Annotated in this window: 113 protein-coding genes and 1 tRNA gene (1 of these 114 running past the window's edge); 59 read left to right on the top strand and 55 right to left on the bottom strand. The window is 63.4% G+C overall.

Features of this window, described 5'->3' with window-relative positions; all coding sequences use genetic code 11:
* The 5 genes from DS839_RS07735 to DS839_RS07715 form a co-directional block, all read left to right on the top strand.
* A protein-coding gene (locus tag DS839_RS07735; protein ID WP_119269713.1) for an ATP-binding cassette domain-containing protein crosses the window boundary here: on the top strand, positions 1-590 show its 3' portion. 151 nt of this gene lie to the left of the window's left edge; 590 of the gene's 741 nt are visible here — the last part of the coding sequence; its start codon lies beyond the left edge, outside the window; its stop codon occupies positions 588-590.
* Positions 580-1,596: an ABC transporter permease gene (locus DS839_RS07730; protein WP_368911323.1), complete on the top strand. Its 1,017-nt coding sequence runs from the start codon at positions 580-582 to the stop codon at positions 1,594-1,596. Before DS839_RS07735 ends, DS839_RS07730 begins: the two co-directional genes overlap by 11 nt.
* Positions 1,597-1,709: 113 nt before the next feature.
* On the top strand, positions 1,710-2,717 hold the full coding sequence (locus DS839_RS07725; RefSeq protein WP_119269925.1) for a sugar-binding protein: 1,008 nt from the start codon (positions 1,710-1,712) through the stop codon (positions 2,715-2,717).
* A 70-nt stretch (positions 2,718-2,787) separates the two neighbouring features.
* Complete coding sequence (locus tag DS839_RS07720) at positions 2,788-3,537, top strand: SDR family oxidoreductase (RefSeq protein WP_119269712.1); 750 nt, start codon at positions 2,788-2,790, stop codon at positions 3,535-3,537.
* A gap of 44 nt (positions 3,538-3,581) precedes the next feature.
* Complete coding sequence (locus tag DS839_RS07715) at positions 3,582-4,196, top strand: GNAT family N-acetyltransferase (RefSeq protein WP_119269711.1); 615 nt, start codon at positions 3,582-3,584, stop codon at positions 4,194-4,196.
* A 12-nt stretch (positions 4,197-4,208) separates the two neighbouring features.
* Here the strand turns inward: DS839_RS07715 and DS839_RS07710 are convergent, their stop codons facing one another.
* From DS839_RS07710 to DS839_RS07695, 4 genes are all read right to left on the bottom strand, one after another.
* Positions 4,209-5,051: an ABC transporter substrate-binding protein gene (locus DS839_RS07710; RefSeq protein ID WP_119269710.1), complete on the bottom strand. Its 843-nt coding sequence runs from the start codon at positions 5,049-5,051 to the stop codon at positions 4,209-4,211.
* Between the two features lie 22 nt (positions 5,052-5,073).
* Positions 5,074-6,048 (bottom strand): OmpA family protein, encoded by a 975-nt coding sequence (locus DS839_RS07705; protein ID WP_162918369.1) that lies wholly within the window; start codon positions 6,046-6,048, stop codon positions 5,074-5,076.
* Between the two features lie 365 nt (positions 6,049-6,413).
* On the bottom strand, positions 6,414-7,349 hold the full coding sequence (gene kce / locus DS839_RS07700; protein ID WP_119269708.1) for a 3,5-dioxohexanoate:acetyl-CoA acetone transferase: 936 nt from the start codon (positions 7,347-7,349) through the stop codon (positions 6,414-6,416).
* Between the two features lie 196 nt (positions 7,350-7,545).
* Positions 7,546-8,748, bottom strand: coding sequence for a multidrug effflux MFS transporter (locus DS839_RS07695; protein WP_119269924.1), 1,203 nt, complete (start codon positions 8,746-8,748; stop codon positions 7,546-7,548).
* 186 nt (positions 8,749-8,934) lie between these two features.
* On the opposite strand from DS839_RS07695, the gene DS839_RS07690 reads away from it, so the two are divergent.
* Both DS839_RS07690 and DS839_RS07685 read left to right on the top strand, forming a co-directional pair.
* Entirely contained in the window at positions 8,935-9,597 is a 663-nt protein-coding gene (locus DS839_RS07690) for a TetR/AcrR family transcriptional regulator (protein WP_119269923.1), read from the top strand.
* Positions 9,598-9,677: 80 nt separating this feature from the next.
* A complete protein-coding gene (locus tag DS839_RS07685; RefSeq protein ID WP_119269707.1) occupies positions 9,678-10,481 on the top strand; it encodes a DUF72 domain-containing protein in 804 nt (267 codons plus the stop codon).
* A 6-nt stretch (positions 10,482-10,487) separates the two neighbouring features.
* Here the strand turns inward: DS839_RS07685 and DS839_RS07680 are convergent, their stop codons facing one another.
* The 3 genes from DS839_RS07680 to DS839_RS07670 are packed head-to-tail and all read right to left on the bottom strand — an operon-like array spanning position 10,488 to position 14,508.
* Entirely contained in the window at positions 10,488-11,891 is a 1,404-nt protein-coding gene (locus DS839_RS07680; RefSeq protein WP_119269706.1) for an FGGY family carbohydrate kinase, read from the bottom strand.
* 2 nt (positions 11,892-11,893) lie between these two features.
* Positions 11,894-13,108, bottom strand: coding sequence for an NAD(P)/FAD-dependent oxidoreductase (locus DS839_RS07675; protein ID WP_119269705.1), 1,215 nt, complete (start codon positions 13,106-13,108; stop codon positions 11,894-11,896).
* Complete coding sequence (locus tag DS839_RS07670) at positions 13,105-14,508, bottom strand: NAD(P)/FAD-dependent oxidoreductase (protein WP_119269922.1); 1,404 nt, start codon at positions 14,506-14,508, stop codon at positions 13,105-13,107. The genes DS839_RS07675 and DS839_RS07670 overlap by 4 nt, the downstream gene beginning before the upstream one ends.
* 79 nt (positions 14,509-14,587) lie before the next feature.
* On the opposite strand from DS839_RS07670, the gene DS839_RS07665 reads away from it, so the two are divergent.
* Positions 14,588-15,379 carry a DeoR/GlpR family DNA-binding transcription regulator gene (locus tag DS839_RS07665; protein ID WP_119269704.1) on the top strand — a complete coding sequence of 264 codons (792 nt, stop codon included), beginning with the start codon at positions 14,588-14,590 and terminating at the stop codon, positions 15,377-15,379.
* A 4-nt stretch (positions 15,380-15,383) separates the two neighbouring features.
* Here the strand turns inward: DS839_RS07665 and DS839_RS07660 are convergent, their stop codons facing one another.
* From DS839_RS07660 to DS839_RS07640, 5 genes are all read right to left on the bottom strand, one after another.
* Positions 15,384-16,487: an ABC transporter ATP-binding protein gene (locus DS839_RS07660; RefSeq protein ID WP_119269703.1), complete on the bottom strand. Its 1,104-nt coding sequence runs from the start codon at positions 16,485-16,487 to the stop codon at positions 15,384-15,386.
* A 1-nt stretch (position 16,488) separates the two neighbouring features.
* Positions 16,489-17,406 (bottom strand): polysaccharide deacetylase family protein, encoded by a 918-nt coding sequence (locus tag DS839_RS07655; protein WP_368911319.1) that lies wholly within the window; start codon positions 17,404-17,406, stop codon positions 16,489-16,491.
* A 25-nt stretch (positions 17,407-17,431) separates the two neighbouring features.
* Positions 17,432-18,229 carry an ABC transporter permease gene (locus DS839_RS07650; RefSeq protein WP_119269702.1) on the bottom strand — a complete coding sequence of 266 codons (798 nt, stop codon included), beginning with the start codon at positions 18,227-18,229 and terminating at the stop codon, positions 17,432-17,434.
* On the bottom strand, positions 18,229-19,074 hold the full coding sequence (locus tag DS839_RS07645) for an ABC transporter permease (protein ID WP_119269701.1): 846 nt from the start codon (positions 19,072-19,074) through the stop codon (positions 18,229-18,231). The genes DS839_RS07650 and DS839_RS07645 overlap by 1 nt, the downstream gene beginning before the upstream one ends.
* A 61-nt stretch (positions 19,075-19,135) precedes the next feature.
* Positions 19,136-20,254: an ABC transporter substrate-binding protein gene (locus tag DS839_RS07640; RefSeq protein WP_119269700.1), complete on the bottom strand. Its 1,119-nt coding sequence runs from the start codon at positions 20,252-20,254 to the stop codon at positions 19,136-19,138.
* 205 nt (positions 20,255-20,459) lie between these two features.
* On the opposite strand from DS839_RS07640, the gene DS839_RS07635 reads away from it, so the two are divergent.
* From DS839_RS07635 to DS839_RS07620, 4 genes are read left to right on the top strand one after another with little or no spacing between them, the layout of a single operon-like run.
* Complete coding sequence (locus DS839_RS07635; RefSeq protein ID WP_119269699.1) at positions 20,460-21,107, top strand: TetR/AcrR family transcriptional regulator; 648 nt, start codon at positions 20,460-20,462, stop codon at positions 21,105-21,107.
* Entirely contained in the window at positions 21,104-21,847 is a 744-nt protein-coding gene (locus tag DS839_RS07630; RefSeq protein WP_119269698.1) for an SDR family NAD(P)-dependent oxidoreductase, read from the top strand. Before DS839_RS07635 ends, DS839_RS07630 begins: the two co-directional genes overlap by 4 nt.
* 34 nt (positions 21,848-21,881) lie before the next feature.
* Positions 21,882-22,886, top strand: a complete 1,005-nt coding sequence (locus DS839_RS07625) for a dimethylarginine dimethylaminohydrolase family protein (protein WP_119269697.1) — start codon at positions 21,882-21,884, stop codon at positions 22,884-22,886.
* A gap of 10 nt (positions 22,887-22,896) precedes the next feature.
* Positions 22,897-23,352: a hypothetical protein gene (locus tag DS839_RS07620; protein ID WP_119269696.1), complete on the top strand. Its 456-nt coding sequence runs from the start codon at positions 22,897-22,899 to the stop codon at positions 23,350-23,352.
* A 13-nt stretch (positions 23,353-23,365) separates the two neighbouring features.
* Here DS839_RS07620 and DS839_RS07615 read toward each other — a convergent pair whose 3' ends face one another.
* The 9 genes from DS839_RS07615 to DS839_RS07575 all read right to left on the bottom strand — a co-directional run bounded on the left by DS839_RS07615 (position 23,366) and on the right by DS839_RS07575 (position 32,294).
* Entirely contained in the window at positions 23,366-24,769 is a 1,404-nt protein-coding gene (locus DS839_RS07615) for a glutamine synthetase family protein (protein WP_119269695.1), read from the bottom strand.
* Positions 24,766-25,830 carry a branched-chain amino acid ABC transporter permease gene (locus tag DS839_RS07610; RefSeq protein WP_119269694.1) on the bottom strand — a complete coding sequence of 355 codons (1,065 nt, stop codon included), beginning with the start codon at positions 25,828-25,830 and terminating at the stop codon, positions 24,766-24,768. The genes DS839_RS07615 and DS839_RS07610 overlap by 4 nt, the downstream gene beginning before the upstream one ends.
* Positions 25,830-26,729: a branched-chain amino acid ABC transporter permease gene (locus DS839_RS07605; RefSeq protein ID WP_119269693.1), complete on the bottom strand. Its 900-nt coding sequence runs from the start codon at positions 26,727-26,729 to the stop codon at positions 25,830-25,832. The genes DS839_RS07610 and DS839_RS07605 overlap by 1 nt, the downstream gene beginning before the upstream one ends.
* Positions 26,730-26,735: 6 nt before the next feature.
* Positions 26,736-27,437: an ABC transporter ATP-binding protein gene (locus tag DS839_RS07600; protein WP_119269692.1), complete on the bottom strand. Its 702-nt coding sequence runs from the start codon at positions 27,435-27,437 to the stop codon at positions 26,736-26,738.
* A 29-nt stretch (positions 27,438-27,466) separates the two neighbouring features.
* The gene (locus DS839_RS07595) at positions 27,467-28,627 is read right to left on the bottom strand and encodes an ABC transporter substrate-binding protein (protein WP_119269691.1); all 1,161 of its coding nucleotides are present in this window, start codon (positions 28,625-28,627) and stop codon (positions 27,467-27,469) included.
* On the bottom strand, positions 28,618-29,379 hold the full coding sequence (locus DS839_RS07590; protein WP_119269920.1) for an ABC transporter ATP-binding protein: 762 nt from the start codon (positions 29,377-29,379) through the stop codon (positions 28,618-28,620). The genes DS839_RS07595 and DS839_RS07590 overlap by 10 nt, the downstream gene beginning before the upstream one ends.
* Positions 29,380-29,481: 102 nt before the next feature.
* The gene (locus tag DS839_RS07585) at positions 29,482-30,078 is read right to left on the bottom strand and encodes a helix-turn-helix domain-containing protein (protein ID WP_119269690.1); all 597 of its coding nucleotides are present in this window, start codon (positions 30,076-30,078) and stop codon (positions 29,482-29,484) included.
* A 1-nt stretch (position 30,079) separates the two neighbouring features.
* Positions 30,080-30,904, bottom strand: a complete 825-nt coding sequence (locus DS839_RS07580) for an N-formylglutamate amidohydrolase (protein ID WP_119269689.1) — start codon at positions 30,902-30,904, stop codon at positions 30,080-30,082.
* Positions 30,882-32,294, bottom strand: coding sequence for an aldehyde dehydrogenase family protein (locus DS839_RS07575; protein ID WP_119269688.1), 1,413 nt, complete (start codon positions 32,292-32,294; stop codon positions 30,882-30,884). Before DS839_RS07575 ends, DS839_RS07580 begins: the two co-directional genes overlap by 23 nt.
* Before the next feature lie 110 nt (positions 32,295-32,404).
* Here DS839_RS07575 and DS839_RS07570 point away from each other — a divergent pair, with 110 nt between their 5' ends.
* The 3 genes from DS839_RS07570 to DS839_RS07560 all read left to right on the top strand — a co-directional run bounded on the left by DS839_RS07570 (position 32,405) and on the right by DS839_RS07560 (position 41,301).
* Positions 32,405-33,163, top strand: coding sequence for an SDR family NAD(P)-dependent oxidoreductase (locus DS839_RS07570; protein WP_119269687.1), 759 nt, complete (start codon positions 32,405-32,407; stop codon positions 33,161-33,163).
* A gap of 432 nt (positions 33,164-33,595) precedes the next feature.
* On the top strand, positions 33,596-36,628 hold the full coding sequence (locus DS839_RS07565) for a hypothetical protein (protein ID WP_162918368.1): 3,033 nt from the start codon (positions 33,596-33,598) through the stop codon (positions 36,626-36,628).
* A gap of 29 nt (positions 36,629-36,657) precedes the next feature.
* Positions 36,658-41,301 carry a GMC family oxidoreductase gene (locus DS839_RS07560; RefSeq protein WP_119269685.1) on the top strand — a complete coding sequence of 1,548 codons (4,644 nt, stop codon included), beginning with the start codon at positions 36,658-36,660 and terminating at the stop codon, positions 41,299-41,301.
* Positions 41,302-41,309: 8 nt separating this feature from the next.
* Here the strand turns inward: DS839_RS07560 and DS839_RS07555 are convergent, their stop codons facing one another.
* The gene (locus tag DS839_RS07555; protein WP_119269684.1) at positions 41,310-42,656 is read right to left on the bottom strand and encodes a type I glutamate--ammonia ligase; all 1,347 of its coding nucleotides are present in this window, start codon (positions 42,654-42,656) and stop codon (positions 41,310-41,312) included.
* Positions 42,657-42,762: 106 nt separating this feature from the next.
* On the opposite strand from DS839_RS07555, the gene DS839_RS07550 reads away from it, so the two are divergent.
* A complete protein-coding gene (locus DS839_RS07550; RefSeq protein WP_368911317.1) occupies positions 42,763-43,197 on the top strand; it encodes an SRPBCC family protein in 435 nt (144 codons plus the stop codon).
* Positions 43,198-43,203: 6 nt separating this feature from the next.
* Here DS839_RS07550 and DS839_RS07545 read toward each other — a convergent pair whose 3' ends face one another.
* Positions 43,204-44,574, bottom strand: a complete 1,371-nt coding sequence (locus DS839_RS07545; protein ID WP_119269682.1) for a sensor histidine kinase — start codon at positions 44,572-44,574, stop codon at positions 43,204-43,206.
* Complete coding sequence (locus tag DS839_RS07540) at positions 44,574-45,287, bottom strand: response regulator (RefSeq protein WP_119269681.1); 714 nt, start codon at positions 45,285-45,287, stop codon at positions 44,574-44,576. Before DS839_RS07540 ends, DS839_RS07545 begins: the two co-directional genes overlap by 1 nt.
* Before the next feature lie 189 nt (positions 45,288-45,476).
* Here DS839_RS07540 and DS839_RS07535 point away from each other — a divergent pair, with 189 nt between their 5' ends.
* The 3 genes from DS839_RS07535 to DS839_RS07525 all read left to right on the top strand — a co-directional run bounded on the left by DS839_RS07535 (position 45,477) and on the right by DS839_RS07525 (position 47,026).
* Positions 45,477-45,776, top strand: coding sequence for a hypothetical protein (locus DS839_RS07535; RefSeq protein WP_368911316.1), 300 nt, complete (start codon positions 45,477-45,479; stop codon positions 45,774-45,776).
* A gap of 74 nt (positions 45,777-45,850) precedes the next feature.
* Positions 45,851-46,732: a sterol desaturase family protein gene (locus tag DS839_RS07530; RefSeq protein ID WP_368911315.1), complete on the top strand. Its 882-nt coding sequence runs from the start codon at positions 45,851-45,853 to the stop codon at positions 46,730-46,732.
* 3 nt (positions 46,733-46,735) lie between these two features.
* Positions 46,736-47,026, top strand: coding sequence for a cysteine rich repeat-containing protein (locus tag DS839_RS07525; RefSeq protein ID WP_119269679.1), 291 nt, complete (start codon positions 46,736-46,738; stop codon positions 47,024-47,026).
* 6 nt (positions 47,027-47,032) lie between these two features.
* Here the strand turns inward: DS839_RS07525 and DS839_RS07520 are convergent, their stop codons facing one another.
* Positions 47,033-47,494 carry an Lrp/AsnC family transcriptional regulator gene (locus DS839_RS07520; RefSeq protein WP_119269678.1) on the bottom strand — a complete coding sequence of 154 codons (462 nt, stop codon included), beginning with the start codon at positions 47,492-47,494 and terminating at the stop codon, positions 47,033-47,035.
* Between the two features lie 131 nt (positions 47,495-47,625).
* Between DS839_RS07520 and DS839_RS07515 the strand changes: the two genes are divergently transcribed.
* Positions 47,626-48,633 (top strand): ornithine cyclodeaminase family protein, encoded by a 1,008-nt coding sequence (locus DS839_RS07515; protein WP_119269677.1) that lies wholly within the window; start codon positions 47,626-47,628, stop codon positions 48,631-48,633.
* Positions 48,634-48,635: 2 nt separating this feature from the next.
* Here the strand turns inward: DS839_RS07515 and DS839_RS07510 are convergent, their stop codons facing one another.
* On the bottom strand, positions 48,636-50,033 hold the full coding sequence (locus DS839_RS07510) for an MFS transporter (protein ID WP_368911314.1): 1,398 nt from the start codon (positions 50,031-50,033) through the stop codon (positions 48,636-48,638).
* A 211-nt stretch (positions 50,034-50,244) separates the two neighbouring features.
* On the opposite strand from DS839_RS07510, the gene DS839_RS07505 reads away from it, so the two are divergent.
* On the top strand, positions 50,245-50,889 hold the full coding sequence (locus tag DS839_RS07505) for an MBL fold metallo-hydrolase (RefSeq protein ID WP_162918367.1): 645 nt from the start codon (positions 50,245-50,247) through the stop codon (positions 50,887-50,889).
* Here the strand turns inward: DS839_RS07505 and DS839_RS07500 are convergent.
* Entirely contained in the window at positions 50,886-51,581 is a 696-nt protein-coding gene (locus DS839_RS07500) for a gamma-glutamylcyclotransferase (protein WP_368911313.1), read from the bottom strand. The genes DS839_RS07505 and DS839_RS07500 overlap by 4 nt on opposite strands.
* 346 nt (positions 51,582-51,927) lie before the next feature.
* Positions 51,928-52,224: a hypothetical protein gene (locus tag DS839_RS07495; RefSeq protein ID WP_162918366.1), complete on the bottom strand. Its 297-nt coding sequence runs from the start codon at positions 52,222-52,224 to the stop codon at positions 51,928-51,930.
* A gap of 84 nt (positions 52,225-52,308) precedes the next feature.
* On the opposite strand from DS839_RS07495, the gene dinB reads away from it, so the two are divergent.
* Entirely contained in the window at positions 52,309-53,556 is a 1,248-nt protein-coding gene (gene dinB, locus DS839_RS07490) for a DNA polymerase IV (RefSeq protein WP_119269673.1), read from the top strand.
* 23 nt (positions 53,557-53,579) lie between these two features.
* Here the strand turns inward: dinB and DS839_RS07485 are convergent, their stop codons facing one another.
* Complete coding sequence (locus tag DS839_RS07485) at positions 53,580-54,011, bottom strand: SRPBCC family protein (RefSeq protein ID WP_119269672.1); 432 nt, start codon at positions 54,009-54,011, stop codon at positions 53,580-53,582.
* A 119-nt stretch (positions 54,012-54,130) separates the two neighbouring features.
* On the opposite strand from DS839_RS07485, the gene DS839_RS07480 reads away from it, so the two are divergent.
* Positions 54,131-55,228 carry an adenylate/guanylate cyclase domain-containing protein gene (locus DS839_RS07480; protein ID WP_119269671.1) on the top strand — a complete coding sequence of 366 codons (1,098 nt, stop codon included), beginning with the start codon at positions 54,131-54,133 and terminating at the stop codon, positions 55,226-55,228.
* A 25-nt stretch (positions 55,229-55,253) separates the two neighbouring features.
* Here the strand turns inward: DS839_RS07480 and DS839_RS07475 are convergent, their stop codons facing one another.
* Both DS839_RS07475 and DS839_RS07470 read right to left on the bottom strand, forming a co-directional pair.
* Positions 55,254-55,751, bottom strand: coding sequence for an RES family NAD+ phosphorylase (locus DS839_RS07475; protein ID WP_119269918.1), 498 nt, complete (start codon positions 55,749-55,751; stop codon positions 55,254-55,256).
* Positions 55,752-55,881: 130 nt separating this feature from the next.
* Positions 55,882-56,232, bottom strand: coding sequence for an antitoxin Xre/MbcA/ParS toxin-binding domain-containing protein (locus DS839_RS07470; protein ID WP_119269670.1), 351 nt, complete (start codon positions 56,230-56,232; stop codon positions 55,882-55,884).
* 240 nt (positions 56,233-56,472) lie between these two features.
* Here DS839_RS07470 and DS839_RS07465 point away from each other — a divergent pair, with 240 nt between their 5' ends.
* Positions 56,473-57,630, top strand: a complete 1,158-nt coding sequence (locus DS839_RS07465) for a phenylacetate--CoA ligase family protein (protein WP_162918365.1) — start codon at positions 56,473-56,475, stop codon at positions 57,628-57,630.
* A gap of 410 nt (positions 57,631-58,040) precedes the next feature.
* On the opposite strand, the gene DS839_RS07460 is transcribed toward DS839_RS07465, so the two are convergent.
* Positions 58,041-60,674 (bottom strand): helix-turn-helix transcriptional regulator, encoded by a 2,634-nt coding sequence (locus tag DS839_RS07460; protein ID WP_119269668.1) that lies wholly within the window; start codon positions 60,672-60,674, stop codon positions 58,041-58,043.
* Positions 60,675-60,803: 129 nt separating this feature from the next.
* On the opposite strand from DS839_RS07460, the gene DS839_RS07455 reads away from it, so the two are divergent.
* Together DS839_RS07455 and DS839_RS07450 are read left to right on the top strand one after the other, a co-directional pair.
* A complete protein-coding gene (locus tag DS839_RS07455) occupies positions 60,804-61,055 on the top strand; it encodes a type II toxin-antitoxin system RelE family toxin (protein WP_119269667.1) in 252 nt (83 codons plus the stop codon).
* A 9-nt stretch (positions 61,056-61,064) separates the two neighbouring features.
* Complete coding sequence (locus DS839_RS07450) at positions 61,065-61,433, top strand: helix-turn-helix domain-containing protein (RefSeq protein ID WP_119269666.1); 369 nt, start codon at positions 61,065-61,067, stop codon at positions 61,431-61,433.
* 35 nt (positions 61,434-61,468) lie between these two features.
* Here DS839_RS07450 and DS839_RS07445 read toward each other — a convergent pair whose 3' ends face one another.
* Together DS839_RS07445 and DS839_RS07440 are read right to left on the bottom strand one after the other, a co-directional pair.
* Entirely contained in the window at positions 61,469-61,915 is a 447-nt protein-coding gene (locus DS839_RS07445) for a hypothetical protein (RefSeq protein WP_119269665.1), read from the bottom strand.
* A 221-nt stretch (positions 61,916-62,136) separates the two neighbouring features.
* Positions 62,137-62,853 carry an SDR family oxidoreductase gene (locus DS839_RS07440; RefSeq protein ID WP_119269664.1) on the bottom strand — a complete coding sequence of 239 codons (717 nt, stop codon included), beginning with the start codon at positions 62,851-62,853 and terminating at the stop codon, positions 62,137-62,139.
* Positions 62,854-63,114: 261 nt separating this feature from the next.
* Between DS839_RS07440 and DS839_RS07435 the strand changes: the two genes are divergently transcribed.
* The 3 genes from DS839_RS07435 (at position 63,115) to DS839_RS07425 (ending at position 65,130) form a co-directional block, all read left to right on the top strand.
* Positions 63,115-63,387: a hypothetical protein gene (locus DS839_RS07435; RefSeq protein WP_119269663.1), complete on the top strand. Its 273-nt coding sequence runs from the start codon at positions 63,115-63,117 to the stop codon at positions 63,385-63,387.
* A gap of 103 nt (positions 63,388-63,490) precedes the next feature.
* Positions 63,491-64,741, top strand: coding sequence for a PQQ-dependent sugar dehydrogenase (locus DS839_RS07430; protein ID WP_119269662.1), 1,251 nt, complete (start codon positions 63,491-63,493; stop codon positions 64,739-64,741).
* Between the two features lie 65 nt (positions 64,742-64,806).
* Positions 64,807-65,130 (top strand): c-type cytochrome, encoded by a 324-nt coding sequence (locus tag DS839_RS07425; protein ID WP_438816502.1) that lies wholly within the window; start codon positions 64,807-64,809, stop codon positions 65,128-65,130.
* Between the two features lie 109 nt (positions 65,131-65,239).
* On the opposite strand, the gene DS839_RS07420 is transcribed toward DS839_RS07425, so the two are convergent.
* Positions 65,240-65,316 (bottom strand) — tRNA-Met (locus tag DS839_RS07420).
* Positions 65,317-65,428: 112 nt separating this feature from the next.
* Between DS839_RS07420 and DS839_RS07415 the strand changes: the two genes are divergently transcribed.
* Positions 65,429-65,692, top strand: coding sequence for a YdeI/OmpD-associated family protein (locus tag DS839_RS07415; protein ID WP_368911310.1), 264 nt, complete (start codon positions 65,429-65,431; stop codon positions 65,690-65,692).
* 268 nt (positions 65,693-65,960) lie between these two features.
* On the opposite strand, the gene DS839_RS07410 is transcribed toward DS839_RS07415, so the two are convergent.
* From DS839_RS07410 to mnmA, 6 genes are all read right to left on the bottom strand, one after another.
* Complete coding sequence (locus DS839_RS07410; RefSeq protein WP_119269660.1) at positions 65,961-66,824, bottom strand: TauD/TfdA dioxygenase family protein; 864 nt, start codon at positions 66,822-66,824, stop codon at positions 65,961-65,963.
* A gap of 20 nt (positions 66,825-66,844) precedes the next feature.
* Entirely contained in the window at positions 66,845-67,666 is an 822-nt protein-coding gene (locus DS839_RS07405; RefSeq protein ID WP_119269659.1) for an ABC transporter permease, read from the bottom strand.
* Complete coding sequence (locus DS839_RS07400) at positions 67,663-68,676, bottom strand: ATP-binding cassette domain-containing protein (protein WP_368911308.1); 1,014 nt, start codon at positions 68,674-68,676, stop codon at positions 67,663-67,665. Before DS839_RS07400 ends, DS839_RS07405 begins: the two co-directional genes overlap by 4 nt.
* A 182-nt stretch (positions 68,677-68,858) precedes the next feature.
* A complete protein-coding gene (locus DS839_RS07395) occupies positions 68,859-69,434 on the bottom strand; it encodes a class I SAM-dependent methyltransferase (protein WP_119269657.1) in 576 nt (191 codons plus the stop codon).
* Between the two features lie 20 nt (positions 69,435-69,454).
* Positions 69,455-70,105 carry a class I SAM-dependent methyltransferase gene (locus DS839_RS07390; protein ID WP_119269656.1) on the bottom strand — a complete coding sequence of 217 codons (651 nt, stop codon included), beginning with the start codon at positions 70,103-70,105 and terminating at the stop codon, positions 69,455-69,457.
* A 27-nt stretch (positions 70,106-70,132) separates the two neighbouring features.
* The gene (mnmA, locus tag DS839_RS07385; RefSeq protein WP_119269916.1) at positions 70,133-71,320 is read right to left on the bottom strand and encodes a tRNA 2-thiouridine(34) synthase MnmA; all 1,188 of its coding nucleotides are present in this window, start codon (positions 71,318-71,320) and stop codon (positions 70,133-70,135) included.
* 208 nt (positions 71,321-71,528) lie between these two features.
* Between mnmA and sciP the strand changes: the two genes are divergently transcribed.
* Positions 71,529-71,807, top strand: a complete 279-nt coding sequence (gene sciP / locus DS839_RS07380) for a CtrA inhibitor SciP (protein ID WP_119269655.1) — start codon at positions 71,529-71,531, stop codon at positions 71,805-71,807.
* Positions 71,808-71,823: 16 nt separating this feature from the next.
* On the opposite strand, the gene DS839_RS07375 is transcribed toward sciP, so the two are convergent.
* The gene (locus tag DS839_RS07375; protein ID WP_119269654.1) at positions 71,824-72,174 is read right to left on the bottom strand and encodes a TfoX/Sxy family protein; all 351 of its coding nucleotides are present in this window, start codon (positions 72,172-72,174) and stop codon (positions 71,824-71,826) included.
* 30 nt (positions 72,175-72,204) lie between these two features.
* Positions 72,205-72,945, bottom strand: a complete 741-nt coding sequence (locus DS839_RS07370) for a TylF/MycF/NovP-related O-methyltransferase (protein ID WP_119269653.1) — start codon at positions 72,943-72,945, stop codon at positions 72,205-72,207.
* A 345-nt stretch (positions 72,946-73,290) separates the two neighbouring features.
* Between DS839_RS07370 and rsgA the strand changes: the two genes are divergently transcribed.
* From rsgA to DS839_RS07345, 5 genes are all read left to right on the top strand, one after another.
* Positions 73,291-74,346: a ribosome small subunit-dependent GTPase A gene (rsgA, locus tag DS839_RS07365; protein WP_119269652.1), complete on the top strand. Its 1,056-nt coding sequence runs from the start codon at positions 73,291-73,293 to the stop codon at positions 74,344-74,346.
* 105 nt (positions 74,347-74,451) lie between these two features.
* A complete protein-coding gene (locus tag DS839_RS07360; RefSeq protein WP_119269651.1) occupies positions 74,452-75,072 on the top strand; it encodes an NAD(P)H-dependent oxidoreductase in 621 nt (206 codons plus the stop codon).
* Positions 75,062-76,963, top strand: coding sequence for a monovalent cation:proton antiporter-2 (CPA2) family protein (locus DS839_RS07355; protein WP_119269650.1), 1,902 nt, complete (start codon positions 75,062-75,064; stop codon positions 76,961-76,963). The genes DS839_RS07360 and DS839_RS07355 overlap by 11 nt, the downstream gene beginning before the upstream one ends.
* The gene (locus DS839_RS07350; protein WP_368911306.1) at positions 76,960-77,895 is read left to right on the top strand and encodes an aminotransferase class IV; all 936 of its coding nucleotides are present in this window, start codon (positions 76,960-76,962) and stop codon (positions 77,893-77,895) included. Before DS839_RS07355 ends, DS839_RS07350 begins: the two co-directional genes overlap by 4 nt.
* Complete coding sequence (locus DS839_RS07345; RefSeq protein ID WP_368911304.1) at positions 77,892-78,620, top strand: sulfotransferase-like domain-containing protein; 729 nt, start codon at positions 77,892-77,894, stop codon at positions 78,618-78,620. Before DS839_RS07350 ends, DS839_RS07345 begins: the two co-directional genes overlap by 4 nt.
* A 71-nt stretch (positions 78,621-78,691) precedes the next feature.
* Here DS839_RS07345 and DS839_RS07340 read toward each other — a convergent pair whose 3' ends face one another.
* Positions 78,692-79,087 (bottom strand): flagellar export protein FliJ, encoded by a 396-nt coding sequence (locus DS839_RS07340; RefSeq protein WP_162918364.1) that lies wholly within the window; start codon positions 79,085-79,087, stop codon positions 78,692-78,694.
* 317 nt (positions 79,088-79,404) lie between these two features.
* Here DS839_RS07340 and ctrA point away from each other — a divergent pair, with 317 nt between their 5' ends.
* Complete coding sequence (ctrA, locus tag DS839_RS07335) at positions 79,405-80,115, top strand: response regulator transcription factor CtrA (RefSeq protein WP_119269648.1); 711 nt, start codon at positions 79,405-79,407, stop codon at positions 80,113-80,115.
* 150 nt (positions 80,116-80,265) lie between these two features.
* Here the strand turns inward: ctrA and chpT are convergent, their stop codons facing one another.
* Positions 80,266-80,922, bottom strand: coding sequence for a histidine phosphotransferase ChpT (gene chpT / locus DS839_RS07330; protein WP_119269647.1), 657 nt, complete (start codon positions 80,920-80,922; stop codon positions 80,266-80,268).
* Positions 80,923-81,027: 105 nt separating this feature from the next.
* Between chpT and cysQ the strand changes: the two genes are divergently transcribed.
* The 4 genes from cysQ (at position 81,028) to DS839_RS07310 (ending at position 85,989) form a co-directional block, all read left to right on the top strand.
* Positions 81,028-81,825 (top strand): 3'(2'),5'-bisphosphate nucleotidase CysQ, encoded by a 798-nt coding sequence (gene cysQ / locus DS839_RS07325; protein WP_119269646.1) that lies wholly within the window; start codon positions 81,028-81,030, stop codon positions 81,823-81,825.
* Between the two features lie 193 nt (positions 81,826-82,018).
* A complete protein-coding gene (locus DS839_RS07320) occupies positions 82,019-82,609 on the top strand; it encodes a DUF1134 domain-containing protein (RefSeq protein WP_119269645.1) in 591 nt (196 codons plus the stop codon).
* Positions 82,610-82,695: 86 nt separating this feature from the next.
* Positions 82,696-83,568, top strand: coding sequence for a hypothetical protein (locus tag DS839_RS07315; protein WP_119269644.1), 873 nt, complete (start codon positions 82,696-82,698; stop codon positions 83,566-83,568).
* Between the two features lie 303 nt (positions 83,569-83,871).
* Entirely contained in the window at positions 83,872-85,989 is a 2,118-nt protein-coding gene (locus DS839_RS07310) for a PAS domain S-box protein (protein ID WP_119269643.1), read from the top strand.
* Positions 85,990-85,992: 3 nt separating this feature from the next.
* Here DS839_RS07310 and DS839_RS07305 read toward each other — a convergent pair whose 3' ends face one another.
* A complete protein-coding gene (locus DS839_RS07305) occupies positions 85,993-86,208 on the bottom strand; it encodes a hypothetical protein (RefSeq protein WP_119269642.1) in 216 nt (71 codons plus the stop codon).
* A gap of 506 nt (positions 86,209-86,714) precedes the next feature.
* Complete coding sequence (locus tag DS839_RS07300; RefSeq protein ID WP_119269641.1) at positions 86,715-86,918, bottom strand: cold-shock protein; 204 nt, start codon at positions 86,916-86,918, stop codon at positions 86,715-86,717.
* A 288-nt stretch (positions 86,919-87,206) separates the two neighbouring features.
* Between DS839_RS07300 and DS839_RS07295 the strand changes: the two genes are divergently transcribed.
* Positions 87,207-87,749, top strand: a complete 543-nt coding sequence (locus tag DS839_RS07295; RefSeq protein ID WP_119269640.1) for a MarR family winged helix-turn-helix transcriptional regulator — start codon at positions 87,207-87,209, stop codon at positions 87,747-87,749.
* Positions 87,750-87,800: 51 nt separating this feature from the next.
* On the opposite strand, the gene DS839_RS07290 is transcribed toward DS839_RS07295, so the two are convergent.
* Together DS839_RS07290 and DS839_RS07285 are read right to left on the bottom strand one after the other, a co-directional pair.
* Positions 87,801-88,154 carry a hypothetical protein gene (locus DS839_RS07290; protein ID WP_119269639.1) on the bottom strand — a complete coding sequence of 118 codons (354 nt, stop codon included), beginning with the start codon at positions 88,152-88,154 and terminating at the stop codon, positions 87,801-87,803.
* Between the two features lie 182 nt (positions 88,155-88,336).
* Positions 88,337-88,567, bottom strand: a complete 231-nt coding sequence (locus tag DS839_RS07285; RefSeq protein WP_119269638.1) for a DUF2171 domain-containing protein — start codon at positions 88,565-88,567, stop codon at positions 88,337-88,339.
* An 82-nt stretch (positions 88,568-88,649) separates the two neighbouring features.
* Between DS839_RS07285 and DS839_RS36350 the strand changes: the two genes are divergently transcribed.
* The 6 genes from DS839_RS36350 to DS839_RS07255 all read left to right on the top strand — a co-directional run bounded on the left by DS839_RS36350 (position 88,650) and on the right by DS839_RS07255 (position 94,629).
* Complete coding sequence (locus DS839_RS36350) at positions 88,650-89,063, top strand: hypothetical protein (RefSeq protein ID WP_162918363.1); 414 nt, start codon at positions 88,650-88,652, stop codon at positions 89,061-89,063.
* 16 nt (positions 89,064-89,079) lie between these two features.
* Positions 89,080-90,729 (top strand): acyl-CoA synthetase, encoded by a 1,650-nt coding sequence (locus DS839_RS07275; protein ID WP_119269636.1) that lies wholly within the window; start codon positions 89,080-89,082, stop codon positions 90,727-90,729.
* Between the two features lie 530 nt (positions 90,730-91,259).
* Positions 91,260-92,903: a L,D-transpeptidase family protein gene (locus DS839_RS07270; RefSeq protein WP_162918362.1), complete on the top strand. Its 1,644-nt coding sequence runs from the start codon at positions 91,260-91,262 to the stop codon at positions 92,901-92,903.
* A 209-nt stretch (positions 92,904-93,112) separates the two neighbouring features.
* Entirely contained in the window at positions 93,113-93,379 is a 267-nt protein-coding gene (locus tag DS839_RS07265) for a hypothetical protein (RefSeq protein WP_119269634.1), read from the top strand.
* An 83-nt stretch (positions 93,380-93,462) separates the two neighbouring features.
* Entirely contained in the window at positions 93,463-93,747 is a 285-nt protein-coding gene (locus DS839_RS07260) for a hypothetical protein (RefSeq protein ID WP_119269633.1), read from the top strand.
* A gap of 138 nt (positions 93,748-93,885) precedes the next feature.
* Positions 93,886-94,629 (top strand): Crp/Fnr family transcriptional regulator, encoded by a 744-nt coding sequence (locus DS839_RS07255; RefSeq protein WP_119269632.1) that lies wholly within the window; start codon positions 93,886-93,888, stop codon positions 94,627-94,629.
* A gap of 2 nt (positions 94,630-94,631) precedes the next feature.
* On the opposite strand, the gene DS839_RS07250 is transcribed toward DS839_RS07255, so the two are convergent.
* The 6 genes from DS839_RS07250 to DS839_RS07225 are packed head-to-tail and all read right to left on the bottom strand — an operon-like array spanning position 94,632 to position 99,654.
* Positions 94,632-95,552, bottom strand: a complete 921-nt coding sequence (locus tag DS839_RS07250; protein ID WP_119269631.1) for an aldose 1-epimerase — start codon at positions 95,550-95,552, stop codon at positions 94,632-94,634.
* Positions 95,549-96,343 carry a PhzF family phenazine biosynthesis protein gene (locus tag DS839_RS07245; RefSeq protein WP_119269630.1) on the bottom strand — a complete coding sequence of 265 codons (795 nt, stop codon included), beginning with the start codon at positions 96,341-96,343 and terminating at the stop codon, positions 95,549-95,551. The genes DS839_RS07250 and DS839_RS07245 overlap by 4 nt, the downstream gene beginning before the upstream one ends.
* Before the next feature lie 2 nt (positions 96,344-96,345).
* Positions 96,346-96,771, bottom strand: coding sequence for a RidA family protein (locus DS839_RS07240; protein ID WP_119269629.1), 426 nt, complete (start codon positions 96,769-96,771; stop codon positions 96,346-96,348).
* A 9-nt stretch (positions 96,772-96,780) separates the two neighbouring features.
* Complete coding sequence (locus DS839_RS07235; RefSeq protein ID WP_119269628.1) at positions 96,781-97,872, bottom strand: DSD1 family PLP-dependent enzyme; 1,092 nt, start codon at positions 97,870-97,872, stop codon at positions 96,781-96,783.
* A complete protein-coding gene (locus DS839_RS07230; RefSeq protein WP_119269627.1) occupies positions 97,862-98,899 on the bottom strand; it encodes an ABC transporter ATP-binding protein in 1,038 nt (345 codons plus the stop codon). Before DS839_RS07230 ends, DS839_RS07235 begins: the two co-directional genes overlap by 11 nt.
* Positions 98,896-99,654, bottom strand: a complete 759-nt coding sequence (locus tag DS839_RS07225) for an SDR family NAD(P)-dependent oxidoreductase (protein WP_119269626.1) — start codon at positions 99,652-99,654, stop codon at positions 98,896-98,898. The genes DS839_RS07230 and DS839_RS07225 overlap by 4 nt, the downstream gene beginning before the upstream one ends.
* A gap of 133 nt (positions 99,655-99,787) precedes the next feature.
* Between DS839_RS07225 and DS839_RS07220 the strand changes: the two genes are divergently transcribed.
* The 11 genes from DS839_RS07220 to DS839_RS07170 all read left to right on the top strand — a co-directional run bounded on the left by DS839_RS07220 (position 99,788) and on the right by DS839_RS07170 (position 111,829).
* Positions 99,788-100,888, top strand: coding sequence for an ABC transporter substrate-binding protein (locus DS839_RS07220; protein ID WP_119269625.1), 1,101 nt, complete (start codon positions 99,788-99,790; stop codon positions 100,886-100,888).
* A 7-nt stretch (positions 100,889-100,895) separates the two neighbouring features.
* Positions 100,896-101,732: an ABC transporter permease gene (locus tag DS839_RS07215; RefSeq protein WP_162918361.1), complete on the top strand. Its 837-nt coding sequence runs from the start codon at positions 100,896-100,898 to the stop codon at positions 101,730-101,732.
* Positions 101,729-102,502 carry an ABC transporter permease gene (locus DS839_RS07210; protein ID WP_119269623.1) on the top strand — a complete coding sequence of 258 codons (774 nt, stop codon included), beginning with the start codon at positions 101,729-101,731 and terminating at the stop codon, positions 102,500-102,502. The genes DS839_RS07215 and DS839_RS07210 overlap by 4 nt, the downstream gene beginning before the upstream one ends.
* 3 nt (positions 102,503-102,505) lie before the next feature.
* Positions 102,506-103,330: an FCD domain-containing protein gene (locus tag DS839_RS07205; protein ID WP_119269622.1), complete on the top strand. Its 825-nt coding sequence runs from the start codon at positions 102,506-102,508 to the stop codon at positions 103,328-103,330.
* A complete protein-coding gene (locus tag DS839_RS07200; protein WP_119269621.1) occupies positions 103,327-105,204 on the top strand; it encodes a D-apionate lactonase family protein in 1,878 nt (625 codons plus the stop codon). Before DS839_RS07205 ends, DS839_RS07200 begins: the two co-directional genes overlap by 4 nt.
* 3 nt (positions 105,205-105,207) lie before the next feature.
* Positions 105,208-106,470 (top strand): D-amino acid dehydrogenase, encoded by a 1,263-nt coding sequence (locus tag DS839_RS07195; RefSeq protein WP_119269620.1) that lies wholly within the window; start codon positions 105,208-105,210, stop codon positions 106,468-106,470.
* A 92-nt stretch (positions 106,471-106,562) separates the two neighbouring features.
* A complete protein-coding gene (locus DS839_RS07190; RefSeq protein ID WP_119269619.1) occupies positions 106,563-107,990 on the top strand; it encodes an ABC transporter substrate-binding protein in 1,428 nt (475 codons plus the stop codon).
* Positions 107,987-108,901 (top strand): carbohydrate ABC transporter permease, encoded by a 915-nt coding sequence (locus DS839_RS07185; RefSeq protein ID WP_162918360.1) that lies wholly within the window; start codon positions 107,987-107,989, stop codon positions 108,899-108,901. Before DS839_RS07190 ends, DS839_RS07185 begins: the two co-directional genes overlap by 4 nt.
* The gene (locus DS839_RS07180; protein WP_119269617.1) at positions 108,898-109,722 is read left to right on the top strand and encodes a carbohydrate ABC transporter permease; all 825 of its coding nucleotides are present in this window, start codon (positions 108,898-108,900) and stop codon (positions 109,720-109,722) included. Before DS839_RS07185 ends, DS839_RS07180 begins: the two co-directional genes overlap by 4 nt.
* Positions 109,723-109,725: 3 nt before the next feature.
* Positions 109,726-110,823, top strand: coding sequence for an ABC transporter ATP-binding protein (locus DS839_RS07175; RefSeq protein WP_119269616.1), 1,098 nt, complete (start codon positions 109,726-109,728; stop codon positions 110,821-110,823).
* Between the two features lie 55 nt (positions 110,824-110,878).
* Positions 110,879-111,829, top strand: coding sequence for a GlxA family transcriptional regulator (locus tag DS839_RS07170; RefSeq protein WP_119269615.1), 951 nt, complete (start codon positions 110,879-110,881; stop codon positions 111,827-111,829).
* Positions 111,830-112,175 lie beyond the last annotated feature (346 nt).

The following is a 112,175-nucleotide window of genomic DNA, read 5'->3' as shown; positions in this document are numbered from 1 at the left end:
GCAACTTCCCGCCGACCTCGGGCGAGATCGTGCTCTCGGACGAGACGGTCCATTTCACCCAGCCGCTCGATGCGCGCGCCAAGGGCATCGAGATCGTCTACCAGGACCTGGCTTTGTGCGACAATCTCACCGCCGCCGAGAACCTGTTTCTCGGCCGCGAGATCCGGAAAGGCATCTGGCCGTTCCGGGTCATGAACTATGACGCGATGTTCAAGAAGGCCGGCGAGCTGTTCGAGGAGTTGCAGTCGGAAACCCGACCGCGCGACCTGGTGCGCCGGATGTCGGGCGGCCAGCGCCAGGCCGTCGCCATCGCCCGAACCAGGCTCTCCAGGGCCAAGCTCGTGCTGATGGACGAGCCGACGGCGGCGATCAGCGTGCGCCAGGTCGAGCAGGTCCTGGCGCTCATCCGCCGGCTCAAGCAGCAGGGCATATCGGTCGTCCTCATCAGCCACCGCATGCCCGACGTCTTCGCCGTGTCCGACCGGGTCATCGTCATGCGCCGCGGCGCCAAGGTCGCCGACAAGGCGATCAAGGACACCTCACCCGAAGAAGTGACCGGTCTCATCACGGGAGCGATCCGTGCCGCCTGAAAAAGCCGAAACCGCCAGCGTCTCGATCCAGGATGTGGTCGGCATCCAGCAGTCCACATTTCTGCAGCGGCTGACCGCGAGCCAGCCTTTCTGGATCACGGTGGCGCTTTTCGTCATCGTCGTCTTCATGAGCTTCTATGAGCCGGCCTATGCGACGGAGCGCAATTTCTACAACATAACCCGTAATTTCGCCTTCATCGGCATCATGGCGATGGGCATGCTCGCCGTCATCATCACCGGCGGCATCGACCTTTCGGTCGGCTCCATCATGGGCTTTGTCACCATCGTCGCCGGCGTCGTCCTCGAAGCGCATTATCCCTGGTGGGTCGCCCTGCCCGCGGGCCTCCTTGCCGGCGCCGCTCTGGGTGCGATCAATGGTTATATCATCGCCTATGTCGGCCTGCCGCCTTTCGTCGTGACACTTGGCATGCTTGCGGCCGCGCGCTCTTTCGCTCAGATTCTCTCCGGCAACCGCATGATCACCGATTTCGGCCCCGACAAGCAGGTCGTTCTCGAGATCGGCGGCGGACAGATTTTAGGGATTGCCAATCCGGTCTGGGTCCTGGTCATCCTGACGCTCATCTTCGGCTTCGTCTTCAACTACACCTCCTGGGGCCGGCGCCTCTTCGCCATTGGCGGCAATGAGCAGGCGGCCCAGCTCACCGGCGTTCCGGTCCGGCGCATGAAGTTCCAGGTCTATGTGCTTTCCGCCTGCATGGCCGCCCTCTCCTCCATCCTCATCCTGGGCTGGCAGGGCTCGGCCATCAATGCGCTGGGCATCGGCTATGAATTGCGCGTCATCGCCTCGACCGTCATTGGCGGCGCCGACCTGATGGGCGGCGCCGGCACCGCCTATGGCGCCTTCATCGGCGCGGCCCTCATCGAAGTCATCCGCAACGGCCTGCTGATGGCGGGGGTCGACGCCAACTGGCAAGGCGCCTTTGTCGGTCTTTTCATCGTCCTCGCGGTCTATCTCGAGCGGCTGCGCGGGCGCTCACGTGCGTGACGAACCAGGCGCATGATCCGGAGAAGCTTGTGGCCGGGCTTGACCCGGCCATCCAGCGGTTCTCCGATAAGATCATGCGAAAGCAAAGAAGCAAGACAGAAGGAGGAACGTGCATGATGAAATATCTGATGGGAACGGCGATCGTCGCGGGGCTGATGGCCCTGGGCAGCGCCGGCGCAAGCGCCCAGGACAAGCTCACCCTGGCGTTGGTGCCGAAGAACATGAACAACCCGTTCTTCGACCAGGCCCGCGATGGCTGCAAGAAGGCCGAGTCGGAATCGAACGGCGCCTTCGAATGCATGTATATCGGCCCCGGCGAGCATGGCGGCGGCGAAGAGCAGGTGCAGATCGTGCAGGACCTCGTCGCCAAGGGCGTCGCCGGCATCGCCGTGTCGCCGTCCAACGCGGCGGCCATGGCGGGCCCCCTGCAACAGGCCAAGGCAGCGGGAATCCCGGTGCTCACCTGGGACTCCGATCTCCTGCCCGAGAACAAGGACCTGCGTGTCGCCTATGTCGGCACCAAGAATTACGACATCGGAGTCAACCTCGCCAAGATCGTGCAGCAGATCAAGCCCAAGGGCGGCACGATCTGCATCCAGTCGGGCGGTGCGGCTGCCGCCAACCACAATGAGCGCATGCAGGGCATTCGCGACACGCTCTCCGGCAAGCAGAGTGCCGCTTCGCCTGGCGACCGGCTCAATGGCGAGAACGGCTGGAAGGAAGCGGATGGCTGCCCGCTCTATACCGATGACGACTTCCCGCGCTCCGTCGCCCAGTTGGAAGACACGCTGGCGAAATACCCCGATCTCGACGCCTTCGTGCCGACCGGCGGCTTCCCGCAATTCGTGCCCGAGGCCTATCGCAAGGCGGTCGAGCCCTATAAGGACAAGATCGCCTCAGGCGCGCTTGCCCTCGTCGTCGCCGACACATTGCCCGTGCAGATGGAGCTGATGAAGGACGGCCTGTCCAAGGGCCAGGTCGGTCAGCGGCCCTTCGAGATGGGCTACAAGTCGATGTTCTTCCTGAAGGACCTCAAGGACGGCAAGACGGTCACCGATCCGACCTATACCGGGCTCGATGTCTGCACGCCGGAAACCGCCGACACTTGCATCGGCAAATAAGTCTCTTAACGCCTCATGAGCAGGCGGGGATCATCCCCGCCTGCTCTCTTTTGTCGAAAGCAATCCCCAAATGACCGATCGTTTCTCTTTGGCTGGACGGGTGGCGCTGGTGACCGGCGCATCGCGCGGGCTTGGCTTCGCCATGGCGGAAGCCTTGGCCGAGCATGGCGCGACCGTCATCCTCAATGCCCGCGACGAGGCATCGCTCGCGGAAGCCGCGCGCAAGCTCAAAGCCGATCATCTCGCTTTCGACGTGGCTGATCCGAAACAATGCAGCGCGGCGCTCGCCAGGATCGCTTCGAAGCACGGCAAGCTCGACATCCTCGTGAACAATGCCGGCATCCAGCACCGGCGCCCGCTCACCGAATGGGAGGATCAGGATTTCGACCGCGTCGTCGCCGTCAATCTCTCGGCCTGCTTCCGGCTGGCGCGCGATTCGGCCAGGCTGATGCTGCCCAACAAATATGGCCGCATCATCAATACCGGATCAGTGGCGGCGATCCTCGGGCGTCCGACCATTCATGCCTATGCCGCGGCGAAAGCGGGCCTCCACGGGCTGACCCGCTCCATGGCCGCCGAGATCGGCCGCCACGGCGTCACCGTCAATGCCATCGCGCCCGGCTATTTCGCGACCGAGCTCAACACCGCCCTTCTCGAGGACAAGGCCTTCACCGCCTGGGTCGAGAGCCGAACGCCTGCCGGACGCTGGGCCAAGCCCCATGAGCTCGGCGGCGCCGTCGTCTTCCTCGCGTCCGAGGCGGCATCCTATGTGAACGGCCATGTGCTGGCCGTCGATGGCGGCCTGTCGGTCAGCCTTTAACGCAGCCACTTGACAACCGATCGGGCAGCGGGTGGTTACGCGCCATGTCACACGCCCCATCACCCGCGCCCAAAGGCTACTCCATCGTTCCCCCGCGCCATGTCGCCAATGTCGCGACATTCCTGGAGATGCGGGCGAAGCCTCCCGTCTCGTCACCGATTCCGAGCCAAAGTCTGGTGGCGGAACGCTGGCGCGACGCCGATCTCGCCACCTATCGCTCTTTGTTCAAGGCCATTGGCGAGAACTGGCTGTGGTATTCGCGCCTCGTGATGCCGGACCATGAGCTTTTGCGGATATTGCGCGAGCCCAGGATCGAGATCTATCGGCTTCTCGACAAAGACACGGTGTTGGGCCTGCTCGAGCTCGACTTTTCGACGAAGGACGAATGCGAACTGTCCTTCTTCGGCCTGCTGCCCGAAGCGATCGGCAAGGGCGCCGGCCGCTTCCTGATGAGCGAAGCCATCCGCCTCGCCTGGATAAAGCCGATCACGCGCTTCTGGGTGCATACCTGCACTTTCGATCACCCGGCGGCGCTTCCCTTCTACCGGCGCTCGGGCTTCACGCCTTACCAGGTCGCCGTCGAGATCCATCCCGATCCGCGGCTCACCGGCCACATGCCGCGCCATGCCGCACCGCATGTGCCGATCATCGAGAATTAGCTCCCCAAATCCTTATGGTTGGAAATAGGGAATGCTGGCCGGGTCTTTGCCCCAGGCCGCGGCGAGATATTTGGCTGACAGCTTTTTCATCGTTCCGTCATCGATGATGGCCTGAATGATCTTGTCCAGTGCCGCGTTGTTCGTATTGGCCTTGGGAAGCAGGGCCGCGTAGATCTCGCCGGTCTTGTACTGGCCCACGACCTTGGTCTTTCCGGCATCGGTTGCTTCCGCCGAAAGGGTTATCGAGGTGTCGGTCAGGGCCGCATCGATATCCCCATCGCGCAACGCCTTGAGAAGATCGGCGCGCTCGGCATAGACGCTGTAGTTCGTCACCTTGAGCACATCGAGCGCGAATGCGGCGCCGGTCGTCCCTTGCTGGATGCCGACAGTGACCGACTTGACCGCCTTCTCGTCGACCGGATTATCGGCGCGCGTCAGCACCCCGATATCCGAGTTGAAGTAAGGGACAGAGAAGTCGACGAGCTTCTTGCGCTCTTCGGTGATGGAGATCTCGGAGAGCGCCAGGTCGTGGCCGCTGGTCTGCCCGCCGACGAGAGGTACAAACTCCACGGCCACGACCTTGAGCTTGTCATAGCCGGCACGCCAGGCAATCTCGGCCGCCAGGCAGTATTCCATGCCGTCCTTGATCGCCTCCGGCGTATCGCCGTTCCACCAGACCGGTGCCGGCAGCGAGACCGCGACGGTGAGCTGACCCGGCACCGCCGGCGCGGTGATGGGGATCGAGCCTTTGGCGCCGGTCAGCTCGCAGTTGCCGATCTTGTCGGCAGCAGAGGCGGTTGCCGCCATTGCGCAGAGAGCAAACCCGGCCAGCAGAAGACGTGTCGCCAGTATCATGTTTGATGCGCTCCTCATTGGACTACCGGTCGGTACGGGCCAGAACGACCCGGCGATTGAGGGCGCGTCCTTGCAAGGTCTTGTTTGTCGCGACAGGTTCACCGGCGCCTGCTCCCGCCGTGCTCAGCCGGACGGGATCGACGCCGAGCTTGACAAGCCTTGCCTTCACGGAATCGGCGCGAGCTCTGGAGAGCTTCATATTGTAGGATTTTTCGCCGATCGAATCGGTGTACCCGGTGATCGACAGCGTCCACAGCGGGTTGTTGCGCAGAGCAATGGCGATCTGCTTGAGCAAGGGAACGGAGTCGTTCCGGATGGATGCCTTGTCGAAATCGAAGTGAATGCCATAGGTGGTATAGGCCTTTCGCGCCGCGAGAGCCTGCTCCATCCTTGCCCGCTCATCGGCCGCGGGCGTGATCAGGACATAGCGTTCGCTGCGCGGTGTCTTTTCTCCGCGAAACTGGATGTTGTATTGCACCATCATGGGGTTGTTCTTGTTGTCGAGGAAATAGAAGTCCCCGACCGCGCTTTGCCGCCCGTCCTTGAAGCTTCCGGTGGCGTGGATCACCGGCACATTCACCGGATTCCCGTCGATATTGACGGACATCTGGGCCTTCTCGACCAGCGTGAACATGCCGGTCATGGTCGCCATGCCCTCAGTGTAGACGAGATTGGACGCGGCCTGTCCGGTCGAGCGCAGCTCTTGGAGCACGGCAGCGGACGTGCCGAGGGTCGTGGTGTTGGGTATGACGAGAGGCATTTTCGCGCTGTATCCCAGGATCAGGGTTCGCGCTGTCATGCGGTCGGAGACGAAGATCCGGCGGACCGCGACGGTCCCGCGCGAACTCGAATAGTTGATGTCGAAAGAGTCGGGCCGGACATTGGCGAAGCGGATCCAGGATTCCGCGTCGGGCCCGTAGGCATTGGCCCAGGCGGTGGTAATCGAGCCGCCCTCATGCGGCATAAAGGCGCCAAGGCCTTCCTGAGCATTCGCCATTGCGCATGCGCAAATAAAGGCGATGAAACCGAGCACCGCATGCCCGGCATTGCGTAATTGCCTCATCAATTGCGTTCTCTCATAAAGCTACGGACGGAAGGGCCCCCTGCAGGAAACTCTAGCGCGCGACCAGGGAAAATCCTTGTCATCTCGCGCCAAAATCAAAATTTCCGATCACGTTCCCTTCAGGCGGAAGCCCTGAAAGGATCGCGATCCGGGAGATTAGGCATACCGGCCGGCGGACTTCTATTGGACCATGGCCCCACATCCACGCAGGATCTGATCCGATGCACGGATTGCGCCTGTTTCTGCGTGACCTTCACCTATGTGATACACGCAGCTTCCTTGCCAGATGAAGCGCTGCTTCAGAACTTCACGTTCTGCGGACCCTTGAGATCCAGCATCTGTCGTGCTTCGTCGGCCGTCGCGACATCGATCGACAGCTCCTCGAGGATGTGGCGCATCTTGGCGACGAGCTCGGCATTGGACTTGGCGAGCTTGCCCTTGCCGATGAAGAGATTGTCCTCGAGCCCGACGCGCACATTGGCGCCCATGGTGGCGGCCATGGTGCAGAACGGCAATTGGAAGCGCCCCGCCGCCAGGACCGACCAGTGATATTGATCGCCGAACAGGCGCTCGGCCGTGTCGCGCATGACCAGCACATTCTGCGGATCGGGGCCGATGCCGCCCAATATGCCGAAGATCGTCTGCACGAAGAGCGGCGGCTTGACCAGCTTGCGGTCGAGGAAATGGGCGAGCGTGTAGAGATGGCCGACATCGTAGCATTCGAACTCGAACTTGACGCCATGGCCGTCGCCCAGGCGCTTCAGCACCTGCTCGATGTCGTTGAAGGTGTTGCGGAAGATGAAATCGCGCGAGCGCTCGAGATGCTGGCGCTCCCAGTCATGGGCAAAATCCTTGTAGCGGTTGAGCATCGGGAAGAGGCCGAAATTCATCGAGCCCATATTGAGCGAGGTCATTTCCGGCGACGCGCGTTCCGCCGCGGCAAGCCGCTCGTCGAGCGACATGCCCTGCCCGCCGCCGGTCGTGATGTTGATGATCGCCTCGGTCCCCTGCTTGATGCGCGGCAGGAAGTCGAGGAAGAGCTCAGGGCTTGGCGAGGGCCTCCCATCCTTGGGATCGCGGGCATGGAGATGGAGGATCGCGGCCCCGGCTTTCCCGGCCTCGACCGCCTGGTCGGCGATGTCGCTCGGCGTCACCGGCAGGTGGGGCGACATGGACGGCGTGTGGATCGATCCCGTGATGGCGCAAGTGATGATGGCTTTGGATTTCGCCCGCATTTTTCCCTCTTTCTGATAGCGGCGCCAAACTTCTCTAATTTCAGGGATTTGTCAAAGCGGGAGCCCAAACGGAAAGGCTCGCTCCTGAGATATTGCTATCTCTGGAGCGAGCCCTGCCTCAGCTTACGGGACGGCTCCTGCCGCTGAGACTTTTATTAGAACTCAGAGCCAGCCGGATGGTTCCGGAGAAAATGAATTATTCTGCCGGAACTTCAGAAGCTTGCCGCTGCCGCAAGGTCACCTGTGCCAGGATGAAAGTGATGAGCGCGCAAGCACCGATGCCGGTGACCATCGGCAGCACCGTGCCGTCGGCAATGAGACCGATGGCGGCGACGGCGAGCGCACCGGTGACGAAGTGCAAGGTTCCCATGAGCGCTGAAGCCGTGCCGGCGATCTCGCCGTGATCCTCCATGGCGAGCACCGCGGTCGTCGGGATGACGAGACCCAGGAAGCCATAGGCGACGAAGAGGCAGAGCGCGAGCACATCGAGACGGTCCACGCCCGATGCCGTCAAGGCGAACAGCACCGCGATCGCCGCGAAAAAGCCGACCACCGCGATGCGCACCACGCGCCTGAGGCCGAAGCGGTCGGCGAGCTTGCCGGTGAACTGCGCGACAGTGAAGAACGATACGGCATTGATCGAGAAGAAGACGCTGAACAGCGTCGGCGACAGGCCGAAATGCTCGATGAGCACGAAGGGCGAATTGGCGAGATAGACGAAGAAGCTCGCGATCCCGAAGCCACCGATCAAGGAGAGCGCCAGGAAGTTGACATCGCCGAGCAGCAGCCGGTAGCCCGCGAGCGCGCTGGCGATGCCGCTTTCGCGCCGCAGCGCCTGGGGCCGCGTCTCGGGCAGCAAGGCGGCGATCATGACGAGGCCCAGCACCGCGGCGACCGTCACCACCCAGAAGACCGCGCGCCAGTCGGCCAGGCTGATGACCAAACTGCCGGTGAGCGGCGCCAGGATCGGCGAGATGCTGAACACCAGCATGAGCAGCGACATCATGCGCGCCGCATCGATCCCGGTATGGAGATCGCGCACCACGGCGCGCGGAATGACCATGCCGGCGCAGGCGCCGATGCCCTGGATGAAGCGGAAGACATTGAGCGTCGTGATGTCGGGCGCGAAAGCGCAGCCGATGCCGCCGAGGGCGAAGAGCACGAGCCCGACATAGAGCGGCAATTTGCGCCCGAACATGTCCGAGACCGGCCCGAAAATGAGCTGGAAGGTGCCGAAGGACACGAAGAACAGCATCAGGCTCAATTGCACCGCGCCGATATCGGCATTGAGGCTCTTCCCGATGGTCGGCAGGGCCGGCAGATACATGTCGATGGCGAAGGGACCGATCGCCGAAACCAGCCCCAGAATCACGGCATTGCGGATGAATCTTGTCTGCATGGCGAACAATCCCCCGTCCGAAGAGCGCGGCCAGTGCCGGGCGCAGCTTCGAAGTTGTTGAAATCAATCAGAAATTGGCGTCCCGCGAGCTCATGGTCTGCGGCGGCGCAGCCTCGCTAGACGAGCAGGTCCAAATTATTGGACAGAGTTGTCAAAACAGTCAAGCGCTTTTATTATCAAGCGCACATGACGGAAATTGGCAGTATCAGCCCGGTCCCCGCCCCGCAGCGGAGCCATCTCGCCAAGCGGCTTTCGGTTCTCGAAGCGGCGGCCATCGTCTTCTGCCGGGACGGCTTTGCCAGCGCCAGCATCGAGCTCATCGCCGCCGAGGCGCAAGTCTCGCGCCAGACCATCTACAATCACTATGGCGACAAGGAGAAGCTCTTCGTCGCGGTCGTGAAGGACATGACCGAGCGGGCCAATGCCGGCATCTACACCACCCTTGCGAGCTTCCCCGACAATCCGACCGACATCGAGGCCGAGCTCGTCGAATTCGCCGTGCGGCTCGCGCGCAACTGCATGTGCAACCGCGACTGCATCGCCTTGCGCAAGCTGATCCATGCCGAGGGCGAACGCTACCCCGAGCTCTTCGCGCCCTGGCGGCAATATGGGCCGGAGCGTGCCTGGGCCGCGATCGCCGCGCGCTTCGCCAAGCTTCATCATGCCGGCCATTTGAACGTCGACGACCCCGACATCGCCGCGCGCCAGTTCCAGGCGCTGATCAATGCCGATCTCTATGTCGGCGTGATCCTGGGCGAGAAGCCTTCGGAAGCCGATTTGCGCGCCGCCGCCGCGGCCGCCGTAAAGACTTTTCTCAAGGCCTATGGGCCTGCTGCTGCCACAAATTGACAGGAGCGCGCAGGTAGTCTGGCACCCTGCAAGCCTGTATCTTCCCCTCCAACACTAGCGAACCTCACCGGAGACACTCCATGGCCAAGAACGGAAGCATCCGTGTCGGCATCGGCGGCTGGACCTTCGAACCCTGGCGCGGCACGTTCTATCCCAAGGGCCTGGCGCAAAAGCGCGAGCTCGAATATGCGGGCCAGCATCTGACCTCGATCGAGATCAACGGCACCTATTACGGCAGCCAGAAGCCGGAGAGCTTCGCGCGCTGGCGCGAGGAGACGCCGGAGGGCTTCGTCTTTTCCGTGAAAGGCACACGCTTCTCCACCAACCGCCGTGTCCTCGCCGAAGCCGGCCAGTCGGTCGAGCGCTTTCTCACGAGCGGCGTCCTCGAGCTCAAGGAGAAGCTCGGGCCCATCAACTGGCAGTTCCTGCCGACCAAGCAATTCGATCCTGAGGATTTCGAGGCCTTCCTCAAGCTGCTCCCGGCGACGCTCGAAGGCCGGAGCCTTCGCCATGTGGTGGAAGTGCGCCATCCGAGCTTCCGCACGCCCGACTTCATCGCGCTCTTGCGCGACTACAAGGTGGCGACGGTGCTGACCGACAAGGACACCTTCCCCGAGATCCCCGATGTGACCGCTCCCTTCGTCTATGCAAGGCTGCAGCGCGCCTCGGAGAAGGTCGAGACCGGCTATGCGCCGAAGGCCTTGGATGAATGGGCGAAGCGCGCCAGGCTCTGGTCGGAAGGCGGGGCGCCCAGCGATCTCGAGGCCATCGGGCCTAAGGAAAAGAGCCCACCCAAATCGCGCGACGTCTTCATCTACATGATCAACGGCTTCAAGCCCAAGGCGCCGGCCGCCGCTATGGCGCTGATCGCGAAACTGAAATAAAGCCCCTCAGCGCCAGCCGCGTGCCCGCGACACCGCGTCGGCGAAACGCTTGGCCCAGTGGCGGCCATCGAAGCGCGGCGCGACGATGCTGCCGAGCTGATCAGGCGGCGCCGTCTCGCGCCCGAGCGCCCGCATCGCGAGCATCGCCGCGCCGAAGGCGGTCAGATCCTGGAAGCGCGCGATCCTGACCGGATGGTCGAGGGCGGAAGCCAGCACGTCGATGAAATAAGCATTCTGGGTGAGGCCGCCATCGACGGAGATCGGCCCCGCGAGCGGCGTCACTTTCGCAAGCTCCGTGACGGCGGCGGCAGTGTGGAGTGCTATCCCCTCGAGCAGCGCCTGGCCCATATCGGCGCCGTCGCTGTCGAGCGACAGGCCGATCCACAATCCGGCGGCGCTCCTGTCCCAATAGGGACAGGAAAGCCCGGTCAGAGCGGGCACGAAGACGAGCCCGCGATCGATCGCGGGTGGCCGGTCGAAATCCTGCACAGGCTTGTCGCCGGCAAGCCCCAATCGTCTGAACCAGTTGATGGCCGAGGCCGCATCATGGATGCCGGCTTCGACCGCATAGGTCGGCGACTTGCCCACTTGCCAGGCGACGGTCGGCAGGATGCCTTGCGGCACATCGGTCGGCACCTCATCGCCGGCGACGGCGAGCGCGAAGGCGCCGGTGCCGAAAGTGATCTTGAGATCGCCGGCCCGCCGGCAGCCATGGCCCCAGAGCGCCGCCTGCTGATCGACGAGGCTCGCGACCACAGGCATGCCGTCGATGCTGCCGAAATCGGCGATGGTCGGACGGATTTCCGGCAAGGCGTCGAGCGGAACGCCGAACAGCGCGCAGAGATCGCGATCCCAGGCACAGCTTTTGAGATTCATCAGCGAGGTGCGGCTCGCCGTCGTCACATCGGTGGCGAACTGGCCGGTGAGCCGGTCGAGGAAGAAGGCATCGCTGGTGCCGAGCCTGAGCTTGCCGCGACCGCTGAGATCGCGGGCCTCCGGCACATGCTTGAGGATCCAGGCGAGCTTGCTGGCGGAGAAATAGGCATCGAGCGGCAGGCCGGCCTTGGCCAGGGTGATCTTCTCCGCCCCCTCTTGCTTGAGCCGCTCGATCGCATCGCCGGTGCGCTGATCCTGCCAGACGATGATCGGCGATACGGGCTCGCCGGTCTCGCCGTTCCAGGCGAGGCAGCTTTCGCCTTGATTGGCGATGGCGATGGCATCGAGGCGGCCGGCGGCGGCAAGACAGCTCTTGATATGGCCCAGGATCTCTTCCGGATCATGCTCGACCCAGCCGGCTTGCGGATAATGCTGGCGCTGCTCGAAGCGGCTGACGATATGGGGTTCTTCGTCGTTCTTCACGACCAGCAGGCGGGTCGATGTCGTTCCCTGATCGATCGCGCCGACACGCATGCTCATGCCTCCTCGATGTCTATCCGGATGCCGCTCATCGGAAGAGCAATATCGCCGAGCGGCAAGAGGATGCGGCGTTCCGGCCGTGTCGCGATCCGCCGCGCGATCGGCGTCATGCCCTCGCCGCTGAGCTTGAGATAGCCTCTGACAGGACGCGTGACGCGCAATTGCAAGGCGCCGGCTTCCGAGCCGCCGGCGACCAGGCGTTGCGGCACGACGAACTTGACGGGCGCGACTGCTGAAATGGAAATGCCGTGCTCTGCCTGGGGCAATGAGCCCGCAAGATCGCGAACCACGTCGCGCCCAACGCGCGCACCCTCGGCCCAGCACCAGCCGGCGGTCTCGACCGGCCTGAGCAGATTGCCGGCCGCGAAGAAGGCAGGATCGGAGCAGCGGCCGAACTGGTCGATGACGGGGCCGCCGCTCCTTTCATCGAGCTTGAGATGGCTTTGCCGCACGAGCTCGGCCGCGGGCGTGAATTCACCGGTGAACAGGACACCGTCGCAAGCGAGGAGCCGCTCGCCTCGGGGCGTTGCGACCAGGACGGCCTCGACCCGCTCAGGACCGATGATCTCGATGAGACGCGTGTCGAGAAGAAGATCGACGCCCAGGAGCCTGGGCAGCAGCGCCGACGGCCAGCGCGCGACCGCGCGGCTTCCCGGCTCGATCATGGCGACAGGGCGAATGCCGGCGGTGCGCGCGGTCAGAAGGGCGGAGAAAGCGACGAGCTCGCTGCCGACGATCACTGGCCTGCGGAAAGGCTGCAGCCCTTCGACATGTGTGAAGCACTGCAGCGCGCCGGTCGTGAGTATGCCGAGAGGACGATCGCCCGAGACGAGACGCGGCGCGCGCGGCGTCTCGCGAATGCCGGTCGCCAGGATCACGCGCCGTGCGGCGATTTCTCGGAGGCCTTCCTGTGTCGCGATAACGAGGCCGCCCTCCGGCTTGAGCTTGACGACGGTGACATTGGTCCTGATCCCGACGCCATCGGCAAGCGCCTGGCTGACGAGGCGGCGCGCATAGGCAGGTCCCCAAAGGACGCGGTTGAATTCGCGCATGCCGAAGGGCGAGTGGCTGCAATGGCGCGGTATCCCGCCGGCGACCGATTCGCGTTCGAGCACGGTCACCCGTTTGGCGCCGTAGCGCTTCGCCGACATGGCGGCGGCGAGACCGGCCGGTCCGCCGCCGACCACCGCGACGTCGAGCGTTTCATTCATGCGCCACCCACGCCGGTGACGGGCGAAGGATCGAGCCGGCCCTGCGTCAGATGGGCGATGCGGGCGGCGCAATAGAAGCCCTGGCAGCGTCCCATGCCGGCGCGCGTGCGGCGCTTGAGACCACCCATGTCGCGCGCCGGCAGCGACCCCTCCAGGGCGTCGAGGATCTCGCGGCGCGTCACCATCTCGCAATGACAGACGATCTCATCACGCCCGCTCTCCTGCCAGGCGCGCGGCAGATGCTCGGCGAGATTGGGCATCGGCGGGCTCAGCGGCGGGGATACGAGCTCGCGCGACTGCGTCACGCCGAGCGCCCGCATCACATATTGCGCGATGCCGAGCGCCGCGGTGAGGCCGGTGGAGCGGATGCCGCCGACGGTGACCAGCTTCCGCTCAGGGTCGTTGAAGAGGCGGTATTCGCTTCGCTCGCTCGCCGGGCGCAATCCCGCATAGACGGCGGTCACCGGCATATGCGCGAGCGCCGGCAGCATTCGTCCCGCCGTCGCGACGAGGGCTTTAAGCGTCGCCTGATCCACCGCGGCCCGCCTTCGGTCTTCCTGCTCCTCGGCCGTCGGACCGATCAGGACATTGCCGAAGACGGTCGGGCAGAGCACGACGCCTTTCGTGCGTTCCGTCGGCACCGGCAGGATGATCGTCTTCACCAGTGCTTGCGCGGCCTTGTCGAAGACGGCGAACTGTCCCTTGCGCGGATGGATGGAGAACCGCCTCTGGCCGGTGAGGAGGAAATCAACCTCATCGCCGAAAAGGCCGGCGCAGTTGACGACGTGCCGCGCCGTGACGGGCGCTGCCGCCGTGTCGAGATGCCAGTTCTCTCCATCGAATGAGGCTGCGCGCAAGGTCGCGCGGGGAAGGAACTGCGCGCCATGGGCCAAGGCCTGGCGCAGATAGGCAAGCGGGCTCGACCACGGATCGATCACATGCTCGCCGGGCACCAGCACACCGCCTTGCGCCGGCGCCAGATGCGGCTCGCGCCGGGCGATGTCGTTGGGGCTCAGCATCACGAGATCGTCGATGCCATTGGCCCTGCCCTTCTGGGCGATCTTCTCGAGACGGTGCAGCTCGTCCGCCGTCCAGGCGACGACGATGGCGCCGGTTTCGAGGAGCGGCAGGTTGAGCTCGTGGCGGAGGCTCAGATATTCCGCGCGCCCGGCGCGCATGAGCTTGAGCTCGTCGCTGCCTTCGGGCGCATCGAACCCCGTATGCAGGATGGCGCTGTTGCCCTTGCTGGCACCGGCCAGGATGTCGGCAGCGGCTTCGATGAGAATGACGCTCAAGCCCGAAAGCGCCGCGCGCCGGGTAACGGCGCAGCCCACCACCCCGCCGCCAATGACGGCGATATCGAAGAGGCGGCCGGGAGCAAAGGTGGGCAAGGTCGTCATATGGACCGGGGGGATCGACTTTTGTACCGAATAATGATCATATGACGACCGTTCGGTCAACATGGAAGCATATTCGGGCATGGATACGCAGGAAAGGCACGACCGGATCGTCGCTTTCGTCCAGGAGCATCGCAGCGCCACCGTCGATACCCTGGCCCAATCCTTGAGCGCCAGCCGCGAGACGATCCGCCGGGATCTGTCGCGCCTCGCCGAGCGCGGCCTGCTGCGCAAGGTGCATGGCGGCGCCGTCCTGCATGAGATGCGCGGCGAGGGGACCTTCAAGACGCGCCTCACCGAATATCGCGCCGCCAAGCGGCAGATCGCCCGCCGGGCGGCCGCCCTTTTCGGCCCCGGCGATTCGCTCTTCATCGACAATGGCAGCACCACCCTCGCTTTCGCCGAGGAGCTCGCCAAGGTCGGCGGCATGACCGTCGTCACCAATGGCACGCTCATCGCCACGGCCATCGCGCAAGCCGCAGCGACGCAGGAGCGCAACGGCAAGGCGCGGTCGCATGTCTATCTGATCGGCGGCTCCTTCGCCGAGGATGGCGTCGAGACGGTGGGCCCGCTCGCCATGGAGCAATTGCGCCGCTTCCACGCCCAGCATGCGGTCCTCACCATAGGCGCTCTCGATGCCAGGCGCGGCGTGCTCGATCACAATATCGATGAAGCCCAGATCGCGCGCAGCATGATCGAGCAGGCGGAGACGGTGACCGTCATCGCCGATGCATCGAAGCTCGGCCGCACGGCGATGTTCGAGGTCTGCTCTCTGAGCGAGGTCGACCGGATCGTCACCGAAATTCAACCGGCACCCGATGTCGCGCAGGCCCTCGCCGAGGCCGGCACAGAGGTCATCATCGCCGCGTCATAGGTCCTCACCGGTCCTTGACGAGGACACCCGCTTCCGGCGACCAGATAACGGCGACATTGGCGCCGGGCTGCAGCAACGGCCCCGCCTCGAAAGCCGGCATCTGGCTTTCGAGTATGCCAAGTGGCGTATCGACGACATAGACATATTGGCTGCCGACGAAGGCCGAGGTCTGCACATGGCCCTCGATGCAGTTGAGATCGGCCCTGGCTCGATCAGGCGAGATCACGGCCATCCTTTCGGGCCTGAGAGCCAGGAGCGTCTTCTCGCCCGTGGCCGCGGCGTCGTTGTCCTTGGCATGGCGCACCTCGATCCCGTTCACCGTGATCTTGAGCTCCACGCCATTGACCTTGGCCACCGTGCCCTCGAGGAAATTGGCGCGCCCGAGGAAATCGGCGACGAAGCGCGTCTCGGGACGGTTATAGAGCTGATCCGGCGCGCCGATCTGCTGGATGGCGCCGTCACGCAGGATGACGATGCGGTCCGACATCGTCATCGCCTCTTCCTGGTCATGCGTGACATTGACGAAGGTCGTGCCGAGCCGCTGATGCAGGCTGCGCAATTCGAACTGCAATTCGGCCCTGAGCTTCTTGTCGAGGGCGGAGAGCGGCTCGTCCAGCAACACGACGGAAGGATCGAAGACGAGTGCCCGCGCCAGCGCCACGCGCTGCTGCTGGCCGCCCGAGAGCTGGCGCGGCATGCGGTCGGCGAAAGCGGAGAGATGCACGAGGTCGATGGTCCGCTCGACTTGGCGATCGAGCTCCTCGCCCTTGAAGCCGCGCAGCTTCAAGGGATAGGCGATATTGCCGCGCACCGTCATATGCGGAAAAAGCGCATAGCCCTGGAACACGACGCCGAACTGGCGCTTCTCCGGCGGCAGCGCGTCGATCTTCTCGCCGTTGAGCAGGATCTCACCCTGATCCGGCGTGACGAAGCCCGCGATCGCCATCAGGATCGTCGACTTGCCGGAGCCCGAAGGTCCGAGAAGGCTCAGGAACTCGCCTTGCGCGATGTCGAGCGTCACATCGTCGATCGCGGCCACCTTGCCGTATCTCTTGGTGAGGTTGCGGATCGAGAGGGCGATCGGCGGCTTCTGCGGCGCTTGCGACATGTCATCCTCGGCTTTGGGTCACGAGATGATCGACGGGTCTGGTCCAGAACGGTACCTGATCGATGCGCGGCGCCCAAGCGCCATTGTCGATGAGGCCTTGCACATGGGCGGCGATCTCGTTCATCGGCGCGAACCACACATCGCCCTTGGCGATCATATGCTCGATGAGGGTGATGAGTGCATCGGCGCGCGCCAGGCGGCCGGAAACGAAAGGATGCCAGACCGAGATCCACAAGGCCCCATGTTTCCAAGCGGCGTCGAACTCGGCCCGGAACACCTCCATCGCCCGCTCCGGCGACTGGATCGGCATCATGAAGCCGAACTCCTTCATGTTCACATACTGCACCCAGTCGTCGAGCGCGAAATCGGACGGCAGTTCGACCAGCGATCCCTTGTCGGCCCTGAGCAGATAAGGCACTTCGTCGCCGACCAGCGATGCGTCATAGGCAAAGCCGCGCTCGATCAGGAGATTGGGCGTATGCTCGGACATGGCATAGGCCGGGGCCCGGTAGCCCTGCGGCCGGTAGCCGACGATCTTGTCGAAGGCCTCGAGCCCGCGGTCGAGCACGCGCGCCTCATCCGCAGCCGACAGCGTGTTGGGCCGCTCATGCAGCCAGCCATGATGGCCGATCTCATGGCCTTCTTTGAGCAACGCTTCGATCGCCTGCGGGTAGGTCTCGATGCACCAGCCCGGCACGAAGAAGGTCTGCTTCAGCCCGTAATGCTTGAAGATGTCGATGATGCGCGGGATCGCGACGAAGGGCCCGTAGCGCAGCGCCGACGACGTCGCGAGCCGCGAGGGTGCTGCCTCCCGGTGATAGAGATGGAGCAGGCTTTCGACATCCATGTCAAAGGAGAAGCACACGGCACAGCGCGCGCCATTCGGCCAAAGGGGCGGGTTCTTGATCAGAGGCAGCATGGGATCCTTATGGTTCTCGATGTCTTCATGCGGATTTGGCGCCGCGCCGCCAGGTGCTTGCCACCGCGATGAGAACGCCCAGGGCGGTCAGCGCGATGAGAACGGCGGCGACCGCGGCGACCGTCGGATCGACATTCTCGCGGATGCCGTCCCACATGCGCCGCGGCAAGGTGTAGACCGCCCGGCTCGAGACGAACATCGTCACCACGATCTCATCCCATGACACGATGAAGGCGAAGACGGCCGCGGTGGCGATACCGGTGCGGATATTGGGCAGGATGATGTCGACCATGGTCCGCAAGGGACCGGCGCCGAGGCTTCGTGCCGCCTGCTCCAGCCTGCCATCGAGCAGGCTCAAGGACGTCGTCACCGTGATGATCACATAGGGAATGGCGAGGATGGCATGCGCCAGCACGACGCCGATCCAGGTGTCGTAGATCGAGAGCGCCACCCAGGCGCGGTAGAGCGCCAGCGCGCTGACGATCGGCGGGAAGATCATCGGCGCCAGCAGCAGCGCCGCGACGACGGCCGCGAGCCACGGCGTCACCCGCCACAAGCCCACGGCGCAGAGCGTGCCGAGGGCCACCGCGATGACGGTCGAGGCGACCGCGACGCCGAGGCTGTCGCCCATGCTGGAAAGCCAGTCCGCCGAGGAGAACAGCGTCTCGAAATGCCGGAGCGACAGCCCGTCGCGTGGCAGCGCGATGAAGCGGCTGTCATTGAAGGCGACCGGGATGGCGACGAGGCCGGGCAGCAAGAGGAACAGCGCCACCGCCCACGCCGAGGCGAAGACCGCGATGCGGGGCCAGCCCTTGAGCTCCATCACGCATTCCCCATCAGGCGGCGCACCCCGATGACCTTGCTGACGATCCACAGCAAGGCGAGCGTGGCGATCAGAAGTACGACCGAAAGCGCCGCGGCCAGGCCCCAGCGCAAGGTCTGCAGCACCGAGATGCTGACATATTCGCTGAGCATCACCACGCGCCCACCGCCCAGGATCGCCGGCGTCACGAAGAAGCCGAGGCCGAAGACGAAGACGAGGAGCCCTGCCCCGAACACGGCCGGCAATGTCACCGGCAGATAGACATCGATGAAGGTTCGCAGCGGCGAGGCGCCGACGCTCCGCGCCGCCATCATCAGGCGGTTGTCCATGTTCTGCATGGTGGCGAAGATCGGAAACACCGCATAGGGGATGAGGTAATGCACCATGCCGATCACGACACCGAATTCGTTGCGCACCAGGGCCAGCGGCGCGCCGATGAGACCGGCGCCGATCAGCGTCTCGTTGATGAGGCCGTTGTTGCGCAGGAGGATGAGCCAGGCGAGTGCGCGCACCAGCACCGACAGCCAGAAGGGCACCAGCACGCAGAGCAGGAGGAAAAGCCGCTGCCGCGGGCCCATATGGGCCATGGCGAAGGCCACCAGATAGCCGAGCACCACCGCGATCAGCGTGGTGATGCTCACAATGCGGAAGGTGGTCCAGAAGATGCGCTTGATGCTGTCGGTGGCGAGGATCTGCTCATACCAGCGCAGCGACGGCTCGGTGAAGGTGTCGAAGGACAGGAGGATGAGCTGGCCCACCGGCACGAGGAACAGGCCGCAGACCAGGAGGGCGGCGGGCAAGAGGAAGCCGATATATGGCTGCCTCCCAAAAATCTGTGCGGCCATGGCTGGCTCCTGGCGAAATCCCGTTCGGACCGAAAACGGTCCGAACGGGCAGCTTTCGATATCAGCCGGTTATGCCGTCGAGCCACTTCTCGACGGCGGCGTCGTAATTCTTTTCATACCAGTCCTCGCTGCGGATCGCCTGCTCAGCGACATTATCGGGATAACCCGGATCGATGCGGCGTAATTCGGGCGGCAGCTTCGCCGACGCCGCCGGATTGGTCGGGCCGTTGCCGAGGAGCGACAGGAGCTTGATCTGCCGGTCGGGATCGAGGATCGAGGCCAGGAACTTCTGCACCGCCTCATTGGCCGCCGGGTGTCCTTTCGGGATCACGAAGGACGACGGGCAATAGAGGCCGTCATTCCACGTCCAGGTGACCTTGCCCTGGGTGTCGCGCTCGAGCAGGCTCGCGCGCGTGTTCCAGATATTACCCATGACGACTTCACCGTCGAGGAACATCTGCTGGCTCTCGGCACCCGATTCCCAATAGATGACGTCGTCGCCGAGCGTCTTCGCCTTGGCGATGGCGCGGTCGAGATCGGCCGGATAGAGCTTGTCGCGGGCGACGCCGTCGCCGAGCAGGCAAGCCTCCATGGCGCCCATCTGGTATTTCCACATGGTGCGCTTGCCCGGATATTTCTTCGTGTCGAAGAAATCGGCATAGGTCGGCGGTTTGTCGGGGAACAGCTCCTTCTTATAGGCAAGGATGAAGCTGTAGGTGTAGTTGGCGATGCCGTGCTGCCAGGCCCAGCCTTCGCGGACCTTCGACTTGTCGACGATCGTGTAGTCCACCTCGTCGAGCAGGCCTTGCTTGCCGAGCTGGTTGCACAGGAAGCCGTCGCCGTCGCAGACGTCCCACACCACGGCTTTCGATTCGACCATCGCCTTGATCTTGCCGGCGAGCGGGACGCCGCCCTCGACCTTGACCGGGATGCCGGTATCGGCGGTGAAGGGCTTGCCCCAGGCTTCGCTCATGCCATTGACGGCATCGCCGCCGAAATTGGAAAGCACGATCTCATTGGCTTGGGCCGACGCAGGCTTGACACCGGTGAGCACGCCCAAGGCCGGCAGCGATCCTGCGGCCGCCGTCAGTCTCAGGAAATCGCGGCGGTCGAGGCGCCCGGCCTTCACTTCGCCGGCGGCGATCGCCATCAGGTCTTCTTGGAAACTCTGTCTCTTCATCTGTCCTCTCCCTTGTAGGTTTTAGCCGCCTTCGATTGCGGCGAGCTTCTCCCATCGTCTTGCACGCGGCATGACCCTTTATAGGCCTTGTCGACTGTCCCTAGCGTCCACTCTGTCAAATTTGAAGTCAAGTATAAAAAAGAAGTCGACTTCAATCTCAGCCGCGTTATCATCCGGCCGATGATCTTTCGGTAAGGACTCGACCATGGCCGGGCTGCGCGCTCTGCACAGGCAAACCCGCTTCAATCAGGTGCTGAATGTGGCGGCCGAGCTTTTCGCCTCGCGGGGCTATGAGGCGACCCGCATCGAGGAGATCGCCGAGAGCGCGCAAGTGGCGCCGGGCACCGTCTATAATTATTTCGCCAGCAAGCCGAATATCCTGATGGCGCTGGCGGTGCGCCATGTGCGCGCCGCCTTTCCCAAGCGCCGCGATTTGGTGCGCAACCCGCCGCCCGATCCCGCGGAAGCGATTCATGCCTTCGAGAAGCTTCTGGCGATCCAGGCGCTGCAAACGCTGAACCGCGAATGCTGGCGCGTCATCCTCTCCTCGCCCTATCGTGAGCCGGGCGGCCCGGCCCATCGCCTGTCCGAGCGCTTCCAGCGCATGATCAAGCGGCATTATGTGCAGATGCTGACGGGCTTCCAGAAGCGTGGGCGGATCAAGAAGGATGTCGATGTCGACGTGCTGGCCGATCTCATCACCGACATCGGCACTTGGCATTTCGGCCGCCTCGTCTCCTCCGATACGATGACGATCGAGGACATGCTGAAGGCCGAAGAAGGCTATCTGAGCCTCGTCTTTCCCGGCGTCATCACCGGGCCCCGGTCAGACAGGAAAGGCGCCAGGCGATGACGGAATTCTCCGGCCTCACGGCCATGGTGACGGGCGCCGGCAGCGGCATCGGCCGCGCCACCGCGTTGAGGCTCGCTTCAGGCGGCGCGCGCGTCATCGTGCAGGATGTCGATGTGGACCGCGTGAGCGAGGTCGTCGCGCTCATCCACAAGGCGAGTGGCAATGCCGATCCTGCCGTCTACAGCGTCGCCGATGAAGCCCGCTTGCGCGAAAGCGTGCTCGCCGCGCGAGGCGTCGACATCCTCATCAACAATGCCGGCGTTCCGGGCTTCAACGCCGTCATCGAGGACATCGACCGGGCGGCCTATGAGCGGCTCTTCGACATCCATGTCTGGGGCACGCTCGCCGCGACCAGGGCCGTGCTACCCGAGATGAAAGCGAAGAAATACGGCCGCATCGTCAATATCTCGTCCAACCGCGCCCAGGTCGGCTTCGAGCGCTCGAGCCATTATGCCGCCGCCAAGGCGGCGGTGCTGGGCTTCGCCAAGGCCTGGGCGCGCGAATTCGCGCCGTTCGGCATTCTCGTCAATGCAGTGGCGCCGGGCGTCGTGCGCACCGGCATGACACTGCGCTACGGCCAGGAGGCGCTCGATGAAGAGGCCGCCCTCAATCTGGTGAAGCGCTGGGCCGAGCCCGAAGAGATCGCCGACTGGATCGCGTTCATCGTGGGGCCAAAGGGCGGCTACATGACCGGCCAGCTCATCTGCCCCAATGGCGGCGACCCGATCGTCGGCATTTGAAGACCAATTCGAAAAATATCAGGGAGACATATCCATGAGCGTGATGACGGAAAATGAATGGCGCTACAACCAGCTGATCAAGATCTTCCCGTCGGAAGCCGAGCCCGCCTTCGAAGATGCCGATCTGCTGAAACGCTGGTGGGGCAGGCCGTGGGGCTGCACCAATGATGTCGGGCGCCTGCGCGTCGTGCTCATGCACCGCCCGGGTCCGGAAGTGAACGTCGTCGATACGTCGAAGCGCCTGGAGATGGGCGCCTTTGGCGATATCCAGGAAGGCTGGTACTGGCGCGGCAATCAGGGCCCCGATCTCGCCGGCATGCAGCGCCAGCACGATGCCTATGTGAAGCTGCTCAAGGCCGAGGGCGTCGAGATCGTGATGCTCGATCAGGCCGGCCCCGGCCGCATGAAATCCTGCTACACCCGCGATGTGGTGATCGGCGTCGGCGGCGGCGCCATCATCACCCGCTTAGGATCGCGCATCCGGCGCGGCGAGGAAGTGCAGGCGACGCGCACCCTCGCCCGCATCGGCTGCCCGATCCTCAGAACCCTCTCCGGCACCGCCATCGGCGAAGGCGGCAGCTTTGCCTGGATCAATGACAAGACCGCCGTCTTCTCGCTCTCCTCGCGCGGCAATGAGGAAGGTGCCCGCCAGATCGAGGAAGTGCTGCGCTCGCAGGGCGTCGAGCTCATCCGGGTCGAGCTCACCGGCTATCGCCTCCATATTGACGGCCAGTTCCTGATGATCGCTCCGGATCTCGCTCTGGTGAATCCGGCACAGCTTCCCTTTCATTTCCTGCAGCGGCTGAAGGCGCTCGGCATCGAGACGGTCGAGGTGCATCACGAGGACAATCCCTGGATCATCAACGGCCTCGCGGTGGCGCCGCGCCGCGTGATCATCACCGAGGGCGCCTCCAACTACACGCTCGATCGCCTGAGCGCCAAGGGCGTCGAAGTGATCACGATCCCTTACGATCTCGTCTGCTCGGGTGGCGGCGGCCCGCATTGTTCGACGTCGCCCTTGATCCGCGACGCGGTGTAGAGGCACGATCATGACCATTTCACAGCACGATTCCGTCGTCTTGCACATCGCCAGGACCCGCTTTCCCTTCCACGACCAGAAGGACTGGCCGGCCGATTATGTGACCTTGACCAATGTGGAGCGCCCGACCCGCTCGATCCCCTTCGAAGGAGCCGAGCATTTCCCCGACATCGTCATCGTCAACACCAAGGGCGAGGTGCGCGAGATCGGCGAGATCGAGGAAGCGCTCGATGAGGCCAAGGTCGCGATCTGGCGGACGTGCTCGCTTGCCGCCGACAACCTGACCGAGACCGGCAACCGGCACTTCTTCCTCTATGTGCCGCAAGGGCTCGAGGACAAGGCCGTCGCTTTGCTCGACCGGCACGCCATCTCCTTTGCCGGCGTGCGCGGCTATGTCCGCGATCCCTCGGGGGCGGTCCGCATCACGCCCCATGTAACGCGTGGCGATTCCAAGGATCACAGGTAATCAGAGCAAGGCTTTAAGTGCCGATGAAATAGCGCTGGAACTCGAAATCGGTGATCTGGCTCGCCATCCAACTGTCGAAAGCCTCCTGCTCGGTTTCCCGGCTCATCAGATAGTGCGAGCAGAAATCCGCACCCAGGATGCGTCGGCAGAAATCCGAATGGCGAAAGGCCTCGATCGACTCCCGCAGCGTGCGCGCCAGAGGCGGGCGCTCGAGTGCCGACGGATTGCCCGGGGCGGGCGGCTCGAGCATCATCTTCTTCTCGATCCCGTCCAAGCCCGCGGCCAGCATCGCGGCGACGCTGAGATAGGGATTGATGTCCGCCCCGGACACGCGATGCTCGAGCCTGACCACATCCTCGGTCGGCGTCGTGATGGCGCGGATCGCCGCGGTACGGTTCTCGAACCCCCAGGAGGCATCCTCGGGCGACCAGGCGCCGCGGTCGAAGCGGCGGTAGGAATTGATCGTCGGGCGGAACAGGAGATGCGTTTCCGGCAGATGCTTGAGCAGCCCTGCGGTGTAGTGCTGTCCCACCTCCGACAGCTTGCCGGGTCCGGCCGCGAAAGCGTTGCGGCCGTCCCGCCACAGGCTCTGATGGTGATGGCCGCCGCAGGCGCTCTCGCGGCCCGGCGGTTGGAAGCGCGTCATGAAGGTGGCGACGAGCCCGTGCTCGGCGCAGAATTCGCGCAAGTGCAGCTTGGCGCGCATGGCGTCGTCGGCCGCTTCGAGTGCCGGCTTCGGCGTCAGCGCGAATTCATACATGCCATAGCCATATTCGGTGACCATCGAGGCGACGCCGATGCCGATGCTCGCCATGCGTTCGATGAAGTCGGCGATGAAATTCTGATAATTGCCGCCGCGCACCAGGTCGTAATTGATGTAGGAATGGCCCCAGGGCTTGAGCTCGCGATAGCGCCCGGCGCGCATCAGCTCGTGATCGGCATGGAAAATGCCGAACTCGTATTCCAGCGCGAAGCGCGGCTCATAGCCCAGCGCCAGCGAGCGCTCCTCCAGGTCCTTCAATATGGCGCGCGGATCGAGCGCGCAGCGGCTGCCGTCGAGATTGAAGGAATTGAGGATAACCGAGGCGAAGCGCGGGTCCCAGCCATGCTGGCGCACGCTTGCGGGATCGGGCAGCGCCATGATGTTGGGATAGCCATTGTCGTCATTGCTGATCGGCCCCGGAAATACCGGCACGCCGGTGGGCGCGCCGTCGCTATGGGCGACGCAATAGAGAATGGCATTGAGCGCATCGCCATTATAGGAGAGCTTGAAGGGCGCGGTCTTCGAGCGGAAGACGCCATTCACTTCCGGCATATGTACATTGATGAAACGCACCCCCTTGGCGGTGAGCTCCTTGTGGAGCTGCTGCAGCCTGTCCTTGCGTTCGGCCACAAGGCTTGCGAAATCCGTGGTCATGCACGCTGTCCTTCTTTGCTAGAGGCCGGTTTGGCGCGACCGGGCAGTCGCCTAAGAAGCTCGTCGAGCTCCAGCCTGACAAAAATCCCGCGCGGCCGGAAGGTCATGCCGAGGACGATGATGGCGCCCATGGCGAGGCCCGACAGGCCGAGGAGCTGCGGAAGCTCGACGCCGGCGATGCTGACGCCGCTCTCGATGCTGCGGATCGCCTCGAGGAGGAGAGCCAGCACCGCGCAGCCGAAGACGGCGCCCGATACCGTGCGCATGCCGCCCAGGATCAGCATGGCGAGCGTCGTCATCACCAGCTCGAAATGGAAGGCGCGGGCATTGATCGTGCCCATGAAGAAGGCATAGAGCATGCCGCCCGCGGCGCACATCAAGGCGCCGACGATCCAGGCGATGAGGCGCAGCCTGAAGACATTGACGCCGAAAGCGCGCGCCGCAAGCAGGCTTTCGGCACTGGCGCGCAATTGCAGGCCCGCCGCACTGTCCTTGAACAGCCGCGCGATGACGATGGCGAAGGCCGCCGCGGCGATGGCGCTCGGCAGCCCCACCACTTGCGGTATGCCGAAGAAGGCCTGCGCGCCCTTGAACAGGTCGGTCCAGTGGATGAAGATCGAATGCACGACCATCATCAGGCTGAAGGTGACGATGGTTGCGGCCTCGCCCGACAACCTCGCGATGACGAGGCCGGTGAGGGCGGCGATCACCCCGGCGATGCCGAGGCCTGCGCCCGCGGCAAGCGCTGGATGGAGAGCGATATCGGCAAGGCCGAAAGGCGCATCCGGGATGGACATCTTCTTCATCGCGATGGGCGTGGCGAGGATCGCCACCGAATAAGCGCCGATGCCGGCAAAGGCGCCCTGCCCCAGATTGGCGACCAGCGAATTGCCCATGAAGATCTGCAAGCCCAGCACGATGAGCAGATTGACATAGGCCGCGAAGGCGATGCGCATCAGATAGAGGGGCGCGTAGAGCCAGATGATGAGCCCGATGAGGATGACGGGCAGCGCCGTCACCAATCCGCCGATGAGAGAACGCGACCAGGTCGTCTGCATCATCAGATCTCCTTGTCGCCGAGCTCGACCTTGCGGCCGAGGAGGCCATCCGGCCTTAAGGCCAGCAAGGCGGCGATGATGCTGTAGGCGATGGCGTCGCGCAGGCCGCCATAGTCGGATGGCAGGAGAGCGATGATCGCCACATCGAGGAAGCCCAGCAGCATGCCGCCGAGGACGGCACCGCCGAGCGATCCGAAGCCGCCGATCACGCAGGCGATGAATGCCTTGATCACCGGCTGGAATCCGAAGGTCGGATCGATGCTGCCGCGCCGCGCCACGATGAAGATCGCGGCAATGCCGGCGAGCAGCCCCGAAAGCGCGAAGGCCGTGGCGATCACGCGGTTGGCGCGGATGCCCATCAGCCGCACGGTCGAGAATTCCCGCGTCGCCGCCCGGATGGCGAGGCCGAGCGTCGAGTGCTTGAGGAACAATACGAGACCGCCGATCGCGATCGCCACCACGGCGAGCTCCAAGATCTGCAGCAGCGACACCGCGTAGGGCCCGATGAAGATCGTGCGCGAGAGCTCGCTGAACACCGGGACCGCGCGGGGCCGCGGCGAGATCATCAGGGTGAGCAGGTTTTGCACCACGATGCTGACCCCGAGCGCGGTGAGGAGGCCGGTGGTGGTGGGCGAATGGCGCACCGGGCGGAAGGCGATCCGCTCGAACAACATGGCGACGAGAGCGCCGGAAGCGATGGCGATGGGGGCGATGAGCCAGGGCGATCCGATCCCGATGAGGAGGGCCAGATACATCGAATAAGCCGCACAGGCGATGATCTCGCCATGGGCGAAATTCATGAGGTTCATGATCGAATAGACGAGCGCCAGGCCGAGCGCGATCAGCGCATATTCCGAGCCGAAGGCGAGCGCGTTGAGGATCTGCTGGATCGCATAGTCCATCGCCCGTCAGCTCCCCAGATAGCTTTCGATGAGCTTGGGATCCCCGCGCAATTCCTCCGCTCTACCCTCATGCCGGATGATCCCTGAGCTGATCACATAGGCGCGGTCGGCATGCTTCAGCGCCTGCATGACATTCTGCTCGACCACGAGCAGCGTCACCCCCTCCTCCTTGAGACGGCTGACATAGTCGAACATCTGGGCCACGATGCGCGGCGCGAGGCCGAGCGAGGGTTCATCGAGCATCAAAAGGCTCGGCCGCGACATCATCGCGCGCGCGATCGCCAGCATCTGCTGCTCGCCGCCCGACAAGGTCCCGGCGAGCTGCCGGTTGCGCTCGCGCAGGATCGGAAAAAGCCCGAGATATTTCTCGATGTCCTGCCCGACCCCGTCGCGGTCGCGCCTGGTCGCTGCACCGAGGCGGAGATTTTCCGCGACCGTCAGATTGGCGAAGACATGCCGGCCCTCCGGCGTCACCGAAAGACCGCGACGCACGCGGTCTTCGGTGGCCAGGCGCTGGATTTCCTTGCCTTCGAACACGACCTCTCCCGCCGCCCGCACCAGTCCCGCTATGCCGGAAATGAGCGAGGTCTTGCCCGCGCCATTCGGGCCCAGCAGGGCGACGAGCTCGCCACGCGCCACCGAGATCGACGCCTCGCGGAGGGCGCGAATGGCGCCATAGTGGACGGAAAGGCCTTTCACCGAAAGCATGACAGGCGTATGCGGCTCCGCGGCCCCGATCACTTCAGATAGGGGATGTTGGGCGGCATGGCATCGGTGATGAGCGTGCGCTTGCCCTCGCTGAAGCCGATCACCGGCACGGTCTTGACCGGATAGCTCTTCTTCTCGGCGAAGGAGATGGTCTCGGCGGTGATGCCGGGATAGCCGCCGGGGGCACGGATCGCCTCGCGCAGCTTCACCGGGTCGACGCTGCCGGCCTTCTTCGCCGCCGCCGCGATCACCGCCACCATGTCGCCGCCCAGCGCATCGAAGATGCCATTGACCTTGAAGCCACCCGCCTTGCAGTCCTTGAGGAACTGATCGATGGCGCCGCCATTGCCGATCACGCCATGGGTGGCGAAGACCACCTTGTCGAGATCTTGCGGCTTGCCGACGGTTGCTTCGAGCGAAGGATCATCGAAGCCGTCGGAGCCCGCGATCCAGCCGTCATAGCCATTGGCGCGCAACTGGCGAATGAGGATGCCGACATCGGGCAATATGCCGCTCACATGGATGACATCGGGCTTGTCGGGCAGCGCCTTGATGCTGGCGATCTGCGGCGACCAGTCGGAGATGCCGAAATTGTAGCTGAGCTTGCCCACCACCTCACCGCCGGCCTTGGTAAAGGCCTCGCCGAACCAGATCGGCAGCTTGGCCGACCAGGAGCCCGAATCTTCCGAAGTAAGGAGCACTGCCTTGCGCGCACCCTTGCCGTAGACCACCGCAGCGGTGGCGGCGGCATTGATCGGATCGGGAACGGCGCCGGCGATGAAATTGTCGGTGCCGAGCTCCTGCATCTCGACCTGCGTATTGGGTGCCGAATAGACGGTGACGCCATAGGTCTGGGCCATGGTCGTCATCGGGATGAGCGCGTCCGGGAAAGGCAGGCCGGTGATGACTTGGGCGCCGGCATCGAGGAATTTCTGCCCGAGCGAGACCGACAATTGCGCATCGGAGCGATTGTCCTCGACCATGATCTCCACTTTCGGATCGTCGGAGCCAGCCGCCTTGTTCACGCGTTCGGCCATGCAGCGCATGCCTTCGGATTCGGCGTAAGGCGTCAGCGGTCCGGTCAGCGACACCGCGATGCCGATCTTGACGGTGTCGGCGGCCGATGCCCAGGGCGCTCCCAAGGTGGCGAGCGCCAGCGCCGCAAGCGGCGCAACTCTCTTCAGTGCCATGTCTTATCCTCCCGTTTCGTTTGTTGTTCGCTCATGTCGGCGGCGCCGAGATAGATCTCGACCACCTTGGGATCGCGGCGGATGGCCTCGGGCGGGCCGACCGCCACCACCTCGCCCATGTCGAGGACGCAGATGCGGTCGCATACCGTCATGATGAAATGCAGATCGTGATCGATGACGAGAAGTGCGGCACCGCTTCTGTCACGGATGGCGCGGAGCGTTGCGGCAAGCGTCGCGGTCTCATAGTCGTTCATGCCGGCGGCGGGCTCATCGAGCAGAAGCAGCTTCGCGCCGAGCGCTTGCGCGCGGGCGAGTTCCAGCCGGCGTTGCTGCCCGTAAGGCAAGGTTCCCGCCGGGCGCTCGGCGTCGGCGGCAAGACCGAACTGGTCCATCAGCACATTGACGTCGATCGATCGCGCCACATCCGGCCGGTGGCGGCGGCAGGTGATGAGGCCGACCTCGATATTCTGGCGCGTGGTCAGCGTGGGGAAGAGCCGCAGATTTTGGAAGGTGCGGCCGACGCCGAGCCGTGCGGCGAATTCCGGCCCGCGGCCGGCAAGCTCCATGTTATCGAACCGGATCGATCCGGTGTCCGGCTTGAGGACGCCGCTGATGGCATTGACCAGCGTCGATTTCCCGGCGCCATTGGGGCCGATGAGGCCGAGGATCTCATTCTTGGCGCAAGTGAAGCTGACGCCGCGCAGCGCGCGCACGCCCGTGAAACTTTTGCTGACGTCGGCGATCGACAGCACGGCCCTCTTCCTGATTTTCCTCGCGACGCTCTTCGTGGCGTCCACAAGCAATGTTAGGAGCAGGCTTTCCAAAATGCAATAAATTTTCTAATTTGGAAAAATTTAACGCCTCGACCCCGGCGTCTTGGGCAGGCCGGCTTCGCTGGGCACCGTGTTCGACATCAGCACGACGACATCGGTTTCCCCTTCCGCCACATAGGCATGAGGCATGCCGGCATCGAACAGGATGCTGTCGCCTGGTGTAAGCAGCACCGGCTCATAATGCTCGGTATGGAGATTGAGCCTGCCTTCGAGCACATGCAGGAATTCCTCGCCCGGATGGCTGCGCCAGCCGCCGCCCTCCTTGAGGCTGCGGGCGGTGATCACCACGCGCCAGAAGACATTTCGCTTTTCCTTGAAGTCACTGCACAGCACCTCGAAACGCAGGCCCGGCGTGTCATGGACGATGCCTCCGCCGGCACGGGTGATCGACCGGCGCGCGATGGGGGCTTCGGCCGGGCTCGACAGGAAAGCGGTGACCGGCACCCTCAGCACGCCCGAAAGCGTCAAAGCGATATCGAAAGTCAGCCGAGCCTTGCCGTTCTCGATCTTGGACAGCTGCGAGACCGAGAGCCCGCAGGCCTGGCTCAGCTCTTCGAGGGTGAGGCCCTTGGATTTTCTGATCTCGCGGATCTTGGCTAGGACGGTCTGCGCGCGCACCTCAGGCAATGCTCCCTTTCGTCGCCGGCAAAGGCTCTTCTATCGCTCCTGGCGATCTCAAGTCCATGAACCGGATCTCAGCTTCGAGTGCCGGAACCAATGCGTCCGCCACTTTCCGGCGTTCCTCATCGCTCGTCAGGAGATCGTTGCGGATCTCGAGATAGAGGCAGGCGAGGCCAAGGTCGAGCCCGTGCCGGTTGAGCGTATGGCCCTCCGAACTATGCCAGTCATAGGGATCGTTGCTGCCGATGACGAAGCCGCCATGCCGGCGCAGGCTTTCAAGTGCTACGGCGCCCATCCGGCATTCTTCGCGCCACAGCACGCCGATCTCGGTCCCACGCTCCTTGCCGCCCATCACCGGTGTGAAGCTGTGCACCGACACCACCGCCGGCCGCGCCGCCAGCAATCCACTCACCGCCCTGTCGAACGGCACTCGCGCGATCGCCTCGCGCAAGGCCTTGTCGGCGGCCGCGATGTCGCGATTGCCGGGGATCGGTATGCCGCCCATATCGGGCCTGTGGCAGTCCCAGTCCGAAGGATGCCGGTTGAGGTCGAGAAACAGCCGCGAATAATTCCCCAGCACGAAAGGCGCGCCGAGCCGGGCCGCCATGAGCCTGGTCAAGGCGCCGGCGCCGATGTCGCCGGCAAAATGCGTGGCGAGGAAAGGGGCGGCAAGACCGAGATCGCGCCAGGGGGCCGGCACTTCGTTGCCGGCATGCTCACAGAGGAGAAGCAAAGGCGCAAGGGCGCCGCTGCCGCCGCCAAGCGTGACCGCCGCTTCCGCCAGCGCCGACCTTTCGCTCTCAGACAAATTCGGTGCGGACATGATAGGCCTTGATATCGCTTGCTTGCCTCAAGCCCTCGCGGCCGTTCATCCGGCCGAGGCCCGAATTCTTGACGCCGCCCCAGGGCAGATAGAGATCGGCATGATCGCAGCGGTTGAGATAGACCGTGCCTGCCTCGACCTCATCGAGGAGCCGCAATCCCGTCTCATGGTCTCCCGTCCAGATGCTGGCGCTGAGCCCATATTCGCTGTCATTCATCAGGGCAACGGCCTCGGCATCGTCACGGACGATCTGGATCGCCGCCACCGGACCGAAGGTCTCTTCGCGCATCACGCGCATGCGATGATCGACGCCGATGAGGACCTCAGGCTCGACATAGGCCTCGCCCAAATCCCCGGCGCGTGACCGTCCGGGCGGCATCATGCGTTTCGCTCCCTTGGCCAGCGCGTCCTCGATATGGCCGCGGATCGTGCCGGCGGCGCCGCTGCTCACGACCGGACCAATATAAGACTTGCCGGTGATCGGATGATCGATCGTGACCTGCGCCGCTTGCGCGGTGAAGGCGTCGATGAAGCGCTTGGCGATCGCCTCGTGCACATAGAGCCGCTCGACCGAGCAGCAGGATTGCCCGGCATTGGAATAGGCGCCTTCGATCAGGAGCGGGATCGCCTTGTCGAGATCGGCATCGGGACGGACATAAGCGGGATCCTTGCCGCCGAGCTCGAGATGGACATGGGTGAAGGTGCCGGCGGCCGCGGCATGGACCTGCCGGCCGCCCGCGACCGATCCGATGAAATGGACCGCGCGCAGGCGGCCCGAGCCGATCAGGCCCTCGGCGTCGGGATGGGTCATGTCGAGCGCCTGGAAGACGCCGTCGGGACCGCCCGCCGCCGCGAAGGCTTCGGCCGCGATGTCGGCGATGATCGGCGTTTGCGGCGAATGCTTGAGGAGCACGACATTGCCGGCGACGAGCGGGGCCGACACCAGATAGCCCAGCATCGCCACCGGATAGTTCCAGGCACAGATCGACAGGGTAACGCCGTGCGCCACGCGGCGGGTGAAGCGGCGGATGCCGGGATCGGCTTCATATTCCTCATCAGCAAGCGCCCCCGCCGCTTGCCCAATGAGCTCGCCGACCAGCCTGAGGCGCGGCGTCTCGTCGGCCTGCCACAAGGGCCTTCCCATTTGCCAGGCGAGGGCTTCGGCGAGCCGGGTGCTGCGCTTGGCCATCTCTTCGCCGAAGAGATCGACGAGGGCGAGGCGTTCGGCGATGGGCGTCCTGGCCCAGTCTTTGGCGGCCGCCTCGGCGCGCCGGAGCGCCGCCTCGATCTGGCGCGCGCCGGCATAGCGGCGTTTCATGTAGACTTTGCCGTCCACGGGGGACACGACGTCGAAAGCCTGCCCCTCATCCGCCGTGACCGCGATATTCATTGCTGCCCTTTCCGAAAGCCATTGACGGCGGCAGCTTACATGAATTATCGAAAATGGAAAATTTTTTCGTATTAAGCGATCGACGCCATAAAACCGGAAGGAAACCCCTGATGCCAGCACCAAGCTATGACTTCTCGAAGCGAGCCGCCATCGTGACGGGTGCTGGGGGCGGCATGGGCGAAGCCATCGCGCTCGCTTTGGCCAAAGCCGGGGCGGCGGTCACCGCCATCGACGTGAAGCCCTGCCCCGACAGCCTCAAGGCGGCGGGATCGCTCATCGCCTACGCGCAGGGCGATCTGCGCGACGCTGCCTTTGTCGAGCAGACGGTCGCCGCCGCCTATGAGCGCAGTGGGCGGCTCGACTATCTCGCCAATGTCGCGGGCGTCCTGTGGTTCGGGCGCGACAAGTCGCTGCTCGATATGAACCTCGAGGTCTGGGACGAGGTGATGGACATCAATCTCAAGAGCATGGTGCTGACGAGCCGCGCCGCGGCGCCCTTCATGCGCAAGAGCAAGGGCAGCGCCATGGTCCATTTCTCCACCATCCAATGGATGCGCGGCGACCTCAAGCCGCAGGACGCCTATCAGGCATCGAAGGCCGCCGTCTCCGCCATGTCGCGCTCGCTCGCGATGCAGCTCGCCGCCGATGGCATCCGCTCCAACTGCGTCTGTCCGGGCCCGACGCTGACGCCGCTGCAGGCGCGCTGGGACACTGACGAGATCCGCCGCCAGGTCGCCGATTTCGTGCCGTTGAAGCGCATCGGCACCGCCGATGACATGGCCAATGCCGCGCTCTTTCTGCTCTCCGACGGGGCAGGCTTCATCACCGGCGTCGATCTCGTCGTCGACGGCGGCGTGCTCTTGCACTGAGGCCCGGCGCCAGGAGACACAAGTGTCGACTGGAAACTGTTCCAAAAAGCTTCATTTTTTCATCAATTGCGTTGGCAGGTAGCAACGTCTCGCATTCGGCATGAGACGCGGGTGCACACCTCTTGGACAACACGGCAACGATCGTGCTCTTGTGGCGCAGTGAAACGCGCGGCGACGCGCGGCGTCCCTTTTTAAGGGATGTGTAACACCGCAAGTTCGGGCATAATTCTGTTTTGTCATGAGAATGTGCCGGCGCCAGCCTGGCCGGGCGTGATGTGGTCTGTCGTGCCATCGGCGTTGTGACGAATCTCACATTACCTGATGGCGATATGTGCCAACGATATTCTTTCTTCGGGAGGATTCGCGGTGCCTCACCTGATCATGTCGAGAAGTCTGCGCGCTCTTTCGACCATCGCCTTGCGAGCATCCATCATGACCCTGGCATTGGCGGGCATCCTCGCTGCGTCTTCTGTGGCAGCGGCGGAGGAAAACGCCTATCCCGCCGCATCGCTGCCGCCGGCCACGCAGCCGGGCTGGGACAGCGCCCCCGATCAGCTCGACGTGTCCGCGCCGCCGGATGAAGCGCAAGGCGGCATGACCGAGGCCGGAACACCCATCAGCAAACGCAACGAGCAGTGTTTTCCGTCCGAGCAGCGCGATCTCTTCAGCCAGGTCGACCGGGTGTCCGACGGCACGCCCGGCGGATTGAGGCCGTTCAACTATCGTGACGCGGACAACAAGGTCTCACCTGAAGCGCGCAATGCCATTCGCGGCAAGAACACCTGGCTCCTGTGGGGCGAAGGCAATGAGGTCTTCTGGGGGTGGGTGCAGCAGCATGGCTATGGCCTCGCCGATTTCCTCATTCTCATGGATTCGCGCCAGCGCGGCAGCCGCTTCAAGGACTCAGGCCTCATCAACCAGCCGGGAATGAAAGCGCGGACCGACAAGAAGGTGCTAGGCCTCTATCTCGACCAGGCCGACGGCGACAAGATCCGGCTGCAGCAGGCTGACAATGATATCGACGCCGGCAAGACCGAGCCGGTCGTCCGCCCGGCGCTGCCGCCAAATCACGCCGGCCGCGAGCTGTTCACGCCAGGCGAGCCCGAAAAATACAAGCAGGTCCTGGCGCAGCTCGCCGATGACGGCCTCGACACCACGATCTACGGCTATCCTTCGGGCATCGTCGGATTGCGGCTGTTCCCCAATCCGGATTTCTTCGGAAACACGCCCGCTGCCCGGGACGCGCGCGACTATTGGAACCAGCGCGTCGAGCAGGCGGCGGGAGATGCCTATTACACCGAATCCTCGATCAATGCCGATCCCAAGCTCGTGCGCCCGTTCCGGGTCAGCATGTCATGCGGCTTCTGCCATGTCGGGCCGCATCCTCTCAGCCCTCCGGCCAATGTCGAGGCCCCGGAATGGTCCGACCTGTCGAGCGTCATCGGCGATCAATATTGGACGCCGGTCAAGACCTTCACGAATTTGAAAAAGCCGCACAGTTTTCTGTATCAGTTCCTGGCCAGCCAGCAACCGGGGACCATCGACACATCGCTCGTCAGCACCGACCACATCAACAACTCCAACACCATCACGGCGATCTTCGATGTGCCGGCGCGCCTGGATCGGGCGCTGGCGAATCCGCCCGAAGAGCAGAGCGCATCCAACCTCATGGTGCCGCATGTCGAGGATCCGCAGCCCAAGGCAAATCCGCGGCATACGCCGCGCGTCCTCGTCGACGGCTCCGACAGCATCGGCGTCTTCGGGGCGCTGTCGCGCGTCTATGTCAATATCGGCACCTATTCCGAGGAATGGAAGCGCCTCCACAACACGGTGATCGGCTTCAAGCCGCAACGGCCGTTCACGGTCTCGACGCTGCTCAAGAACTCCGTCTACTGGCGGACGGCGGAGCGCTATCGCATTCCGTATCTCGCCGCATTCTTCACCCATAAGGACAAGAATACCGGGGGCAACGTGGCTTCGCCCATGTATCTTGCCGACACCGTGATCGGCAGGCCCATGATCGATGCCGAGCGCGATCTGTCGAGCAAAGGGCGGGCTGTCTTCGTCCAGAATTGCGCCGTCTGTCATTCGAGCAAGCAGCCGTCCGGATTCGAGCTCCGCTTCTCGCGCGATTGGCGCCAGCACGCTTCAGCCGCGACGGGACAGGCGAGCCTGACCTTGCCCATGGATTACGCCGACTGGACGGAGTTCACCAAGAGTACCGCCTATGGCGGCTATGTGAAACAGATCGCCGCCCTCGCCGGCGCAGCGAGCGTTCCCGACCCTTTCATCAAGGATAACTTCCTCTCCACCGACATTCGGGTGCCGGTAACCCTGGTCGGGACCAACTCCGCGCGCGCCGTCGCCACCAACGCCATGCGCGGGCAGATGTGGGACAATTTCTCGTCCGAAACCTACAAGAACCTGCCGGCGGTGGGACCGGTGCGTTTCTTCAACCCCTATTCCGGCAAGCCTGTCGATGCCTGGGGCAATAACGATGTCTATTATCCACCCGCGGGGGGACCTGGCTATTATCGTCCGGCATCGCTCATCAGCCTGTGGGCGACGGCGCCTTTCCTCCACAACAACGCGCTCGGCGAGTATACGCATGATCCTTCGATCGCCGGCCGCTTGCGGGCCTTCGAGGACGGCATCGACAAGATCCTGTGGAAAGCCAGGCGCATCCCGAGCGCCAACGATCGGCCCGGCGATCTGCGCTGGGACCACAAGGACCTGGCCGGAGGCGACCAAGGCTTCATCTACCGCACGACCGAGGCGACCGGGTTCGATTTTCCCGCCAACTTCATCCGCCCGCTCGCCGAAAGCATGCTCGGCCCGTTCCTGACAAACGTCCTCACCACCTATCTTTGGATCGGATTGGGCCTCGCGGCACTTGTTCTTGCCCTCGTCGCCCGTCAGCGCCATGCCGGCTTCGCCTTAGCCCTCATCGCCGTCCTCATTGCGGTCCTCTTGCGCTATAGCCGCGTCGATTCGGTCTATCCCTGGCTCTGGCTGGTGCCGGGGATCGCGGCGGTGGCGGCGCTGTTGCTTTGGCTGCTGCCGCAGAGGCGCTGGACCGCTCCTGTGCTGTTTGTCGTGCTGGCAGGCCTCGCCGCTTTCGCCGGCATGCAGGCCAACGCCTTCGTGAACGGGAGGCTCGGCGACCTCAATATCGGGCCGCTGCCCAAGGGCACGCCGGTCAATCTGCTCATGAATCTCAATCCGGAAGCGGCGCGCGGCGATCTGCTCGAGGCCGCCTTCGGCGTGACCCGCGGCATCCTGCGCATTCGCAAGGAGCAGCTTTCGGACGGGGAAGCACTCAAGGCCTTCGAAACGGAAGCCGCCGTCCCCCTGCTCAGGGCGAGCAAATGTCCCGACTTCGTATTGGATCGCGGTCATTGGTTTGCCGAAGCGCTGACGGATGAAGAAAAGAAGCAGCTCAAGGCATTCCTGAAAACCCTTTGATCCCTCAACGCTGGAGATGAACCTGGGCGATGGCATTGGACTCTCAGCAGGTTGAACCGAATCCGGCCGCCGACCCGGCTACTTCTCCCGGCACGACGCCATTCGATTACATTGTGGTGGGCTCAGGAGCCGGCGGCGGGCCGTTGGCGGCGCGCCTCGCCTTGAGCGGCCGGCGCGTTCTCGTCATCGAGGCCGGTCTCGATCCGGAAAAGAGCGATGTGCCCGAGGTCTACCAGGTGCCCGCCTATAATGGCGCCGCCACCGAGGATCCGGCAACCAGCTGGGAATTCTCCGTCCGGCACTATGACGACGATCAGCGCCAGGAGCGGGACAGCAAGTATCAGGCGGCAAGGGATCCTTCGGCCAATGGCGGCGAGGGAAAGGGCGGCATCTTCTATCCGCGCGCCGCCGCCCTTGGCGGATGCACATCGCACCATGCGATGATCATGATACGACCCAATGATTCCGATTGGGACGAGATCGCCCAGCTGACCGGTGACGAATCGTGGCGCTCGGAGAATATGCAAGGCTATTTTCCGAAGCTGGAGAATTGTCTCTATTATGCCGTCTACAAGGGCTTTCTCGGCCGCATCCTCGGCGGCATCCTGCGCCTGGTGCAAGCCGTCGCCGCCTACATCAATCCGAGGATCGAGCTCGATCCGAACGGTCATGGCTTCAAGGGGTGGCAGCCGACGAGCTTCATCGATCCCCTGGTGATCGCGGGGATCGCGCGTGGGGACCGCACCTTCCTCGGCCTGTTGCGCGATATCATCTGGTCGGCGCTCGCCGGCAAGGGCGAGCGATCGCTTCTGAAACGGGCCGTCGCCCGCCTCCAGATCATACAATTTCTCGATCCGAATGTGCGCACCAGCAGGACGGGAGCGCAAACCGATGGCGAGGCGGATCCCCGCCCCCACCTCTCGCTGATCTCGATCGGAACCAGCGGCAAGCAGCGCTCCGGCTTGCGCGAATGGCTGCTCAAGGTCGCCGCGGAGCATCCCGGCCGTCTGGTGATCGTGACGGGCGCCCATGCCACTCGCATTCTCTTCGAAAAGGACAGGAAGGATTCGGTGCCGCGGGCGGTCGGCGTGGAAGTCGCGCATGAGCCCTTCCTGTACCGCGCGAGCCCGAAGTCCAAGCAGGCCGGCCCGCCGCGAATGGTGCAATATTTTGCCCGCCGCGAGGTCATCGTTTCCGGCGGATCGTTCAACACTCCTCAGCTGCTGATGCTGAGCGGCATTGGCGATGCCCGAAAGCTGCGAGAACTCGGCATTGCACCGCTGGTCGACCTGCCGGGTGTGGGCGCCAATCTTCAGGACCGCTATGAGGTCAGCGTGGTCTCCGAGATGAAGACGGAGTTCGTCACCCTGAAGGACGCGAGCTTCACGCCCGGTGATGCCGCGGATCCGGTCCGCAAGCAGTGGCTCGCGGACAAGACCGGGCTTTATGCCACGAATGGCGGGGCCTTGGCGATGATGCTGGCGTCACCCTTCGCCAGCAGCAAGAGCAAGCCGGACCTCTTCGTGTTCGGCGTCCCTGCCGCCTTTCGCGGCTATTATTGGAACTGGTCGAAAGAGTTGCTCAGGCGAACGATGGGCGCCGATACCGAGCAGCGCAATCTGTGGACCTGGGTCATCCTCAAGGCCTACACCGACAACAATCGCGGCAGCGTAAGCCTGCGCACCGGCGATCCTTTCGACACGCCTGAGATCAACTTCAACTCCTTCAGCAAGGATTCAGCGCGCCAGGAGGCCGATACCCAGGCCCTGTGCGACGCGATCGGACGGATGCGTGCAATCAACGCCAAGATCAAGGCGATGAAGGCGGAAGTACAGCCGGGTCCTAAACTCGCGGATGGTTCGGCGGATCTCGAGAAGTGGGTGCAGGACGAGGCATGGGGCCATCATGCCTGCGGCACATGCCGGATCGGGCCCGATCCCTGGCAAGCCGATGCGGCGCTCTTGAACGACAGAGGTGCCGTGCTGGACAGCCGCTTCCGGGTCCACGGCGTCAACAACCTGCGCGTCGTCGACGCCTCGGTCTTCCCGAGAATACCCGGCTATTTCATCGTGACGCCGGTGTTCATGATCGCCGAGAAGGCGGCGGATACGATCATTGCCGACTCCGCCATCTATCCGAGCGAGCTCGAGCAGCGCGAGGCGACCGCAGTTCAGCAGCGGCGTGCCATGCTCGCGGAAAACCTGGTTTCCGACCGCTATCAGCCAACGAGCTTGCCGGAGGACAGCGTCGGTCTGGCGCTCTCCGGCGGTGGCATCCGCAGCGCCACCTACTGTCTCGGCATGCTGCAAGCGCTTGCCGCGACAAAAATCCTCCGCCGGGTGGATTTTCTCTCGACCGTCTCGGGCGGCGGCTATGCCGGTGGATTTCTCGGCCGTCTCTATACCCAGATTGCCCCGCTGGTCTTCGACAAGGTCGGGCGCATCGAGGCGATCCTCGCCAACCCGCGTTCGGCCGAGATCTGGTGGCTGCGGCGGAATGCGAACTATCTCGGCGGGGCCGGACGATCCGATCTCGAAGCGAATCTCGCGGTGCTCGCCCGGAATTTCGTCGCCGTCTACTTCTGTATCGGCACGCTCCTCCTCGGCCTGTTGGGCGGCCTCAGATTTCTATCCGATTGGATATTCACCTCAGGTCCCGCCGATTGGACGATCGGCGGGTTTACCGTCTCGCCATGGTGGTGGGTGGCGGCGCTCGTGCTCGTATTGGCCGTGCTGCCGCTTGCCGTCGCCTATTGGCTGACGCCCAGACCTCGCGCGCAGCGACCCTATTCCGCTTTTGCGGTGCTGGTGTGGTTCGTGCTTCTCGCCTGCGCGGTGGCCGCCATCGGCATTGCCCGGGTCGAAATTCTGGGGCTGCTGGCGATAGCCGTGCTGTTGGTAGGCTGGCTCTGGCAGGACGTCGTTCGCTGGGGCGACCCACCCGGCGATCCCGATCTCGCTTCGGCAACCCTCCACCGCAACCGCCTGACCCGCACGCTCGGCACGTTCCTGCTGATATTCGCAGGCATGGTGGCTTTCGTCATCGTCGATTCGCTCGCACGCAAGGCGTCGATCCTGTCGGTCGGGCCCGCCATGGGAGCAGCCGCCCTGGTGGGCGCGCCGTTCCTGCCCTTTGTCCGCAAGCTCGCCATCACCATGATCCCTGACCTCGTCAATCCGACGACCGGACGGCTGGCAAGCAAGATCACCGTCAACGTGCTTGCCTTCACGCTTGCCACTCTCCTGTTCTTCGCCGTCGATGTGGTCGCGCATGCCGTATTCACCGACCGCCAGGTCGGCATCTGGGTCGTCGTGGCGGCGCTTGCCACCTCGCTGGCGCTTGGCCGGGCCCTGAACTTCCTCAATCTGTCTTCGTTGCAACAGCATCTCACGCAAAAGCTGGTGCGCACCTTCCTGGGCGCCTCCAATGATCTGCGCGTGCACCCGACGGGGACCACGCCGCCGGTGCCGGTCCATGTTTCGAGCCAGGACGACGATGTGGTGTTCGGCAAATACCACCCCGAGGAAAATGGCGGACCGCTGCATCTGATCAATGTCTGCATCAACCAGACCGTCGATCATGTCTCCGGACGCCAGCTTCGGCAGAACAAGGGCTTGCCGATGTGTGTCGGGCCTGAGGGCGTGAGCGTCGGTCGTCAGTACCACGCGCTCTGGCAGCCGCCCGTTGCCGATCAGCAAGACAATGTGATCGACGTCCGGGCGCTGCCGGCGGCGCCCGATCCCCACATGTTCCATGTCCTCGCCCGCTCCGACGGCGACAAGGCGACTGTCGAGCAATTGAGCCTGGGACGCTGGCTGGCCATATCCGCGGCGGCCTTCACCACCGGTGCCGGACGCGTCAGCAGCCTGCCGCTGTCGCTCTTGCTGGGCCTGCTCAATGTTCGCCTGGGTTATTGGTGGGACAGCGGCATACCTCCGGGCAAGCGGCCCGGCCGCTACCCGCCCCATATCTGGCGGCGCATAAAGTCGTTTCCTTCCGCTCTCTTTGCGGTCCAGTCGAGGCTTCTCAACGAATGGCGCGACTCCTTTGAAGGACCTTCGGCGAAACACTGGTATTTGAGCGACGGCGGACATTTCGAGAATTCCGGCGTTTACGAGCTTATCCGGCGCCGCCTGCCGTTCATGATCGCCGTCGATGCGTCTCGCGACGAGCGCTATGCGTTGGACGACCTCGCCATCCTGATGCGCCAGGTGCGTCTCGACTTCAATGCCGACCTCCTCTGGCTCGATCCGAGCACGAAAATACAAGAGGCGGGAAGATGGGCCGCTCTGGACGCCGCTGCGCCGGACGCCATACCGGATTGGATCAAGGATCTGATCAGCAACCCCGAGACGATTGGCGGCCTGCAGCAGATCAAGCGCGACAGTCAGACCTTTGCCGCCCTGGCGCGCATTTCCTACGCCGATCAGCCGGAGAAGGTCAGTTGGCTTCTCTTTATCAAGGCCAGCCTCGTCCCAAGGATCGCGGTGGATGTTCGCAACTACGCCCTCTCACACCCCAGTTTTCCTAATCAATCGACATTCGATCAGTTCTTCGACGACGACCAGTGGGAAAGCTACAGATCGCTCGGCGAAAGTGCCGGACGGGCCATCTTCGACAGGAACTATTCGCCCGCCGCGGCAAGTGCCATGGCCGACACGATGGGTGCCTGAGAAGAAGATCAGCCGCCCTCCAGATAGCGCTGGACTTCGGCGGCGCTGACCGCCTTGCGCAGCGCTGCGTCCTCCGCTTCGCAGATCGCGGCATAGTGGTCGACGAAGGCATCGCCATGAAGGGCGCGCGCCTTGGCGCTGGCGCAGAATTTCTTGGTCGCCGCGAGGAGATCGATCGGCAGGCGCTCGACGCCTTCCGGAATCTCGTTGGGCCCGCCGGAGGCGATGGGTGCCGCGGCGAGCGCCAGCTTTCGCTCGAGCCCGTCGAGACCCGCCCCCAGCATCGCCGCCAAAGCGAGATGGGGATTGAGATCGCTGCCCGGCAGGCGCAATTCGAGACGCGTCATCTCTTCAGTCTCGGCCGCGATCCTGACCGCCGCGGCATAGTTGTAAGGCGCCCAGCTCACCGTTTTCGGCGCCCAGCTTCCCGGCGCCAGGCGGCGATAGGCGTTCACCGTATTGCCGATCATCGGAAACACTTCCGGCACGCCATCGATGATGCCGGCGAGGAAGGATCTCGCCAGAGGCGAAAGCCCCTGCGCGTCGCTCCGGTCGCCGAAGACATTGCGGCCCGATTTGCGCTCGCGGAGCGACAAAGCGATATGCCCGCCGATGCCCGGAAAGCCCGCACCAGTGAGCGCCATGAAGGAGGCGGTGAGGCCGCGCTGGCGGCAGAAGGCCTTGGTGAACAGGCGGAAGAAGGCGGCATCGTCGGCCGCGCGCATCGCATCGCGGTGCCTGAGCGTCGCTTCGAAGCAACCAGGCCCCAATTCGACGCTGAGCGAATAGAGATCGATACCGCCGCGGGTGAGGAGATCTTCGAGATCGCTCACGAAGCTCGCTTGCGCCGCCGCCGTCTGTCCCGACCAGCAGCGATTATCGGGAGCATAAGGATCGAGATTGGCGAAGCCCTTGGCTCTGAGCGTCTCAGCCGTCTCGTTGAGCACGATGAACTCGAATTCATAGGCCGCGTGCACGTCGAAGCCGAGGCTTCTCGCCTTCGCCACCTGCTCGCCCAGGACCCGGCGCGGCGTGATCGCCGCTTGCGGTCCCGTATAATCGGCAACCAGCGCCGCGGCGTTCTTTTCGAAGGGATAGGCCCGCAGCGATGCCGCATCATAGGAGACGGTTTCGCTGCGATAGGGGCCGGGGAAAAGAATGGTCTCGCCCTGATCCCATTTGAGCGGCACATTGGCGAAGACGGCCGTATCGGCGCCCGTGAGCAGGTCCTCGCGATGCAGCCGGCGCTCGCGGAACATGCTGGCATAGTCGAACACGCCGACATGGACGATGTCGGCGCCGATCGCCTCCAGCGCTTCGGCGAGCGTGCCTTGCCGCCCCAATTGATCGGCCATCCAGCGTCTCCTGTGGTCATTGTCCCCGGCGATTATTGCAACAGTCGCGCCGCCGGTTCATCATCTTTCTGGCATGGAGGGTACCGGCACAGATAGGGCGTCTCGGATGATCAAGGCATCGCCAAGCCGGATCTATGAGGCCTTGCTCGATCCCGCCGCCATCGTGCGGTGGCGGCCGCCTAAAGGCATGACGGCTGAGGTCCACGCTTTCGATGCCCGCCCGGGCGGACGCTTCCGCATGTCGTTCATCTACGCCGAGAGACGGTCCGGCACGCGCGGCAAGACGTCCGAAGATGCCGATATGTTCGAAGGGCGATTTCTCGAGCTCGTCCCTGACCGGCGCGTCGTCGAGCTGATCGAGTTTCAGAGCGACGATCCGGCCTTTGCCGGCCAGATGACGGTGACGACATCGCTTGCGCCCGTCGCCGGCGGCACCGAAGTCACCATCACTTGCGCGAATGTGCCCCCAGGCATCAGCGCCGAGGATCACGCGGTCGGCATGGCATCGACGCTCGCAAATCTCGCGACCTATACCGAGTGAGGTTGCCTACGCTGCGGCATTAGCCTTCGGCACGAAGATCGGCAGTCGAACGGTGATGCGCGTGCCGCCCGAGGTGGCGTCGCCGATCGTGATCGATCCGTCATGCGCCTCGATCAGCCTGGTTGCGACGGCGAGGCCAAGACCGGCACCGCCGGTGCGGCGGCTACGCGACGTCTCCAGCCGCACGAAAGGCTCGAGCAGCATATCGCGCAAGTTCGGCGGGATGCCCGGCCCATCGTCATCGACCTTGAGCACCAGGCTTTCGCCTTCGCGCGCGAGCTTGAGATGGGCGGCAAATCCATATTTCAGCGCATTGTCGGTCAGATTGGAGATGATGCGCCTGAGCGCCAGGCGATCGCCAAGGACCGGCGCCTCCGCGGCCTCAAACTCCACATTGAGATCGATCGCCGATCCTTGCGCCTGGCGGTCCGCCACTTCGGCCTGCAGGATCTCGCCGAGCTCTACCAGTTCTTGGGCGAGTTCGCCTGCACCCGCACGGCTCGCCAGCAGGGCATCGTCGAGAAGCCGGATCATGTCGGAAATGTCGGCAATGGCGCGTTCGCGCTCCCTCTCGTCGGGAATGAGATCGGCCCGCAGGCGCAAGCGCGTTGCAAAGCTGCGCACATCATGTGAGATGCCGCCGAGCAGCGCCATGCGGGCGTGGAGAAGCTGGGACAATCGTGCCTGCAGGCGGTTGAAGGCGGCGATGAGCCCGCGGATCTCGGGCGCGCCGCCTTTGGGCTCGGCGAGCGCCAGGGGCGTGCCGGAAGGCTCCATGCGGTCGACGGCCGCCGCGAGCTTGCGCAGCGGCCGCAATGCACGATGCATGGTAATGAGAGCGATAAGCGCGATGAAAGTCCCGAGCATTCCGGCGCCGAAGCCGACCGGCACGCCGAAACGCGAGAGCGCCAGCGGGCTTCTGGTGCTGATGATCAGGGTCTCGCCGGTCTTGAGCGCGATGCGGAATTCGAGCGCATTGGCGACCCTGCCGAAGAGCCGCGGATAGCGCCGTTCGGCGGGCGATGCGGGCATGACCATGATGCGGAAGGCACGGCCGCCGAGAGCGGCTTCATAGATCTTGAGGATGTCCGCATCGGCGGGCCGGCCTTCGCCGCTGTCGCTTGCCAGCCTCTCACCCGCGGCCAATCGTGCCGCGAAGAGATTCGAGCTCGATGCCGCAAGAACCAGTGGCCTCTGCTCAGGCGCCGCGCGCTCGATGAGATCGAGCAGTGCCGCGATCTGGCGTGGCTGCGGCCGCGCATCTTCGCCAAGGAAATCATGCGAGCGGTAGGACGATCCGAGTGCCGCGATCCAGACGGCCATGATTGCCATGATCACGATGAGCGTGATGCGTGCGGCAAGGCTGATGCGCCTCATCACGGTTGAACCTTGACCGGAGCGGTGAACAGATAGCCGCCATTGCGCACCGTGCTGATGAGCGACGAGCCTGGGCTTGCCGCATCGAGTTTCTTGCGCAAGCGCGACACCAGCATGTCGACGGTACGGTCGAACGGATCGGTGCTGCGCCCGCGGATCCAGTCGAGGATCTGGTCGCGCGAGAGGACCCGGCGCGGCCGCTGCACGAAGCAGGCGAGGAGATCGAACTCGGCGCTGGTCAGCGTCAGCGTGCCGCCGCTGGCATCGCTGACCTGGCGCGCGTCGAGATCGATGACAAAGCGGTCGAAGGCGAGACGCCGCAATGGGGCGGGACGCGGCTCGGCCTGGGCGCGGCGCAGCAGTGCGCGCACCCGCGCCAGCAATTCGCGCGGGCCGAAGGGCTTGACGAGGTAGTCGTCGGCGCCCATTTCGAGGCCGATCACCCGGTCGATCTCGTCGCTCTTGGCCGTCAGCATCAGGATGGGGAGCAGATCTTTCTGGCGGATGCGCCGGCAGATCGACAATCCGTCTTCGCCGGGCAGCATCAGGTCCAGGATGACGAGATCGGGCCTGAGGCGCGAGAACACCGCATCCATGCCGGAAGCGTCTTCCGCCGTTTCGACACCGAATCCTTCCTTGCGCAACAGCTCGCTCACGAGCCGGCGGATATCGGAATCATCCTCGACGATGAGGATCGTGGCAGGCCTGGTCATTCTGGCGCTTTTCCGGCATCGCGGCCTTTCGCGCAAGGATCCACGCGCCATTTTTACAAACTGTTACCTGCGATTGACAGGCCGATACAAAATGCGACTTGCCGGTCAAATCCGGCTGACATGGCCGCCGCAACCTCCTGCGCATGGCCGCTTTCTGAAGGGCCCAGCCAACATCAGGAGACGAGAACGATGCTCAAGCTATTCGCCGTGACCGCCGCGGTTGTCACCCTCTCTATGGCCGCCGCCGATGCCAATGCCTGGACGCGCGAGGGAAGCGCCACCGGTCCACGTGGCACCTATACCGTGCAGGGCTCGGGAAGCTGCTACGCCGGCGTCTGCACCCGCCAGGTCACGCGCACCGGTCCCAATGGCCAGAGCTGGACCACTCAGGGTGCGATGCGCTGCGCCCATGGCGTGTGCAGAGGCAGAAGTGTCACCACGGGCCCCTATGGCCGCAGCTTCCGCCGCTGGGGATGGGTCGCGCGCTGATCCATTTCCCGTCCGGGCGGGTCTACCCCGCCCGCCCGGATTTCTGTGAAACTCCAATCCATGAGCGCGTGACGATGGACGCTATCCTGCCCAATCCGGCGATGCGCCTGACGATTCTCGCCATCGCCTTAGGCTTCATGATCCTCGAATACATGCTGAGCCGGCTCGTGCATCACGACACGGACACCCATGATCTCGCCGAAACCGCAGCTTCCTTCGCCGTGGCGACCGGCCAGAAGATCGTGCGCGCTCTCGAAGCCGGCTTCATCGCCCTACCCTTCGCCTATATCTATGATCACCGCCTCTTCGACTTCGATCCGTTCGCGCTTGCAACGCTCGCTGCCCTCTTCCTGGCGACCGAATTCGTCTATTACTGGCATCATCGCGCCGCCCACCGCATCCGCTTCCTCTGGGCCACGCATTCGGTCCATCATTCCGCAACCAGGCTCAACCTCACGGCCGCGATCCGGCTTGGCTGGACGGGCAACGTCACCGGCAACTTCCTGTTCTTCCTGCCCCTCGCCTGGATCGGTTTTCATCCCTTTGCCATCGTCGCGATGCTGGGCGTCAATCTGTTCTACCAGTTCTTCCTCCATACCGAGCTCGTGCCGACGCTCGGCCCCCTCGAATGGGTTCTCAACACACCGGCGCATCACCGCGTGCACCACGCCTCGAACCCTGCCTGCCTGGACAAGAATTATGGCGGCATGCTGATTGTCTTCGACCGCTTGTTCGGCACCCTCGCCGAAGCGCCGCGCGGCGACAGGCTGCGCTATGGCCTGGCGGGTGGCACGGCGACGCTCAATCCGCTACGCATCGCCTTCGGCGAATGGATAAGCCTGTTCCGCGATGTGAGAAGTGCCTCGACGCTGTCGGCAAAGCTCAGCGCGATATTCGCGGCGCCGGGATCGGTGCAGCCTTCGACACCCAATCGAATCCAAACCAGGGAGAAATGAAAGATGAGAACGAACGCCTCTCGCCGCAGCGCTGGCATCACCATCCTGTGCGCGCTCCTCACCCTGGGCGCGCTCGAAGCTTCGGCGCAAAGCCAGGCCTCGCCCGAGATGAAGGCTCAGGTCAAAGCCATGGCGCGCGCCTGTCGTTCGGATTTCCGCAAGTTCTGCAGTGGCGTCGAGAGAGGTGGCGGGCGTGTCATTGCCTGTCTTCAAAACCATGCCGGCGAATTATCGACCACCTGCCGCGATGCCTTGCTCACGGCCAAGGACAAGGCGGACGCTCCGCTGCAATGAGGTCCGCTATACCGGCAGGAGCGCATCCGGCTTCACATCGCCGATCGATGTGTAAGTGTGGGTCTCGCGCACGCCTGGCAGAGGCAGGATGACGCGCTTGAGAAAATCCTGGAACACCGACATGTCGGCGATGCGCGCTTTCACCAGATAATCGAAGCCGCCGACCACCATATGGCATTCGAGGACCTCGGGCGCCTTGGCGACGGCTTTGGCGAAGCGGTCGAAGACATGGGGCGCCGTCTGGTCGAGACGGACCTCGATGAAGACCAGCGTGCCGCGGCCGATCTTCTGCGGATCGAGGATCGCGCGAACCCCGGTGATGAAGCCGTCGCGGAACAGGCGCTTGACCCGTTGGCTGGTGCCGGTCGGCGAGAGGCCGACGCGGCCTGCGAGATCGAGCGTGGTTCGTCGCCCGTCTTCCTGGAGGAGACGCAACAGCATGCGGTCGATCCGGTCCAATTCCGCCATTTTCATTTCCACGCATTTCTTGCTTCAAAAAAGTGATTATCACGCAAAAGGAGCGAAAACAGTATATTCAATCGCGCTCAAATCGCCAATAGCGTGCGCCTCTCGAAGACAATGCCCCGAGGAGACCCGCCATGCTCGATGCCGCCCTCACGCCCGTCACGAAAGGCAGCACGCCTTTCGCCAAAGGCCTGATCGACGTTCTCACTCTCAGCGAGGAGGACGTTAAGGAAAGCCTCGATTTGCGCGAGCTTCTCGATGCGCTGGCCTTGGGCTTCAAGGCGCTGTCGCGCGGCGATGTCGTCAATCCGGCAAGGCCGCAGCTCGATATACCCGGGGCCGGCTATTCGCTCGCCATGTCGGCCTGGATGCCGGGCATGCATCTGACGGTGAAGATCGTGAACATCTTCGAAGGCAATGTCGCGAAAAGCGTGCCGAGCCATCTGGCGACGATCAATCTTTATGATCCCGCGACCGGCCTTCCCGTCTGCATCATGGACGGCACGTACATCACCGCGGTCCGGACCTCGGGCTCCGCCGTCGTCTCGGTGCGGGCCCTCGCCCGCCCCGATGCGAAAGTGGCGGCCGTCATCGGCGCGGGCGTCCAGGGCCATCAGCATCTCACCCTTTTGCCGCTGGTGCGCGACTTCACCGAATTGCGCATCGTGTCGAAGCATTTCGCCGATGCCGAGGAGCTTGCCCGCCGCCATCCGCGGGCCCGCGCCTATGCCGATGCCGAGGAAGCGGTGCGCAGCTCGGATGTCGTATGCCTCGCCACCCATTCGTACGAGCCGGTGATCGATGCCGGCTGGGTCAGGCCCGGCACGCATGTGTCCTCGGTAGGTGTCGCGCCGCCCAAAGGCGAGTTCCCGACCGAGCTTGCTCATAAAGGGCGCCTCTTTGTCGAGAGCAAGGATGCCTTCGAGCCCTTTCCGGTCGGCTGTGCCGAGCTCGCCGGACTTGCTGCGGACGCCGGCACCGAGCTCGGCGACATGCTGCTCGGCCGCGCGCCGGGCCGCACCCATGACGATGCGATCACGATCTACAAAGGCATGGGGATTGCGATGGAGGATATGGTCGCGGCCGATCTCGCTTTTCGCTCCGCCAGGCATCTGGGCAAGGGAACGAAGATCGTTCTCTAGCCCTAAGCCTGAACTCCACGCCGCGCCGCGAGAAGCCCCAGGAGCGGCGCCAGGGCGAAGACCGCAAACAGCCAGCGCGCCGCCTGGCTCGCGCCCTCGATGCCGCCCGGATTAGTGATGCCGGCGAAGTTGGCCGTCATGCCGGCGGCTGCGGCGCCGAGCGACCAGGCGAAGAGCTGCACCGTGACGATGGCGCCGACCGCAAGGTCCTGCTCCTTCGCCGGCGCGGCTTCGAGAATATGGGTATAGAGATGCGGCCAGCCGAGGCCGATGCCGAGACCGACAACGCCGAAGGCGAGACAGGCGGGCGCGAGCACACTCCAGTCGCCCTGCCCGTGAACCGGCATGAACAGCGCCGCCGCCGCGAGGCCAAGGGCCATGAGCATGGGCGCCATGACGATCGACCGTCGCGCCGCGGGATTACTCCAGCCGGCACTGATCAGCGAGCCCGTCGTCCAGCCGATCGACATCAGGGCCGCGAGATAGCCGGCGATGAAGGGCGATTGGCCGTGCAGCATCTGGATGAAATAGGGCACATAGATTTCCGGCTGCACGCCGATCGAGAGCAGTGCGGCGGCGGCATAGAGCGCGCCGAGCTTGGTCGTGAGGCTGAGCGCGCCCGAAGGCAAGAGCCGGTTCCGGGCGCGGGCTTCTACCAGGAAGAGCATGATCGTCAGCACCAGGGCGGCCGCAATTCCAGCGGCGATCGAACCCACATCCTCGAGGATGCTGGCCCAGGACAGGACAAGCGTCGCGGCGGTCAGGAGGATGAGCTGCAGCCAGGCGATCCCGGTGTTGTCCGCCTCGCTTTCATGCCGCGTCGGCAGGATCACGAGCGCGATCACGGCAAAGACGACCGTGACGACGAGCAGGAGCCAGAAGGCGGCGCGCCAGGCATCGAATTCCGCGAACATCCCGCCAATCGCGGGGCCGGCCAGCGTCGCGATACCCCACATGGCGGCCTCGAGGCCGATGGCGCGCGCCCATAGGCGTTCCGCGAAGACGATGCGGATCAGCGCGTAGGTCAGCGTATAGAGGAAGCCGCCGCCCAGACCTTGCACGAACCGGCCGGTAAGCAGGATCATCATCGACGGCGCCACGGCGCAGACGAGCGTGCCCAAGCCAAAGACGAAGGCCGCGGCGAGATAAGCCCTCTGGGGACGTGCCCAATGCAAGAGCTTTGTCGCCAGCGCCGCGCCCAGGATCGAGGCGACCACGAACAGCGTGGTGTTCCACGCATAATAATCGAGCCCGCCAATATCCCGCACCACCGAGGGAAGGATGGTGATGGTGATATAGACATTGACCGCATGCAGGATCGTGGCCCCGAACAGGACGAGGGAATAAGCGGCATTCCGGCCCCTGATCAGCTCACGCCAGCTGGCTGCTTTCGACGACATGTGTTCCGCTTTATCCATAGTGTGCCCTTCGCGCAGCCTCGGGAACCCGTATGGCGCCCATTCGGTTGTGCATAGGAGACGATCCGCCCGTCCCCTCCGTGACATACGCTGGCGCATAGGGGGCATGCGGATGTACCGGCTGTCATCGGCGGGCGATCCCACCCAGATGGAAGTGGTGTACGCGCCCGGGGGCGTTTGCAGGCGAGATGTAATGGAAGCTTTGTTCGACAATCTCCATGGCGTTGCGGCCGAGCGGCTGAGCTTCGCGCCCGCTTTCGAAGGCCGGGCCTTCCTGCTTGCCCGTCCCGCGGGCAATATCCTCGTCTACAGCTCAGGACGCGTCGCGGATGATTTCGCTGATCTCTCCGCCGCCGGCGGCATTGCGCGGCAATATCTCAACCATGAGCACCAGGCGAACCGCTCATGCGACAGTGTCGCCGCGGAGTTCGGCGCGCCGCTTTACTGCCATGCGGCGGATGCGAAGGCCGCCGCAAAAACCTGCAACGTCGATCAGACCTTTGACGGTCGCGCGCATCATTTCGATGATTTCGAGGCCATCCCCATTCCCGGCCATACGCCGGGCTCGGCCGCTTTCCTGTGGACGAATGGCGCGCATCGCTATCTGTTCACCGGCGACACGATCTATCTGCGCGACGGCGAATGGCGGATCGCCGTGCTCGACGGCATCAGCGACCGCGTCACCTATCGTGAATCACTCGAGCTCATCCGCGGGCTCGACTTCGACGTGCTGGTGCCGAGCATGGCAAAGGGCGAGCCGTTCCAGGTGGTACCGGCCGATGAGCGATACCAGCGTATCGACAAGCTCATCGCCCGCATCGATGCCGGCGAGTTCTAAACCTCTTTCAAGCCATGGAGCGCGCGGATCTCCTGCGCCACGAGCTTCTGCAATCGCCACAGATTGCGGTCATAGATGCCGGCTTCGGCGAGGTGCAGCACGGTATTGTGCAGATAGGCGGCGTTGGAGCCGAGATGGCCGCAGGCCCGGGCGATGGCCGCCGCGACCTTCTCGGGCGGCAGCTTGCGGAAGATGCGCTGGCCCTTGGGGCCGGCCCAGAAAGTGAGCGCCGTGACCGGACCGTCCTCGCTCTCGACGGTGAGCCAGCGCACCGTGCCGAGATCGTGCCTGAAGCTGATCTCGCGCCAGACCAGGCCATAGACCGTTTCATCGAGCCCCTCTTCCGGCAGCTCATAGAGAAGTCCGGCGCAGCTGCCGCCATGATCGAGCGCCATCATCAGGCCGCGCTGTTCCGGCGTCCCGCGCCAGCGGTCGAGCTCGAGGCAGAAGGAGCGATGCCAGCCTTTGGCGATGCCGTGCTTGCGCCGCACGCTGGGAAAGGTGGGACTCCAGATCAGCGACCCATAGGCGAAGATCCAGAACGGGCCCTTTGGCCGCTGTGCCACGAGGTTCTGGGAAAAAACCCTGAGCTCGTCATTCTCGATCCAGCGTGGGTCGGGTCCCGGCTCCTCGATCTTGCGCTCGCAGAGCGCCACGAGCTCGGGCGTGAGCTCCATGAGAGGCGCGGTCATGCGAGGGGCGGGCTTCATGCGGGACTAGGCTCGAAGGTGCCTTTGCATCGCGCGTTCGTCAATCGGCAGGCGCATGATCCGGAAAAGTGGATACCGGTTTTCCGGAAAGATCATGCGCAACAAAAGAACAAAGCGCGATGGCGACGCCAGCGCGCTTTGGCATGGCTGTTGCAATGCAGATAAGCACCTGCACCGTTTCTGCACGGAGCAGCGGCCGGCAGGGTGATGTGTGGCGACAAGCATCACCCGTGGCTTGGCCAAAGTAAGCCGCTTCTCCCCCTCGAAGCGGAAACAGGAGACGCTTCCGCCGTGCCCCCGCATTCCCGAAACGGAGGCGTCTCCACCTTCACGATTTCTGTGCCAGGAATGATTGCGCCAAGCTCTCCCATTCCTCATCGAGGCTGACTTTCGCCGGCGTCTTGCGGCAGCGGCGATACCAGTAATCGGCATTCGACAGGTCGCCTTCCTTGCGGTGGAGATAGGCATGCACCCACATCCCGGCCTCGTCGTCACGCTCCTGGGCGCAGTGATGCGCCTTCTTCCAATCGCCCTTGGCGTCCCACCACAGCGCTTGCAGCGCCAGGCTCAGGCCTTGGGGCGGCTCGGGCTTTTCCACCAAGTCCCTGAATGACTTGAGATCCAATCCGAAATCCTCCGTGTCGCGCCGGATCATACCCCCGTCGGCTTGTGGCTTGACAATCAACTTCCATTGTTCTCTTTTTGTTCCATGCAGACCGAAGCCACCATCCTCCATGCGGATCTCGACGCCTTCTATGCCTCGGTCGAGCAGCTTCTGGATCCGAACTTGCGCGGCAAGCCGATTGCCGTCGGCGGCGGCGTGGTGCTCGCCGCCTCTTACGAGGCCAAGGCGTTCGGCGTCCATGGCGGCATGTCGGGCCGCAAGGCGCGCGAGCTGTGCCCCGATCTCATTTTCGTCGGCGGCCACTTCAAGGACTATCAAAGATTGGGCGATGCCGCGATCGCGGTGCTCAATGAGTTCACCCCGCTGGTCGAGCGCATCTCGATCGACGAGGCCTTTGCCGATGTGAAAGGCTGCACCCATCTCTTTGGTTCGCCCGCCGAGATCGCAGCGGAGATCCGGCGGCGCGTCCGCGCCGAGCTCGGCCTTGCGATCTCGATCGGCGTCGCCTCGACCAAGCATCTGGCGAAGATCGCCTCGCAAGTCGCCAAGCCCGACGGGCTCGTGGTTGTGGCGCCCGGCAGCGAGCTCGCCTTTCTCGAGCATCTGCCGGTCGATCTGCTCTGGGGCGTGGGTCCGGCGACCAAGGCGAGACTCAACGCCACCGGCATCATCACCATTGGCCAATTGGCGAAGACGCCCGGATGGTCACTGGCGCGGCTGCTCGGTCCCGCTGCCGGCGAGAAGCTCACGGCGCTCGCCGCCAACCGCGACCCGCGCAAGATCAGGACCGCGCATCGCGCGCAGTCGGCCGGCGCCCAGTCGGCGCTTGGGAAGAAGCCTGCCGAGGAACGGATCTTTAGGCCTGCCTTGCGCCATTTGGCGGATCGGGTCGCGACCCGCTTGCGCGCCAAATCGCGTCCTGGCCGGACGGTGACGGTGCGTGTCCGTTTCGCCGACATGCGCGCCATCACCCGATCGGTGACACTCGACGCGCCGATCGCGGCGACCGCGATCCTGGCCGAAGTCGCCGAGGAATTGGTGCGCGTGGCGCTCGCCGATCACCCGGATGAGCGGACCATCACGCTCCTCGCCATCTCGGTCTCGCATCTGGAGAAGGAGCGCCCGCTGCAACTGGAATTCCCGCTCGGCCTCGCCGATGAGAAGCGTAAGCCCGGCAGCCGCATCGGCATAGCGCGCTTCACCGCCGACCGCGCCGTCGACAGGGTGCGTAACCGCTTCGGCTGGGAGGCTGCCGGCTATGCCTCGGTGGCGCTCGGCGACGCCCGCTCGGTCCCCGATGAATTCCGCGAGCTTGCTGAAAAGGAGCTGTGAGTCGGATCAGATGGCCGATGCGATCACATCTTGTCAGGCCCGGGATCGCCACCGTTCGCGGCGACGACCAGCCTTTTGAGATAATGTGTCCAGCCCTTCTCGTGGCTGTCGCGTTGTTCCACATCGGGCAGGCCGCTATGGGTGAATCGGACCAGCGTTCCGCCCGGCTGGTCGATGAGATCGATCTCGACCAGGCTCGAGCCGGGCGGCACTTTCTCGCCGCCGTCCCAGCCGAAGCTGTAAGCCAGGCGATGGACCGGGACGACTTCGGTGAACTGTCCGCGCGCCATGTTCTTGCCGCCGACATTGACGAGATAGATGCCGCCTGGATGCGGCTCCGTCGTCGCCGTGCCGAGCCAGCGCAGGATCTTGTCCGGATCGGTCAGGAAGGCGAAGACCGTCGCGGCCGGCGCCGCGATCTCGACCTCACGCCGGATCACCAGCGAGTCTGCCATGGGATTCTCCTTGAGTGGGGCGGGAACGGTGGCATCATGATCAGGCATTGGCAAGATGCCGCCATGTCCTGACAAAGTACCCCATGGGCAAGAAATGATCGCCGCCGCATGATTGTCATATGCACCTGCCCTCCACGCTGAGCTGGCTCCTCGACGAGGCGAGCGCTTTGCCCGGCGCCGACCAATTCCTGACGGCGCTCGGTGCCCGTCTGATCGCCGACGGCCTGCCGCTGGCCGGCGGCGCGCTGACGCTCTCAGCACCCCATCCGATCATCGCGCGCCGCACCTGGCTGTGGCGGGCCGATAACGGCGCGGTGATAGAAGCCTTGGGCTTCGCGCTGGGCGGAGTTCTGCCGCAGCCGGACAATGTCGGGCGCGATTGGCTGCTGGGACTCGACACCGGGATCGTGCACGAGATGGCCGCCGGCGCGCCGGCGCAACAAGATGCGCCGGCGGACAGGCCGGTTATCGCCTGGGCTTTGACGCGGCCTCTCACCGAAAACGAGACTTTGCTGCTGCGCGAGGCCGCGCGCTTCGCAGCGGCTCCGCTTGCCGCCTTCGTCATGCGCTCGACGCTTTCCGCCTTGCTCGAGACCTATCTCGGCCGGCGCAGCGCGGCCCAGGTCTTGAACGGGCAGTTGCGGCGCGCGGCGGGCGAGACCATCCAGGCGGTCCTGCTTTATGGCGACTTGCGCGGCTTCACCGAATTGTCGGAAGCGATGCCGCCGGCCATGGTCGTGGCGGCGCTCGATGCCTGGTTCGAGCGCATCGCCGGCGCCGTTCACGCCTTTGGCGGCGAGGTGCTGAAATTCATCGGCGATGGGGTTCTCGCGATCTTTCCCTTGGGCGGCAAGCCGCCCGCGGCTGCCTGCGATGCGGCGTTGCGCGCCGTCGCTGCGGCACAGGCCGGCATGGCGCGCCTCGACGCGGAGCGCGAACGGCAAGGCCTGCCGCCTTTGCCCTTCGGCATGGCCGTGCATATGGGCGAGATGTTGTGGGGCAATATCGGCACCGCCGACCGTCTGGACTTCACCGCCATCGGGCCCGCCGTCAATCTGGTCGGCAGGCTCGAAGGCCTGTGCAAGCCATTGGGGCACAGCGTGCTCGTCTCGGGCGCAGTTGCGGCGGAGACGACGACGGCGCTCGTCCCTCTGGGTGAGCACATTTTGCGCGGCATAGCGGCACCCTGCACCGTCTTTGCTCTGCCGGAGAAGTGAAGCATCGAGTGCGAGCACCCGGCGTCTATCGCAACAAGCGATTCTCGTCATCGATCAGCGTGAGGCGAGAGGGCATGGCGGGCCCCCAGCGCCAGAGCACCAGATTAAGGTCGTCTCGTGCCGCGCCGGGCACGAAGCTTCTCACCATGAGGCCATGATAGCCTTGATCAATCAACCGCCGGGCGAAGGCCTGCGTCCGGGCTTCTCCATTCGCTTTCATCTGGTCACGCCATGTCGCATCCGCGAGCGCGTCATCGTCCACGCCTTCGGCCGCGAGCGCAGCTCCATCTCCGCTATCGAAAACTCGCCCGATATCGGCGTCATAGGAGACGAGCATTGTCGGCTGCAGGTTTCCCACTTGGTTGGCTTCGCGCAGCGCGATCACGACCGATGTCGAGGTATAGAGTGCCGGCACGCCCTTGGGATTGAACCGGCCGCCATAGAGCTCGGCCCCGCGGCCGGACAAAGGTTCCCGAGCATAGACCGGGTTGAGAGCCCGATAGAGCTTGCCCTGATACCGGATCGGCACGCTAGAGCATGATCCGGAAAAGCTTGTGGCCGGGTTAAACCCGGCCATCCCGGTTTTCCGGAAAAATCATGCGCAAAACAAAAAGATAAAGCGCGATGGCGACTCGATCCAAAGCCATCGCGCTTTAGGCGTGGACGCCGGCGTCGACGGCATCGATATAGTCGAGCACCTCCTCCGCCCGACCGTTGCGCACGAGCTGCATTGCCGTCTGGCCGGAAAATCCCGGCAGCGGTTCGGAACGATACCAGGCATAAGCCATCAGGGCCGAGCCTAAGCGAGGCTCCACCTTGTTGACGATCTCGACCATTTCGCGCAGCCGCCGCTGGGTCTTGTCCGAGCGCACGCGATCCCTGCGCTGGACGGCATCCTTGCCGAGTCCCGCAGTGCGGGCGACCTCCTCGCGGGTTGTGCGAAAAGCCTCGGCTATCTTGCCAGGGGCGAAAATCCCATCTTCGGCATATTGAGCGAGGCCCATATTAGTCCATCTCGATCAGTTGCCACTCGTTCTGACGGAATATAGCGTCAAAATTCGCGTCAATCAAGATGGGGACTTAATTGCTGGACCCAGCGCGCGCCAGTTGGCCTTGCCCGATAACGCTTTATAGGAGCAATTTTAATTTAATTTGACCTAAGGTTAGATTATCTGCATTTTGAGCGTCCCACAGACGGCGCACGTATGCTTACCCAATTGGACGTTCAGAGATCGCTCCGGTCAATGCTGGCCTATGCGGCCACGCACTCGCCCTACTATCGCGAACAGCAATGGGCGAAGATGACCCGGCGCGGCGGCACCGTGGATATCCGAAACATCCCGACCACCGCGAAGTCGCTCGTCCGGTCCAACACCAGTCAATTCTACGTCGCCGAAGTGCCCGCGTCGGAAGGGCGCGTTATGGTCGCGATGACCTCCGGGTCGACCGGCGCTCCGATGGAGGTGAGACACACGAAAAGGTTTCAAGATATCAGCTTCGCTGAACGTCAGCGGCTTGCTGCAGGATGGGGACTCGATCGCCACGCGCGCGTCGTTAAGATGCATGACCCAAGACCAGACAGGCCGCGCGGAGCGGTGGTAAATAGGACGGCCGCAAAAACCATCTACGATTTCTACTCGGCCGATGCCTCCGAAGCTTTCGACTTCATCGCCAGGACAAAAGCGACCCTTCTGCATGCCCCCCCGCGAACCGTCACTGCCATCCTGCAGCATGGTGAAGACATCGGCGTTCGATTGCCCCTAAAGCTCATCGCCACCATATCGGAGGTCATCCCGGAGCAGTTCAGGAGCTTGGTCAATGCGCTCCCCGGTTGCCGGTGGGTCGACAGATACGCGACGATCGAGACAAAGTTGATCGCCGTCACGTGCGCCGACTGCGGCGCCTATCACCTTGCCGATCGTCATGCCGTGATCGAGATCCTCGATGACAGGAACCGGCCAGTCAAGCCCGGAAAGATGGGGCGGGTCGTGGTCACGCCCCTGTTCAATCTCGCCATGCCGCTCGTCCGCTACGAGACGGGCGACCATGCGCTCGTCACGGCCACCAACACGTGCCGTCGGTCGCCATTCGCCCTTGAGAGGATCGTCGGCCGGGAAGGAAACCTCTTCAAGCTGCCGAACGGTCACCGAGTGATACCGTGGATCGACCCACGGGCCGCCTTCGATGCTGGGCTGCGGCAATTCAAGCTGGTGCAGGTCTCACCCGTCGACATCGACTTCCTCTACATTCCCCGCGACGGCGCCGCCGACCTTACCGGCGACCGGGCGCAGGAGCTAATCGACAAATCTATGGTGACCGGCTTCAAGGTGACCCCCCGAAAGGTGGCGGAAATGCCCTTGTCCGCAAGCCGCAAATTTCTCATGCATGAATGCCTGATATAACTACCGAACGCCGCGACCGCGCCGATATTCGTTGTCGAGAGCCGTTGCTGTTTCAACCGATTGACAGCGGAGTAGCTACATCAACTGTCGAGGTGAAATCACCCGTCGAGTAGCTGCTTTGGGCGCCCATCGGGGAATCGAGCTCGCCCGCAAGCTCCGGACATGGTCACCCGCGCCGGGAAAGACGGCCGTGGGAGCCCCGCTTGGGCTTCTCCTGAACAATAGCAAAAAGGATCGGATGGTGATTGTTCCGCAACATCGCCACCTTGTAGACATTCGAATAAGCCTCAAATATCCAATTCATAGCCGCTTTGCTCCTGCTGCGCCCCACCCTCACAGTGCCGGCTTGGGTATCGGGTCAGGGTCCGCGCCGCAACGGCGGCGGTTCCCTATTTTCCAACGTCGATTCCCTATGTTTTGAGAGCCAGGGCGGCCGGATGCCTTGCCGCCTCCTTGCGGGTGGATACGCCGAGCTTCGTCAGCACGGCGACGACATGGTGATCGACGGTCTTGGGCGAGATCTTGAGCCTCTGCGCGATCGCCTTGTTGGAGAGATCCTCAGCCAGAAGCTTGAGTATCTCGATTTGCCGGCCGGTCAGGCCGAGCGGATTGCCCTTTGTCGCGGCACTGGGCCCGCGCGGGATGCCCTGCGCGCTCTCGGCTCTGAGCTTGCGCCGCACCAAGGCAGCGGCCGGACCGGCGCCGAGCTGGGTCAGGAGATCGAGCGCCTTGAGCTGCGCCGGCCGGTCGCCATGCGCCAGAGCGAGGGCCTGCTCATAGGGACAGCCGAGCCGTTCCCAGGCTGCCGCGGCCCCCTGCCAATCGCCGCTGATCTCCAGCCGGTAAGGCGGCGCGACATTCTCGAGGGGCTGGTCGAGCGCGCCGGCGCGCCACAGCCACAGACCGAGCTCGCCCAACCGCCATGGTTCGGGCCGCTGGCGCGCAAGCTCGTAGATGGGTTCGATTTCGGCGCGCACCCCTTCCATGTCGTCCCTGAGCCAGGCTGCTTCGGCGCGCGCCGCCACTATCGGGCCGATCCGCATGAGATCGCCGACGGCCTGTGCCAGCTCGCGTGCTTCATCGAGCAGAGCCTCAGCGCCGGGGTCGCCTTGCCGCAAGCGCACCGCGCCGAGCACGGAGCTCGCCACCGCCCGCGACACCATTTGTCCAGCTTGCAGGACTGTGCTTGCGTCGTCGCCTGCCTCTTTCCAGCGGCCCTGCTCCAGATGAGCGCGGGCGCGCATGGCGAGCTGATAGATCATGCCGGCATCGAGGTCGCGCTCCTTCGCATAGGCAAGACCGGTGGCGAGGCGCGCCTCGGCGCGCGCGTAGTCGCGCGTGATGAGCGCCTGATAGATGAGATTCGTATGGGCGCGCGCCACATGGTCATGCATCTCATGGGCGAGCGCGAGCTCGAGGCTGCGCTCGAGCTTGGCGGTGCCTTCGGCTTTGCCCATGAGGAATTCGGCTTGGCCGACATTGTTCAGGGCGTGGACCAGGATTTCGGTCAGGCCGGACCGCTCCGCCAGCTTGAGCGCGCGCTCGCCCCATTCGACCGCTTCCCGGCAATCTTCCGACAGCATGCACAATTGCGCCATGCTGCTGTAAGCCATGGCGAGTTCACCGCCCGTCGGCGTCGGACAACACTTCGATGAGGAGTCGGCCACAGAATTTTCACCGGGCGGAAGCCGCTCCAGCACGGCGACCGCTTCCATCGCGAACGACCGGGCCTTGGCGCTGCCGCTGTGGAACCAGAAGATGCGGGAGAGCCATCTCAGATCATCGCCCGCCCGGAGCAGGTTGCCTTGCCGGCGGCGCAAGGCGAGCGCCGCTTCGAATGACGCAATGGCATCCTCCATGCGGTCGGTCAGGTAGCATTCATAGGCGTGCCCTTCGAGGAGCGCGGCTCGGGCTTCGATGTCGTCGTCTGCCGTGTGCTTGAGGGCGGTCAGATAATGGGCGGCGGCTTCCCGATGCGCGCCCAGCATCGATGCCTGGCGGGCGGCTTGCGGCGCGAAGCGTCGCACCGCCGCGTCATCGCGGGCCTCGATTGCATGATGGACGAGCCGCGCGCTCGCCACCGGCACCACACTGCGCTCCAGCAGCCGGCTGAGCACGCTCGCATGGAGCGCGCGCCGGCGATGCTGCGGCAGCATGCCCTCGATCGCCTGACGGGCCAGCTCATGGCGGAACATCACCACGTCGTCCTCATGAAGCATGAGCCCGCTCCCCACACATTCATCGAGGATGGCCGCGGCAGACGATGTCGCCGCCTCCAGCAGGCACCGCTCGACGCGGTTCGGCACCACCGCGCAAAAATCGAGCATGGCGCGCGCTTCCGGCGACAGTCGCATGGCGCGCGCCACGGTCGCCTCGCGAACCGTGGCCGGGACGCTGCCGGGCGGACTGGCCAGGAGCTCGCCCACATAGAAGGGATTGCCGCCGGTCTGGGTATGGATGCCCTCGGCTGGCCTGCCGGCGCGACCGGCAAGACTCGCCACCGCCGCCTGGGTGAGAGGACGAAGCCCGACGCGCCTCGTCAGCTCGACCGGCAGATTGCCGAGCAATGACCACAGAGCATGACGCCCGTCGAGCTCGTCGTCGCGGTAGCTGAGCACGATCAGCGTTGGCGTCGAGCGAATCCGCCGGCTGAGATATTTCAACAGATCGAGCGTCGCCGCATCGGCCCAGTGCACGTCTTCGAAGACCAAGATCGTCGGCTTCCCGCTGCGCAGTTCATCCAGCAAGGCGCCGAAGATCGCCAGCCGCCCTTCCGGCGATCGCATGAGCTTGAGCAGCGCGCCATTGGTCTGCAGCGCGATGTCATGCAGCGGGCTCAAGGGCTGCGGCGTGAACAGGGCATCGCAATGCCCGATGAGGATCCGCATCCGCGCCTGATGCGCGGCGAGGAATTGCTCGATCAGGGCCGTCTTGCCGATGCCGGCTTCGCCGTAAATGAGGGCGATACGCCCCGTCCCCGCCACTGCATCATCGAGGCAGCCGGCGAGATCCGTCAGCGGCGAGTCGCGCTCCAGGAGCTCCATGGGGATGAAATCCGCATGCGCAAACTAGCCCCTTGTCGAACATTCTTCCTCTAAGTCAAGGGCGGAACGGACGGCAGCTATTAGCGAATTATCTTTCCAATTATATTCGCTATATGCTATTTACTTGCGATGAAGTCGATCGCATATAGCAAGTCGGCCATAAAGACACTGCGCCGTATCCCGGCAAACGAGGCCAGACGGATCGTCGAAAAGATCGAGCAATATGCGAGCGACCCCAAAAGCCAGGCGAACAATGTCAAGGCGCTCGCGGGATCACCTTATGTACGACTGAGAGTCGGAGACTGGCGGGTGATCATGGATGATCGGGGCCAAGTCCTCGACATTCTCAAAATCGGCCCGCGCGGCGGGATTTATGATTAGGAGGTCTTGATGCAGAAGATCGTCACCCCAGGAGGAGAGACTCTCGTTCTTTTGCCGCTTGAGGAATATGAGCGCCTGATCGATGCCGCAGACATCGCGGCAGCGGAGCGGGTGAAGGCCGATATTGCCGCCGGCCGTGACGAGATGATCCCTTCCGAGATCGTCAAACGCCTCCTGGCCGGCGAGAATCCTGTCAGGGTCTGGCGCCAGCATCGCGGCCTCTCGGCGCGCGACGTCGCGGAGAAGACGGGGTTGAGCGCCGCCTACATCTCGGAGATCGAGACCGGCAAGAAGGATGGCAGCGTATCGGCGATGAAGAGGATCGCCGAAACCCTCGGCGTGGAAATCGACGACCTGGTTTATGGCAGCGGGAGTTGAACCCTCCCCGACCTGTCGCAAGCACGCGTCCGCGCCTATTTCTGCCGCTTGAGCAGGCCGCAGGCGACCACGCTGTGTTTCCCGGTGATATGTCGGTAGCAGAAGTCGATGGTGTCGTTGTCGACCAATTCGCCGTCCGCGTAGCCGTCGTCTGTGATCATGGCGACACGTTTGCCGCCGGTCGAGAGCGAGCCCAGCAGCCGCTCGCTGTCGCGTTCCGAAGAAGAGGTGCCCCAGAAACGGAGACCGTCCTGTCCGTCCACCTGATAGGTGAACTTCAGCTCGAACAAGTTGAACTTGCCGGACGTCGCCGGACCGGGGCTGGCATCGCCGCTGTGATTGGTCGGGCCGTCGCTGATGGCCGTCAAGCCCTCCACAACCCATGTGCCCTTCAGATCGGGGATGGCCTGGGCATGTGCGCCAGTCGCCACGGCAATCTGGAACAAGAGGACTGTCAAAATCAGACTAGCAAGATTTTTCATCGCGGCTTCTCCTCAGAGCGGACATTCCCCAGCGTCAGCGTCACGCCATCAACTTTGGCATCGATACGACGTGGATGATCACCCGGCTTGCCGTTTTACCATCGACCGTTGCTATTTTAAAACGCCGGATACGCCCACCTCCAGCACCGGTTCTGGCTTTGGTTAACCCTCGGACGCGGCGCCGGTTCCCTGGTGGATTGTCAAGATGTCGGATGGCAACCTCAACTGAAATTCGAGCTCGTTGGCATCACGACGATGTCGCGCACGCAGATACGCTGCGGCTGCTTCCAGCAGAAGAAAATGATGTCAGCCAATTCCGCGGCACTGATGAAGTCGGGGTTTCCCAACCGCTTGCAATACTCATCAAAGCTGACGCCCATGTCGGCGTGGATGTTGGTTTTGACGAGGCCCGGCGCCACGTTGATGACGCGGACGTTGTTCGCCGCTTCTCCCTTTTGCAACGACGCGCCGAGTGAGCGCACGGCGGCCTTGCTGGCATGATAAACTTCGCCCTCGGGTCCGGGCGCCCGATCGCCGATCGAGCTGACATTGATGATCGTACCGCTCCTGCGCGTCTTCATGCCGGCCAGCACGGCATGGATTCCATTGAGAACGCCCTTGAAGAGCACATCGACCTCATAGGAGATGTCGGCGACGTTGCGGCTTTCCAGCGTCCCGATCCTGAGGAAGCCGGCATTGTTGATGAGGCATTCGGTCGGACCATGGATTGCCTCAGCCGCGCGGATCGCGCCTTCGAGAGCTTCATAGTCGGCGACATCGACGGAAGCCTGGCGGATCCGCTCTATGGGCAAGTCATCGAGCGGTTCGGGATGTCGTGCGATGAGAAGAAGCGGATGATCGTCGGCGGCGAACTTTTCAGCAACCGCGCGGCCAATGCCGTGACTGGCACCGGTAATCACCACAAGCGGCTTGGACATGCGAATATCCTCCGAACGATTGGGGAAAGACCTTGAGGCGTCAGGGTGTGGCAATTCTCCTCCGCAGAGTCAGTTTTCTTTGGTTGATGTCGATTGATGCCCCCGGGGCTCGAACCGCCGACATGCTGCGACAAATTCCGCATGCCCGCAAACTGTTAACTGTTCTCTTCGAAGGACCTGGATGACCATTTCGGAACCGGCGGATTAGGTCAGAAGCAGCGAGTTGAGGGCGTTTTGAGAAAGAGAGCCAAGATCGAGCCTATGGCCCGCGCCAAGTATTTCTTCTTGCCGATCGAAGAACCCGGCGCGGTTCTGATCAGGACCATGGACGTCCCCGAATTGCTGAAGGAAGTCTCCACCAAGACATCACCGACACCTCTCCCGGCCGAGTGGAAATGCCCGCACGAAGCGTTGAGGCCAACCGGACATCAAATCGAGAACCCGCCTCGCGGCGGCGGCGGCAACAAGCTGCAATCCCGGGCAATTGTCAGGCGGAGCGATTTGTGCAACGCTTCCAGTCCTGCGTCAGACTGAGCGAATTTGCTCGGGCGCCGGGAATCTCTAACCAAAGCAACCGCCCGCAGCGTTGCATCCGATTATTCCCAGATCTCGCCAGCGGGCCACGTGGGAGGACATCATGATCAAGAAACTTGCTTTCTTTTTGTCATGCGCCGCCACCTTTTGCATGACCTCCGCCTTTGCGCAGGACACCAATCTTGAGAAACTTGGCGGCTTCAAGACTACCGGCACACCGATGATGGAGCCTATCCCGCAGACTGGGGAGAACGCCGAGGCCCTCAAAGCCATCGCGGCTAAAATCAAGGTCCCGGCCGGCTTCAAGATCGATCTCTATGCCATCGTTCCGGACGCGCGCCATATGGCTGTCGGACCGCAGGGCGTGGTGACGTTCGTCGGCACCCGCAAGGAACTGGTCTATTCGATGACCGACCGCAACAAGGACCGCGTCGCCGATGATGTGAAGGTCTTCGCCCCTTCGATCAAGATGGCGGTCCCGAACGGCGTCTGTTTCTCCAGGGACGGCCACCTCTATCTTGCCGAACAGAACCGCGTGCTCTGGTTCCCGGCGGCCGAGTTTTTCTATGAAGGGCCGGATGTCGCGGCCTTCGCCATCGTCAAGGAGGGCGAACTGATACCCGCATCCAATGAGAGCTTCAATCACACCGCCCGCACCTGCCGCATCGGCCCTGATGGACGCCTCTATATTACCATTGGCCAGCCCTTCAACGTGCCGGCCCCCGAAGTACTGCCGGAATTCGACAAGCTGGGGATCGGCGGCATCATCAGCATGAAGCAGGACGGCACCGAGCGCAAAATCTATTCGCGCGGAATGCGCAATCCCCTCGGCCTCGACTTCAATCCAAAGGACAAGACACTTTGGGTGAACGACAACCAGGTCGATGGCATGGGCGACACCATCCCGCCGGGCGAAATGAACCGCGTTACCAAGCCGGACCAGAATTTTGGCTTCCCCTGGTATGGCGGGGGCAAGGTCCGCACCGTTGAGTACAAGAGCGCCACGGTGCCCGAAGGCGTGATCTTCCCGGAGGTCGAGCAGGACGCTCATGCGGCCGATCTCGGTCTGTCCTTCTATACCGGCAAGCAGTTTCCCGAAAAATACCGGGGCGGCATCTTCTCGACCCAGCACGGTTCCTGGAACCGCGTGGACCCGGTGGGCGCCCGTGTGCTGTTCACCACTCTGAAGGCGGACGGCACGGCGGACAAGACGGAGGTGTTCGCCGAAGGCTGGCTGAACGAGAATGGCGAATATCTCGGCCGTCCGGTCGATGTTCAGATGCTCAATGACGGCTCGCTCTTGGTATCAGACGATCTGGCCGGAGCGGTCTGGCGGATTTCCCACGGCGGTTAATGGACTTCGCCATGCGGCGGACCTCCCGCCGCATGGCCCATTCCCATATGAATCAGGAGTTTGATGTGCGCGGTTTGATCATGGGCCTGGCTGCTCTCATAGCCTGTCCGACTGTCGGGGAGGCGGCTGGCGATGCCGTTCTGGGCAAAAAGGTGATGGTGAAGTGCCAGGTTTGCCATGGCAAAGACGGCCTCGCCAAGCTGCCCGACGCGCCGAACATCGCCGGGCAGAAGGAAGCTTATCTCGTGAAAGCGTTGAAGGCCTTCAAGGCCGGCGAACGCAAGAACGAGCAGATGACCATCGTGATCAAGGGCTTGAGCGATGAGGATATAGCGAATGTCGCCGCCTATTATTCATCGATCAAGATCACCGTTCAAGTTCCGCCATAAGCGACGCGTCACCGTCATCCCGACGACAATCTTGAGATCGAAGCCAAACTTTCGGAGCTTGTTGATATGCCCGTCTTTGCGAGGACACCCCGAAGGCATGGGGTGTCGATGGTAGCGGAGGAGGGAGTTGAACCCCCGACCCCAGGATTATGATTCCCGTGCTCTAACCAACTGAGCTACTCCGCCCCAGGATCGTGGGGCGATATAGGGTTGCGGCATGGGGCAAGTCAAGTCATGTGGATGACTTTACGCATTTACTCCCATTTCTATCTCGCGACCCGCCAAGGGAGCCGTTATCATGCCGAAAGCCCCTCCCCCCGGAACCCGTCTCAAGCGCCCGGTGCAGCCGATGCCGGCCTTCGTGAAGGAGGCCCTCGCCCGGGCCGGACTCGCGGCACGCTATCGGGAAAGGCCGCCCTATCAGCGCAACGATTATCTGATGTGGATCAACCAGGCGAAGCTCTCTTCGACGAAGCAGAAACGCCTGGACCAGATGCTGGCCGAGCTCAGATCGGGCGACGCCTATATGGGCATGGCCTGGCGGGCGCGGCGAAAACCCTGATCGAATTCAATCCTCGGAAAGATTCCTCTTGCAATCGCGGGCCAAGCCGTGGGACTTGGAAAATATCAAGATGGGAGTGGCGCATCTCAAAGGAACGCGAGTCACTCACGCAAGCTCATGGCCGGGCGCCTTGTCGTCTCCAAATCCCTGCTCGGGTGTCGCAGATTCCCTGCTCTTTTTTCTAAGCCTTTGATATCGTTAGGGGTGAGGTATTTTTTCAAAAATTCCCTGATAATCCCTGATAATCCCTGATATTGCCTGTTGCTTCTCAGCTCCGCGATAGCGCCAGCTCACGCGGCGTCGGCCCGGCGAAAGTCGTGCGATACATCAGCCGGCGATGGCCCTGGTAATCGTTCACCGCGTAATGCTGCGTGAACAGGTTGTCCCAGACGGCGAGCGCGCCGGGACTCCAGCGAAACCGGCAGCAGAATTCCGGCCGCGTCGCATGGCGCTGGATCTGATCGAGGATGGGGCGGCTCTCCGCTTCGCTCAAGTCCTCGAGACGCGTGACATAGAGCGGGTTGAGGAACGCGGCAGCTCGCCCGGTCAGGGGATTTCGGATCACCGCGGGATGGGCCCGCTCGATATCGGCCTCGGGATCGCCCCGGGTCATCTTGATGGAGGCGCCGGCACGTTCCTTTTGCGGCGGCGCCCATTTCACCCCATAGGGCTTTCCGACATGAATGGCATCGCGCCCCGCGAGCAGCTGCTGAAGCGGCTCGGGCAGGGTCTCCCAGGCCAGCGCCTGGCTCACCCAAACAGTGTCGCCGCCATGCGGAGGAACGACCTCCGCCGCGAGGAGCGAGCCAGCCGGCGGCCGCTCCAGGAAACTGAAATCCGTATGCCAGTCGCCGCCGAACACACCGCCCTTTTCATCCGCCTCCTTGAGAACCCGAATGACCTCGGGCTCGCCTTCGAGCGGTTGCACATAGGGCAGCCGCATTGCCGGCCCGAATGCCCGCGTCACGGCCTTGAGCTGATCGAGCGAGAGACGCTGGTCGCGGAAGAACAGCACCTGATGGCGCGCCAGCGCATCCTGGAGCGATCCCGCCAGATCGTCGGAAATAGGCTGGCGCAAGTCGATGCCGGTGATCTCGGCGCCAATGGTGCCTGTCAGCGGATACTCTTCCATGGCACTCGTCCTCTCCGTATCTAGCGATCGCTGCGCCGGTAGAGCCAGAGCGTCACCGGCGCCAGCAGCACGGTGAGCGCCGCGGGTGCGGCGAGCGCCAGCAGCACATCGCTCAGGCTCGCATTGCCCGCCATCAGGCCGCGTATGGCGCTCGTCATCAGCGAGACCGGGTTCACATCGACAAAAGCGCGCAACCATCCCGGCATGGTGTCGGGCTGCACCATGATGTTGGAGGCGAAGACCAGCGGAAACAGGAAGGTGAAGCCCGCGGTCATCACCGTCGTCGGCGACCGGATCAGGAGGCCGAGCACGATGAAGATCCAGCCCATGCCGAAGCCGATGGCGATCAAGAGCGCGAAGGCGGCGATGATGCCGAAGACGCCGCCTTCCGGCCGGTAGCCGAGGATGAGGCCGATCGTCAGGATGATGGCGCCGGCGATCACATGGCGCAGCACGTCGCCCACCATCAGCCCGGCGAACGGAGCGAGCGACCAGATCGGCAGCGAGCGGAAGCGGTCGAACAGGCCCTTGCCGAGATCGGTCGAAAGCCCCATGCCGGAATAGACCGCGTTGAACACGACGGTCTGCACGAGAATGCCGGGCAGGAAGAACTGCAGATAGGCGGAGGGCGAGCCCGCCAGCGCGCCGCCGAACACGAAAGTGAACAGCAGCGTGAACATGATCGGCGTCATCACCAGATCGAAGAGCTGCTCCGGCACATGCTTGAATTTGAGGATCGCGCGCCAGCCGAAGACGAGGGCATTGGAGAACGCCGAGGGCGGGCGGGGCGGCGCCACCATGTCGAGCCGGGATTGGAGCGGCGTCATGCCGATATCGCTCATTGGCCGTTCTCCTTCTTTCGGGCGAGCCTGCCGCTGCCGCCGGTCAGCGCGAAGAAGACCTCCTCGAGGCTGGGCGAGCCCATCGAGAAATCGGCAAGCTCGATGCCTTGCGCGATCAAGGCGCTGATCGCCTGATTGGCGGCGTGGGCACTCCCCGTCATCACCGACAGTTGCGCGCCTTCCGGACTGCGCTGCACCTCGGCGCTGAGATGCTTCTCGAGCAGCCCCTGCGCCTCGTCGAGCCGTTGCGGATCGACCAGCGCCACATGCAGGAAGCCCGAGCCCGTCGCCGCCTTGAGCTCGCGGCTCGTGCCCTCGGCGATCTTCTTGCCCTTGTCGATGACGGCGATGCGCGCCGCGAGCTGGTCGGCCTCGTCGAGATATTGCGTGGTGAGCAGGATGGTGACGCCGGAACCGGCCAGCGCCCGGATCATCCGCCACACATCCTGGCGCGCATTGGGATCGAGGCCGGTCGTCGGCTCGTCGAGGAACAGCACGCCCGGCGTCACGATGAGCGAGGCCGCGATATCGAGCCTCCGCCGCATGCCGCCGGAATAGGCCTTCACCTGCTTCTGCGCCGCTTCCGTGAGGTCGAAGGTGGCCAGGAGGTCGTCGGCGCGCGCCTTGGCGGCACGGCCGCGAAAGCCCCACAGGCGCGCGAGCAGCAGCAGGTTCTCGCGTCCGGTCAGGTCCTCGTCGAGCGAAGCGAACTGGCCGGTCATGGCGATGCCGGCCCGCACCTGGTGCGGCGAGCGCACGAGATCATGGCCCATGACGCTGGCCGAGCCTTGATCGGGCGCCGACAGCGTCGCCAGCATCCGCATCAACGTGGTCTTGCCGGCGCCATTGGGACCGAGGATGGCGAAGATCATGCCGCGCGGCACGTCGAGATCGATTCCATCGACCGCGCGCACCTCGCCGAAGCATTTCACGAGCCCGCGCGCCGCGACGGCGAGCGCGGTACGCTCTTCGACAGGCGGCGAATAATTCATACGCGTTGCATCGTTCATGACGGTCTCGAAATGTGAAAAACACCGGCGTCCGGCGCCCGGCCTTCGCGCAAGCCGAAGATCGTTGGTTCAAAAGAACAAGAGGGCTCGGCTTGCGCGGGCGCAACCTCGCATGGCTTGCCGGCTCTTGTCCAGATCAATGCTGGACATCACGAAGCGTCATGCTGACAGGCGGACGCCCCTCAGGCGGCGTTCTTGCGGTAATGCCACACGAAGGCCGGAGGGATATTGGCCATCACCGCTTTCGCCCGCCGACCGGTGAGGCCGCAGGCCTTCACTTCCGCCTCGGCAAGCGGCGGCGCGACGAAGTAGCTGAATTGCACGAGCGAGCCCTGGGTGGTGAGCGACGTCGCCATGGCGCGCGTGATTCCCGCGCGTACGGCCTTCGGCATGCTTCTGAGCGGCAGGCCGGAAAGGATCTTAGGCACCTTGTCGTACCCGTGCTCCTTCAACAGTCGCGGCAATTGCGAGGCATCCCCGTGCAGGACGGTGACGCCCGGAAATCTCTGCCGGAGATGGCGCACGAATTCCGGATCGAACTCGATGAGGATGAGCTGCGCGGGCTCGACGCCCGACTCCAGCAAAGCGCGCGTGAACGGGCCGGTGCCCGGACCGATCTCGACGATCACGTCCTCGTCGTGGGGTGCCAGCGTCTCGACCATGGCCCGAGCCAGGCTCGGCCCGCTCGGCGCCACAGCGCCGACGCCGAGTGGGCGATGCAGATAGCGCTGCCAGAAGAGCAGTTTTGATTTTTTCATCTTGGAGCTTCGTTACACGATCAGGTCAGCCGTTGGAAGCGCAGCAAGGTAAAGAAACCGAAAGGTTTCAAGGGCCGCTGCTCTTCCAGCTTGAGCTTGCCGCTCACCATCAGCGTCTCGACCGGGAAATCCGGCCGCCAGCCGAGGATATCGGAGAAGCGCGCCAGGCGCTTCTCGACCACCGCGCGCAAGCCTTTGTCGATGCTGAAATGGTTGACGATGACGATATGGCCGCCGGGCTTGGTGACGCGGATGAGCTCGTTCATCACCTTGACCGGATCGGGCACCACCGTCATCACGAACATCGCCGTGGTGACGTCGAAGCTGTTGTCGGCGAATTTGAGCGCCGTCGCGTCCATCTCGATGAGCGCATCGACATGGCGCAGACCGCGCTTCTGTGCCCGCTCGCGCGCGCGCATCAGCATGTCCGGCGAAAGATCGATGCCTGTGACCTTCAGGCTGTGCTTGTAGTGGGGCAGCGACAGACCGGTGCCGACGCCGACTTCGAGGACGCGGCCGTGATATCTGTTGACGATGGAAGTGGCTTGCTTGACGCCGGCTTCGACCACCTTGCCGAAAGTCGCATCATAGACGGGCGCCCAACGCCGGTAGGCACGCATGACATCGTGATTGTCAATCTCAGCGAGCGCGCGGCGGGCATGGCCCTGCATGGCTCTCTCCTGCTCCCATTTCCCCGATTATGTGACCATGGACAGTGCTTCTGGCAAGCTCCGATTTTCCTTGGGGGGAAAACTGCGGGCAATGAAGCCGCCGCCCAGGACCCGGGCCCCCGGCCCGGTATTTTCGTAGAGAACACAAGCCTGTCCGGGCGATACGCCATATTCGCCCTCGGCGATGCTGACAATGGCGCCCTCCGGCCCCTGGCGGATTTCGGCCGCGACCGGCGCTCTGGTGGAGCGGATTTTGGCGAAAACCGGCTGCGGCCGCGAATCAAGCGGCACCTCCCCGAGCCAGTTCACCTGGGCAAGGGCGATGTCATGCCGCAGCAGCGACGCGCGGGATCCCACAATGACCTGGCGCTTTTTCGAATCGATCTTGACCACATAGAGCGGGTCGCCCTCGGCGATGCCGAGCCCGCGCCGCTGCCCGACGGTGAAATGGACCGTGCCCTTGTGCCGGCCGAGACGGCGGCCGTCCTCATGCAGGATGTCGCCGGGCTCGGCCGCATCGGGCCTGAGCCTGGTGATGAGATCGGCATAGCGGCCTTCCGGCACGAAGCAGATGTCCTGGCTGTCGGGCTTGTCCGCCACCGCGAGCCCGATCTCGGCCGCGATGCGGCGCGTCTCGCTCTTGGGCAGCGCGCCTAAGGGAAAGCGCAGATAGTCGATCTGCTCCTGCGTGGTGGCGAAGAGGAAATAGCTCTGGTCGCGCGCCATGTCGGCCGGCGTGAAGAGGTCGCGGTGCCCTGAGCCGTCGGGGCGCGGCCGGCTCTCGATATAATGGCCGGTGACCAGCGCCTCGGCCTCGAGTTCCTGGGCGCGCGCCAGGAGATCGGCGAATTTGACCGTCTGGTTGCAGCGGATGCAGGGCACCGGGGTGAAACCCGCGACATAGCTGTTGACGAAGTCATCGATCACCGCTTCCCGGAAACGGCTTTCGAAATCGAGCACATAATGGGGGATGCCGAGCTGGGCCGCCACGCGCCGCGCATCATGGATGTCCTGGCCGGCGCAGCAGGCGCCCTTGCGCCTGACCGCCTCGCCATGGTCATAGAGCTGGAGGGTGATGCCGACCACGTCATAGCCCGCCCGCTTGAGTAAGGCGGCCGCCACGGAAGAGTCGACGCCCCCCGACATGGCGCAGACGATCCGCGTCCGGGCGGGGTCGCCGGCGAGGCCGATCGAGCGGCGCACATTGAGGGTCAAGGGGTCGATCTGGCTCATGGGCGGATAGATGGCGGCTTCGCTTCCCATTGTAAACGTCGAATTTGGCCGGATTTGTCCCGATTTGTCCTGATTTGACGCAGTCGCCCGCGAAGATTTGCAAATTGTTCGGAACTGCTTAGCCCAATTTTAAGTGAACCCACCTAGTCTTGGACGGGTCGTTAGTGTGTGTACCCAGTCGAGTAAGGTGATGAACAACGGTCAGTTGCGTCCCCGCGTGAACTACGTCATTGGGCCCGATGGCAGTCCGTTGACCATTGCGGACTTGCCACCCCCCGGAAATCAGCGCTGGGTCATCCGCCGCAAAGCGGAGGTCGTGGCCGCTGTCCGGGGCGGGCTCTTGAGCCTGGAAGAGGCCTGTGAGCGCTATACGCTCACTGTCGAGGAATATCTGAGCTGGCAGCGCTCGATCGACAGGCACGGCCTGGCAGGATTGCGGACCACCCGCATCCAGCAATACAGGCAATAAATCCTATAAGAGAATGTTATCGGGATCGGCCTGGCGGCTTGCGCACCTTGGGCGGCAGCGTCTCCACATAAGCGCGCGCCAAGGCGAGCCAGCCGAGCAAGGCGGCATCGGTCAGGCCACCGGGATCGATCCGGACATAGCCTTCGACCGGCCGGCCTCGCATCTCCATCGGACGGGCACCTGAGCGGGCCAGAGCTTCGCTGTAGCGTTCTTTGCCGACACGCAGGAGTAGCCCGCGCTTCGAAGCGCCGGCGATCATGTTGCCATTGAGCATGAAGCCGACGCCGCCGAACATCTTCCGCTCGCTCAAGCCCTTGGCGGGAAGGGCGGCGCGGAGCCTCACCGCCAGCGCGTCTCCGTCCGCCATACTTTGAGGCATAAGAACACCTCGATAAGCTCACTTCACCTTGGTCACTTTCATCGAGCCTGCGGAATCGTCCAGCGAAAACCGGCCGGTGATCTCTCTCAGATATTCATCGGTCGCTTTCCGGCAGCCGCCCCAATCATGGTAGTCGTCGAGAATGATGCTGCCGCCCTCGACAAGCTTGGGGAAGATGCGCCGCAGGCAGGTCGACACCGGCTCATACCAGTCGACATCGACATGAGCGAAGGCCACCGGCTGGTCGATATGCATCGTATCCTGCACCAGACCTTTGATGAGCGCCACGGACTGTTCTTCGGGCTCTATTCCAAAGCGCCGCAGATTGCCTTGCACGACGTCGTACAGATTATCCTGGTAGCCATAATATTTGTCGCCGTCGATTCCGACCGATTTTCCTTCCACGATGGTTTGATAGCGATCGTGGACATCGCGTGTGTCTTCCGCCGTCGGCGGCGGGATCATCCCGAACACGTCATAGATGAAAAACGGACGCTCGGAATCTTTGACCGTCGCAATCAAAATTGCCGAACCGCCGAGCGCGCAACCGGCCTCGATGAAGGCGCCGGGCAATCTGGCCTCTTCGATGGCGCTGCAGGTATTGGCCAGGCTGGCAAGCTTGCGGTCCGACAGATAGGTGAGCTTGCTCGAGCGGATGCGCGCCAGCAAGTCGCGCGTCTCGACCTTCGCCACGGATGACAGCGCATTTGGGCCCGCAATCCGGTTCAGGTAACGCTTGATACGTTGTACGTGCAGCATTTTTCCTCCGTGACTCTCTCGCCGTCCCGGGGGATCCCCTTCACCAGGAAACTCTAGAACCGAATATTGTCTAGATCGTGGGCGATGGCGCTGCGTCGCGCGGACTGCGTTTCTTATTCATGATTTGCCCCATTTTCGTCAGTCTTCCGCCCGACTATACTGGAAATGCTTCGTGATCAGGAAAGGAGGTCTTTGTGATTGTCGCGGTGTCCCATAGGCTGGAGAAATCCGGATAGCGCCCTAGCCGCGCTTCTTCCGCTTTCAGTCCAGCCCGAACCCGGCTCCTGCTCGAGCAGCGGCCGTTCGTTTGTTCGTGCCCACAAGGCACAGATGCTGGCAGACACAATGACATCGCAAATCCTCGACCTCGCCGATCTCGGCTGGAGCAACCATTTCGCCCAAGAGCTCGATCCTGAAGAAACCCGCCCGCCTGTCCGGGTGATGGCCGTCCATCGCGACCGCCTCCTCGTCACGGGCGTCGGTCTCGACCTCGCCATACCGCCTTTCACCGCCGATCCTGAGGAGGATGAAGCCACCGCCACGGTGGGCGACTGGCTCCTCCTCGATGCGGCACGAATCCGCGCCGCGCGTCTCCTCGCGCGCAAGAGCCTGTTCAAGCGCCGCGCCGCCGGCACGGCACGGCGGCTGCAGCTCATCGCCGCCAATGTCGACACGCTGTTCATCGTCTCGTCCTGCAACCAGGATTTCAACCTCGCGCGGCTCGAGCGCTATCTCGTCCTCGCCGAGGAAGCGCAAGTGACGCCGGTCGTCGTCCTGACCAAGGCCGACCTGACCGATCGGCCGGAGGACTTCGTGCGCGACGCGGGAAAACTTCTGGCCGGTCTCCTGGTCGAGGCGGTGAATGCTCTCGACCAGGAGAGTGCTGCCTGCCTCAAGCCCTGGTGCAAGCGCGGCCAAACGGTGGCTTTCGTCGGCTCTTCCGGCGTCGGCAAATCGACACTCGTCAATACGCTCACGGGTGCCACCCATATCGAGACGCAAGCCATCCGCGCCGATGACGACAGGGGCCGCCACACCACCACCGGCCGCAGCCTGCATCGATTGAGCGCGGGCGGCTGGCTCCTCGACACGCCGGGCATGCGCGAATTGCAGCTCACCGATGTGAGCTCAGGGCTCGACGGCGTCTTCGCCGACATCGTCGCTCTGGCGCAAACCTGCCGCTTCAGCAATTGCCGGCATGAAAGCGAGCCCGGTTGCGCGATTGTGGCCGCCTTGGCCCAAGGCCATATCGAGGCCGAGCGCTTGCGGCGCTGGCGGAAGCTCCTCGCCGAGGACGCCTATAATAGCGAGAGCCTCGCCGAACGGCGCGCCCGCGACCGCTCCTTCGGCAAAATGGTGAAAAGCGTGATGAAGGAGAAGAACCGGCGGCGCGAGCCGTGAAATCCAGTCACCTGGCTCCGATCCTGGCCCCCGCCGCCGACCGGTCCTGTCAGCACCATCGGCTCTTTGATTCCCGCCGCCCTTGGCACTATCTTAGTGAGCTTCATGAAAATCCTCATCCTTTTCGCCCATCCCCGCCCTTCCAGCTCACATGTGCAGCGCGTTCTCGCCGATGCGGTGCGCGATCTCGCCGGCATCACCTTCCACGATCTCTATGCCGCCTATCCCGACTTCACCATCGACGTCGCCTATGAGCAGGCGCTTCTTCTCGAGCACGACCTCATCGTGCTGCAGCATCCCTTCTACTGGTATTCGGCGCCCGCCATCATCAAGGAGTGGCTCGACCTCGTTCTGGCGCTAGGCTGGGCCTATGGGCCGGGCGGCGACAAGCTCAGCGGCAAGTTCCTGATGAACGCCTTGTCGACGGGGGGTGTCGAGGCCGCTTATCGCCGCCACGGCCGCAACCGGTTCGAGATCGCCGAGCTGCTCAATCCCTACAACCAGTCGGCGCATCTATGCGGCATGGCCTATCTCGAACCCTTTACCGTCTTCGCCGGCCGCTGGTTGACGGCCGAGGATCTTGCCCTCAGGGCCAGCGACTATCAGGGCCTCATCGAAGGCCTGCGCGACGGCCATATCGACCCGCTGGCGCGGCTGGCCAAGGGTTATTCCCTGCCGCTTGCCTTCACGAACCAACGGCCGCAGAAGAAACGCCATGCAACTTGACGCTTTCCTGCTCGGGGCCTTCATCTATCTCGCCGCCGCCGTCATCTCGGTGCCGATCGCCACCCGCCTCGGCCTCGGCTCGGTGCTGGGCTATCTCATCGCCGGCATACTGATCGGCCCGGCGGCCCTGGGGCTGGTCGGCAGCGAAGGCCAGGACGTGCTGCATTTCGCCGAATTCGGCGTCATCGTCATGCTGTTCCTGATCGGCCTCGAGGTGCAGCCATCGAAGCTGTGGACCTTGCGCAAGCCCATTCTGGGCCTCGGCGGCCTGCAGGTGGTGGGGACCGCCGCCGCCCTCGCTCTCGCCGCGATGGCCTTCGGCACCGGATGGAAGACGGCGCTCACCATCGGCCTCATCCTCGCCATGTCGTCGACCGCCATCGTGCTGCAGAGCCTCGCCGAGCGCCGGCAGCTCAAGACCTCGGGCGGCCAGGCGGTGTTTTCCGTTCTCCTGTTCCAGGATATCGCCGTCATCCCGATCCTGGCGCTGTTGCCGGTGCTCGCCATGAATGGAGCCGCATCCGCTCACGGCGAGAGCATGCTGTCGAGCCTGCCGGCCTGGCAGCAGGCGCTCATCGTCTTCGCCGCCGTGGCGCTCATCGTGCTGGCCGGGCGCTATCTGATGCGCCCGTTCTTCCGCCTCATCGCCATGACCGGCTTGCGCGAGATCTTCGTGGCGCTGGCGCTCGCGCTCGTGGTCGGCATCACCCTCCTCATGGAGACTGTCGGCCTCTCGCCGGCGCTCGGCACATTCCTCGCCGGCGTGCTCCTCGCCGAGAGCGAATACCGCCACGAGCTCGAGATGGATCTCGAGCCCTTCAAGGGCCTGCTTCTGGCGGTGTTCTTCATCGCCGTCGGCGCCGGCATCGATTTCAAGCTCGTCGCCTCGGCCCCGGCTTTGATCATCGGCGCCGTGCTCGCCTTCGTCCTGATCAAGCTCGGGGTCCTTTATGCGATCGCGCGCCTCGCGCGCATGAAGCCGCCGCGCGCTTCGCTGTTTTCCTTCTCGCTCGCGCAAGGCGGTGAATTCGCCTTCGTGCTGATCTCCTTTGCCGCAGGTCTGGGCCTCCTCGCCGTGGCCGAAGCGAATTTGCTCGTCGCCATCGTGGCGCTGTCCATGGCGCTGGCGCCGCTCTTGATGATGATCGACAGCCGGATCATCCAGCCGCGTTTCGAGAGCTTGGGTCCCAAGCGCGAGGCCGATCGCATCGATCAGACCGGATTGCAGGCGATCATCCTTGGCCATGGCCGTTTCGGCATGACGGTCGGCCGGGTGCTGGCGGCGAACGGCTCGAAAGCGACCGTGCTCGATCACGATGCCGAGCAGATCGACGCGCTGCGCCGCTTTGGCTTCAAGGTCTTTTATGGCGACGCCTCGCGCGAGGACCTTCTCGAAGCGGCAGGTGCGGCCGATGCGAAAATCCTGGTCATTGCCATCGACGACCGCGAGAAGACGATGCAGATCGTGGAGACGGCGCAGCGCAACTTCCCGCATCTCGAGATCTTTGCACGGGCCTTCGACCGCCCCCATGCCTATGCCCTCCTCAATGCCGGTGTCGCGCATGTCTACCGCGAGGTGTTCGATTCATCGCTCGCCATGGCCGAGGATGCGCTGGTGGCGCTGGGCCAGCATCCTTATGAGGCGGCGCATGCGCTGCGGCTGTTCCGCAAGCATGACGAGGCGCTCATGCGCCGCGCCGCCCGGCATGCCGGCGACATCGACACGATCATCGACATCTCGCGCGCCGCCCAGACGGAGATCGAGCGCGTGTTGTCGGGCGATCAGTCTCCGCCGCCGGAATTTTTGCTCGACCGGCCCTGGGGGACCGTGCCTGAAGCGCAACAGGATCCGCGCAGCATGACCGAACAAGAGGAGAAAGCCGCATCGTGACGCAAGAGTTCAAGGTCGATCCGCGCAACGAGAACATCCTGATCTCGATCAATGGCGAGCTCTATCCGCGCGCCAAGGCCATGGTCTCGGTCTTCGATTCGGGCTTCGTCCTGGGCGATGGCGTATGGGAGGGCCTGCGCGTCCATGATGGCGGCATCGCCTTCCTTAGAGAGCATATCGAGCGGCTCTATGAAGGGGCCAAGGCCATCTTCATGGATATCGGCCTTGAGCCCCAGGCGCTCGTGGAGCGGATCTTCGCCTGCCTCGACGCCAACAAGATGACCGACGGTGTCCATATCCGCCTGATGGTGACGCGCGGCGTGAAGGCGACCCCCTATCAGGATCCGCGCGCCACCATTTCACCTCCGACCGTCGTGATCATTCCGGAATGGAAGGCGCCCAAGCCCGAAGTGGTGGCCAAGGGCCTGAAGCTCCACACCGTCAATGTGCGTCGCGGCGCGCCCGATGTGCAGGACCAGAAGCTCAACTCGCATTCGAAGCTCAATTGCATCACCGCCTGCGTGCAGGCGATGAATGCCGGCGCCAACGAGGCGCTGATGCTCGATCCCCTGGGCTTCGTCGCCACCTGCAATTCGACCCATTTCTTCATCGTCCGGCGCGGGGAAGTGTGGACCTCGAGCGGACAATACTGCATTCCGGGCATCACCCGCGGGGCCGTCATCCGCGTCTGCAAGGAGAACAGCATCCCCGTCTTCGAGAAGCAGTTCTCGCTCTATGACGTCTATGGCGCCGATGAGGCTTTCGTCACCGGCACCTTCGCCGGCCTCGTCCCGGTGCGCGAGATCGATGGCCGCAGCGTCGCCCATCCGCTTGAGCCCAAGGGCGACTGGCCGGGCATCGGGCCGATGACGGCAAAGTTGACCGATCTCTACAAGACACTGGCCAAGCGCGAGGCGAAACGCGCGCTGTGACCAGGCCTGTCACCATCGCCATGTGGTCGGGGCCGCGCAACATCTCGACCGCCATGATGTATTCCTTCGGCAATCGCCCCGATTGCTTCGTCTGGGACGAGCCCTTTTACGCCTTCTCGCTTCTGACCCATGGCAATAACCATCCGATGCGCGAGGAGATCATCGCCGCCTATGACAGCAATTGGGAAAGCCTCGTCGCTTCATGTCTTGCAGCCGCGCCTCAAGGCAAGACCGTCTTCTATCAGAAGCACATGACGCATCACATGCTGAAGGGCTTCGACCGCGCCTGGGTCTTGCGGCTGACAAATGCCTTCCTCATCCGCAGGCCCGAGCGCGTGCTCGCGAGCTACACGAAGAAATGGTCGGACGTCACCTTGCGCGATATCGGCTTCGTCGAGCAGGCGGAGATCTTCGATGTCGTCGCCGACCATCTCGGCCGCGCCCCGGCAGTGGTCGATGCCGATGACGTGCTGGCGGATCCGCGCGGTACTCTCACGCGGCTTTGCGAATCTTGCGGCATTGCCTTTGTCGAGCACATGCTGTCCTGGCCCAAGGGGCCCAAGAGCTTCGACGGCGTCTGGGCGCCGCATTGGTACAATGCGGTGTGGGAGTCGACCGGCTTCGCAAAGCCGCAGACGCGCGCCGTCGAGCTCAACACCGCGCTGGCGCGGATAGCCGATGAGGCCCGCCCCTTCTACGAGCACTTGCGCAAACACAAGCTCTAGCGTCTATATCGGACTCTTTGGCGAAACCGGTGGTATGGCGTGCCGGGGCGGTCACACGCGCGGTTTGCGGATCAGCTCACTGCCTGGCGCGGCGCGAAGCCGGTCGGCACGCCCCGTGAAGCGGGGCGGTGGTCGAGTTCCTTCTCGGCCAGGAGTTCGAGCTTGCGCAATTCCGTCTCTTCTTCCTGCAAGAGCGCCTGGGCTGCCGCCTGCTGGTCCTTGAGGTCGCCCACGGTCTTGAGGATATTGTCGCGCCGGCCCCGGGTCGACTTGGCCGCCATCGAATAGTTGAAATGGGCGGGGTCGCTGACGCCGGTGCGCTGTTCCTCGATCTTCATCTGGGCGTCGAGATCGTCATATTTGCGCATGAGATCGACGATCATCGTCTCTATATCGGCGACCTGCCGCCGTTTTTCCTCGGTCCGGAAGCGGTGCAGCCTGAGAAGCGTTTCTCGTGACGAACGCATAGATCCCTCTTTTACTCAACACACGGCGCCCGGCAAAACCTTCAGGATTCCCGGGGCTTTCCCTAGGCATGAAGGCACGAATCAACTAGTTTGAAGATTCGCCCCTCGGATGCCTATCTTGGGCGCGTAACCTTAAGACCGGGTAAATCCGGGCTTTCGGGTGTGAGAGACGGTGGGTCTTGAATCAGCTGTATTAGGTTTTGTTAACCTTTCCGGGCGTATGTTAACGATCAACGTTAACTGACCGTTTCACGGCCAGGGGCGCTCGGTCCCGCGAGCCGAAACGTCGCAGTCCGGGGCGGATGAAGGGGATACGCATGAGAGTTCTGCTGATCGAGGACGATACAGCGACGGCCCAAAGCATCGAGCTGATGCTGAAGTCGGAAGGTTTCAATGTCTATACCACCGATCTCGGTGAAGAGGGCGTCGATCTCGGCAAGCTCTATGACTACGACATCATCCTTCTCGACCTCAATTTGCCCGACATGTCGGGCTATGAGGTCTTGAAGACGCTGCGCGTCAGCAAGGTGAATACGCCCATCCTCATCCTGTCGGGTCTCGCCGGCATCGAGGACAAGGTGCGCGGCCTGGGCTTCGGCGCCGACGATTATATGACAAAGCCCTTTCACAAGGACGAGCTCGTGGCGCGCATCCACGCCGTGGTGCGCCGCTCCAAGGGCCATGCCCAGTCGGTCATCACCACCGGCGACCTGCTCGTCAATCTCGATACCAAGACCGTCGAAGTCGGCGGCCAGCGCGTGCATCTGACCGGCAAGGAGTACCAGATGCTGGAGTTGCTCTCGCTGCGCAAGGGCACCACTCTCACCAAGGAGATGTTCCTGAACCATCTCTATGGCGGCATGGACGAGCCTGAGCTCAAGATCATCGACGTCTTCATCTGCAAGTTGCGCAAGAAGCTTGCCACCGCCGCGGGCGGCAAGAACTTCATCGAGACGGTGTGGGGCCGCGGCTATGTGCTGCGCGAAGGCGCGCCGCAGGAAGACGACGACATGCGCGAGAGCGCATGAGCCGCATGATCCGGAAAAGTGGATACCGATTTTCCGAAAAGATCATGCGCAAGTCATAGAGTTTCGCTGGGGAGCAGAAGGGGTTGGTAGATCCCGGTGCCGCAAGGTGCCGGGATTTTTCTTGCGTTCACTTGTCCCGTGGATTGGTGATCATCCCGTCGCGGCGATCGGCTTGGCGATATCGGCGATGGCGCTCACCACCACATCGGCGCCGTCGAGCGTGAGGGAGAGCGGCATGCCGGCAGCTTCGGCGAGGCGCTTGGTGTAATAGGGCTGGATGAGCCTGGCATCGATCTCTTCGAGCGCCGCCGCACCTTTCAGCACCTGGTCGGTCTTCTCGAAGATCTTCGCCCCTTCGCCGCTTGCCCTCACCGCGAAGCCGCCATCGATCGCTTCCGCCTTCACCACTCCGCCGCGCGGGATCGAGCCCATGGCGATCAGCATCATGTTGAGCAGGAGCTTGACCTGCTGCTTGGGCCGGTTCTCGCGCGGCACCTGCCAGTCGAGCTTGATCTTCTCCTCGCCGACGAAGGCCTTGGCGACGTCGCCTGCTTCGCCCATGTCGATGATGGCGCCGGCCGAGCCAGCGGCACCGAAGGCGATGCGGCAGAATTTCAGTTTCGCCGAAGCCTGCTTCGCGGATTTGCGCACCAGGTCCATCGCCATGGTCCGCATCGCCTCGTCGTCCTCGACCTCGAGCAGTTCGAGCCCGTTGGTGATGGCGCCTACCGGCGAGATGACGTCGTGACAGACGCGGCTGCACAGAAGGGCGGCAAGATCGAGATCGCTCAAATGGCTCTGATGCATCGGCTGACTTTTTCCCGGGAATGATTCGCAGCCCTTCTTGTACCAGATCGGGCCTAATAATTCCGCATTGACCATCGCCCTTGGGGCGGGCATAGCGGCGCCATCATGCAGTCGAAAACCTCCCCCTCGCCGCGCCTCCTGGCGCTCGCCGACCTCGCTCTGGCCGCCGGCCGCGAGATCATGACGATCTATGCAAGCCCCGTCATCGCGCGCCAGAAGAACGACCTGACCCCCGTCACCGAGGCCGATGAGGCGGCGGAAAAGATCATCCTTTCAGGCCTCAAGCTGCTCGATCCGACGATACCCGTCATTTCCGAGGAAGCCGCGGCCGCAGGCGTGATCCCCGAGGTGGCCGGCCGCTTCTATCTGGTCGATCCACTCGATGGAACCAAGGAGTTCCTGAGCCGTAACGGTGAGTTCACCGTCAATATCGCGCTGATCGACAAGGCGATGCCCGTAGCCGGCATCGTTCTGGCGCCGGCCTTGGGGCGCATCTTCTGCGGCGAGACCGGATCGGGCGCCTTCGAGGCTCGCATCGAGGCGGAGACGGATGTTGCGGCCCTCGGCTGGCAGGCGCTTGAGGCCCGCAAGGCCTCTGCCGCGGGTCCGATCGTCGTCGCCAGCCGCTCGCATCGTGACGAGCGCACCGAGGCCTATCTCAAATGCCTCAAGGTGCAGAAGATCGTTTCCGCCGGGTCTTCGCTCAAATTCTGCCTCCTGGCGTCGGGTGAGGCCGACCTCTACCCCCGTTTCGGCCGCACCATGGAGTGGGACACGGCGGCGGGCCATGCCGTCCTGAGCGCGGCCGGCGGCCATGTCGAGGTCGAAACCGGCGAGCCCTTGACCTATGGCAAGGCCGGGCGCGGCTATGACAATCCGGCCTTCATCGCCCGCGGCGCCTGACCAAGATGACGCCGGCGATTTTAGCGGCCTGTTAACCAAAAAAACGCCACTTTGGGCGGCCCGAATCCGCGACTCAAAGCTGCCACAAGCTGTCCCTAGAGTCGCCGTCAACAGGTGGGATTCAGGCAGTTCGGATAGAGAGGTAGCCGCTCGCGGGAACTACCGGTTTCAGGACGTGCTGAGGAGTTTTGTCATGAGCAAATTTATCGACCGGCGCCAGGCTTTAGGGCTTCTGGGGTTCGGTCTTGCGGCGAGCGTGGCAGGTGTCACCGCCGTCGCTGCCGCCACCAGGCGCAAAGAGACCTATTCATCCGATGAAATCGTCCTGGCCGGACAGAAGTTCTTCGGCAAGACCACGCGCGGCGTTGCCGAAGCGGTCGAATATGTGTTCTCGAGCCAGGGCGAGCCTACGGCCTATATTGTCGGCGAGGAAGGATCGGGCGCGATCGTCGGCGGCCTGCGCTATGGCGAAGGGGTGATCTACTACAAGAACGGCCCGCGCTATAAGATCTACTGGCAAGGCCCCTCCATCGGCTTCGATTTCGGCGGCAATGGCTCGCGCGCCTTGGTGCTGGTCTATAATTCCTCGACGCCGGGCGACATCTATGATGAGCGCTTCGGCGGCGTAGAGGGGTCGGCCTATTTCGTCGGCGGGCTCGGTGTGAATTTCCAGAAGAATAGGGACATTATTCTGGCCCCGATTCGTACCGGCGTGGGGGCGCGGCTCGGCGCCAATGTGGGCTATCTCAAATATTCGAAAGAGCCCACCTGGAACCCGTTCTGATCCCCCTGCTCTGTCGATTTAACCGTCGCACCGCCACATTCGACACGCTATGCTAGGCGGGAAGAGCGGCAGCGTGCAGAGGATTCATGTCTCAGCTTGAGACGATCTTGTGGTTCGGCCTGGGCTTCGCGGTAGCGAGCCTGATCGCATTGTTCCTGGGGCGCGCCGCCTGGCGTTCCGGCGTCAGGCTGGGGGCCAGGCGCATGCAGCGCAAGGTGCCGGGCACCGTCTCCGAACTCCAGACCGAGCGCGACAGCATGCGGGCGGAAAATGCCATGATGGCGCGCAAGCTCGAAGTGCGGATGGGCGAGGTGAAAGCCAAGCTCGCCGAGCAGGCCGCGGAGGTCTCACGTCATCGCAACCGCATCGAGATGCTCGCCGCGGACCTCGCCCAGCGCGACAAGGTGGATGCAGGCCTGCGCGGCGAGATCGCCCGCCTCGAGGAGCAGGTCGCGACCTATGAGGGCCTGATCAGCCAGCGCACCGACTCGGTATCGGCGACGCTCGAGCGGCTGCAGGCGCAGGACCGCGAAATCAATCAGCAGGCTGACGAAATCGCCGCCCTCAAGAGCAGGATCTGGAAGCTTCAGGCCAAGACTCAGCCGATCGAGGACAGGCTCGCCGAAGCCGGCGAGGAGAGCCAGAAGCTCGCCGCCGAAATGCGCGCCCTCGATCAGGCCTGGCCGGCGAAGCTCGCCGAGCTCGGCTTCGACGAGCGCCCTCAGGCTGCCGCGGCGACGGCGGAAACGGTTGTCGAACCCGAAGCAGGCATCGCCGCCGAACCGGCGATGATGAGGGACGAGCCCGCCCCCGAGGCGGTCAATGGCGCCGCCGCGCCCGCCGCCGAGATCCGCCCGGAACCCAAGCCGGCGCGCTCGGTACAATCGCGCTCTTTTGCCGGCAATGTCATTTCCCTCGCCCAGCGAATCAAGGCGCTGCAGAAAACGATCACACGCTGACCGGGCTTAATCCTCGATGACGTTACGTCATATGAGGTTGCCGCAGGGCCTTTCCGTCGGTGACAAAATTTGTGGCGCCAGCAGATGGCCGGCGCAACCTTTCCAGCTCTGAGGCGTTCCCTTGACGCTGGCCATCCCCAAGGCCAGTTCCCCCTGCCCAAACATTGGGCACCCCTGTCGATGGCCCGCAGCGCGCTCCCTCCGCTGCGGGCCTTATTTAAAATTGAAAACCGACCTGATGATGGTTATTAATTTCTATCGAAGATAGTGGATCGGGGCAGTGTTCCCTTCATGGCGGGATAGATGGCTGGAACCGACGAGCGGCTCCTCAGAAGTCTTTTCGACAACACGCTGATCGGCATTGTCCTGCTGACGGTCGAAGGCCGCATCTCCTATGCCAATTCCGCCTATGCGAGGCTGCTTGGCCGCAGCGTCGAGGAAATGCTCGAGCTTCGCCTGGAAGATTTCATCGTGGCGGAGGATGTGAGCGAGATCCGCCGGAACTTCGCCGAGATCGCGAAAGGCACGCTCGATGGCTATCGTTTCGAGCGCCGCTACATCCATAAGGATGGCACGATCATCCACGTCCAGGGCGCCACTTCGACCTTGCGCAACAAAGGCAAGCCGCCGCTCATCGTCACGCAAATCGTCGACATCACCGCGAAGAAGGAGGCGGAGCGCAAGCTCGCCCAGAGCGAGGAACGCTGGGCTTTCGCGCTGGAGAGCGCGCATCAAGGCGTGTGGGACCACAATCTGGTGAGCGGCGAAACCTATTTCTCGCCGACCTGGAAATCCATGCTGGGCTATGGCGATGATGAGGTCGCCAATACGCGCCAGGCCTGGATCGATCTGCTCCATCCCGACGACCGCGAGAAGATCCTCGCCGTCACCGCCCACGTTCTCTGCGGCGAAACCGATCGCATCGAGCGTGAATTCCGCATGCGCCACAAGAACGGAAGCTGGGTGTGGATCCTGAGCCGCGGCCGGACGATCGCGCGGATGCCGGACGGCAAGGCGGCGCGGATCATCGGCACTCATACCGACATCACGTCGATTAAGAGTTACGAAACGCAGATTTCACGCCTGCATGAACGGCTGGATCTCGCCATCAGCGCCGGGCGCATAGGTGTCTGGGATTATGATCTGATCTCGGGCACGCCGCATTGGGACGACCGCCTGCATGAGATCTATGGAACCGACACTCATCATGTCTCGACACTCGAGTCCTGGATTCAAATCGTTCATCCGCAGGATCGCCCGCGCGTTGCGGCCATCTGGGCGGATGCGCAGGCGAACCGCGACCACTATGAAGACGAGTTTCGCATCGTCCGGCCGGATGGCGAGGTCCGTCATATTCACAGCATCGCCCGCATCTTCAAGGACGCGGAAGGCCGTGCCACGCGTGTTGTCGGCGCCAATTGGGACATCACCGAACAGAAGCGGCTGAACGAGAAAGTCTTCGAGGAGAAGGAGCGTCTCGGTATCACCCTCGCCTCGATCGCCGATGCGGTGATCTGCACGGACGGCGAAGCGCGCATCACTTTCATGAACCCGGTTGCCGAGAAGCTCACCGGCTGGTCGTCGGCGGAGGCCGCCGGCCAGGCGCTCCCTGCCGTCTTCCACATCATCGACGAAACCACCGGCGATCGCGCCGCCGATCCCGTGATGCAGTGCCTCAAGAGCGCGGAATGCTGCCAGAAGGACGGCGGCGTGTTCCTGGTCAGCCGCACCGGCGGCGTTTCCGACATCCAGATGTCGGCGGCACCGGTGCGCATTTCGGCCCAGGCCTCGATCGGCTCCGTGCTGGTCTTCCGAGACATCACCGAAGCCCATGCGCGACAGAAGAAGATCGCGCATTCGGCGCTTCATGACGCCTTGACGGGCCTGCCCAACCGGTCCGCCTTTCTCGCCCAGCTGAACGACGCCATCGGCCAGGCTCGCCAGGAGCAGCGCAGCCACGCTCTCTGCTTCGTCGATCTCGACCATTTCAAGCAGGTGAATGACCGCGCCGGCCATGCGGCGGGCGACGCCCTACTCCAGGAAACGGCGAAGATCATCGCCTTGAGCTGCAGCAAGAAGGACGTGCCGGCCCGCCTCGGCGGCGATGAGTTTGCGCTCCTCATCCGCGACTGCAAGCCCGGCGAAGCGGAAGCGACCGCGGAGCGGATCATCGCCGCCATATCGCGCATGGAATTCCGCTGGGAGATGGAGGTCTTCCGCATCGGCGCCAGCATCGGCGCCACGATGGTGACGGCAGCGTCGCCTGAACTCAGCGAGATCCTGCATCAGGCCGACAAGGCCTGCTATGCCGCCAAGGCCTCCGGCCGCAACCGTGTCTGCATCTACGGCCAGTTGAGCCAGCCACAGATCGACCGGCTGGTTGACGACCGGCCTAGCCAAAGTTGGCTGCGGTTACATTAGCGATTATGCGTCCTTGTCGTCCGGTGGGGATGAGGCCGGCTTGCCGGGATGATCGTTGCGTCCGACCGCTACGGGATCGCTGGCCGGAAAAGTTTCGTCCAGCGCCTCGTCCAGCTTGCTGTCGACATCCTTCGGGGGTTTTCGTTCGCGCGCCATGTCTTCATATATCGGCAAAGGCGCCACAAATAACAAGAAGGCGCGGAACACCGAGGTGCCCACGCCTCCCTGTTCAAAGCTGGCTCCTGCCTGTCTTAGATCACCGCGAAGATGACCAATTCCGGCGGTCCACTTTGAAGCGACCCGACAGCTCCGCGTTTTTCAACCAAAGCCGCCTGATCGGCGAACTGCGCGCATCTTGCGATCCACACGTCCGGTCATCGAACGGATGAGCCGCCGTTCATGACATCATCGGCCCCATGTCGCGTTCCGCTCTCAACCTTGCGGCAAGCTCGGCCATGAGACGGCGCCTATGTCTTGGGAGGGTCTGGTAGCGAGCCGGACCACAACATCGGCGTCGTGAGAAGGAGTGTCACGCCGATCGCGTTGAAAGTCGATATGCCGAATTCCTCCGTCCACAGACGGCGCGGCTTCTGTGGATAACTCGCCGCCGATGGTGCAGAAACCGCCGTTCGAACAAAGAGATGGATCGCGCTTGTCCTCCAGGAACGCAAAAAGGCCGAAGCTTTCGCTTCGGCCTTCGGACAATCGCAATTCTGTTTGCGAGCTCAGACCATCTTGAGGTGGCCGGCGCTCGTCTTGCCGCGCTCGGTGACGAGCTCATAGCTGACCTTCTGCGCCTCATTGAGGGTCGACAGACCAGCGCGCTCGACGGCGCTGATATGGACGAACACGTCCTTCGAGCCGTCATCCGGTTGGATGAAGCCGAAGCCCTTCTGAGGATTGAACCATTTAACTTTGCCTGTCGGCATATGGGTAACCTTTCGAGTTGTGAACAAACCGGTGGACTGTCTCCTGTCCCCGTATTCGAACCGCAATGTCTTGAGAAGAGCCCGAAAGGGTCAAACGCCAAGCAAGGCCGTAGATCGAACGCGGACTAGATGGGGTTTTGGCCCCGATTTGTCAACAATCAGACCGTGTCGCGGTTGTCGGCCAAGAAGCGGCCGACTGCAAGCCTTTTGCGTATCTCCTTGGGGATAAAGCGAATTTTAGCAATTCTGTTTGCTTTTGATTAATCCGGTCGCCGGTACAGCCGGATCATGGCAATAAAACCGACTCCCGAAAACCAGAACCAGGATCAGCCGGCAGAGGAGTCGCGGGACGATTCAACCGTCGAGAAAACCCTCCTCAAGAACCATTTCGTCCGGGCGCTCGGGCAACTGGAGCGCCTGCATCGCTGCCTCCTCGAGCTCATCAAGCTTGAACTGGACCGCCAGATCAGCGAGCAGGAGGTGACGAGCGCCCAGGCCCTCTTCCTCTACAACATCGGCGACGGCAAGCTGTCGGCGACGGAGCTCAGGATCAGGGGATATTATACCGGCTCCAACCTGAGCTACACCATCGCCAAGCTCGTCGAGGGCGGGTTTCTCCATTACGAGCGCACGGTGCAGGATAAGCGGGTCGTCCGGCTGAGCCTCACCGAGAAGGGCCATGAGATCAAATCCATGGTCGCCGCCATCTATGAAGGCCATGTGCCCGTTCTCGAGGAGAAAGGCGTTACGGCGGAGGATCTCGAGCGCCTCGTTTCCGCTCTCAAGCGCCTCGAGCATTATTGGGCCGAGCATATACGCTACGGCTTTTGATCCATCTTGAAAGGATGAGCCCGCCCATACGGGCGAGCTCATCTGAGCACGTCATCCGCGCCAGACGGCGCCGCTGCGGGCATTCACATAGACGATGGCGATCCGGTTGTTCCGCACGGCGCGGAACACATAGGTCCCGCCGCTGCAATTGCGCGCCTCGATGTTGTGATAGCCGCGATTACGCACGATCCGGCGCGCCTCGCCGCAGCTCAGCCGGTTGAAACGCTTGCCGGGACGATACCAGCCATAGCCTTTGCGGTACATGTAGTCGGGCCCGACCTGGTAGCCGTAATGCGGCATGCCGAGATAGAATTTCAAATTCGTCTTGGCTTCAGCCGCATTCACTCCGCCGAGGCCAAAGGCCACTGGCGCCGCCACGACAAGAGCCATCAAAAGCTTCTTCATTTCTCTCTCCGCAATTGCCCTTCCTCGGGAAGGCTTAATTAGCCACTCTCGGAAAGAATGACGGATCGCCGGCGGATTTCCGTCGCAACTCTTGATGACCGATTTTTCATTTAAGATGACGTAAGGGCGCCTCGTTTGGAGGCGCCCTTGATGAGGCTCAGCTGCGGTGAACCGTCTTTCGCCTATTCATGCCCCCATTGCGAGAAGACTTCGCTGCTGCTCTTGCCGAGACGCACGGTGTCGCCGACGTCGCTCACCCAATCGACCGGAATGAAATGGTGATGCCCGTCGCCCGAATCCTCGCGGGTGAGCTTGATCATGTCTTCGCCTTCCATGTGATCGACGGTACCGACATGCTTGCCGTCCGAGGATACGACTTCCATATGCTCGACGATATTCGCGACATTGGCCATGAGAACCTCCATAGTTGTGCCCGTCAACGGTAGGAAAGCCGGGGCGGTTCCAGCGCCTCAGTACTTTCTCGAAAGCGTCGTCTTGGATCGCTCGACCCGCAGTTCCTCTGTCTCGCGCTTATCGGCCTCGGTTTCCCAGCGCCGCGCCATGCCCCTGAAGCTTCGCTTCAGTTCCGGCGATCCGACGCTGTCGGCAAAAGCCCTGGCAGCTGCGGCCGCCTTTCTGAGTTCGCTGGCTGTCTGGTTCATGCCGCACCAGCGCTCAGGGGGCCAGGAAGGTTCCGTGCATTTGATACAAATGCGCAATGCGGTTAGCGAAAGGTTTAGGGACTCAATCCCCGCGCAAAAAACCGCGCTGATCGGCGGAACCATCGGCGCATTTGCGACTTGTCCCTTCAGACGAAGTTGTCGCGAAAGCGATGAAATCGTCGAGAGAAAGCCCGACTACTCAACTGGTCGGGCTTTCTTGCGTCTGGCCGGAGCCGGGTTTGCCTGAGTTTCGCTGAGGACCTATGCTGCCCTCATTGTCGAGGGGAGAGGGGCTAGTGAACGATATCTACCAACGGGGATTGGAGCGAAACGCCGCCAATTACACGCCTTTGTCGCCGGTCTCCTTCCTCGACCGGACGGCGCTCGCCTTTCCCGACAAGATCGCGGTGATCGATCGTTCACGGCGATACAGCTATGGAGAACTCCACCAGCGCGCCCGCCGACTGGCCTCGGCCCTGACAAGGCGGGGCATCGGCAAGGGCGACACGGTTGCCATCCTGGCACCCAACGTGCCGGCCATGATCGAAGCTCATTTCGGTGTCCCGATGGCGGGCGCCGTCCTCAATTGCCTCAATATCAGGCTCGATGCACCGAGCATCGCCTTCTGTCTTTCGCATGGCGAGGCGAAGCTCGTCCTGGTCGACCGTCAATATTTGAGCGTCATGGTCAACGCCCTGTCGCAAGTCTCTCATCGGCTTGCCGTCGTCGTCATGAGCGAGCCGGACGCCGAGGCGACGGAGTTCCAGGATTACGAGGCCTTCCTGGCCGGCGGCGATCCCCAACACCTTCCTTCACCGCCCACCGACGAATGGTCCCCGATCAGCCTCGGCTACACCTCGGGCACGACCGGCGATCCCAAGGGCGTCGTCTGCCATCACCGCGGCGCCTATTTGAACGCGCTCGGCAATGCGCTCGAAGCCGGGCTCGCTTCGACGAGCGTCTATTTGTGGACCTTGCCGATGTTCCACTGCAACGGCTGGTGCTACATCTGGGCGGTGACGGCGGTGGGCGGTACCCATGTCTGCTTGCGGCAGGTCGAAGTGGGTGCGATCTTCACCGCCATCAAGGAACACGGCGTCACCCATTTTTGCGGAGCGCCGGTCATCCTCAACATGATCGCCAAGGGCGAGCGGCCGCCGGAATGGCGGCTCGAGCGGCCGGTGGACGTCCTGACCGGCGGTGCAGCACCGCCCAGCGCGGTCATCGCGGGGATGGAGGAGCTCGGTTTCCGCATCAAGCATCTCTACGGCCTCACCGAGAGTTTCGGTCCCGCACTTGTCTGCGCTTGGCATGAGGAATGGACCCCGCTTCCGCTCGCCGAGCGGGCCCGGCTCACGGCGCGCCAGGGCGTCAATTTCATCACCCTGGAAGCGGTCAGGGTCGTCGATCCCGAGACCGGCGAGGACCGCCCTGCCGACGGCATCGCGATGGGCGAGATCATGCTGCGCGGCAACACCGTCATGATGGGCTATCTCAAGAATCCCGAGGCCAGCGCCAAGGCTTTCGCCGACGGCTGGTTCCATACCGGCGATCTCGGCGTGCGCCATCCCGACGGCTATGTCGAGGTCAAGGATCGTTCCAAGGACATCATCATATCGGGGGGCGAGAACATCTCATCGCTCGAGATCGAAGAGGTGCTCTACCGCCATCCCGCCATCCTCGAAGCAGCCGTGGTCGCGGCCCCGGACGAGAAATGGGGCGAGCATCCTTGCGCCTTCATCGACCTCAAATCCGGCATGTCGCTCGCTCCCGAAGCGGTCATCCAGTTCTGCCGGGACAACATGGCCCACTACAAGGTCCCGCGCACCGTGATCTTCGGCCCCTTGCCCAAGACCGCTACCGGCAAGATCCAGAAATATGCCCTGCGCGAGCGCGCCGCGGCGCTTCGCTGAGCCGTCATCCACCTGTCATTTGCCGGACTGTAGTTTGCCAGAAACATTGGATGGCCGATGACCCGCTCATGAGAAGCCCAAATCGGACCGGATACCGGCCAGGTAGCGTAGTTTTGAATGGAACTGTCCCAGGACGATCTACTTTACCAAAAGAAAGATGAGGCGGCGACGCGGATTATATGCCAAGATATAAGGCTTGGGAGCCGTGCATATTCCTTAGCTTCGGACTTTATGTAAGGCAAATGCGGCAAATGCGGGATTCGTTAGTTAAAATCCTGATGGGGGCGGTACTTGTTACCGGCTTCTTTTTCATTACCCCGTCCGATGCGGCGCAGCGGGATCGCGATGCGGGTGCCCGGTCATGCGAATTCTTCTGCAAGCTTTTTGGGGGGAATCGAGCGAAAAAGCGCTCCGACTTCGGTGATTCTTCGCCGAGGAAGCAGCGATACAGGGTCTATGAAGACGACACCTATGGACGCTCTGTCAGGAAGAAACGAGTCAAGCGCAAGCGCGATTCGGGGCCGGTCAGGGTGGTCGAGGAGCGGCCCGAGCAGCCGCTGGTTTACCAGCCTGAGAAATTTGAGATCCTGCGGGTCGGCGCATTGCCGGAAAGCGCGCCCGACGAACCATTGGCGGCCGCCATCTATGGCGAACTGAAAGGCAAGAAATCGGCGATCCGCGTGACGGCGGGCGAAAGGGAAGCGATTGTCGACTTCTACCGGCAAAATGGCTTCCGGCCGCTCTGGGTCTCGAAGCAGGGGCTGGGCGAGCGCGGCCGGTCGGTGCTGCGGCTCTTCCGGACCGCCACCGAGGACGGCATGTCGCCGGAAGACTATCTTCCGCAGACTCTTGCGCTGTTCGACGACGACCTGGCGCTCATCAACGAGGATATGGGGCTCTTGGCGCGCCTCGACCTCGATCTTTCGGCGCGTGCCCTACGCTACGCGCGGCATGCCTCTGGCGGCCGTATTATCCCCAACAAGCTCACCAAATATTACGACATCACGCCGGAGCCTGTTGATCTCGCCGCCGCGATGCGGGCCTTCTTGCGCAGCCCCGATCCCAACGCTTATCTGAGGGCGCTGCAACCCAGCCATCCCGCCTATGCCGTCTTCAAGAAAACCCTCGCCAGTCTGCGCGAGCTCGAGTCCGATGTGAAATCGGAGCTGATCCGCCCCGGCAAGCCGATCGAGCTTGGAGAAGACGATCCGCGCGTCCCCTTGCTGCGCCAGCAGCTGGCCGTGCTCGGTTATGACAAAACCGATGTCCTGCCTGGCGAGGAGACGATCCTCGATGATGCGCTGTCGGAGAGGCTCACGGCCTTCCAGACCGACGCCGGGGTCAATCCGACCGGCGTGCTCGATGCCGCGACGATGGTGGCGCTGAACAGCCGCACCGGCAGTCCCGGCATTGCGCGGCTCGTCTACAATATGGAGCGTCTGAGGTGGCTGCCCAAGACGCTCGGCGAACGGCACGTCTTCGTGAATCAGGCCGCCTATTCGCTGAAGGTTGTGGAAGACGGCCGCGAGATCTGGCGCACCAAGGTCATCGTCGGCAAGCCGAACAGTCAGACGGTCGCCTTCAGCGACAGTTTGGAAAGGATCGTCTTCAATCCGTCTTGGGGCGTGCCTCCCTCCATCATGAAGAACGAGATGATACCGAAGCTGAGGCGCGATCCGGGCTATCTCGACCGCCTTGGCTATCGCGTATTGACGCCGGGCAGCAAGAGGATCGTCCGGTCGCGGTCGGTCAGCTGGGGGAAGTACGCGAACGGGAAAGTGCCGTATCTGATTCTGCAGCCGCCCGGCGACGACAATGCCTTGGGCGAGCTGAAGTTCTTGTTCCCCAATGCCCACGACATCTACATGCATGACACGCCCACGCGCGATCTGTTCGCGAAGCCGGTTCGGGCGTTCAGCCATGGCTGCGTCAGGGTGGAGAATCCGCGCCAATTCGCGGAGCTGCTGCTCGGTGTCGACGCTACGGATATTGCCGCGCGGATCGACAGCGGGGTCAGTAAGGAGACCCCGGTCACCCGCGAGACTTCGGTCCATCTGACCTACTTCACCGCTTGGCCGGCGGATGACGGCCGTCTCCTCGTCTATGACGACATATATGGCCGCGACGAGCGCATGGCGCGGGCATTTACGACCGTCGCCGTCGCCGCCCGCTGAGCCCGCTTGGAGCGACGAATTTCCCCTGAGTAATTCGATGATCACCTGCTGTTGCTGAACTGTCACACGGGCGATCCAGGCTAGCGGCGCGCACTTCCCGCGATCGGCATAAAGGTACAATTTTTAGAGGTTAATGCTATCAACAGGAATTGATTTGCCGTCGCAGGTTTGTTGCTTATAAGAAACAACCTGTACGATGGTGAAAAGCGATGTTTGTGCGCGACATAATAGGCGTGTGCATCGTCAGCGGCTCAATTGGCGGTAGTGTGTTCGTCTTCAACGGTCACAGCGAAGAGGCTCGCATGAGGTACATGTCCGGCTGTGTGCCGCTCGTTGCGACCTTCGCCGCCCATGAAGCAGGTTATCGCAAGGTAAATCCGTCCTATCGCAAGACAGATGAAACGGCGGCGCGCCGGATATGTCAGGACAGGTGGTCGAAACGGCGCGCCCACTCCTTCGCTTCCGGTCCGCTGTGAGCGCGAGGTACTACCGTACGATTTCGTACCATCCCTAGGCTTCAGGTTCCGCTGATGGTCTATTGGTTCCGACGGGAGCCGCGATGCCTATCTATCGTCTTGAACCGATTGAAGATTTTCTAGGGGAGCAATCCTGGCGGTACACTCTTCTGAAGACCGTCTGCTGGGTGAAGGCCTCTGGTGAAGACCAGGCCCGTCTGGCCATCGCCAGGGCTACGGCCAATTCCGCCGACATCAGGGAATCGCCCTGGCTGAGCCCGGTCTTGACCATGTGCATCGAAGAAGGCCCCACCTTCCAGATGGAACCCGACATCGCCGTCAACGTTGATGGTGTAGCGCAAGCTTGGACGGCCCCGCCAGAACGCTGATATCCAATAAATGGTGAATGATGATACGTTCCGCATCATATCGGAAGGCGCTTGATTTTGGATTGCAGCTCGCTTCCCACACGACCGCGGGAGTGCAAGCGGCACTGATCACGTTGCCGGGTTAGCAGCGCAACCGCGATGGTCAAATCCCTCGAGACAATCAACCGGTCCTTCCGCAATCAGCTTCTGACGACAATCTCGGCGGACGACTATTCCTTTATCGCGCCACATCTCGAGCTTGCCGATTTGCCGGTTGGGCATGACGTCGAAACGCGGGGAGAGCGTGTCGAGCACATGTACTTCCTCGAGAGCGGCATCGTCTCGCTCGTCGCCGCAAATGGCAGCGGCAAGCAGATCGAGATCGGCCTTATCGGGAGGGAAGGCATTACCGGGCTTGCCGTCATCCTGGGCGATGATGTGGCCAACCACTTGGCCTACATGCAGGTCGAGGGCCATGGCTACAAGGTGCCGGCGGTCGTCATCCTGGATGCGCTTCGCCGCAGCAACGGCCTGCGCAACCAGCTTGCACGCTTTGCCCATACGCTCATGATCCAGACGGCTCACACGGCGCTTGCCAATGGCCGGGCCAGTCTGGTCGAGCGCCTGTCGCGCTGGATATTGATGGCGCATGACCGGGTGGACGGAAATGTGGTCCCCATCACCCATGAGTTCCTGGCGCTCATGCTCGGCGTCAGGAGGGCCGGCGTAACCGTGGCGCTCCACGAGCTCGAGGGCCGCCGGGTGATCAAGGCGGTCCGCGGTCAGATCACGGTGATCGATCGCAGTGGAATCGAGAAGCTTTCCAACGGATTCTACGGCCAGCCGGAGAGCGAGTATTTCCGCCTGGTCGCCACGCAGCTGACGCGGCGCGTGCCGGCCTGAGCTCACCCATGAGGACTTGGCCGGATGTGCAGGCTTCCCTGCAGGGACTCGCCGGGCTCGAGCACATGCACGCCGTGGCCGGGAACGCCCGCCGCCTGCCGGTTGAAGCCGTCATTGGCGTTGCTCACCGGCTCGATGCAGATATAGGGATAATCCCAGGCATCATAGATCTGAAGCTTGCGCAAGGCGCCGTCGCCCATGATCGCGATGCGCCGGCCATCGGCATGAGCGAGCTCCACCTTCCCTCCCCAGCCCTCGTAGCATCGGTCGAGCACGATCGCTGAAACATCCCGAGGCTGCGTGAAATCAAGTCCGGGAAGAAGCGGACCGCAAGGAAGCGTGACCGCGTCTTCTGAATCGGGCGGCCACAGGCCAAGCGCGTCGAAGCGCATCACCGTGCCCGGCGATTTGGGGAAATAGGGGTGGAAACCGATGCCGGCCGGCATCGGCCGGTGATCGCGGCAGCTCAGCGCGATGCCGATCGAGAGGCCATCGTCGTCGACATGGAAATCGACCTCGCCCCGCCATGCAAAGGGGAATTCACCCTCCGCCGGCCGGTGATCAAGGTGCAGGACGAGGCGATCGGCCTCTTGCGCGACGATCGTCCAGGGCCTGATCCAGCCTTCGCCATGCGTCGCCGTCGGCTCTTCGGGAACGGTCCGCTTCAGGGGAAAGAACTCGTCCTTGAAACGGAATCCGCCGCCGAAGATCGGACCTGAATAAGGCAATAAGGGGAAGCCCGCGAACTCATAGCATTTGCCTGTCGCGAGCCCCGCCGCCGATGCCGGCCGCAATATGTCCCGGCCTCGCGCCGTGAAGGCTACGATGCGGGCGCCGCAGGCGGGCGCGATGGTGACCGTCTTGTCGCCGCGCGACAGGCTGACGAGCGGTCCGGCCGTACCCGGCACCGAGAAGCGCGTCATGGATCGGGCAATTCGATCGCGCCCGAGAGGAAGCGCAGCGAATGGCCGCTGATCTCCACATGATCGGCGAACAAAGTGCACCAGAGATCGCCGCCGCGCGGCGAAAGCTGCTCGCTGTGAAGCGCCTGGCGCCCGAGCCTTTCGGCCCAATAGGGCACCAGGATGCGATGCGCGGTGCCGCAGACCGGGTCCTCCGGCAGACCGAGCTTGGGGGCGAAGACGCGCAGCACGAAATCCGATCTCTTGCCTTGCGCGGTGGCGATGACGGCGCCGCGCTCGAGCCGTGCGACCGCCTCCTGGTCGGGCATGAGCCCCGCCACCTCATCGGCATCATCATAGACCGCGACATAGCCGAAGGCCGCCTCGAAGGTCTTGAGCGGCATGGCGCCCAAGGCCGCGCCGAGCTCATGGCGCTTCTCGATCGCGTAGCCCGGCATCAGCGGCCAGGGCACCGAGATGCGCCTGCCCTCCCGCGTGATCGTGCGCCGCGACCCGTCCGCCATGACGAAGGTGAGCGACGTCCGCTGCGGCAGCGCCTCGAAGCCGACATGGGCCGCCGCCATCATGGCATGGCCGGCGCCGCCGTGGCGGCCGTCAGGGCTGTGGAAATGGAGCGCCGTCAGACCGTCGTCGCTTGGACGCAATGAGGCGAGGACGGGCTCGCCGAGCTGGCCCGCCAGCGCCTGCATCGTCTCGTCGGGCGTCCCGCGCGGCAATGATACGACGAAGGCCGGGTTGCCCTTGAAGACTTCATCCGCGAAGGTCACGATCTGATGGATCTCGGCCCGCATGGTCAGTCCTTCGGCAACGGCTTATAGGCGATGACCTTGATCTCGATCTTGACGTCGAACATGAAGCCGATCGGAAAGACCGAGCGCACCGGCGGATCCTTGGTGAAATAGCTGCGGTAGATTTCGTTGAAGCGGACGAAATCGCGCGCATCGGCGAGCCACACCTGGCAATCGACGACATCATCGAGCGTGCAGCGGGCGGCGGCGAGCGCCTCCTTGACGAAACCGAAGGTCCGATGCACCTGCTCGTCGAATGAGACATTCTTGTTGTCGGTGCCGTCGGAGAGGATGCGGCCGTCCTTGTCGAAGGTGACCTTGCGCGGATCGAAGGTCCATGGGCCATAGGCCGAGGTGAAGACGAAATCGCCGGCGCGGATCGCCTTGGAGATCGGGACTTCAGGGTGGGCGGGATGGGCTTCCTTCGTCATGAGCTCTCCTCAATAGCCGCGGGCCAGGATCGGCCATTCATCGACGACCTCATCGCCGCGCACCACGACATAGCGCGCATGGAGATTGACGGTCGGGTCGCAATGCGAGGTCACGAGCTCGATCACGGCGCCGAGCTCCGGCCGGGGCGCCCCTGGATCGAAGTCGATCACGCCATGTTCATCGCCCATGAAGCGGTAGCTCGCACCTTGCGCGATGCCGCGCACGGGTTGCGGCGTGCCTGAATCGGTCGCGAGCGCCTTGAAGCCGGCATTGACAGTGACGCTATCGGGCCGGTTCGCCGTCACCACGCCCGCCGCCACGAACAGCGATGTGGTGAAGGGATTGCCGTCGGGGCTCAATGGCAGCGGCCCGTAGCAGGAATCGAGGAACACGAAGGACCCGGCCTGGAGCTCGGTGAATACCTCGTGCTGGGCATCGAGCCAGTGGGTGCCGGTGCCGCTGCCGGTGATGATCCGTGGCGGAAGCCCCGCTCCCTCCAAGGCGGCGATGAGCTTGCGCATCCTTTCCATGTTGAGCGCGACGCGCGCTTTTCGTTCATCGAACGGCATGAGCTGCTGCAGATGACCCCAATAGGCCTGCACGCCGGCAAAGGCGAGCGCCTTGTTCTGGGCGATGCTCTTCGCCAGCGCCACGGCGTCGCCGATCTCGACGCAGCCGGTGCGCTTCGTTCCGACATCGATCTCGACGATGACGGGAAGCTTGCGGCCCGCTTCCAAAGCAATCTTGCCCAGCGCATCTACATTGCGCGGATCATCCGCCACCACCATGATGTCGGCGCCGCGCGCGAGAAGCCGGTGGAGCCGCGCGAGCATGTCGGTTGTCGTCATCGGCGACGTGATGTGGAGACCGGTGATGCCGGCCGCGGCGAGCGCCTCCGCCTCGGCGATCGTGGCGCAGCAGGCGCCGAGAGCTCCGGCCTTGAGCAGCCGCCGCGCGATATCGGGAGATTTATGCGACTTCGCATGCGGCCTTAGAGCTACACCGGCGCTCTTCGCCCATGCCGTCATGATCTCGATATTCCGGTCGAGATGATCGAGATCGAGGATCAGCGCCGGGGTCTTGATCTCGTCACGTCGCATCGAGGCACCTCATCGCAGTGTCGTTCCAGCTCAGGCCCACTCTTTCGCCGGCCGCCGGCAATTGCAGCACCTGCCCTTCCGGTATGTGGACGGCGATCTCCTTGCCGTTGTCGAGCTCGATGATGATCTTGGTGAAGGCGCCCAGGAACACGCTGTCGACGACCGTGCCGTGGATGCGGCCCGTGCCGTTGAGGCGCAAGGCTTCCGGCCGGATGACCACATTGACCGCGCCGTCGGCGCCGGGAGAGGGGAAGCTGCCGCCGCAGCCCAGGCTGATGACGCCGTGTTCGCGTTGGCCTTCCAGCAGGTTGGCATCGCCGATGAAGGTCGAGACGAAGCGCGAGGCGGGCCGGCGGTAGATCGCTTGCGGATCGCCTTGCTGCACGATCCGCCCCGCTTCCATGACGGCGATGCGGCTGGCAAGGCCCAATGCCTCTTCCTGGTCATGGGTGACGAAGACGAAAGTGCCGCCGAGCGAGCGATGGATGCGCCGGAGCTCGGCCTGCATCTGCTTGCGCAATTTGAGATCGAGAGCGCCGAGGGGCTCGTCGAGCAGAAGCACCGCCGGCCGCATCACCAAGGCGCGCGCCAATGCCACGCGCTGCTGCTGGCCGCCCGACAATTCATTGACCGATCTCTCGGCAAACTCTTCCAGATGAACGAGCCCCAGCATCTCGGTGACGCGGGCGCGGATCTCCTCCGGCGCGACCGCTCTGAGCTTGAGCCCGTAGCTCACATTCTGCCGGACATTCATATGGGGAAAGAGGCCATAGCCCTGGAAGACCATGTTGGTGGGCCGCTTTTCCGGACCTGTCTGCGTGACATCCTTGCCGGCAATTTCGATCGTGCCCGTGGTCGGCTCCGCGAAGCCGCCCATCATGCGCAAGAGCGTGGTCTTGCCGCAGCCCGAGGGTCCGAGGATGGCGAGGAAATCTCCTTGCGCGATGTCGAGATCGAGGGGATGCACGGCGATGCTCGCGCCATAGGCCTTGCTCAGGTTCCTGAGCCTGACGAGCGCTTGGGTCAAAGTCGCGCCTCGGGCAGGATCTGGCCGCCGTCGAGCACCAGTGTCGTGCCGGTGATATAGCTCGCGGCATCGGAAGCCAGGAACGCCATCGCCTCGCCGATCTCTTCCGGCAGCGCCAGCCTTCCGAGCGGAACGGCGCGCGCCATGGCCGCCATGTGGTCGGGCCCGCGCTCACGCCTCAGATTCGCCGTTTCGACATTGCCGGGCTCGACCACGTTGCAGGTGATGCCGAAGGGAGCTCCTTCGAGCGCGGTCGCACGGGCGAGACCGACGAGCCCGGCTTTGCTTGCCGAATAATGCGCATGCTCGGGCCAGGTGACATGGGGGCCCGTAATCGATCCGGTGAGCACGATGCGACCACTCTTGTTCTTCTTCATCGACGGGAAGCAGGCCTGGATGGCGAGGAACGGCCCCTTGAGATTGACCGCGAGGACGCGGTCCCATTCCTCTTCCGGCAGGTCTTCGATCAAGTGGTTGGGATAGATGCCGGCAACCTGGCAGAGGATGTCGATGCGTCCGCGCTGCTTGAGCACATGGGCGGCCAGCGCCTGCATGTCGGCGCGCCGCGCGACGTCGCCGCGATAGAATTCGCAAGCGCCGGCATGGCGTTTCGCCACCGCTTCGCCGAGCTCCTGATTGAGATCGCAATTCACCACATGGGCGCCCTCGCGCACCAGCACCGCCACGACACCTTCTCCGATGCCGCGCGATCCGCCGAGAACGATGGCCGTCTTGCCTTCGAGCCTGCCTGACATGCGCTTCCCCGTTTTGGCGCACCATGGCAGCAACAAGGTCAAAGGGTCAACAGTTATTTACCTATTGACAGTTGAACACTCATGCCGTGAATTAGCGCCGGACTAAAAACCAAAAAAGACATGGAGGATCGTCATGAGGGTGTTTCAGGGCTCGAGCCTGCCCGTGCTTTCACGCCGTGAATTGCTGAAAATGACCGTGGCCGGTGCCACGGTTTCCGCCTTTGGTGGCGGCGCTCTGGCCAAGACGCAGGTCAACTGGCTGGGCTGGCAAGGCTATGACAGCCCGCTCAAGACCGAGGATTTCCTCGCCAAGAACGACATCGAGCTCGCCGCGACCTATCTCGCCAACAATGACGAGATAGTCACCAAGCTCGCCGCCCAGGCGCCGATCGACATCGTGACGCCTTACATGGGCTATGTGCCGGGCCTGCGCGAAGCGGGCCTGATCCAGCCCATCGATGCAAGCAAGGTGCCGAACCTTCCCAAGGTGCTCCCCGTTTTCCGCGATGACAGCAATCTCTTCGTCGACGGCGTGCATTGGTCGGTGCCGTTCACCTGGGGCGGCGGACCCATGGTCTATGATCCGAGCGCGGTCCAGCCGACCTCGTGGTTCGATCTCGAGAAGCCCGAATACAAGGGCAAGATCGCCATGTTCGACGATGCCGTCGGCATGATGCTGACGGCTTCCATTATGGTCTCGGGCGCCGAGGTCGCCTCGCTGGTGACACCGGCGCAGCTCGAGGAAATCAAGAAATACTGCATCAAGCTCAAGAAGGAGCATGCCCGCGCCCTCTTCCCCTCTTATGGCGAGGGTGCCGATGCCATGGTGCGCGGTGAAGTGGTCATGACGCTGGGCGGTGCCGAATGGCTGCCTGCCATCGTCGCCGAGAAGAAGAAGCTCGCCTATACCTATCCCAAGGAAGGCTGCTTCGGCTTCATCGATTCCTATGTGATCCCGAAATCGGCGCCCAATCCCGATCTCGCGCATAAGATGGCCAATCACATGCTGACGGTTCCGGCCCAGCTCGATCTGACCAAGAACAATTATGCCGTCTCGACGCAGGAGGCGATGGACGCGCTCACCGGGCCCGCGGCGACCATGTATCCCTATAAGGACATGGCGAGCTTCGAGAAGCAGTGCAAGTTCTTCCCCATGGCGCCTTCCGAAAGCGACGGCAAGGTCGCATCCTGGCCGGAATGGCTCGCTGCCTGGCAGGAAGTGCTCGCCGCCTGATCTCTACATGCTCTCCCGGCGCACCAGCTATCTTCTGCTCCTCCCTGCGGCGGCGATCTATGGCGGTCTGTTCGTCGCCGCCGCAGTCTATTTCTTCATGCTGAGCTTCTGGAGCGTGCGCAGCTTTCGCGTGGTGCCGGACTTCACGCTCGGTAACTATGTCAAGACCTTCACCACTCATCTGGGCTCGGGCGAGCAGACCTTGCTGATCGCCTTCGTGATCGCGACGGCTGCCACCGTCCTCGGCTTCTACTATGCCTGGATCATCCGCTTCCGTGCCGGGCGCTGGGCGCCGGCTTTGCTCTTCATCGCGCTCATCACGCTGTTCGGCGGCTATCTCATGAAGATCTATGCCTGGAAGACGATGCTGGGCAGCGACGGCGCCGTCAATTCGGCATTGATCGCGGCGGGGCTCATCACGCAGCCCTTCGAGGCCCTGATCTACAGCCCGACCGCCGTGATCATCACCTTGACCCATTTCCTCTTGCCTTTCGCCATTCTGCCCATGGTCGCTTCACTGCGCGGCATCGGCGATGCCGAGATCGAATCGGCACGCGATCTGGGGGCGGGCTCATGGCCCGTGCTGCGCGATGTCATCATCCCTCGCGCCCGCACCGGCATCACGGCGAGCTTCGCGCTGTGCTTCCTGATCTCGGTCGGCGATTATTTCACGCCGCTTCTCGTCGGCGGCAAGATGGCCATGGTCGGCCAGCTCATCGCGCCGCAATTCGGCACCTATTTCAACTGGCCCCTGGGCTCGGCCATGTCCTTCGGCATTCTTGCGGTGTCGCTCATCATCTTAGCGCTCGTGAATGCCGGGCTTTCGCTGGTGGGGCGGCAATGAAGGCACGCACCTTGCTCGAGCGCACCGCGGCGATCCTCTTCGTCGCCGTCCTGCTGTCGCCGCTTCTGCTCGTCGTGCTCTTCGCCTTCTCGTCCAAGGCGATCTCGAACTTCCCCATTCCCGGCTGGACCTTGCGCTGGTTTCGCGAAATGCTGGCTTTCGAGCCATTTCCCACGGCCCTCTCCAACAGCCTGCTGGTGGGCGTCTCGGTCGGCATCCTCTCGGCCATCATCGGCACCATGACGGCCCTGGGGCTCGCCTGCCTGCCGCGCCGCGAGGCACAGATCGCCATGCTGGCACTGGCCCTGCCGCTGATGCTGCCGCCTCTGTTCCTGGCGGTGATGCTGCTCGTCTGGTTCCTCTTCCTCGGCCTGACACTCGGTCTCAAGACCGTGATCCTGGCGCATCTCCTCTTCACTTTGCCCTTCGTGGTCGTCGTCCTCTATTCGCGTCTCTCCTCCTTCGATTTCCGCATCATCGAGGCCGCCCGCGATCTCGGGGCTTCGCCCTGGCGCGCTTTCGCCGATGCCATGCTGCCGGTGATCATGCCGGTGGTGATCGGCGCTGCCCTCATGGCCGTGGCGCTGTCGATCGACGACTTCATCCTGACGAGCTTCGTCATTGGCGGCGGCAACACCTTGCCGATGCTGGTGATGAGCACGTTGCGCACCAGCGTGACACCCATGACCAATGCGATCGGCACCATGTTGATCAGCCTGAGTATCGTCTCCACCCTCATCGCGCTATATCTCACGCGGTACAGAGGATAAACGATGCAGAATGTTCCACGCCTACCGGTCGGCCGCCGCAAGAGAGCGCATGAAGTCGCCGAGCATCTCGAAAAGGCCATAACCTCGGGCGAGTTCACCGAAGGCAGCCAGCTTCCTTCCGAGAAGGATCTGATGGTGCGCTTCGGCGTCGGAAGACCCGCGGTGCGCGAGGCGCTGTTCATCCTGCAGCAGCAGGGCCTGGTCGAGATCGCGAGCGGCGCCCGGGCGCGCGTCACCTCGCCCTCGCCCAAATTCCTGGTCGGCCAGGTGAACGGCCTGATCAAGCGGCTCTCGGCGACGGGCCAGGGCCAGACCCATATGGAGCAGACCCGCCTCCTCTTCGAGGCGGGCGTCGCCTGGCAGGCCGCCAAGCAGGCGACACCTGAGGACATCCTGCGCCTCAAGAGCGCGCTCGATGCCAATGCCGCGGCCATGGGTAATACCGCCGAATTCATCCGCACCGACGTCGCCTTCCATTACGAGCTCACTGTCATCACCCGCAACCCGGTCTTCGCCGCCATTCACGACGCGCTCGTCGAATGGCTGATCGACCAGCGCACCACCACGATCCATATGCCGGATGCCGACCGTTTCTCGGTGCGCGATCATACTGCCATCTATGAGGCGGTGGCGGCGCATGATCCGATGCGCGCCTTCCACGAGATGGCGAGCCACTTGCACCTGATCAGCCAGCTCTACACCGAATCGAAGCGCCTCTCGGAAGAGATCCTGCGCAATGTCACCCGCGATGTCGCGGCGCGCATCGACCGCGAGATGGATGAAATGTGGTCGGGCCCGCAGCGGTCCAAAAGGAAGCCTCGGACATGACGAAGAAAGCCGTGACGATTTACGGAACGAACGAGCCGGCGCCGGAAGAGGTCGCCCTCGCGGCGGGCCCGCTCACCGCTCTCTTCGTCGGCGGCGCCTTGCGCAATATCCGCCTCCAGGATATCGAGGTCTTGAGGGGCATCTATTTCCTCATCCGCGACCGCAATTGGAGCACCGTCGTCCCTGAGATCCGCGACCTCAAGGTCGATCAGGCCAACGACACCTTCAAGATCACCTTCACCGCGCATGGCACGACGCCGAGCGACGGGCAGGATCTCGACTGGTTCGGCGCCATCGAAGGCTCGGCAGGCAAGGGCATCTCCTTCACGGCGCGGGCCACGCCGCAGAGCGATTTCATCACCTGCCGCACCGGCTTCATCGTGCTGCATCCCTTGGAGAAGGCGGTCGGCTGCCCCTTGACCATCGAGCATTCCGACGGCTCGAGCGAGGCGACGGCTTTCCCCGATCACATCGACCCGCTGCAGTCCTTCTTCGATATAAGGGCCATGACGCATGAGCCCGTTCCCGGCATCAAGGCGACCTGCCGGATGGAGGGCGGCGTGTGGGAGACCGAGGATCACCGCAACTGGCTCGATGCCTCATTCAAGACCTATTTCCGCCCGCTGATGCTGCCTTGGCCCTACAAGGTGCCGGCGGGCGAGAAGATCGAGCAGCGCATCTCCCTCACTTTCACGCCGTCGATCGCGAAGCGGGCACCCGTCGCCGCGGCCGAGACCGTCGCCATCACGCTCGGCGACCGTTCGGGCGGCGTCATGCCCGCCATCGGCCTTGCCGTCGATGCAGACGATATCGAGACGGCCGCCGCTTCCGCGGCTCATATCGCCAAGGCGCAGGTCCAGTCGCTGAGCATCAGGCTCAGATCGGATGCCAAGGACATCCCCGGCAAATTGCGCCGGGCGGCACAATTCGCGCAAGCCATCGGCGCCAGGACACAGCTCGAGATCATTCTCGACAAAGCGAACGATCCCGCGATCGGCCTCGATCTCGTCGCCGTCGCGGCGAAAGCTTCGGGCTTCGCGCCGGATTCGGTCATGGTCTCGCCCGAGATCGATCTTCAATCCTATCCGCCCTCCGTCGATCGGCCGGCAGGCCCCGCCCTCGAACATATCTATGAGTCCGCGCGCCGCGCCTTTCCCGGCATCACGCTGGGCGGCGGCATGTACAGCTATTTCACCGAGCTCAACCGCCGCCGCGTCCCGCATCATCTGCTCGATTTCGTCCAGCACGCGACGGCCTCCATCGTGCATGCCGCCGACGACCGTTCGGTCATGGAGACGCTCGAAAGCCTGCCCCATGTCTTCCGCTCGGCACGCGCTTTCATCGGCGCGACACCCTATCGCCTGGGCCCCGCCAATATCGGCATGGCCTTCAACCCTTATGGCAAGTCGACGACGCCCAATCCCGACAACCGGCGCATCACCATGGTGACCAGCGACCCGCGCCAGACCGCTCTGTTCGCCGCCGCCTGGGCAACGGGCTATCTCACCCGCGCCGCATCTGCCGGCATCGACCAGGTCACGATGATGTCGCCCACAGGGCCTTTCGGCATTCTGGACCGGCCGGTCTTCTTCGCGATCCAGGGCTTTGCCGCACTGAGCGGCGCTGCCGGCGTGACGGCAGTCTCTTCCGACCCGCAGCGCGTGCTCGCCGCGAGCGCCGACAAGGCAGGACGGCGCATCGCCTGGATCGCCAATCTGACGCCGAGACCGTGCAAGCTCGCCGTGCATGGGCTGCGGCCCGCCGCCTTGGCGGTGCTGGATGAGACCTCGGGCGGCAAGCTCACCGAGCGTCCCTTGCCCAAGACGAACGCGCTCGAATTGAGCGCCTATGCCGTTGCCCGGATGGAGGCCTGAACGATGACCATCCTTGTCCTGGGCGCGGGTGCTGTCGGCATTGCCACGGCGTGGTATCTCAAGAAGCATGGCCATGATGTGACCGTCATCGAGCGCCAGCCCGAGGCCGCGCTCGAGACGAGCTGGGGCAATGGCGGGGTCATCCATGCGAGCGAGGTCGAGCCCTGGTCGCAGCCCGGCATGCCGATGAAGATCGTGAAATGGCTCGGCAAGGAGAACGCGCCCTTGCTGCTGCGCTATGGCTCCATTCCCCATATGTGGCGCTGGGGGCTCGATTTCGCCCGCAACTGCACGCCGGAGCGTTTCGCCTTCAATGCCCGCGCCAATCTCGAGCTCGCGCTTTATTCCTTGCGCTCGCTGCAGGAGATCGCGGCCGAGACGCAAATCGCCTATGACCGCGCCACCAATGGGGTGATGAAGATCTATCGCTCCAAGGAGGCGCTGGACGGCGCCGAACGCTCCTGTGTGGCGCTCGCCAGGCACGGGCTGCTCTATGAGCGCGTCGATGTCGCGCGCGCGCTCGATCTGGAGCCCGCGTTAAAGGACACATCACCCACTTTGGCCGGGGGCTTGTTCTTCAAGCGCGACGAGGTGGGTGACTGCAACAAATTCACCCAGGGCCTCGCCGCCCAATGCGCGAAGCTCGGCGTGCGCTTTCACTATTCCACCGAAATCCAGCGCATCGAAACGGCCGGAGACAAGATCACCGGCGTCATCACCAGCGTCGGGCGCATCGCCGCCGACCAGGCGGTCGTGGCGCTCGCAAGCTACACAACCCCCCTTCTCAAGCCTCTGGGCATCCGCATTCCCATCTATCCGGTGAAAGGTCTCTCGATCACCTTCGCGCGCGGCAATTGGGGATCGGCGCCGCGCATGCCGGTCATCGACGACAGCCGCTTGTTCGGCCTCGTGCCGATTGGCGATCGCATGCGCATCTCAGGCTCGGCCGAGATCACCGGCTTCGACACGCAACCTGCGATGCCCCGCGCCGAAGCGGTCATCGCCAATGCCAGCTACACTTTCCCCGAGCTTCCGCGCCATCTCGATCTCGCCACGGCGCGCATCTGGGCGGGACTTCGCCCGGTGAGTCCGGCCGGAACGCCCATCATCGGAGCGACATCGCTCAAGGGTCTGTGGGTCAATGCCGGTCACGGCCATCTCGGTTGGACCTTGGCCTGCGGCTCGGGACGGGCGCTCGCCGATATCATTTCCGGGAAGAGGCCCGAGATCACTTTGCCGCCGCCGCAAGGCGCGGTCGCCGCATGATCCGGAAAAGTGGATACCGGTTTTCCGATAAGATCATGCGCAGAAAAGCAATGCGGCTTAAGATCGTAGGTGAATGATAAAAGGAGGAAACCATGTTGAGACATTTGGCGTTGGCGGCCGCCTTTGCCGCTTTGACGGCAGCAGGACCGGCTCTGGCCGACGAAGATGCGGCAGCCAAGGCGGTCGAGGCGGCCAAGCAATATTCCGGGACGACGATCACCGTCGTCGCCGAGGCCGGGCTTCAGGCCCTGCTCGACACGCAATATTCCGGGCCTGAATGGGAGAAGCTCACCGGCATCAAGGTGAAGGTGGTGGAGCTGCCTTTCGAGGAGATCTACACCAAGACGATCCTCGAGCATCAGGCGGGCACCGGCGGCTATGACACGCTTTTGGTGTCGCCCGCCTGGCTTGCCGATGTCGTCTCGAACGGCGCCGTCGAGCCGCTCGACCCTTATATCGAGAAATATGGCGTGAAGGCGGAATTCGACGACGTCAACCCCGCCTTCAAGGACTGGATGATCTATAACGGCAAGACCTATGGCCTCGTGGTCGACGGCGACGTGCTCGTCACCTACTACCGCAAGGACCTCTTCGACGACGCCGAGAACAAGACGGCCTTCAAGGCCAAATACGGCTACGACCTGGCGCCGCCCAAGAGCTACAAGGAATTCGGCGACATCGCCTGCTTCCTGACCGAGAAATACCAGCCCAAGCTCTATGGGGCCGGCGTCATCAATACCGGCTACACGCATTTCTTCTTCAGCGAGCGCTTCCGCAACCATGGCGGCAAGTTCTTCGATGAAGCGACCATGAAGGCGACCGTCAACAGCGAGGCCGGCCTGAAGGCGCTCACCGAAATGGTCGAGCAGAACAAATGCATGTCACCCGGCATCGAGACCTGGGGCTTCGCCGAGAATCTGTCGGCGCTCAATTCGGGCGAAATCGCCATGACCATCTCATGGCCGCCGCTGGGGCGCTGGACGCAAGGCGTGAATATCGACGACAAGGCGCTGTCCTGGGTGCCGGCGACCAAGGTCAAGGACAAGATCGGCTATGCCGTCAATCCCGGCGGCCATCCGCAGCTTGCCTCGGGCTTCCTTTCCGCCGTGTCGCCCGACAGCAAGAACAAGGACGCCGCTTACCTCTATGCCCAATGGATGCATTCCAAATCGCAGAGCCTGAAGAATGTCATGCGTCCGGTGGGCCTTCGCGATCCCTACCGCCTCTCCCACTATGACTCGCCCGAATATCAGGCACTGTGGCCGACGGCGAAGGACTATCTGGTGGTCCTGAAGGAAGGCGCCTCGCAAGGTCTCGCCGACATCTCCTTCATCGAGACCTTCAAATACCAGGATGCCATGGCGCGCGCCGTCAACGCCGCGATCGGCGGTGAGGATCCGAAGACGGCGCTCGACAACATGGCCGCCGAATGGGACCAGATTACCGAGCAAGTGGGCGTGGACAAGCAGCGCGAAGCCTATAAGGTCTGGGCAGCAAAGCCCTCGGCCTATCGCCAGTGACGGACGCAGTACTTACACCGACGAAACTCTCCGGCCGGTCCCTCAAGACCGGCCGGCGGGCTATCGGCTGGCGTTTCGCCACGCCCGCCATCGCCTTGATCCTGCTCATTGGACTCTTTCCCTTCTTCTGGTCGCTGGCAGTGAGCTTCCAGAACATCACCGGCTCCAACCGGGCCGGGATCTGGGTGGGCTTTGCCAATTATGAGCGGCTCCTGTCCGACCTGCGCTTCTGGGCCGCTTTCGGCCGCACCTTGCTCATCCTCGCCGTGGCGCTGCCGCTCGAATTGATCTTCGGCCTGCTGCTGGCCTTGCATTTCCAGGCCGACCGGCCGTTCAAGCGCCTCTTCGTGGCGCTCCTCGTCCTTCCCGCCGTCGTCTCGCCCATGGTCGCAGGCTCCATGTGGCGCCTGATGTTCGATCACAAATTCGGCCCCATCAACCAGATCATCGCCTGGGTCGCCGGCGAGCCCGTCGTCCTCTTGTGGGTGATCAAGCCCTATCTCGCTTTCTGGGCCATCATCATCACCGAGGTCTGGCAATGGACGCCCTTCATGTTCGTCCTCATTCTCGCAGCCCTCGCCAATGTCGACCGCGAGCAGCTCGAGGCCGCCGAGATCGACGGCGCCGGGCGTTTCCGCGTCTTCTTCAAGATCGTATTGCCGGCGATCATGCCGGTGCTCGCCATCGCCCTCCTCATCCGCGGCCTCGACGTGTTCCGCATCTTCGATGCGGTCTGGCAGCTCACCCGCGGCGGTCCTGGCAACAAGACCGAGACCTTGTCGATCTTCATGTATATTCGCGGCTTCCAGAGCTTTGACACGAGCTATACGGCAGCGGCCGTCGTCCTCGTGCTTCTCGTGCTCTCGATTGCCGTGACCTTGATCTTAAAGCGCCTGAGGATCGCCCGATGAGGAAGGCATCACCCTGGCACGGCATCGTCTGGTACGGCGTTTCCATCGCCATCCTCCTGGTGATGCTGTTCCCGATCTATTGGATGTTCATGGTCTCGCTCAAGCTGCCGGAGGAGATCTTCGCCTCACCGCCAGTCTGGTTCCCAAGCCAGCCGCAATTCGGCAATTTCGCGGCTCTGTTCAACGACGGCGATGTGTGGTCCTTGTGGAACAGCCTGGTCATCGCCGGCGCCAGCACGGTTGTGGCCATGGTTCTGGGCACGCTCTGCGCCTACGCCATCGTGCGCTTCAATACCGGCGGCGAGAACCTGGCGATCTGGATCCTCTCCCAGCGCATGCTGCCGCCCATCGCCATCGTCTTTCCGATCTTCCTCGCCTATGCGAATCTGGGCCTCGCCGACAGCTATTTCGGCCTCATCCTGCTCTATACCGCTTTCGCTCTGCCCTATGTCATCTGGATGATGCGCGGCTATCTGCAGGACGTGCCGCGCGATCTGGAGGAATCGGCCGAGGTCGACGGCCTGAGCGCGCTTGGCGTCCTGCGGAAGGTTGCCGTGCCCATGGCGCGCAACGGCCTCATCGCCACCGCCATCTTCGCCTTCATCTTCTCCTGGAACGAGTTCCTCTTCGCCCTCATCCTGACCCGCACCGAGGTCATCACCTTCACGGTGCAGATCAGCCAGTATTTCGGCTCGCAATCGACCTTCTGGGCCAAGATCGGCGCCATGTCGGTCTTAGGCACCCTTCCGGTCTTCATCGCCGTGACGATGCTGCAGCGCTATCTGGTGCGCGGCATCTCGATGGGCGCAGTCAAGGGATAGATCATGGCGGCAGTCACCATCGCAGGCGCGCAGAAATATTATGGCGAGGTCCATGCGGTGCGCGGCATCGACCTCGAGATCGCATCGGGCGAGTTCGCCGTCCTGGTCGGACCGTCGGGCTGCGGCAAGACCACGCTCCTGCGCATGATCGCTGGCCTCGAAGATATCGATGGCGGCACCATCAGGATCGGCGATCGTATCGTCAATGACATGCGGCCGCGCGAGCGCGACATCGCCATGGTGTTCCAGTCCTATGCGCTCTATCCCTATATGACGGTCTTCGACAACATCGCCTTTGGTCTGCGCGCCCGCAAGACGCCCGAGGCGGAAGTGGAGACGCGGGTGAAGCGGGCCGCAGCGATGCTGGGCGTCGACAGACTGCTCGAGCGCTATCCGCGCCAGCTCTCGGGCGGCCAGCGGCAGCGCGTCGCGATCGGCCGCGCCATCGTCCGCAACGCCCAGGTCTTCCTGTTCGACGAGCCCTTGAGCAATCTCGATGCGCAATTGCGCGACGAGATGCGGGGCGAGATCAAGCGTCTGCATCAGGACATCGGCAAGACGGTCATTTATGTCACCCACGATCAGATCGAGGCCATGACGCTCGCCGACCGCATGGTCCTCCTCAATGGCGGCGTGATCGAGCAAGTGGGCAAGCCGCTCAATCTCTTCGAGCGGCCGGCCTCGCGTTTCGTCGCGGGCTTCCTCGGCTCGCCGCGCATCAATTTCCTGGAGGGCGCGGTCAAGTCCGGCAAGGGCACGACGGTCATCGTCATGAGCGACGGCACCGAATTGCCTCTGCCGACGAATATACGCGTGACGCCGGGCAAGCCCGTCATCATCGGCATAAGGCCTGAGCACATCAGCGTGGCGTCGCCTGCGCCGCCCGTCAAAGGCAAGGTCCGTTTCCTCGCGAAAATCGAGCTGGTGCAGCCCACGGGCTCGCGCAGCCTCGTCACGTGCCGCATCGGCGCGCAGAGCCTTGTCGCCGAGCTTCCGTCGCATGACATCAACGGCGCCACCGGCAACATTTCGATCGATATCGACATGGGCCGCGCCGTCCTCATTGACGGCGAGACCGATCGCGCCATTGCCCGGGCCTGACGGTTTTGATAACCGGTGGCCGTTCCGGCACTCACCTCTTTCCCTGATTGGCACCATGGCGAGCCGTTCCACCGTCACCTTCGCCGTCCTGATCTTTCCCGGCTTCCCCATGATGGCCTTCAGCGCGGTCATCGAGCCGCTCCGGGCCGCCAATGTGATCGCCTCCGCCAAGCTCTATGACTGGACGATCGTCGGACCCGATGAGAATCGGGTGACGGCGTCGAACGGGATTGCCGTCACGCCGCATTATGCCGCCGCTAAGGCACCCTCGGCCGATTACATCGTCGTCTGCTCGGGAGGCGATGCCGACCGGCTCGACGCCAAGAAGCCGCTGTCCTGGATCAGGAAGAATCTGCGCCTCGGGGCTCATATCGGCAGCGTCGCCGACGGCGCCTTCTATCTCGCCCGCGCCGGTTTGCTCGACGGCTATACCTGCACTTTGCATTGGCAGAGCCAGCCCGCCTTTCTCGAGGCCTTTCCCCATATCCGCCTGGCGCGGCGCATCTTCGTCATCGACCGCACCCGCTTCACCTGCGCCGGCGGCGTCGGCGCCATGGACATGATGCTGGAGCTGATCGCGGGCCATCACGGCACCGAGCTGTCGCGGCAAGTCGCGGAATGGTTCGTGCATGATCGCATCAAGGCGAGCGCCGATCGCGAACGCCTGCAACTGCGTCTGCGCACCGGCATTCGCGACGATGTCGTCCTCAAGGCGGTCGCGCTCATGGAGAAGGCGAGCGAGAAGAGCGAGGAAGTTTCCGCCATCGCCGTCAGGCTCGGCCTGTCGATGGGCCAGCTCGAAAGGCTGTTCAAGGCCGAATTCGGCCTGGGTCCCGCCGAATATTACCGCCGCTTCCGCATGGAGCGCGCCCGCGACCTTCTCGCTCATTCCAAGATGTCGGTGCGCGAGGTGGGGCTCGCTTGCGGCTATTCGAGCTTCTCCTCCTTTGTGCGCGCTTATAAAGCCGTCTTTGGCGCGACGCCGGGAAAGGCGCGCAAGAGTTAACATCCCGCAAAGCTGCATCGATTCTTTACGTGGGGGCATGGGGCATTGGTGCCCTCGCTTTCAATACCCTTTCAATTCCCTTTCGATAACCTTTCATACCTTTCAATATCCTTCGCCTCCGGCACCGATCGCGGCGACAAGGCTTGCCGGGATTCGCGCAACCCGCGTGGACAGAGGGACGAGAACCGCTCGAATGCGGGCGAGCGCCTTGCGCGCAAGAGCACGGAGCGGGCTCGCCAAAGGCGCACCGTCGGGTGACACAGAGCCAGGAGTCGCCGCCCGGGCCTCCGGTAACAGGCGCGCAGCTCCTGCACGGTGTCATGGATGCTTTCCGCAATAGCCACTA

Source organism: Taklimakanibacter deserti (assembly GCA_003574785.1).
The sequence above is the reverse complement of the archived record's forward strand: the minus strand, read 5'-3'. Positions and strand labels throughout refer to the sequence as shown.

Coding starts and splice junctions, on each gene's coding strand:
- DS839_RS07640 (WP_119269700.1), bottom strand. CDS start 20,254: ATGAAGAGACAGAGTTTCCAAGAAGACCTGATGGCGATCGCCGCCGGC.
- DS839_RS07395 (WP_119269657.1), bottom strand. CDS start 69,434: ATGAAAAAATCAAAACTGCTCTTCTGGCAGCGCTATCTGCATCGCCCA.
- DS839_RS07275 (WP_119269636.1), top strand. CDS start 89,080: ATGCTGCCCTCATTGTCGAGGGGAGAGGGGCTAGTGAACGATATCTAC.
- DS839_RS07520 (WP_119269678.1), bottom strand. CDS start 47,494: ATGGCGGAATTGGACCGGATCGACCGCATGCTGTTGCGTCTCCTCCAG.
- DS839_RS07190 (WP_119269619.1), top strand. CDS start 106,563: ATGTTGAGACATTTGGCGTTGGCGGCCGCCTTTGCCGCTTTGACGGCA.
- DS839_RS07515 (WP_119269677.1), top strand. CDS start 47,626: ATGCTCGATGCCGCCCTCACGCCCGTCACGAAAGGCAGCACGCCTTTC.
- DS839_RS07245 (WP_119269630.1), bottom strand. CDS start 96,343: ATGCGGGCCGAGATCCATCAGATCGTGACCTTCGCGGATGAAGTCTTC.
- DS839_RS07695 (WP_119269924.1), bottom strand. CDS start 8,748: ATGCAGACAAGATTCATCCGCAATGCCGTGATTCTGGGGCTGGTTTCG.
- DS839_RS07710 (WP_119269710.1), bottom strand. CDS start 5,051: ATGATACTGGCGACACGTCTTCTGCTGGCCGGGTTTGCTCTCTGCGCA.
- DS839_RS07660 (WP_119269703.1), bottom strand. CDS start 16,487: ATGTCGCAAGCGCCGCAGAAGCCGCCGATCGCCCTCTCGATCCGCAAC.
- DS839_RS07670 (WP_119269922.1), bottom strand. CDS start 14,508: ATGACGACCTTGCCCACCTTTGCTCCCGGCCGCCTCTTCGATATCGCC.
- DS839_RS07405 (WP_119269659.1), bottom strand. CDS start 67,666: ATGAGCGATATCGGCATGACGCCGCTCCAATCCCGGCTCGACATGGTG.
- DS839_RS07175 (WP_119269616.1), top strand. CDS start 109,726: ATGGCGGCAGTCACCATCGCAGGCGCGCAGAAATATTATGGCGAGGTC.
- DS839_RS07615 (WP_119269695.1), bottom strand. CDS start 24,769: ATGACCACGGATTTCGCAAGCCTTGTGGCCGAACGCAAGGACAGGCTG.
- DS839_RS07225 (WP_119269626.1), bottom strand. CDS start 99,654: ATGTCAGGCAGGCTCGAAGGCAAGACGGCCATCGTTCTCGGCGGATCG.
- DS839_RS07430 (WP_119269662.1), top strand. CDS start 63,491: ATGATCAAGAAACTTGCTTTCTTTTTGTCATGCGCCGCCACCTTTTGC.
- DS839_RS07575 (WP_119269688.1), bottom strand. CDS start 32,294: ATGAATATCGCGGTCACGGCGGATGAGGGGCAGGCTTTCGACGTCGTG.
- DS839_RS07290 (WP_119269639.1), bottom strand. CDS start 88,154: ATGAAGAAGCTTTTGATGGCTCTTGTCGTGGCGGCGCCAGTGGCCTTT.
- DS839_RS07650 (WP_119269702.1), bottom strand. CDS start 18,229: ATGGAGCTCAAGGGCTGGCCCCGCATCGCGGTCTTCGCCTCGGCGTGG.
- DS839_RS07555 (WP_119269684.1), bottom strand. CDS start 42,656: ATGGCCGATCAATTGGGGCGGCAAGGCACGCTCGCCGAAGCGCTGGAG.
- DS839_RS07390 (WP_119269656.1), bottom strand. CDS start 70,105: ATGCAGGGCCATGCCCGCCGCGCGCTCGCTGAGATTGACAATCACGAT.
- ctrA (WP_119269648.1), top strand. CDS start 79,405: ATGAGAGTTCTGCTGATCGAGGACGATACAGCGACGGCCCAAAGCATC.
- dinB (WP_119269673.1), top strand. CDS start 52,309: ATGCAGACCGAAGCCACCATCCTCCATGCGGATCTCGACGCCTTCTAT.
- DS839_RS07195 (WP_119269620.1), top strand. CDS start 105,208: ATGACCATCCTTGTCCTGGGCGCGGGTGCTGTCGGCATTGCCACGGCG.
- DS839_RS07550 (WP_368911317.1), top strand. CDS start 42,763: ATGATCAAGGCATCGCCAAGCCGGATCTATGAGGCCTTGCTCGATCCC.
- DS839_RS07510 (WP_368911314.1), bottom strand. CDS start 50,033: ATGTCGTCGAAAGCAGCCAGCTGGCGTGAGCTGATCAGGGGCCGGAAT.
- DS839_RS07500 (WP_368911313.1), bottom strand. CDS start 51,581: ATGACCGCGCCTCTCATGGAGCTCACGCCCGAGCTCGTGGCGCTCTGC.
- DS839_RS07560 (WP_119269685.1), top strand. CDS start 36,658: ATGGCATTGGACTCTCAGCAGGTTGAACCGAATCCGGCCGCCGACCCG.
- DS839_RS07295 (WP_119269640.1), top strand. CDS start 87,207: ATGGCAATAAAACCGACTCCCGAAAACCAGAACCAGGATCAGCCGGCA.
- DS839_RS07570 (WP_119269687.1), top strand. CDS start 32,405: ATGCCAGCACCAAGCTATGACTTCTCGAAGCGAGCCGCCATCGTGACG.
- DS839_RS07320 (WP_119269645.1), top strand. CDS start 82,019: ATGAGCAAATTTATCGACCGGCGCCAGGCTTTAGGGCTTCTGGGGTTC.
- DS839_RS07655 (WP_368911319.1), bottom strand. CDS start 17,406: ATGCTGCCTCTGATCAAGAACCCGCCCCTTTGGCCGAATGGCGCGCGC.
- DS839_RS07255 (WP_119269632.1), top strand. CDS start 93,886: ATGGTCAAATCCCTCGAGACAATCAACCGGTCCTTCCGCAATCAGCTT.
- DS839_RS07705 (WP_162918369.1), bottom strand. CDS start 6,048: ATGGCGAATGCTCAGGAAGGCCTTGGCGCCTTTATGCCGCATGAGGGC.
- DS839_RS07485 (WP_119269672.1), bottom strand. CDS start 54,011: ATGGCAGACTCGCTGGTGATCCGGCGTGAGGTCGAGATCGCGGCGCCG.
- DS839_RS07435 (WP_119269663.1), top strand. CDS start 63,115: ATGGCCCGCGCCAAGTATTTCTTCTTGCCGATCGAAGAACCCGGCGCG.
- DS839_RS07340 (WP_162918364.1), bottom strand. CDS start 79,087: ATGCGTTCGTCACGAGAAACGCTTCTCAGGCTGCACCGCTTCCGGACC.
- DS839_RS07180 (WP_119269617.1), top strand. CDS start 108,898: ATGAGGAAGGCATCACCCTGGCACGGCATCGTCTGGTACGGCGTTTCC.
- DS839_RS07605 (WP_119269693.1), bottom strand. CDS start 26,729: ATGGACTATGCGATCCAGCAGATCCTCAACGCGCTCGCCTTCGGCTCG.
- DS839_RS07235 (WP_119269628.1), bottom strand. CDS start 97,872: ATGCGACGTGACGAGATCAAGACCCCGGCGCTGATCCTCGATCTCGAT.
- chpT (WP_119269647.1), bottom strand. CDS start 80,922: ATGCATCAGAGCCATTTGAGCGATCTCGATCTTGCCGCCCTTCTGTGC.
- DS839_RS07465 (WP_162918365.1), top strand. CDS start 56,473: ATGCTGGCCTATGCGGCCACGCACTCGCCCTACTATCGCGAACAGCAA.
- DS839_RS07260 (WP_119269633.1), top strand. CDS start 93,463: ATGCCTATCTATCGTCTTGAACCGATTGAAGATTTTCTAGGGGAGCAA.
- DS839_RS07525 (WP_119269679.1), top strand. CDS start 46,736: ATGAGAACGAACGCCTCTCGCCGCAGCGCTGGCATCACCATCCTGTGC.
- sciP (WP_119269655.1), top strand. CDS start 71,529: ATGAACAACGGTCAGTTGCGTCCCCGCGTGAACTACGTCATTGGGCCC.
- DS839_RS07400 (WP_368911308.1), bottom strand. CDS start 68,676: ATGAACGATGCAACGCGTATGAATTATTCGCCGCCTGTCGAAGAGCGT.
- DS839_RS07715 (WP_119269711.1), top strand. CDS start 3,582: ATGTCACACGCCCCATCACCCGCGCCCAAAGGCTACTCCATCGTTCCC.
- DS839_RS07565 (WP_162918368.1), top strand. CDS start 33,596: ATGACCCTGGCATTGGCGGGCATCCTCGCTGCGTCTTCTGTGGCAGCG.
- DS839_RS07215 (WP_162918361.1), top strand. CDS start 100,896: ATGCTCTCCCGGCGCACCAGCTATCTTCTGCTCCTCCCTGCGGCGGCG.
- DS839_RS07410 (WP_119269660.1), bottom strand. CDS start 66,824: ATGGAAGAGTATCCGCTGACAGGCACCATTGGCGCCGAGATCACCGGC.
- DS839_RS07300 (WP_119269641.1), bottom strand. CDS start 86,918: ATGCCGACAGGCAAAGTTAAATGGTTCAATCCTCAGAAGGGCTTCGGC.
- DS839_RS07720 (WP_119269712.1), top strand. CDS start 2,788: ATGACCGATCGTTTCTCTTTGGCTGGACGGGTGGCGCTGGTGACCGGC.
- DS839_RS07540 (WP_119269681.1), bottom strand. CDS start 45,287: ATGACCAGGCCTGCCACGATCCTCATCGTCGAGGATGATTCCGATATC.
- DS839_RS07620 (WP_119269696.1), top strand. CDS start 22,897: ATGACCATTTCACAGCACGATTCCGTCGTCTTGCACATCGCCAGGACC.
- DS839_RS07450 (WP_119269666.1), top strand. CDS start 61,065: ATGCAGAAGATCGTCACCCCAGGAGGAGAGACTCTCGTTCTTTTGCCG.
- DS839_RS07440 (WP_119269664.1), bottom strand. CDS start 62,853: ATGTCCAAGCCGCTTGTGGTGATTACCGGTGCCAGTCACGGCATTGGC.
- DS839_RS07600 (WP_119269692.1), bottom strand. CDS start 27,437: ATGCTTTCGGTGAAAGGCCTTTCCGTCCACTATGGCGCCATTCGCGCC.
- DS839_RS07505 (WP_162918367.1), top strand. CDS start 50,245: ATGGAAGCTTTGTTCGACAATCTCCATGGCGTTGCGGCCGAGCGGCTG.
- DS839_RS07675 (WP_119269705.1), bottom strand. CDS start 13,108: ATGAATGAAACGCTCGACGTCGCGGTGGTCGGCGGCGGACCGGCCGGT.
- DS839_RS07535 (WP_368911316.1), top strand. CDS start 45,477: ATGCTCAAGCTATTCGCCGTGACCGCCGCGGTTGTCACCCTCTCTATG.
- DS839_RS07360 (WP_119269651.1), top strand. CDS start 74,452: ATGAAAATCCTCATCCTTTTCGCCCATCCCCGCCCTTCCAGCTCACAT.
- DS839_RS07725 (WP_119269925.1), top strand. CDS start 1,710: ATGATGAAATATCTGATGGGAACGGCGATCGTCGCGGGGCTGATGGCC.
- DS839_RS07310 (WP_119269643.1), top strand. CDS start 83,872: ATGGCTGGAACCGACGAGCGGCTCCTCAGAAGTCTTTTCGACAACACG.
- DS839_RS07285 (WP_119269638.1), bottom strand. CDS start 88,567: ATGGCCAATGTCGCGAATATCGTCGAGCATATGGAAGTCGTATCCTCG.
- DS839_RS07680 (WP_119269706.1), bottom strand. CDS start 11,891: ATGCGTGTCGGCGCGATCGATCAGGGAACGACATCGACCCGCCTGCTG.
- DS839_RS07445 (WP_119269665.1), bottom strand. CDS start 61,915: ATGAAAAATCTTGCTAGTCTGATTTTGACAGTCCTCTTGTTCCAGATT.
- DS839_RS07480 (WP_119269671.1), top strand. CDS start 54,131: ATGCACCTGCCCTCCACGCTGAGCTGGCTCCTCGACGAGGCGAGCGCT.
- DS839_RS07220 (WP_119269625.1), top strand. CDS start 99,788: ATGAGGGTGTTTCAGGGCTCGAGCCTGCCCGTGCTTTCACGCCGTGAA.
- DS839_RS07470 (WP_119269670.1), bottom strand. CDS start 56,232: ATGGGCCTCGCTCAATATGCCGAAGATGGGATTTTCGCCCCTGGCAAG.
- DS839_RS07200 (WP_119269621.1), top strand. CDS start 103,327: ATGACGAAGAAAGCCGTGACGATTTACGGAACGAACGAGCCGGCGCCG.
- DS839_RS07460 (WP_119269668.1), bottom strand. CDS start 60,674: ATGGAGCTCCTGGAGCGCGACTCGCCGCTGACGGATCTCGCCGGCTGC.
- DS839_RS07250 (WP_119269631.1), bottom strand. CDS start 95,552: ATGACGCGCTTCTCGGTGCCGGGTACGGCCGGACCGCTCGTCAGCCTG.
- DS839_RS07545 (WP_119269682.1), bottom strand. CDS start 44,574: ATGAGGCGCATCAGCCTTGCCGCACGCATCACGCTCATCGTGATCATG.
- DS839_RS07355 (WP_119269650.1), top strand. CDS start 75,062: ATGCAACTTGACGCTTTCCTGCTCGGGGCCTTCATCTATCTCGCCGCC.
- DS839_RS07595 (WP_119269691.1), bottom strand. CDS start 28,627: ATGGCACTGAAGAGAGTTGCGCCGCTTGCGGCGCTGGCGCTCGCCACC.
- DS839_RS07170 (WP_119269615.1), top strand. CDS start 110,879: ATGGCGAGCCGTTCCACCGTCACCTTCGCCGTCCTGATCTTTCCCGGC.
- DS839_RS07685 (WP_119269707.1), top strand. CDS start 9,678: ATGGCCAAGAACGGAAGCATCCGTGTCGGCATCGGCGGCTGGACCTTC.
- DS839_RS07370 (WP_119269653.1), bottom strand. CDS start 72,945: ATGCTGCACGTACAACGTATCAAGCGTTACCTGAACCGGATTGCGGGC.
- DS839_RS07210 (WP_119269623.1), top strand. CDS start 101,729: ATGAAGGCACGCACCTTGCTCGAGCGCACCGCGGCGATCCTCTTCGTC.
- DS839_RS07665 (WP_119269704.1), top strand. CDS start 14,588: ATGGATACGCAGGAAAGGCACGACCGGATCGTCGCTTTCGTCCAGGAG.
- DS839_RS07205 (WP_119269622.1), top strand. CDS start 102,506: ATGCAGAATGTTCCACGCCTACCGGTCGGCCGCCGCAAGAGAGCGCAT.
- DS839_RS07610 (WP_119269694.1), bottom strand. CDS start 25,830: ATGATGCAGACGACCTGGTCGCGTTCTCTCATCGGCGGATTGGTGACG.
- rsgA (WP_119269652.1), top strand. CDS start 73,291: ATGACATCGCAAATCCTCGACCTCGCCGATCTCGGCTGGAGCAACCAT.
- cysQ (WP_119269646.1), top strand. CDS start 81,028: ATGCAGTCGAAAACCTCCCCCTCGCCGCGCCTCCTGGCGCTCGCCGAC.
- kce (WP_119269708.1), bottom strand. CDS start 7,349: ATGCGGGCGAAATCCAAAGCCATCATCACTTGCGCCATCACGGGATCG.
- DS839_RS07690 (WP_119269923.1), top strand. CDS start 8,935: ATGACGGAAATTGGCAGTATCAGCCCGGTCCCCGCCCCGCAGCGGAGC.
- DS839_RS07415 (WP_368911310.1), top strand. CDS start 65,429: ATGCCGAAAGCCCCTCCCCCCGGAACCCGTCTCAAGCGCCCGGTGCAG.
- DS839_RS07530 (WP_368911315.1), top strand. CDS start 45,851: ATGGACGCTATCCTGCCCAATCCGGCGATGCGCCTGACGATTCTCGCC.
- DS839_RS07315 (WP_119269644.1), top strand. CDS start 82,696: ATGTCTCAGCTTGAGACGATCTTGTGGTTCGGCCTGGGCTTCGCGGTA.
- DS839_RS07645 (WP_119269701.1), bottom strand. CDS start 19,074: ATGGCCGCACAGATTTTTGGGAGGCAGCCATATATCGGCTTCCTCTTG.
- DS839_RS07635 (WP_119269699.1), top strand. CDS start 20,460: ATGGCCGGGCTGCGCGCTCTGCACAGGCAAACCCGCTTCAATCAGGTG.
- DS839_RS07240 (WP_119269629.1), bottom strand. CDS start 96,771: ATGACGAAGGAAGCCCATCCCGCCCACCCTGAAGTCCCGATCTCCAAG.
- DS839_RS07625 (WP_119269697.1), top strand. CDS start 21,882: ATGAGCGTGATGACGGAAAATGAATGGCGCTACAACCAGCTGATCAAG.
- DS839_RS07455 (WP_119269667.1), top strand. CDS start 60,804: ATGAAGTCGATCGCATATAGCAAGTCGGCCATAAAGACACTGCGCCGT.
- DS839_RS07630 (WP_119269698.1), top strand. CDS start 21,104: ATGACGGAATTCTCCGGCCTCACGGCCATGGTGACGGGCGCCGGCAGC.
- DS839_RS07375 (WP_119269654.1), bottom strand. CDS start 72,174: ATGGCGGACGGAGACGCGCTGGCGGTGAGGCTCCGCGCCGCCCTTCCC.
- DS839_RS07580 (WP_119269689.1), bottom strand. CDS start 30,904: ATGTCCGCACCGAATTTGTCTGAGAGCGAAAGGTCGGCGCTGGCGGAA.
- DS839_RS07265 (WP_119269634.1), top strand. CDS start 93,113: ATGTTTGTGCGCGACATAATAGGCGTGTGCATCGTCAGCGGCTCAATT.